80 protein-coding genes and 1 riboswitch are annotated in these 89,801 nt (G+C 56.1%); of the genes, 57 read left to right on the top strand and 23 right to left on the bottom strand.

What is annotated here, in order from left to right; genetic code table 11:
• Positions 1–282 precede the first annotated feature (282 nt).
• Entirely contained in the window at positions 283–1,638 is a 1,356-nt protein-coding gene (locus J0A66_RS18740) for an MATE family efflux transporter (protein WP_206575385.1), read from the bottom strand.
• Between the two features lie 315 nt (positions 1,639–1,953).
• Between J0A66_RS18740 and J0A66_RS18735 the strand changes: the two genes are divergently transcribed.
• The 24 genes from J0A66_RS18735 to J0A66_RS18620 all read left to right on the top strand — a co-directional run bounded on the left by J0A66_RS18735 (position 1,954) and on the right by J0A66_RS18620 (position 30,498).
• Positions 1,954–2,562, top strand: coding sequence for an ANTAR domain-containing response regulator (locus tag J0A66_RS18735; RefSeq protein ID WP_206575384.1), 609 nt, complete (start codon positions 1,954–1,956; stop codon positions 2,560–2,562).
• A 1-nt stretch (position 2,563) separates the two neighbouring features.
• Positions 2,564–3,700, top strand: a complete 1,137-nt coding sequence (locus tag J0A66_RS18730) for a CmpA/NrtA family ABC transporter substrate-binding protein (protein ID WP_206575383.1) — start codon at positions 2,564–2,566, stop codon at positions 3,698–3,700.
• A 280-nt stretch (positions 3,701–3,980) separates the two neighbouring features.
• The gene (locus J0A66_RS18725; RefSeq protein ID WP_206575382.1) at positions 3,981–4,190 is read left to right on the top strand and encodes a cold-shock protein; all 210 of its coding nucleotides are present in this window, start codon (positions 3,981–3,983) and stop codon (positions 4,188–4,190) included.
• 657 nt (positions 4,191–4,847) lie between these two features.
• Positions 4,848–6,323 (top strand): NarK family nitrate/nitrite MFS transporter, encoded by a 1,476-nt coding sequence (locus tag J0A66_RS18720; protein ID WP_206575381.1) that lies wholly within the window; start codon positions 4,848–4,850, stop codon positions 6,321–6,323.
• 16 nt (positions 6,324–6,339) lie between these two features.
• Complete coding sequence (locus tag J0A66_RS18715; protein WP_206575380.1) at positions 6,340–8,112, top strand: bifunctional protein-serine/threonine kinase/phosphatase; 1,773 nt, start codon at positions 6,340–6,342, stop codon at positions 8,110–8,112.
• A 337-nt stretch (positions 8,113–8,449) separates the two neighbouring features.
• The gene (gene nirB / locus J0A66_RS18710) at positions 8,450–11,014 is read left to right on the top strand and encodes a nitrite reductase large subunit NirB (RefSeq protein WP_206575379.1); all 2,565 of its coding nucleotides are present in this window, start codon (positions 8,450–8,452) and stop codon (positions 11,012–11,014) included.
• A gap of 9 nt (positions 11,015–11,023) precedes the next feature.
• Entirely contained in the window at positions 11,024–11,401 is a 378-nt protein-coding gene (nirD, locus tag J0A66_RS18705; RefSeq protein WP_206575378.1) for a nitrite reductase small subunit NirD, read from the top strand.
• Complete coding sequence (locus J0A66_RS18700) at positions 11,401–14,133, top strand: nitrate reductase (RefSeq protein WP_206575377.1); 2,733 nt, start codon at positions 11,401–11,403, stop codon at positions 14,131–14,133. The genes nirD and J0A66_RS18700 overlap by 1 nt, the downstream gene beginning before the upstream one ends.
• Positions 14,130–14,981 (top strand): uroporphyrinogen-III C-methyltransferase, encoded by an 852-nt coding sequence (cobA, locus tag J0A66_RS18695; protein ID WP_206575376.1) that lies wholly within the window; start codon positions 14,130–14,132, stop codon positions 14,979–14,981. The genes J0A66_RS18700 and cobA overlap by 4 nt, the downstream gene beginning before the upstream one ends.
• 16 nt (positions 14,982–14,997) lie before the next feature.
• The gene (locus J0A66_RS18690; RefSeq protein WP_206575375.1) at positions 14,998–16,170 is read left to right on the top strand and encodes an alginate export family protein; all 1,173 of its coding nucleotides are present in this window, start codon (positions 14,998–15,000) and stop codon (positions 16,168–16,170) included.
• Between the two features lie 104 nt (positions 16,171–16,274).
• Positions 16,275–16,450: riboswitch (molybdenum cofactor riboswitch) on the top strand.
• Complete coding sequence (moaA, locus tag J0A66_RS18685) at positions 16,439–17,407, top strand: GTP 3',8-cyclase MoaA (RefSeq protein ID WP_206575374.1); 969 nt, start codon at positions 16,439–16,441, stop codon at positions 17,405–17,407. Its footprint overlaps the riboswitch before it by 12 nt.
• Complete coding sequence (mobA, locus tag J0A66_RS18680; RefSeq protein WP_206575373.1) at positions 17,407–17,949, top strand: molybdenum cofactor guanylyltransferase; 543 nt, start codon at positions 17,407–17,409, stop codon at positions 17,947–17,949. Before moaA ends, mobA begins: the two co-directional genes overlap by 1 nt.
• A gap of 16 nt (positions 17,950–17,965) precedes the next feature.
• The gene (moaB, locus tag J0A66_RS18675) at positions 17,966–18,505 is read left to right on the top strand and encodes a molybdenum cofactor biosynthesis protein B (RefSeq protein ID WP_206575372.1); all 540 of its coding nucleotides are present in this window, start codon (positions 17,966–17,968) and stop codon (positions 18,503–18,505) included.
• A 3-nt stretch (positions 18,506–18,508) separates the two neighbouring features.
• On the top strand, positions 18,509–18,997 hold the full coding sequence (moaC, locus tag J0A66_RS18670; protein ID WP_206575371.1) for a cyclic pyranopterin monophosphate synthase MoaC: 489 nt from the start codon (positions 18,509–18,511) through the stop codon (positions 18,995–18,997).
• Entirely contained in the window at positions 18,994–19,239 is a 246-nt protein-coding gene (moaD, locus tag J0A66_RS18665; RefSeq protein ID WP_206575370.1) for a molybdopterin synthase sulfur carrier subunit, read from the top strand. The genes moaC and moaD overlap by 4 nt, the downstream gene beginning before the upstream one ends.
• 3 nt (positions 19,240–19,242) lie before the next feature.
• Complete coding sequence (gene moaE, locus J0A66_RS18660; protein WP_206575369.1) at positions 19,243–19,704, top strand: molybdopterin synthase catalytic subunit MoaE; 462 nt, start codon at positions 19,243–19,245, stop codon at positions 19,702–19,704.
• A 114-nt stretch (positions 19,705–19,818) separates the two neighbouring features.
• A complete protein-coding gene (locus tag J0A66_RS18655) occupies positions 19,819–23,154 on the top strand; it encodes an amidohydrolase family protein (protein WP_206575368.1) in 3,336 nt (1,111 codons plus the stop codon).
• Between the two features lie 281 nt (positions 23,155–23,435).
• A complete protein-coding gene (locus J0A66_RS18650; protein ID WP_206575367.1) occupies positions 23,436–24,956 on the top strand; it encodes an N-acyl-D-amino-acid deacylase family protein in 1,521 nt (506 codons plus the stop codon).
• A gap of 301 nt (positions 24,957–25,257) precedes the next feature.
• Positions 25,258–25,683, top strand: coding sequence for a DUF6157 family protein (locus J0A66_RS18645; RefSeq protein WP_206575366.1), 426 nt, complete (start codon positions 25,258–25,260; stop codon positions 25,681–25,683).
• Between the two features lie 197 nt (positions 25,684–25,880).
• A complete protein-coding gene (locus tag J0A66_RS18640; RefSeq protein WP_206575365.1) occupies positions 25,881–26,759 on the top strand; it encodes a class I SAM-dependent methyltransferase in 879 nt (292 codons plus the stop codon).
• A gap of 150 nt (positions 26,760–26,909) precedes the next feature.
• Positions 26,910–28,118: a winged helix-turn-helix domain-containing protein gene (locus tag J0A66_RS18635; protein WP_206575364.1), complete on the top strand. Its 1,209-nt coding sequence runs from the start codon at positions 26,910–26,912 to the stop codon at positions 28,116–28,118.
• 104 nt (positions 28,119–28,222) lie between these two features.
• Positions 28,223–29,536 carry a metal-dependent hydrolase family protein gene (locus tag J0A66_RS18630; protein WP_206575363.1) on the top strand — a complete coding sequence of 438 codons (1,314 nt, stop codon included), beginning with the start codon at positions 28,223–28,225 and terminating at the stop codon, positions 29,534–29,536.
• A 108-nt stretch (positions 29,537–29,644) separates the two neighbouring features.
• Entirely contained in the window at positions 29,645–30,019 is a 375-nt protein-coding gene (locus J0A66_RS18625; protein ID WP_206575362.1) for a DUF6713 family protein, read from the top strand.
• A gap of 56 nt (positions 30,020–30,075) precedes the next feature.
• A complete protein-coding gene (locus J0A66_RS18620; protein ID WP_206575361.1) occupies positions 30,076–30,498 on the top strand; it encodes a nuclear transport factor 2 family protein in 423 nt (140 codons plus the stop codon).
• Between the two features lie 124 nt (positions 30,499–30,622).
• Here J0A66_RS18620 and J0A66_RS18615 read toward each other — a convergent pair whose 3' ends face one another.
• The 5 genes from J0A66_RS18615 to J0A66_RS18595 all read right to left on the bottom strand — a co-directional run bounded on the left by J0A66_RS18615 (position 30,623) and on the right by J0A66_RS18595 (position 35,122).
• Positions 30,623–31,690 (bottom strand): tetratricopeptide repeat protein, encoded by a 1,068-nt coding sequence (locus tag J0A66_RS18615; RefSeq protein ID WP_206575360.1) that lies wholly within the window; start codon positions 31,688–31,690, stop codon positions 30,623–30,625.
• Between the two features lie 45 nt (positions 31,691–31,735).
• Positions 31,736–32,233: an Ig-like domain-containing protein gene (locus J0A66_RS18610; protein WP_206575359.1), complete on the bottom strand. Its 498-nt coding sequence runs from the start codon at positions 32,231–32,233 to the stop codon at positions 31,736–31,738.
• An 11-nt stretch (positions 32,234–32,244) separates the two neighbouring features.
• Positions 32,245–33,825: a DUF4331 domain-containing protein gene (locus J0A66_RS18605; RefSeq protein WP_206575358.1), complete on the bottom strand. Its 1,581-nt coding sequence runs from the start codon at positions 33,823–33,825 to the stop codon at positions 32,245–32,247.
• Positions 33,826–33,899: 74 nt separating this feature from the next.
• Positions 33,900–34,598 carry an anti-sigma factor gene (locus tag J0A66_RS18600; RefSeq protein ID WP_206575357.1) on the bottom strand — a complete coding sequence of 233 codons (699 nt, stop codon included), beginning with the start codon at positions 34,596–34,598 and terminating at the stop codon, positions 33,900–33,902.
• Positions 34,595–35,122, bottom strand: coding sequence for a sigma-70 family RNA polymerase sigma factor (locus tag J0A66_RS18595; protein ID WP_206575356.1), 528 nt, complete (start codon positions 35,120–35,122; stop codon positions 34,595–34,597). The genes J0A66_RS18600 and J0A66_RS18595 overlap by 4 nt, the downstream gene beginning before the upstream one ends.
• A gap of 328 nt (positions 35,123–35,450) precedes the next feature.
• On the opposite strand from J0A66_RS18595, the gene J0A66_RS18590 reads away from it, so the two are divergent.
• Both J0A66_RS18590 and J0A66_RS18585 read left to right on the top strand, forming a co-directional pair.
• Complete coding sequence (locus tag J0A66_RS18590; protein WP_206575355.1) at positions 35,451–37,499, top strand: TonB-dependent receptor; 2,049 nt, start codon at positions 35,451–35,453, stop codon at positions 37,497–37,499.
• Positions 37,499–37,792, top strand: a complete 294-nt coding sequence (locus J0A66_RS18585) for a hypothetical protein (protein ID WP_206575354.1) — start codon at positions 37,499–37,501, stop codon at positions 37,790–37,792. Before J0A66_RS18590 ends, J0A66_RS18585 begins: the two co-directional genes overlap by 1 nt.
• Before the next feature lie 136 nt (positions 37,793–37,928).
• Here the strand turns inward: J0A66_RS18585 and J0A66_RS18580 are convergent, their stop codons facing one another.
• The 3 genes from J0A66_RS18580 to cmoA form a co-directional block, all read right to left on the bottom strand.
• Entirely contained in the window at positions 37,929–40,151 is a 2,223-nt protein-coding gene (locus J0A66_RS18580; protein WP_206575353.1) for a TonB-dependent receptor, read from the bottom strand.
• A gap of 198 nt (positions 40,152–40,349) precedes the next feature.
• Entirely contained in the window at positions 40,350–41,324 is a 975-nt protein-coding gene (cmoB, locus tag J0A66_RS18575; protein ID WP_206575352.1) for a tRNA 5-methoxyuridine(34)/uridine 5-oxyacetic acid(34) synthase CmoB, read from the bottom strand.
• On the bottom strand, positions 41,321–42,052 hold the full coding sequence (gene cmoA, locus J0A66_RS18570; protein WP_206575390.1) for a carboxy-S-adenosyl-L-methionine synthase CmoA: 732 nt from the start codon (positions 42,050–42,052) through the stop codon (positions 41,321–41,323). Before cmoA ends, cmoB begins: the two co-directional genes overlap by 4 nt.
• Positions 42,053–42,396: 344 nt before the next feature.
• On the opposite strand from cmoA, the gene J0A66_RS18565 reads away from it, so the two are divergent.
• From J0A66_RS18565 to J0A66_RS18555, 3 genes are all read left to right on the top strand, one after another.
• Positions 42,397–42,855, top strand: coding sequence for a GNAT family N-acetyltransferase (locus tag J0A66_RS18565; protein WP_206575351.1), 459 nt, complete (start codon positions 42,397–42,399; stop codon positions 42,853–42,855).
• A gap of 62 nt (positions 42,856–42,917) precedes the next feature.
• Complete coding sequence (locus J0A66_RS18560; protein ID WP_241264299.1) at positions 42,918–43,835, top strand: M14 family metallopeptidase; 918 nt, start codon at positions 42,918–42,920, stop codon at positions 43,833–43,835.
• Between the two features lie 5 nt (positions 43,836–43,840).
• Positions 43,841–44,635: an alpha/beta fold hydrolase gene (locus tag J0A66_RS18555; protein WP_206575350.1), complete on the top strand. Its 795-nt coding sequence runs from the start codon at positions 43,841–43,843 to the stop codon at positions 44,633–44,635.
• A gap of 285 nt (positions 44,636–44,920) precedes the next feature.
• On the opposite strand, the gene J0A66_RS18550 is transcribed toward J0A66_RS18555, so the two are convergent.
• Positions 44,921–46,078, bottom strand: a complete 1,158-nt coding sequence (locus tag J0A66_RS18550) for a DcaP family trimeric outer membrane transporter (protein WP_206575349.1) — start codon at positions 46,076–46,078, stop codon at positions 44,921–44,923.
• Between the two features lie 262 nt (positions 46,079–46,340).
• Between J0A66_RS18550 and acs the strand changes: the two genes are divergently transcribed.
• The 7 genes from acs (at position 46,341) to J0A66_RS18515 (ending at position 52,473) form a co-directional block, all read left to right on the top strand.
• Complete coding sequence (acs, locus tag J0A66_RS18545; protein ID WP_206575348.1) at positions 46,341–48,287, top strand: acetate--CoA ligase; 1,947 nt, start codon at positions 46,341–46,343, stop codon at positions 48,285–48,287.
• A 79-nt stretch (positions 48,288–48,366) separates the two neighbouring features.
• Positions 48,367–49,041 carry a response regulator transcription factor gene (locus tag J0A66_RS18540; RefSeq protein ID WP_206575347.1) on the top strand — a complete coding sequence of 225 codons (675 nt, stop codon included), beginning with the start codon at positions 48,367–48,369 and terminating at the stop codon, positions 49,039–49,041.
• Positions 49,042–49,129: 88 nt separating this feature from the next.
• Positions 49,130–50,137: an adenosine deaminase gene (add, locus tag J0A66_RS18535; RefSeq protein ID WP_206575388.1), complete on the top strand. Its 1,008-nt coding sequence runs from the start codon at positions 49,130–49,132 to the stop codon at positions 50,135–50,137.
• A gap of 139 nt (positions 50,138–50,276) precedes the next feature.
• The gene (locus tag J0A66_RS18530) at positions 50,277–50,768 is read left to right on the top strand and encodes a MarR family winged helix-turn-helix transcriptional regulator (protein WP_206575346.1); all 492 of its coding nucleotides are present in this window, start codon (positions 50,277–50,279) and stop codon (positions 50,766–50,768) included.
• Positions 50,755–51,243 (top strand): GNAT family N-acetyltransferase, encoded by a 489-nt coding sequence (locus J0A66_RS18525; protein WP_241264298.1) that lies wholly within the window; start codon positions 50,755–50,757, stop codon positions 51,241–51,243. Before J0A66_RS18530 ends, J0A66_RS18525 begins: the two co-directional genes overlap by 14 nt.
• A 164-nt stretch (positions 51,244–51,407) precedes the next feature.
• The gene (locus tag J0A66_RS18520; protein ID WP_206575345.1) at positions 51,408–52,235 is read left to right on the top strand and encodes an alpha/beta hydrolase; all 828 of its coding nucleotides are present in this window, start codon (positions 51,408–51,410) and stop codon (positions 52,233–52,235) included.
• A gap of 31 nt (positions 52,236–52,266) precedes the next feature.
• Positions 52,267–52,473 (top strand): DUF3185 family protein, encoded by a 207-nt coding sequence (locus J0A66_RS18515; protein WP_206575344.1) that lies wholly within the window; start codon positions 52,267–52,269, stop codon positions 52,471–52,473.
• 275 nt (positions 52,474–52,748) lie between these two features.
• Here the strand turns inward: J0A66_RS18515 and J0A66_RS18510 are convergent, their stop codons facing one another.
• A complete protein-coding gene (locus J0A66_RS18510) occupies positions 52,749–53,957 on the bottom strand; it encodes an MFS transporter (protein WP_206575343.1) in 1,209 nt (402 codons plus the stop codon).
• A 100-nt stretch (positions 53,958–54,057) separates the two neighbouring features.
• Between J0A66_RS18510 and J0A66_RS18505 the strand changes: the two genes are divergently transcribed.
• Positions 54,058–54,558 (top strand): MarR family winged helix-turn-helix transcriptional regulator, encoded by a 501-nt coding sequence (locus J0A66_RS18505; RefSeq protein ID WP_206575342.1) that lies wholly within the window; start codon positions 54,058–54,060, stop codon positions 54,556–54,558.
• Here the strand turns inward: J0A66_RS18505 and J0A66_RS18500 are convergent.
• Positions 54,538–54,918, bottom strand: coding sequence for a hypothetical protein (locus J0A66_RS18500; protein WP_206575341.1), 381 nt, complete (start codon positions 54,916–54,918; stop codon positions 54,538–54,540). The two genes, J0A66_RS18505 and J0A66_RS18500, sit on opposite strands and share 21 nt — an antisense overlap.
• 142 nt (positions 54,919–55,060) lie before the next feature.
• On the opposite strand from J0A66_RS18500, the gene J0A66_RS18495 reads away from it, so the two are divergent.
• A complete protein-coding gene (locus J0A66_RS18495) occupies positions 55,061–55,618 on the top strand; it encodes a DUF2058 domain-containing protein (protein ID WP_206575340.1) in 558 nt (185 codons plus the stop codon).
• Positions 55,619–55,744: 126 nt separating this feature from the next.
• On the opposite strand, the gene sppA is transcribed toward J0A66_RS18495, so the two are convergent.
• On the bottom strand, positions 55,745–57,604 hold the full coding sequence (gene sppA, locus J0A66_RS18490; protein ID WP_206575339.1) for a signal peptide peptidase SppA: 1,860 nt from the start codon (positions 57,602–57,604) through the stop codon (positions 55,745–55,747).
• Between the two features lie 255 nt (positions 57,605–57,859).
• On the opposite strand from sppA, the gene J0A66_RS18485 reads away from it, so the two are divergent.
• Positions 57,860–59,887 carry an NADPH-dependent 2,4-dienoyl-CoA reductase gene (locus tag J0A66_RS18485; RefSeq protein WP_206575338.1) on the top strand — a complete coding sequence of 676 codons (2,028 nt, stop codon included), beginning with the start codon at positions 57,860–57,862 and terminating at the stop codon, positions 59,885–59,887.
• Here the strand turns inward: J0A66_RS18485 and J0A66_RS18480 are convergent.
• On the bottom strand, positions 59,880–60,056 hold the full coding sequence (locus J0A66_RS18480) for a hypothetical protein (RefSeq protein ID WP_241264297.1): 177 nt from the start codon (positions 60,054–60,056) through the stop codon (positions 59,880–59,882). The two genes, J0A66_RS18485 and J0A66_RS18480, sit on opposite strands and share 8 nt — an antisense overlap.
• A gap of 116 nt (positions 60,057–60,172) precedes the next feature.
• Here J0A66_RS18480 and J0A66_RS18475 point away from each other — a divergent pair, with 116 nt between their 5' ends.
• Positions 60,173–60,724, top strand: a complete 552-nt coding sequence (locus tag J0A66_RS18475; protein WP_206575336.1) for an NAD(P)H nitroreductase — start codon at positions 60,173–60,175, stop codon at positions 60,722–60,724.
• A gap of 405 nt (positions 60,725–61,129) precedes the next feature.
• Positions 61,130–63,565, top strand: coding sequence for a S8 family serine peptidase (locus J0A66_RS18470; protein WP_206575335.1), 2,436 nt, complete (start codon positions 61,130–61,132; stop codon positions 63,563–63,565).
• A 103-nt stretch (positions 63,566–63,668) separates the two neighbouring features.
• On the opposite strand, the gene asnS is transcribed toward J0A66_RS18470, so the two are convergent.
• Entirely contained in the window at positions 63,669–65,066 is a 1,398-nt protein-coding gene (gene asnS, locus J0A66_RS18465) for an asparagine--tRNA ligase (protein ID WP_206575334.1), read from the bottom strand.
• Between the two features lie 197 nt (positions 65,067–65,263).
• On the opposite strand from asnS, the gene J0A66_RS18460 reads away from it, so the two are divergent.
• Positions 65,264–65,650: a hypothetical protein gene (locus J0A66_RS18460; protein ID WP_206575333.1), complete on the top strand. Its 387-nt coding sequence runs from the start codon at positions 65,264–65,266 to the stop codon at positions 65,648–65,650.
• Positions 65,651–65,823: 173 nt separating this feature from the next.
• On the opposite strand, the gene bioA is transcribed toward J0A66_RS18460, so the two are convergent.
• Positions 65,824–67,089 carry an adenosylmethionine--8-amino-7-oxononanoate transaminase gene (gene bioA / locus J0A66_RS18455; protein WP_206575332.1) on the bottom strand — a complete coding sequence of 422 codons (1,266 nt, stop codon included), beginning with the start codon at positions 67,087–67,089 and terminating at the stop codon, positions 65,824–65,826.
• A 106-nt stretch (positions 67,090–67,195) separates the two neighbouring features.
• Here bioA and bioB point away from each other — a divergent pair, with 106 nt between their 5' ends.
• From bioB to bioD, 4 genes are read left to right on the top strand one after another with little or no spacing between them, the layout of a single operon-like run.
• The gene (gene bioB / locus J0A66_RS18450; RefSeq protein ID WP_206575331.1) at positions 67,196–68,245 is read left to right on the top strand and encodes a biotin synthase BioB; all 1,050 of its coding nucleotides are present in this window, start codon (positions 67,196–67,198) and stop codon (positions 68,243–68,245) included.
• A gap of 14 nt (positions 68,246–68,259) precedes the next feature.
• A complete protein-coding gene (gene bioF / locus J0A66_RS18445; protein WP_206575330.1) occupies positions 68,260–69,423 on the top strand; it encodes an 8-amino-7-oxononanoate synthase in 1,164 nt (387 codons plus the stop codon).
• Positions 69,407–70,180, top strand: a complete 774-nt coding sequence (locus J0A66_RS18440; protein ID WP_206575329.1) for a methyltransferase domain-containing protein — start codon at positions 69,407–69,409, stop codon at positions 70,178–70,180. The genes bioF and J0A66_RS18440 overlap by 17 nt, the downstream gene beginning before the upstream one ends.
• The gene (gene bioD, locus J0A66_RS18435) at positions 70,180–70,851 is read left to right on the top strand and encodes a dethiobiotin synthase (protein WP_206575328.1); all 672 of its coding nucleotides are present in this window, start codon (positions 70,180–70,182) and stop codon (positions 70,849–70,851) included. Before J0A66_RS18440 ends, bioD begins: the two co-directional genes overlap by 1 nt.
• A 21-nt stretch (positions 70,852–70,872) precedes the next feature.
• Here bioD and upp read toward each other — a convergent pair whose 3' ends face one another.
• Together upp and pepE are read right to left on the bottom strand one after the other, a co-directional pair.
• Positions 70,873–71,499, bottom strand: a complete 627-nt coding sequence (upp, locus tag J0A66_RS18430; RefSeq protein WP_206575327.1) for a uracil phosphoribosyltransferase — start codon at positions 71,497–71,499, stop codon at positions 70,873–70,875.
• Complete coding sequence (gene pepE / locus J0A66_RS18425; RefSeq protein WP_206575326.1) at positions 71,496–72,200, bottom strand: dipeptidase PepE; 705 nt, start codon at positions 72,198–72,200, stop codon at positions 71,496–71,498. The genes upp and pepE overlap by 4 nt, the downstream gene beginning before the upstream one ends.
• Before the next feature lie 153 nt (positions 72,201–72,353).
• Between pepE and htpX the strand changes: the two genes are divergently transcribed.
• From htpX to J0A66_RS18400, 5 genes are all read left to right on the top strand, one after another.
• Positions 72,354–73,205 (top strand): protease HtpX, encoded by an 852-nt coding sequence (htpX, locus tag J0A66_RS18420; protein ID WP_206575325.1) that lies wholly within the window; start codon positions 72,354–72,356, stop codon positions 73,203–73,205.
• Positions 73,206–73,304: 99 nt separating this feature from the next.
• Complete coding sequence (locus tag J0A66_RS18415) at positions 73,305–73,790, top strand: low molecular weight protein-tyrosine-phosphatase (protein WP_206575324.1); 486 nt, start codon at positions 73,305–73,307, stop codon at positions 73,788–73,790.
• Positions 73,790–74,746 (top strand): FecCD family ABC transporter permease, encoded by a 957-nt coding sequence (locus tag J0A66_RS18410; protein ID WP_206575323.1) that lies wholly within the window; start codon positions 73,790–73,792, stop codon positions 74,744–74,746. The genes J0A66_RS18415 and J0A66_RS18410 overlap by 1 nt, the downstream gene beginning before the upstream one ends.
• Before the next feature lies 1 nt (position 74,747).
• Positions 74,748–75,488, top strand: coding sequence for an ATP-binding cassette domain-containing protein (locus J0A66_RS18405; protein WP_206575322.1), 741 nt, complete (start codon positions 74,748–74,750; stop codon positions 75,486–75,488).
• Between the two features lie 93 nt (positions 75,489–75,581).
• A complete protein-coding gene (locus tag J0A66_RS18400; RefSeq protein ID WP_206575321.1) occupies positions 75,582–76,922 on the top strand; it encodes a class II 3-deoxy-7-phosphoheptulonate synthase in 1,341 nt (446 codons plus the stop codon).
• Between the two features lie 46 nt (positions 76,923–76,968).
• On the opposite strand, the gene J0A66_RS18395 is transcribed toward J0A66_RS18400, so the two are convergent.
• Both J0A66_RS18395 and ppsR read right to left on the bottom strand, forming a co-directional pair.
• Entirely contained in the window at positions 76,969–77,940 is a 972-nt protein-coding gene (locus tag J0A66_RS18395; protein WP_206575320.1) for a GGDEF domain-containing protein, read from the bottom strand.
• Between the two features lie 138 nt (positions 77,941–78,078).
• Positions 78,079–78,891, bottom strand: coding sequence for a posphoenolpyruvate synthetase regulatory kinase/phosphorylase PpsR (ppsR, locus tag J0A66_RS18390; protein WP_206575319.1), 813 nt, complete (start codon positions 78,889–78,891; stop codon positions 78,079–78,081).
• Between the two features lie 150 nt (positions 78,892–79,041).
• On the opposite strand from ppsR, the gene ppsA reads away from it, so the two are divergent.
• Complete coding sequence (ppsA, locus tag J0A66_RS18385; RefSeq protein ID WP_206575318.1) at positions 79,042–81,417, top strand: phosphoenolpyruvate synthase; 2,376 nt, start codon at positions 79,042–79,044, stop codon at positions 81,415–81,417.
• A 170-nt stretch (positions 81,418–81,587) separates the two neighbouring features.
• On the opposite strand, the gene J0A66_RS18380 is transcribed toward ppsA, so the two are convergent.
• Positions 81,588–82,145: a phosphoribosyltransferase gene (locus J0A66_RS18380; protein WP_206575317.1), complete on the bottom strand. Its 558-nt coding sequence runs from the start codon at positions 82,143–82,145 to the stop codon at positions 81,588–81,590.
• A gap of 76 nt (positions 82,146–82,221) precedes the next feature.
• On the opposite strand from J0A66_RS18380, the gene J0A66_RS18375 reads away from it, so the two are divergent.
• The 4 genes from J0A66_RS18375 (at position 82,222) to J0A66_RS18360 (ending at position 87,264) form a co-directional block, all read left to right on the top strand.
• Positions 82,222–82,653 carry an MAPEG family protein gene (locus tag J0A66_RS18375; RefSeq protein WP_206575316.1) on the top strand — a complete coding sequence of 144 codons (432 nt, stop codon included), beginning with the start codon at positions 82,222–82,224 and terminating at the stop codon, positions 82,651–82,653.
• The gene (locus J0A66_RS18370; RefSeq protein WP_206575315.1) at positions 82,646–83,176 is read left to right on the top strand and encodes a GNAT family N-acetyltransferase; all 531 of its coding nucleotides are present in this window, start codon (positions 82,646–82,648) and stop codon (positions 83,174–83,176) included. The genes J0A66_RS18375 and J0A66_RS18370 overlap by 8 nt, the downstream gene beginning before the upstream one ends.
• A 26-nt stretch (positions 83,177–83,202) precedes the next feature.
• Complete coding sequence (gene dauA, locus J0A66_RS18365; protein WP_206575314.1) at positions 83,203–84,960, top strand: C4-dicarboxylic acid transporter DauA; 1,758 nt, start codon at positions 83,203–83,205, stop codon at positions 84,958–84,960.
• Positions 84,961–85,041: 81 nt separating this feature from the next.
• Positions 85,042–87,264 carry a YgiQ family radical SAM protein gene (locus J0A66_RS18360; RefSeq protein ID WP_338143920.1) on the top strand — a complete coding sequence of 741 codons (2,223 nt, stop codon included), beginning with the start codon at positions 85,042–85,044 and terminating at the stop codon, positions 87,262–87,264.
• A gap of 76 nt (positions 87,265–87,340) precedes the next feature.
• On the opposite strand, the gene J0A66_RS18355 is transcribed toward J0A66_RS18360, so the two are convergent.
• Both J0A66_RS18355 and J0A66_RS18350 read right to left on the bottom strand, forming a co-directional pair.
• Positions 87,341–88,597 (bottom strand): MgtC/SapB family protein, encoded by a 1,257-nt coding sequence (locus J0A66_RS18355; protein ID WP_338143917.1) that lies wholly within the window; start codon positions 88,595–88,597, stop codon positions 87,341–87,343.
• A gap of 75 nt (positions 88,598–88,672) precedes the next feature.
• Complete coding sequence (locus tag J0A66_RS18350) at positions 88,673–89,044, bottom strand: VOC family protein (RefSeq protein ID WP_206575312.1); 372 nt, start codon at positions 89,042–89,044, stop codon at positions 88,673–88,675.
• 118 nt (positions 89,045–89,162) lie between these two features.
• Here J0A66_RS18350 and J0A66_RS18345 point away from each other — a divergent pair, with 118 nt between their 5' ends.
• Positions 89,163–89,330 (top strand): hypothetical protein, encoded by a 168-nt coding sequence (locus J0A66_RS18345; RefSeq protein WP_206575311.1) that lies wholly within the window; start codon positions 89,163–89,165, stop codon positions 89,328–89,330.
• The last annotated feature ends 471 nt before the right edge of the window (positions 89,331–89,801 follow it).

Below are 89,801 nucleotides of genomic sequence, written 5' to 3'. Positions count from 1 at the left end.
ATGCTGCTTAATGGCCTTGATGATTTGTTCTTCGGTATAACGTTTTTTCATTCTGAGATCTCCATTGGCTCCAGTTTATTGGAAATCTCATCAAAGTCATGGTGTTAAATCTGGGGAGAAGGTCACCGGTAACTGTCGTCAGGATATTTCGCGCGGCGACGCTAAGGTGCATAGAGGGATTAGCTTTAAGAGATCATGAAATAAGTTCAGGATGACATGATCTGTGCAAGCTCCTGAATCAACATCAGAATAACGGGCTGAAACTGACCCTTGGCATATAGCCTAAACCGCCACCTGTTCTTCCTGTACCCGCTGGATATAGGTCAGTCGCCAGCCGAGGAAGATGGCGGCGGCGGTGAGGCCGACGATAAAGCCGATCCAAAAGCCGGAGGCGGCCATTTTTGGCACTATCCAGTCGGTCAGGCCCAGGATGCAGCCGGTGGTCAGGCCTATACCCCAGTACGACACAAAGCTGATATAGAACATGGCTTTGGTGTCTTTGTAGCCGCGCAGGGCACAGCCGGAGATCACCTGAATGGCATCGGAGAACTGAAATATCGCCGCCAGAAACATCAGATCGGCGGCCAGGCTGACCACTTTCTGATCCACCGTATACAGCCCGGCAATCTGGTAGCGCAGCAAAAAGGACAGGCTGGCAGTGATGAGCGCGCAGCCGATACCCACCATCCAGGCCCCATGCACCGCCTTTCGGGCATTGAGGGGCTTATCCTCACCCAACAGATAGCCGACCCGGATGGCTACCGCCAGGCCCAGGCTTAAGGGCACCATAAACATCAAGGAGGAGAAGTTCAGGGCCACCTGATGAGCCGCCACCACAATGGGACCGTAAGGGGAGAGCAGCAGGGCCACCACTGCAAACAGGGACACCTCAAATAAAATCGTCATGGCGATGGGCACGCCCAGGCGCAGGATCTGGCCGATTTCGTCGAACCTGGGGGCGTACCATCTCTGGAACATATGATAGCGGCGCATGGCAGGGGCAAAATGGGTATACAGCCAGGTACAGATCATCATGGCGGTAAACACCAGGGAGGTGGCGATACCACAGCCGGCGCCGCCAAAGGCCGGCAGCCCAAGCTTGCCGTAAATAAACACATAGTTGGCCGGAATGTTCACCAACAGGCCAATGCCCATGATCACCATGGAGGGGCGGGTCACCGACAGGCCTTCACAATACTGGCGGAACACCTGATACACGGCAAAGGCCGGCGCGCCGAGCAGCAGATACTGGATATAGTCCAGGGTGATACGTTCCAACTCGGGATCCATGGGCAGCAGGCCGGCAAGGCCCGGCACCAGCGGATAACACAGGGCCAGCGGCACAGAGAACATCAGGGCCAGCCACAGGGTCTGCTGGCCTTTTTCCGGGATTTCAGTCCATTTTTTACTGCCATCCAGACGCGACACGATAGGCGGCAGGGCCAGAATAATGCCCTGCAGGAAAAACAAAATGGGCATCACCACACTGGCGGCAATGGCCACTGCGGCCATATCGGTGGCCGAGACCCGTCCGGCCATGATGGTGTCAGACACCCCCATCAGGGTCTGGGTAACCTGGGCAATCAGCAGCGGCCAGGACAGTTTGACCAGTTGGCGGATCTCGTGGGCAAGGCTCATCAGAATAAACTACAGAGGCAATAATCAGGCCTGTCTTTATACCATAGTAGGGCCGCTGAACACTGCTGTTTTACAAGGATTAATTGCTTCAATTCGTATTTGGTCATCCTGGCCTGCACTATTTTGGTGCCAATACTGCCCTGATGCAGGCAATTTAGCCGGCAAATAGGCTGACTTCTCTTGCTGGCTAATCTATGTATTTGAAATAAAAGACTAATAAACCTTGGCGCAATAGTTGCTGAAGTCGTTGCAGTAGTCACAAGGGGCAGTGCCTCTGATGTTAGCAACTGACGGACAACCAACAGTTCTTTGCCTATGAGTGAGAATGTCGCCGTGGCGGAAAAACCGCTGGAAATATTATTGATCGATGACGATCTGGACCGGGCGTCTGCCTTTCGCTCGGCCCTTGACCGATCCCGTTATCGGCTCTCCCATCTGGTGAGTTCACGCACCTCCTTGTTAAAGGAAGTGGATAAGCTCAAGCCGGATATAATCGTTATCGACATCGAGTCACCGGACCGGGACATTCTCGAGAGCCTCAGCACCCTGTCAAACTTCAATCCCAAACCTGTGGTGATGTTCTGCGAACAGGAGGACACGGGTCTGATCAACCAATCGGTCCAATCCGGTGTCAGTGCCTACGTAGTGGGGGAGGTGAGCAGCGCCAGGGTGCGCTCTATTCTGGATGCGGCAGTGGCCCGTTTCAATCAGTACCAGTCCCTGAAACAGGAACTGAGCGAGACCAAACGCAAGCTGGACTCCCGTCGTCTGGTGGACAAGGCCAAGTCCCTGCTGATGCAGAAAAAAGCCATGAGTGAAGAACAGGCCTTTAACAGCATCCGCAAAATGGCCATGGACACAGGTCAACGTATGGAAGACGTGGCCAGAACCCTGATTACCCTGATAAGCACCCTGGATAACTGACATGTTGAAGCTGGAAAAAACACACCTGCAGATTGGCTTTATGCCCCTTACCGATGCGGCCCCGTTGGTGGTGGCCAGGGAGAGGGGACTGTTTGAGCGCTTCGGCCTGCAGGTGGAACTGAAGAAACAAAACTCCTGGGCCACCCTGCGTGACAAACTGCAGGCCGGCATGTTGGACGCGGCGCAGATGCTGGCGCCTATGCCGCTGGCCAGTTCGCTGGGCCTGGGCGGCATCAAGGCTGAGCTTATCACCCCTTTTGTGCTGAGTTTTAACGGCAACGGTATTACTTTGTCCGAGCGGCTGTACCAGCAGATCTGCCAGGTCAGTCATGCAGACCCGGCTGTGCCGCCGCTGCCCCTGCCGGCTGATCTGATCGGCAAGGTGGCCCTGGCCCGGAGGGAGGCCGGGCAGGGACCTTTGCGCTTTGCCACCGTCTTTCCTTACAGTTGCCATTATTACCAGCTTTGTCACTGGCTGCAGTCCGGCGGCGTGCAGATTGGCCGGGACGTGGCGATTCAGGTCATTCCCCCCACCAGCATGGTGGCGGCCCTGCATGAGGGCATTATCGAGGGCTATTGTGTGGGCGGCCCCTGGAATGCCAAAGCGGTGCGCTCCGGTCTGGGGGTAACGGTGGTGACCTCCTGCGACATCTGGCCGGATTCGCCGGAAAAAGTGCTGGGACTGACCGCCGACTGGCAGGAGCGCCACCCCAATACCACCCTGGCGTTGCTCGGAGCATTGCAACAGGCCTGTCAATGGCTGGAGTCGGTGGCCAACCGTTTCGAGGCGGCCCGTATTCTCACTCGCAGCGAGTATCTGAATGCGGATCTGGATGTGGTGGCCCCGGCGCTGTTGGGAAGCTGCTTGGTGCATAAAGATCTCGGTCCCAGATCGGTGCCGGCCTACAACCGGTTCTGCGCCATGGGGGATGACGGCAGCAACCAGCCCAAAATTGCCTACGCCCGCAATCTGCTGGCGCAGATGGAGCGGGTTGGTCATATCTCGCCGGGCCAGGCCAGTGAGGAGCTGGCGTTCAGGGTTTACCGGCCGGATCTGTACAGCCAGATGCGCGACAGCCTGCTGGCTGACCACGCATCCGCACGCCAGCCGGGCAGTGGAGTCATGCCAGGTAAATGATCGGGATTTAAACCGGTAAATATTTAGATGAATCAGCCAGCCCAGAAAATATCATTTTACTGACTCTGTATGAGGCCTTTTTTAATTAATTAAAATATAAATGGACGGGCATGATTATTCCCTGTATTGTCTCTGCAGCTAGAAAGAAGCTCCACATTTACATCCTACATTTCGCTGTTTTATTCGTATTACCTCGTCCTGCAGTTTTTAAATCAAAGTCTCCATTTTTAAGCTATACACGCCTATTCAGGCCCTAATATATAAATTTCAGGATATGATTATGTCTAATACAACGACTGGAACCGTAAAGTGGTTCAACGAAGATAAAGGTTTTGGTTTTATCGAGCAGCAAGGTGGCGCCGATGTGTTTGCCCATTTCCGCTCAATTGTGGGTGATGGTTTCAAAACTCTCAAAGAAGGCCAGAAAGTGCAGTTTACTATCGGTCGCGGCCAGAAAGGCCCCCAAGCTGAGAATATTCAGGCTATCTGAATAGCCTGACCGGAATACTCCGGTTAATCAGGCCAAGACTAAAAAGCAACCCGCGGGTTGCTTTTTTCAATTCCGGGCGTCGAACGCCACTTCCCCCTCTTTTTACACCGCCCTGCGCAGTCGAATGCCTTGCACAAGGATAGGGCGATGTTGCACTCCGGCGGTTAACTCCTAGCGGGCCGCTCAGCAGTGAAATTCAGTAACTCTTTGAATAATAAGTAAAATACAACCTGGCACTGTACCTGCTATAACACAGGGGCAAGATGTGGAAGGTAGCCGCCAATGGGAATTGCCGGAAATAAGAAGATGTGAAGGCCAACAACAATAACAACAGTGCCGGCACTTAATAATAATAAGATACCACCACACTGACCGGCAAAGGCCGGTCGGGAAACCACTACAGGGAGTTGTTCCGGCTTAGCGGCCGAACCTTATTACCAGGTTGTCCCAGGATGGGAATAGGGCATGTGCGCCCTTGACAATTAGTCCGTCAGTTTCTGGCAATGATGCCAAAAGCTGGCAAGGCAACGAAGCCCACGTTTTCCCTTTTTGGGAGGTCGTGGGTTTTTTTTGGCCAAAAATTGCCCTGCCAGCCATAACGAGCCCGGCCCTAAGGGTCGGGCTCCCACGTATAACCAGTGATATGAGGCAAACAAGATGAGCAGCCATACCCCTTTCAATCTGCTGTCGTTCAGCGGCAAGATGAAGATTCTGCACCTCTCATGGATGGTGTTTTTTATCACCTTTGTGGTCTGGTTTAACCACGCGCCCATGCTGCTGGCCATCTCGCAGAGCCTCGGCCTGGACAAGGAACAGGTCAAGACCCTGCTGATCCTTAACGTGGCGCTGACCATTCCGGCCAGGGTGTTGATCGGTATGCTGACTGACCGACTGGGGCCCAGGCTGGTTTACTCCGGTTTATTGCTGGTGTGCTCCATCCCCTGCTTAATGTTTGCCCTGGCCGATACCTTTATCCAGGCGGCCATTGCCCGCTTTATGCTGGGATTTATCGGCGCGGGCTTTGTCATCGGCATCCGCATGGTCAGTGAATGGTTCCCCCCCAATGAATTGGGTACGGCCGAGGGCATTTACGGCGGTTGGGGCAATTTCGGCTCCGCCGCGGCAGCCTTTACCCTGCCTGTGCTGGCTCTTTGGTTCGGTGGAGAGGATGGCTGGCGTTACGCCATTGGCCTGACAGGTCTGCTGAGTCTGGCCTTTGCCTTTATCTACTATTTCAATGTGTCCGATACCCCCAAAGGGGCCACTTATTTCAAACCTAAGGGCAATGGCGCAATGGAAGTCACCAGCCCGGCAGACTTCTTCCTGCTACTGATAATGAAACTTCCCCTTTACGGGGCGTTGGTACTACTGACCTGGAAGCTGTCGCCGGCCGGTGTCAATATGCTGGGTGAAACCCTTTGTCGGTCCTTGTATGTGGGGCTGGCGGTACTCTACCTGTATGACCTGTGGCATGTCTGGGGGGCTAACAAGCAGGTGTTCTCCACCCCGGTGCCGGAGTTGCACAGGTATAAGTTTAAGCAGGTGGCTGTGCTCAACGTGCTGTATTTTGCCACCTTCGGCTCGGAACTGGCGGTGATCTCCATGCTGCCGTTATTCTTTGCCGAAACCTTCGAACTCAGTCCGGTGCTGGCGGGTATGGTGGCGTCAGCCTATGCCTTTATGAACCTGATGTCCCGTCCCGGCGGCGGCTGGTTGTCGGATAAATTTGGTCGCAAGCCGACGCTGCTGGTGCTCACCGCCGGCCTGGCAATGGGGTACTTCCTGATGGCCCAGGTGGACAGTTCCTGGCCACTCTATCTGGCCGTGCTGGCCGTCATGCTCTGTTCTTTCTTTGTGCAATCTGGGGAAGGAGCGGTGTTTGCCGTGGTGCCTCTGATCAAACGCAGGCTGACCGGCCAGATTGCCGGGATGACAGGGGCTTACGGCAACGTGGGGGCGGTGACCTATCTGACCATCCTGTCACTGGTGGATTATCCGGTGTTCTTTATGGTCATCGGCGCTACCGCGGTACTGGGCTTTCTGGTCCTGCTGTTTATGGATGAGCCCCAGGGTCATATGGCCGAGATCCGCGAAGACGGTTCGGTGGAACTGATCTCGGTGTCCCGGGCCTAGCAGGGAGTGTTAAGGCATGCAAAACCAGGCCCTGCAGCAACCGGCTGACCTGCCAGTCAATGAGCAGGGCGCAGTGCAATTACGGATACGGGTCGGCGGGTATTCCAGTGCTGGTCGCAAGCCGGTCAACCAGGATGCCTTTGCCGCCAGCCGGGAACCCAGTCAGAGGGAAGCGCTTAAAGGCTGGGTGGCCTGTATCGCCGATGGGGCCAGTTGCAGCGACAACGCCGGCCTGGCCAGTCAACTGAGCGTCAGCCACTTTATTGCCGACTACTTCAGTACGCCGGACAGCTGGCCGGTGAAAACCTCCGCGGGCAAAGTGCTCAGCGCCCTGAACAACTGGCTGCACCATCATGACCGCCAGAGCCAGACACCGGGCGATGGCCTGGTGACCACCTTCAGCGCCCTGATTTGCAAGTCCCGCACCGCCCATTTGCTGCATGTGGGGGACAGTCGCATCTACAGGTTACGAGGGCATGAGGTCGAACAACTGACCCGGGATCATTGTCACCGGCAATTGGGGGGGCGTTCGCTGCTCAGCCGGGCGCTGGGACTGGACAGCCGTCTGGAGGTGGATTACCTGCAACAACCCCTCGAAGAAGGGGATCTGTTTTTACTCAGTACAGACGGTGTACATGAGTTCTTGCCGGTCACTGATCTGCCTGGCCTGTTGCAAGGGGCCGGTGAGGATCTGGAGGGGGCGGCCCGGACCCTGGTGGAGCAGGCGCTTAACGCCGGCAGCCAGGATAACCTGACCTGTCTGCTGATCAGGGTGGAGCAATTACCCTATCTGCAACTGGATGAGGTGTACAAAAGCCTGACGGCCCTGATCATTCCGCCGGTACTGGAGCCGGGCACTAAGCTGGATGGGTTTGAGGTCAGCAAGGTGTTGTACTCCGGTCCCCGCAGCCACCTGTATCTGGTCACGCATCCCCATTGGTCGGAGCCGCTGGCGCTCAAGGCGCCCAGCAGTCATTTTTCTGAGGATCCCCAGTACCTGGAGGGCTTCAGCCGGGAAGCCTGGGTTGGACAACGGGTCCGCCATGCCAGTCTGATGAAAATGCATGGCCGCCCTGCGGCCAGCCGCTTCTTGTATCACTTGTGCGAATACATTGAAGGCCAGACGCTGCGCCAGTGGATGCGGGATCATCCGGCGCCGTCCATACAGCAGGTCAGGGCGATCTTTACCGAACTGGTCGGGGCCGTGCGGGCCCTGCAACGCCAGGGAATGGTGCACCGGGATCTCAAGCCGGAAAACGTGATGCTCGACAGCCGGGGACGACTGAAGCTGATCGATTACGGCGCGGTGCAGGTAGGCGGATTGCAGGAGTCCTTCAGCCCACTGGACGGAAGCTACCCGGTGGGCGCGCTGGATTATCTGGCTCCTGAATGCCTGCAGGGCGATCCCGGCAGTATCCACTCGGACATCTATTCCTTAGGGGTCATGCTGTACGAACTGCTGACCGGTCACTTGCCTTTCAAGACGCCGCTGCTCAAGTGGCAGACCAGTCATCGGCACTGGCAATACCAAAGCGCCAGATCCCGCAGGGCGGATATTCCCGAATGGCTGGATCTTACCCTGCAAAAAGCCACCCATCCCCAGCCTGCAAGACGCCATGCGGCATTATCTGAATTATTGCAGGATATCAGTCTGCCCAACCAGAGCCTGTTCAGGGGACAGGCCGGAAAATCCCTGCTGGAGCGTCACCCGCTGCGGGTGTGGCAGATGATCAGCGCGCTGTTGCTGCTGGTGGTGTTGCTGCAATGGGCCCTGCTGTCCGCAACTTAGCGCCCAGGTCGCACAATTAGGGTGCAGGTTTGCACTCCGGCTGGTAGCAGGAGACCTGGGAATTGGTGGGGAAAAAGACTATCTATATGAAATATAAGAATTATTTAAAGCTGGCAACATGCTTGCTTTAGTAGGCTTACAAGGGGCGGAAGATGAAGATCCCGCCCTTCAATAAAAAAGGCCGGTGACGGCACACAAACAATCTGTACGCCACCCTTTGACAAAGCTGTCATGAGGGTGGCCTGGCAACGAAGCCCACAGCACTCCTGAGCGAGTCTGTGGGTTTTTTTTGGTTCGAAGAAAGCGCGCCTCAATAAAAAGGCGCCGGGAGTCAATAATGAATGACGCAATCAAGATAGTGGTGGTGGGCAACGGCATGGTGGGGCATCACTATGTGGAGCAACTTCGCCAGCATTGTCCCGCAGCCGATATCACGGTACTGAGCGGTGAGCCACGGTTGGCCTATGACAGGGTGCATCTGTCCGAGTTCTTCGCCGGTAAGACGGCCGACGATCTGATGCTGACCAGCGAGGCGCACTATGAATCATTGGGTGTCCGCTTTCTCTGTAACGCTTGGGTCGAGAATATTGATCGCCAGTCCCGCCAGGTCTGGCTGACCGATGGCCGTCATCTGGTTTATGACAAACTGGTGCTGGCCACCGGCTCCTATCCCTTTGTACCGCCTATTCCCGGTAACGACCAGCCTCACTGCCTGGTGTACCGGACCATTGAAGATCTGGAATCCATTCAGGCTTCGGCAGCGCAAAGCCGCGTGGGCGTGGTGATCGGCGGCGGCCTGCTGGGTCTGGAGGCCGCCAATGCCCTTAAACAGGCAGGCCTTGAGGCCCACGTGGTGGAGTTCGCTCCGCAACTGATGGCAGTGCAACTCGACGAAGGCGGCGGCAAGCTCCTGCGAGAGAAGATTGAAGCGCTGGGCGTGCGGGTGCATACGGGTAAGGCCACGGAGCGCATTGTGGCCGGCAACCAGAGTCGGTACCGGCTGGAATTCAAAGACGGCGAGGCGCTGGAGACTGACCTGGTATTGTTCTCCGCCGGCATCCGCCCACAGGATAGTCTGGCCCGTCAGGCCGATCTGGCGGTGGGTGAGCGCGGCGGTATCGTCGTTAACGATCGTTGTCAGACCTCTGATCCGGATATTTACGCCATTGGCGAATGTGCCCTGTGGCAGGGACGTATCTTCGGTCTGGTGGCCCCAGGCTATCAGATGGCCAGGGTAGCGGCCGGTCATCTGGCTGCCGGTGATGAGTCTTTTACCGGTGCGGATATGAGCACCAAGCTCAAGCTGCTCGGTGTGGAAGTGGGCAGTATCGGTGATGCCCATGGCCGCACGGAAGGGGCCCTGAGCTACCAGTACCAGAACCAGCCGCTGGGCATCTACAAGAAAATAGTCGTGGATGCCAAGCAAAAAAGACTGCTCGGGGCCGTGTTGGTGGGCGACAGCTCAGATTACGACACTTTGCTGCAATATGCCTTAAACGGCATTGAACTACCCAAATATCCGGAGAGCCTGATCCTGCCCTCCAGTAGCGAAAAACCCGGCCTTGGGGCCGATGCCCTGCCCATGACCGCGACGGTCTGTTCCTGCCATAACGTCAGCAAGGGCGATATCGTCTCGGCCATTGACGAAGGCGCCTGTGAACTGGCCGCGGTGAAAAGCTGTACCAGGGCCAGTACCGGTTGCGGTGGCTGTTCAGCGCTTTTGAAGAACATGGTGGACACGGAACTGGCCAAACGTGGCGTGGAGGTCAAAAAAGATATCTGCGAACACTTTGCTTTCAGTCGGCAGGAGCTGTTCCATCTGGTACAGGTGGAAAAGATCCGCACCTTCGACGAGTTGCTGAACCAGCATGGTCAGGGCCTTGGCTGCGATATTTGCAAACCGGCTGTGGCCTCTATCCTGGCGTCCAACTGGAATGAGTTTGTGCTGGCCAGGGCCCATGTGGGTCTGCAGGATACCAACGATACCTTCCTGGCCAATATGCAAAAAGACGGCACCTATTCGGTGGTGCCCCGGGTACCGGGCGGTGAGATCACGCCGGACAAGCTGATTGTCATCGGCCAGGTGGCGAAAAAATACCGCCTGTATACCAAGGTCACCGGCGGCCAGCGTATCGACCTGTTCGGTGCCCGGGTCGAGCATTTACCGGAGATCTGGCGGGAACTCATCGATGCAGGTTTTGAGACCGGCCATGCCTATGGCAAGTCCCTGCGTACAGTCAAATCCTGCGTCGGCAGCACCTGGTGTCGTTACGGGGTACAGGACAGCGTCGGCACCGCCATCGATATCGAAAACCGTTACAAGGGTCTGCGCTCACCGCACAAGATCAAGATGGCGGTGTCCGGCTGCACACGCGAATGCGCCGAAGCCCAGAGTAAGGATGTGGGGGTCATCGCCACCGACAAGGGCTGGAACCTCTATGTTTGCGGCAACGGCGGCATGAAGCCCCGTCACGCAGATCTGTTTGCCCAGGATCTGGATACCGACACCCTGGTCCGTTACATCGACCGTTTCCTGATGTTCTATGTGCGCACCGCCGATCGCCTGCAGCGAACCTCGGTGTGGCTGGAAAGCCTGGATGGGGGCCTGGATTACCTAAAAGAAGTGATCATAGGGGATTCGCTGGGTCTGGCCGGCGAACTGGAAGCGCAGATGCAAAAGGTGGTCGGCACCTACCAATGTGAATGGAAAACCGCCATCAGCAGCGAAGAAAACCTCAAACGTTTCCGCCAGTTTGTCAATGCGGACAAGCCGGATGCCAATATCCAGTTTGTCGAGGAACGCGGCCAGTGGCGTCCTGCCACCGCGGAGGAAAAAAACCGTCTGGCCAACTCACAGGCCATCCCGGTTCGCCAGTTAACCAACGATACCCAATCGGCATAGGAGGCCAAGATGCAGTGGAACAGCCTTTGTAAGATCAGTGACTTAATCGATAACTCCGGTGTGTGCGCTTATCTGGAAGAAGAAGAGGGCACGGGCAGGCAACTGGCCCTGTTTAAACTGGTGCTGGCGGATGGCGGGCAGAAACTCTTCGCCATTGATAACTGGGATCCCATAGGTCAGGCCAATGTACTGAGCCGTGGCATTGCCGGCAGCATTCAGGGTGAGCCGGTGGTGGCCTCGCCGTTGTACAAGCAGCGCTTCTCACTGGTGACTGGCCGCTGCCTGGACGATGACAGTGTCCGGGTGCCCGTGTACCCGGTCCGTCTCCATGAGGGGGCTGTACAGGTAGCCAATGTCCAGCTTGCCGAGCTGGAGGAAGCCTGCTGATGGGATCTGCTGCAAGCCTCTGTACTACCACTTGTCCCTATTGCGGCGTGGGCTGCGGGGTGGATGTCAGCCTGGGCCGGAATAATGACGGGCAACCTATGATTGACTCGTTGCAGGGCAGCCCTGAACATCCGGCCAACCACGGCAAGTTGTGCATCAAGGGCAGCAAACTGCAGCAAACCAACAGGTTAGAACATCGCCTGCTGGTACCACGGATTGCAGGGCAGGAAGTGGGTTGGCAGCAGGCAATCGAAAAGGTTGCCGCCGGCTTCAGCGACGCCATCGCCCGGCATGGGCCTGACGCGGTGGCCTTTTATGTGTCTGGTCAGCTTCTGACCGAAGATTACTATGTGGCTAACAAGCTGATGAAGGGCTACATCGGCAGCGCCAATATCGACACCAATTCGCGCCTGTGCATGTCCTCGGCGGTGGCGGGTTACAAACGGGCCTTCGGCGCCGATGCCATGCCCTGTTGCTATGAGGATCTGGAACAAACCGAGTTGCTGATCCTTGTGGGCTCCAACGCGGCCTGGACCCACCCGGTGCTGTACCAGCGTATGGAAAGGGCGAAACAGCTCAACCCGGCGCTCAAGCTGGTCAACATCGATCCCAGGCAAACCGCCACCACGGAGCTTGCCGATCTGCATCTGGCCATCCGGCCGGGTACCGATGTGGTGCTGTTTAATGGGCTACTGGCCTACCTGGCAGCCCACGAGTTGCTGGACAGGGATTTTATTGAGGGCCATACACAGGGAATTGAGCGGGCGCTGGCAAAAGCGGCTGAGTGGCCCCTGGAGCGGGTGGCAAACACCTGTGACCTGCCGGTAAAGGATCTGCGTCTGTTCTACCGCTGGTTTGCCGACAGTTCCTCTGCACTGAGCTTTTTCTCCATGGGGGTCAACCAGTCCACCAGCGGCACGGACAAGGTCAATGCCATTATCAACTGCCATCTGGCCAGCGGTAAGATCGGCAAACCGGGCAGCGGACCCTTTTCCATTACCGGCCAGCCCAATGCCATGGGCGGGCGGGAAGTGGGCGGGCTGGCCACCCTGCTGGCGGCGCACCTGGATCTGCACAGCGCCGCCCACAGACAGCTGTTGCAGGACTATTGGCAATCTCCCACCATGGCCCACAAGGCCGGCCTGCCGGCCGTGGAACTCTTTCAGCAAATGGCGCAGGGTAAGATCAAGGCCTTATGGATTATGGGGACCAATCCCATGGTCAGCCTGCCGGACAGCAATCTGGTCAGACAGGCCCTTAAGCGCTGCGAGCTGGTGGTGGTGTCGGATTGTGTGGCCCATAACGATACCCTTGCCCTGGCCCATGTGCAGTTGCCGGCCGCCACCTGGTCAGAAAAAGACGGCACGGTGACCAACTCAGAGAGGCGCATTTCCCGGCAGCGGGGGTTTTTACCACCGCCGGGCCAGGCCATGCCCGACTGGCAGATACTCTGCGCCGTGGCCAGGGCAATGGGCTTTTCCGGCTTTGATTTTGGCCATCCGGGGGAGATTTTCGATGAGTATGCCCGTCTCACCGGATTAGAAAATCAGGGTCGCCGTGCGCTGGATATCTCTGCGCTGGCCGGATTGACCCACAGCGAGTATGACCGCCTGGCGCCGGTGCAATGGCCGGTGTCGGCCAAGAGTCGCCAGGGCAGCAAACGCCTTTTCACTGATGGTCACTTCTATACCCCCGACGGCCGGGCCAATTTTGTCGCCCTGGATTATCAGCCGCCGCAGCAGCGCACGGACCAGGCATTCCCCTATGTGCTTAACAGCGGCCGGATACGGGATCAGTGGCACACCATGACCCGCACCGGGCAGGCAGCCGAGCTGATGCAGCACGAAGACCGGCCCTGGCTGCGTATACACCCGCAGGATGCAGCAACTCTGGGGCTCGCCGGAGGGCAGCTTGCCGCACTGAGTGCACGGCATTGCCAGGGGCAGCAGGTGATCCTGCCGGTTAAACTGGACGCCGGTGTGCGCCGGGGGGAGCTGTTTGCGCCCATGCACTGGAATGGACAGTTTGCCAGTCACGGGGCGATAGGCAGCCTGTTTGCGCCGCTGAGCGATCCTTACTCCTTTCAGCCCGGGCTTAAGCACGCTGCAGTGGCGGTGGAACCGGTTGACCATCAGCATTACGGCCTGCTGTTGTGCCGCCGTTCCCTGCAGATCGGTCAACTGACAGAACTGGCCGATTACTGGCTGAAAATCCCCCTGGATAAGGGACTGTATTACCTGCTGGCCAGCCGGGCGCCAAACTGGCATCTGCTGGCGCAGTATTGGCCGGCCGAAGAATCATTGAGTCAGGGCAGGGGAGCCGCCTGCCTGGCCCTGCAACAGGGCAGACTGGACTGGGCCCTGACCGATAGCCCGTCGGGCCTGCCGTCGCTGCCCACTGCTTATCTGCAAAGCCTCCTGGATACCGGGGTTCTGTCGGCTGAGCAGCAGTCTGGCTGGCTGCGCGGCGAGCCGGATAAGATCTATTGCCAGGGGCGGCAGATTTGCAGTTGCTTCAAGGTCCATGAAAAACAGGTGCTGGAGGCCATCGCAGCCGGGCAGGACAGCGTCGGTAAACTGGGCGCCAGCCTTCAATGCGGCACAGGTTGCGGGTCCTGTAAGCCCGAGCTCAGCCGGCTGCTCAAGACGCCTGTTCAACCTGCTTTTTCTGGCGGCCAGTCTGAAGGTTCTTTGGACCAGCGGGCCGCCATCCTGCTGGAGGAGGCAGTATGATTTCGACATTTTTCCGGGCTGCGTGGCCCAGATCCGGTCTGGCCGACAGACGGGGACACCAGTGTCTGCAGGCGGCATCTGGCTCCTCAGCGCCCGGCAAGGTCTATCTCATCGGGGCAGGTCCCGGCGATGCGGAGCTTCTGACCCTCAAGGCCTGGCGGATGATCCAGCAGTCCGATCTGGTGCTCTTTGATGATCTGGTCAGCGAGGAGATGCTGGCCATGCTGCCTGCGCATATCGAGAAGCGCTATGTGGGCAAACGTTGCGGCCAGCACAGTCTGAGTCAGCAGCGTATCTGTCAGTTACTGGTGGAAGAAGCCCAATCCGGCAGAACCATTGCCAGGCTTAAGGGCGGCGATCCGGCTGTTTTCGCCCGCAGCGCAGAGGAATGTGACGCATTGGAACAGGCCGGTATCGACTTTGCCATTGTGCCGGGCATCACCGCCGCCTCAGGATTGTCGGCATGGTGTGGCATTCCCCTTACCCACAGGGAATGTGCCCAGTCCGTGCGCTTTATTACCGCCAGGATGCAAAGCGCAGAATCTGAACCAGACTGGACCAGTCTGGTGGGCAATCAGACCGAGACCCTGGTGTTCTATATGGGCCTTAATCGTCTGGAGCTTATCTGCCAACGACTGGTTCAGCACGGCATGGACCCGGAAATGCCGGTAGCCGTGGTGGAAAAGGTCAGCCTGGCGGATCAGCAGATGATCCTGGGCGATCTCACCGATATTGCCAGCAGGGTCAGGGAGCAATCCTTAAACGGACCCGCGCTGATCCTGGTCGGCGAAGTCATCAGGCATCGCTACCCGGTCAGTCCGGCTTTACTCAACACTATCAGGGCTTAAGCCTCAAGGAGAAAGCATGTTAAAAGCATCCGTGGCCATAGCCTCAGTATTGATCCTCAGCCCTGCCCAGGGTCAGGACCTCAGCCAGGCATTGAAGGAAGGAAGCCTGGACTTGCAACTTCGCTACCGTCTGGAGGCGGTGGATCAGGAAAATCTGCCCGAAAATGCCCTGGCCAACACCCTGCGCACCCGACTGACAGCAAAAAGCGGCAACTGGCAGGGCGTGAGGGCCGTGCTGGAATTTGATTATGTGACGGAGCTGTTCGATAAGGACTACAACGACACCCTCAACGGCAACGGCGACTATCCGGTGGTGGCCGACCCGGCCGGTGCCGATTTGAACCAGGCCTTTTTGCGCTACAAGGGAAATGAGGGACTGACTCTGGATCTGGGACGCCAGCGGATTTTGTACAGCAATCAGCGCTTTGTCGGCAGTGTCGGCTGGCGTCAGCAGGAGCAAACCTTCGACGGCTTCCGCCTTCAGTACCAGGCGGCGCAGAATCTGCATCTGGATTATGCCTATGTCAGCCGGGTCAACCGCATCTTCGGGCCCGACAGCGCGGCGGGGCAACTGGACGGCAAGCTGCATTTGCTGAATATGATCCACCAGTTAGGTGACGGGCACCAATGGCAGGTGTTTTATCATCATCTGGACTTTGACCAGGCCCTGGCACTGAGCAATCAGACCCTGGGTCTGGATTATCAGTTTAAACAAAGCGGATGGGGCGCACATCTGGCCTATGCCCGCCAGCAGGAGGCCGGCGAGCATCCGGCAGACTACAGTACGGATTATCTGGCCCTGGATGGCTGGTTAAAGCTCAACGCCGTTACCCTGGCCGCAGGATTGGAGATCCTGGGCAGCGATAAGGATCAGGGCTTTATCACGCCCCTTGCCACGTTGCACAAATTCCAGGGCTTTGCCGATAAGTTTCTCTCCACCCCGGCACAGGGCATCGAAGATCGCTGGCTGAAGCTGTCCACCAGGTTGCGCGATGTGGATCTGTCCTTGATTTACCATCAGTTCCTGGCAGCAGAAGGCCAAGGGGATTATGGCTCTGAATGGGATGCCCAGGCCGGTTATCAGTTTGCAGCGAATGTGCAGTTGCTGGCCAAGCTGGCATTGTACGAGGCCGATGAGTTTGCCACCGACACCAGCAAGTTCTGGCTGCAACTTAGCGCAAAATACTGAGAGCAGTCGGATTTTTCTGCTCATGCATGGATTGCAAGCCTGCCTTTGGGCTATGCTCCAGGAACGCGAAATCTGTGACCGACTTGCCGGGTCTGTATGGATCCGGCAATAAACACTACCGAGCCTTTGTGCCTACCCCCGCCGCTATCCGCCGGGCAGGGTTCACTGGCCGCAGACAACCAAGGTTGATCTGCCAGGGTTGCAAGAGAAATCGACCAGCCTCCCAACGGAGCGACGACACCAATCGTCGCTCAAGGAAAGGTAAACAATGCTAGAAGACAGATACGGACGGCGCTTTCATTATCTGCGCCTGTCCATCACCGATGTGTGCAACTTTCGTTGCGACTATTGCCTGCCGGATGGCTACCAATGCGACACCGAGCGGGACTTTCTGCAACTGGATGAAATCGACACCCTGGTCCAGGCCTTTGCCGGTCTTGGCACCAGCAAGATTCGCCTCACCGGAGGGGAGCCGTCACTGCGCAGGGATTTGCCTGAGATTATCGACCGCTGCGCAACAACCCCCGGTATCGACAAGATCGCCATTACCACCAACGGCTATAGGCTGCCTGAGATGGTGGAAGACTGGGCTAATGCGGGGCTGACGTCGCTGAATGTGAGCATGGACAGCCTGGATCCCCGCCAGTTCAATGCCATCACCGGCCACAACAAGCTGGACACCATTCTGGCCGGCCTGGACAAGGCCCTGGCCCTGGGCCTTAAGGTCAAGGTCAATGCCGTACTGCTCAAACCCTACAGCGATGAGCAACTGAACAGCTTCCTCCTCTGGCTGAAGAAGATGCCGGTGACCCTGAGATTTATCGAACTGATGCAGACCGGCGATAATCAAGCCTACTTTAAGACCAATCATGTATCCGGAGCGCCGGTTAAACGGCAACTGCTGGAACAGGGCTGGGTGCAGGTGCTAAGGGACAAGGCGGCAGGACCCGCCCAGGAATTTTCCCATCCGGATTATGCCGGGCGTATAGGTTTGATCATGCCCTACAGCAAGGATTTTTGCGCCACCTGTAACCGCCTGCGGGTATCGGCACTGGGCAAGTTGCATCTGTGCCTGTTTGCCGAACAGGGCTTGGATCTGCGGCCCCTGATCCAAACCGGCGACGTGCCGGCCCTGCAGCAGCGCCTGGTGGCACTGCTGGGCCACAAAGAAGCCAGTCACTGGCTGGACGAAGGCGTTACCGGCGCCACCCGCCACCTGGCTATGCTGGGGGGCTGATGTTGTTCGGGGCGGTGCTGGCCGGGGGCCGCTCCAGCAGAATGGGCCAGGATAAGGCCCTGCTGGAGCTCGACGGCCAGAGTCTGCTGGAGCGGGCAGTCATGCTGCTAAAATCTGTCGGTTGTGATCAGATCCTGGTCAGTCGAAACCAGCCCGGTTTTATTCAGGACAGCCTTAGGGACAAAGGTCCTCTTGGGGCAGTTTATAGCCTGCTTAATGCAGCACAAGGCCAGTCCCAATGGCTGATTATTCCGGTGGATATGCCGGCATTAACGGTTGAACTGATGCAACTGCTGGTGGCGGCAGGGCAACAGCATCAACAGGCCTGCTACTTTAATTCCTCGCCTCTGCCCCTGTACCTGCCGGACGGGCAGGCGGCAAGGGCGGTGGACTACCTGCTGCAACAAGACAAGCTGGCGGTGCAGGGCTTATTATCCAGCCTGCCTGCCCGGGGATTGCCCTGCAACCATCCGCAGCAGCTTGAGAATCTGAATTATCCCGGTGACTGGCAGCGTTTCAGTCGCCAACCAGAGTTGAATTGATCTAACCGGAGTATTCATGCCCCAACCATCCGTTACCGAACCCATCGCTTTGCAGATTGCCGTACTGACGGTGTCCGACAGTCGCAATGAACAGACCGACACCTCGGGCGCCTACCTGGTGGAAGCCCTGATCCAGTCCGGCCATCAACTGGCCGAACGGGCCCTTGTTCGCGACGACATCTACCAGATCCGCGCCAGGCTCAGCGCCTGGATTGCCGATCAGCGGGTACAAGTGGTGCTGGTGACCGGCGGCACCGGCTTTTCCGGTCGTGACAGCACCCCCGAAGCCGTGGCGCCTTTGCTTGATAAGCAGGTGGAAGGTTTTGGCGAGCTGTTTCGCCAGTTGTCCTATCAGGAAATCGGTACCTCCACCTTGCAATCCAGGGCCCTGGCGGGCCTGGCCAACCGTACCCTGATTTTCTGCATGCCGGGCTCCACCGATGCCTGTAAAACCGCCTGGCAGGGGATTATCAGGGAACAACTCGATGCCGGCCACAAGCCCTGCAATTTTGTCGGCCATCTGCAGCAGAGCAAAGACTGTCAGAGCAGGGGATAATTTATGTCAGACAACCAACTCAGTCATATCAATCAGCGCGGCGAAGCCAGTATGGTGGATGTCACAGAGAAAGCCGTGACCCAGCGGGAGGCCCGGGCCGAAGGCTACGTCACCATGAAGAAGGACACGCTTACCATGATAAGCGAAGGCAAGCATGCCAAAGGAGATGTCTTTGCCGTGGCCCGCATCGCCGGCATTCAGGGGGCCAAACAGACTGCCAGTCTGATTCCTTTGTGTCATCCGCTGATGTTGTCAAAAGTGCAGGTGGAGTTCGAACCCCAACCTGAACAAAGCCGGGTCAGGATCACCAGTTTATGCAAACTGGCCGGGCAGACCGGGGTGGAGATGGAGGCTCTGACTGCAGTGTCGGTGGCGGCCCTGACTCTGTTCGATATGTGCAAGGCGGTGGACCCCGGTATGAGCATAGAAGGGGTACGCGTAACCGAAAAGTTGGGCGGCAAGACCGGCCACTGGCAGGGCACACAGCCATGATCAGGGTATTGTTCTTCGCGCAGTTACGAGAGGTCTTGCATTGCCATGAATTAAGCCTGGCCGGCCCCTTTAATGATGTGGCCGCGCTTCGAAACGAGCTGATGTCCCGTGGCGAGCCCTGGCAGGAATTTCTGCAACCGGGCAAAGCCCTGGTTGCGGTGAATCAGACCCTGGAGGAAGACAGCCGGGAGCTTAAAAGCGGTGACGAAGTGGCGTTTTTTCCACCGGTGACCGGGGGCTGAAAGATGGCAGGCAGACAAGATTATATCTCGGTACAGGAACTGGACTTCGATCAGCAGGCCGAGTATCAGGCGCTGATCCGCGACAACCCGGGGGACGGGGCGGTAGTCACCTTTACCGGCCTGGTCAGAAACCAAAATCAGGGAAAGCGGATCCTGTCCCTGACCCTGGAACACTATCCGGCCATGACAAAAAAAAGCCTTGAGCAGATAGTGCAGCAGGCGCGCAGCCGCTGGCCCCTGGGCCGGGTAAGGCTGATTCATCGCATTGGACGGCTTGAACTGGGTCAGCAGATCGTCTTTGTGGGGGTGTCCAGCACACACCGCCAGGCGGCTTTCGAGGCCTGTGAGTATATTATGGATTATCTTAAGACCCGCGCGCCCTTCTGGAAAAAGGAACAGACCGAAGAGGGAGACCACTGGGTGGAAGCCCGGGATTCTGATCACCACCAAGCCGGGCGTTGGTAGTCTTAGTTTCCGGTCGGTTGGCCGAGAAAGTCTTGCCCGATCATTCCCAAGCCCGGCTTTATGTGGCACAAAATCACTTTTGCCAAGTATTTATAACCATAAAGAGGCACCTCAATGACCCGACTCAAACCCGTTGCCCTGGCCCTGATCCTGGGGTTGGGCACCAGCGCTCCCCTGTTGGCCCAGGATAATGCCGAGAGCGCCGCCAAGTCAGACGGCGAAGCCAAAGAACAGAAATGGGATGTGCTCAATCCGCCTTTTGATTTGAGCACAGTCAAAATAGATACCGACGAGACCACCTGGTCGAGCCTGGACATCAGTCCGGACGGTAAGCATTTTGTGTTTGATGCCCTGGGCGATCTCTATATAGCGCCCATCGGCGGCGGTGAAGCCAAAGCCCTGACCAGTGATCTGGCGTTTAATCTGCATCCTGCCTTTAGTCCGGACGGTAAGCGCATTGCGTTTGTGTCAGACAGGGGGGGCAACACCAACGTCTGGACCATGGATCTGGAAGGCGGCGATCTGAAACAGGTTACCAAAATCAAAAATGACCTGATCCATTCGCCCAAATGGAGCCCCGACGGCCAGTACATTCTGGTTACCCGCGGCATCGTCTCCCGTCGCAGTATTCCGGCCGGGGAAATCTGGCAGTTCCACCACAGCGGTGGCGACGGCCTGCAGATAGCCAAGCGAGACGGTGGCGAGCAGGAGCAGAAAAACCAGGCCGATCCGGTTTTCTCTCCAGACGGTAAATACATCTATTACACCAAGGATGTGACCGGCGGCAGCGTATTTGAATATAACCGGGATCCCCTTAAGGGCATCTTCGCCATTCAACGCTACGAGCGTGACACGGGGGAGGAAATCACCCTGGTGGGCGGTGTCGGCGGCGCCGTGGTGCCCACACCTTCACCTGACGGCAAGTACCTGGCATTTGTACGCCGGGTAAGGGAAGACACCGCTCTGTTTATTCTGGATCTGGAAACCGGCCGCGAAACTCTGCTGACCGACAAGCTGGAGCGGGACATGCAGGAAGGTTTTGGCTCGGAGGGCTATTTTGCCTATTTCGACTGGACGCCGGATGGCAAACAGATCCTGTTCTGGAGTGGCGGTAAATTCCACAAGCTGGATGTAAAGAGTAAAGCGCTGGCTCAGGTGCCGGTAAAGATCAGCACTGAAAAACAGATCGCCAAGGCGCTGCGTTTCCCGGTGGATGTGGCCCCGGACACCTTCGATGTGAAAATGATCCGCTGGGCGCAGAAATCCCCGGACGGCAAAAATATGGTTTTCCAGGCCCTGGGTAAGTTGTACGTCAAGGATCTGAAATCAGGCAAGCAACGCCGCCTGACCAGCCAGAATGAACATGACGAGTACTACCCGCGCTTCTCCAACGACGGCAAATCCATTGTCTACACCACCTGGAACGACCAGACACTGGGTACGGTTCGGGTGGTGTCCGCCAAAGGCGGCAAAGGCAAGGTGATTACCGACAAGCCGGGCCATTACATTGAGCCGAGTTTCAGCGTGGATGGCGACAAGGTCGCCTATCGCAAGATAAGCGGTGGTTATATCCTGACGCCGGAATACTCCATGGAGCCGGGTCTGTATGTGGCCGATCTGAAATCCGGTGACAACAGCAAAGTGTCTTCCAGCGGTTTTGCTCCGCATTTTGCCGGTGACGACAAACGACTGTATTTCACCGACTATACGCCGGGCAGCCTGGCCACCAAGCGCAAGCTGGTCAGTGTGGATCTGAATGGCCATGACAAGCGTGAGCATCTGGATGGCGGCGATCAGGTCATAGAATACCGTCTGTCTCATGACAAGCAGTGGGTGGCCTTTACCTATCAGTACAACGCCTATATCGCCCCTTATGCGGAAACCGGCAAGCTGGTGACGGTAGGGCCCAAGATGACCAATCTACCGGTCACCCAGGTCTCCAGCCGTGCCGGCGAGTACCTCACCTGGCGGGCCGATAACCAGGCCCTGTCCTGGCACCACGGACCGCTGTTTTTTGAGCGTGAACTCAAAGACAGCTTCGCCTTTATTCAGGGCGCGGCGGACAAACTGCCAGAGCCTGAGGCTGAAGGACTGGATCTGTCCTTTAAGCACAAGGCCCATAAGCCTGAAGGAATCAAAGCACTGGTTGGGGGACGCCTGGTGACCATGCGCGGCGCCGACAATCAGCAGGAAATTATTGAAGACGGAGTGGTGCTGATAGAAGGCAACCGCATCAAGGCCGTGGGTAAACGCGGTGAGGTGGATATTCCAAAGAGCGCACAGGTGGTGGATATCAGTGGCAAAACAGTGATCCCGGGTCTGGTGGATGCCCATGCCCACGGCTCTCAGGGCAGCAATGAGATCATCCCAAGGCAGAACTGGCGTAACTATGCGGATCTGGCCTTTGGGGTGACCACAGTGCATGACCCGTCTAACGACACCAGCGAGATATTCTCGGCTTCCGAGATGCAAAAAGCCGGCGAGATCCTGGCACCGCGCATTTTCTCCACCGGCACCATCTTGTATGGGGCTAACTGGCCGGCGTACAAAGCCATTATCGATGACGCCGACGATGCTACTTTCCATCTGCAGCGGCTGAAAGATTTGGGCGCCATCTCGGTGAAATCCTACAACCAGCCCCGTCGTGATGTGCGCCAGCAGATCATCAAGGCCGGTCAGGATCTGGGCATTATGGTGGTGCCGGAAGGGGCAGGGCGCTTCCAACTGGATATGACCATGCTGGTGGACGGCCACACCGGATTGGAGCACTCCATCCCCTTGTCCCATGCCTACTCGGATGTGACCCAGTTGTGGGCGGCCTCTGAATACGGTTATACCCCCACCTTTGTGGTGACCATGGGTACCCTGATGGGGGAGGAGTATTGGTACGACAGGACCGAGGTGTGGAAAAACGAACGCCTTTTACGTTATACCCCCCATTATGAGCTCGACAGCCGCGCCATCCGCCGTCAGACCGCCCCGGATGAGCAGTACCATCATTTCGATGTGGCCGCGTATGCCAAAAAGCTGCGTGACGAGGGGGTGAGCGTGCATATCGGTGCCCACGGCCAGCGTCCAGGCCTTGCCGCCCACTGGGAGATGTGGATTATGCAACAGGGGGGCTTTACGCCCTGGGAAGCGCTGCGTGGCGCCACCATCGACGGGGCCCGTCACCTTGGCATGGATAAGCATATCGGCAGCCTGGAAGCGGGCAAACTGGCCGATATGGTGGTCATCGACGGCGATGTGCTAAGTGATCTGCATCGCTCCGAGTATGTGACCTACACGGTGCAAAACGGTCGCATCTTCGATGCCAGCACCATGAACGAGCTGGGCAGCAAGGAAAAACGCGCCCCGTTCTTCTTCGAGCAGCAGAATATCCGCAGCATGCCAGAGCAGACCCGCCAGGAACTGCAGGATAAGGCCCAGCGTCATCATTGGATCCACTAGGCCGGCCCTGCAAATGGCAAACTGAGACTTAAAAAAGCGGCTGCGGCCGCTTTTTTGTTGGATGCAGTGGGGGATCGCTGAGCGCCCAGCACGCCTTTGCCTCCCGGGGAATATTTGACCTCAGACACCAGATGATACTGAACAAATCCCAGGCAAGGGGCTCCTTGAGGGGCTTAGTTAAAGCCTGGTCGTCGTAAACGGCTGTGATATGAACGAATAATCACAGATATTCCTGACCGGGCTGAGATATGGTGTAGCCAGTCAGAAAAACAAGAGAAGGCATGATGAAGTTAAGTAGGCTCCTTGGACTGAGTATGGCAATACTGCTTGGCACCGCCCAGGCAGAAGAAGCTTTAGATCTGCTGATCACCAACGCGCAAGTAGTGGATGGCTCGGGCAGGGCGGTGTATGCGGCGGATGTTGGTATCCGGGACGACAGGATTGCCTTTATCGGTCAGTGGGATGAGGGAGGATCCGTCCCGGCTAAACAGCGTATCGATGCCAGGGGACGTATTCTCGCACCAGGCTTTATCGACCTGCATGCCCATGGCGATCCCCAAAAGGATGCCGCCTTTACCAATTTTCTGGCCATGGGGGTGACGAGCATTCTACTGGGTCAGGACGGCTTCGGACCGGTTGAAGATGACTACCGCCAGTGGCAGCAACAATGGGAGGAGCAGGGCAGTGGAGTGAATATCGGTATGCTGGTGGGTCACGGCAGTTTGCGACGTGCCCTGGATATCGGCAATCAGAAGGACCTAAGCGAACAGCAGATGCAGCAAATGTCGGCTCAGCTAAAACGGTCCCTTGGCAGCAGTTTTGGCCTGTCCACCGGGCTCGAATATGTGCCGGCCCTGTACGCAAAACCCCAGGAGCTGGTAGATCTGGCCCAGGTGGTGGGCAAAGCAGACCGGCTGATAATGAGCCATATGCGCAACGAGGATGACAATGCCCTGTTTGCCGCCATCGATGAACTGGCAGCACAGGGCAAACATGCCAGGGTGCATGTGTCTCATATCAAATCTGTGTATGGAAAAGGAGCCGCGAGGGGCGAGCAGATTATTGCCAGATTGACCGAACTTAAACAGCAGGGCATTGAGATCAGCGCCGATTTCTATCCCTACAACGCCAGCTATACCGGCATTGCCATTCTGTTTCCGGACTGGGCCAAGACCGGCGGGCAGTTAAAACAAGTGCTGCCTGAGCGGCGCCAGGAATTGCTGGAGCATCTTAACGCCCGGGTGAGCGCCCGTAACGGCCCCGAGGCGACTCTGTTCGGTTCCGGCCCTTACCAGGGGCTGAACCTGGCCGAGGCCGCAGAGAAAGCCGGCAAGCCCTTTGCCGAATTGCTGCTCGATGATATCGGTCCCCAGGGGGCCAGCGCCGCCTATTTCATTATGGACAAGGCACTGCAGGGGACGTTGCTGGAAGGCCCCATGGTGGCCATCAGTTCAGACGGCAGCCCCACCATGTACCATCCCAGGGGCTACGGAGCCTTTGCCAAATTGATTGAGCAGTATGTGGTCAATGAGGCACGGCTGAGCCTGGAACAGGCGGTGCACAAGGCCACTGGCCTTGCCGCCGACATCCTTAAACTGCCTGATCGTGGTCGTATTGCCGAGGGTATGAAGGCGGATCTGATTCTGTTTTATCCGGAGAAGGTCAAGGCCAATGCCGACTATAACCAGCCGCATAAACTGGCCAGCGGCTTCGACTGGGTGATAGTCAACGGCCAAATCGCCTGGCAGCAGAGTCAACCTGCAGCCAGGGCAGGCACTTTGTTGCTGCCGGAAGAGCACTGAATCCAAGTCGTCCCGGGCCTGTGGGACCCCGCAAAGAGCGGGGATGTTCTGGTCGCCTTCAGTCCTGGCTAAATGTAAGCCTTCAACTGGTCACTGGACAATATTCAGGCTAGGCCGTGGGTGGAGAAAATGCTACAAAAGCGGAATGGGGAAAAGCAGCAATTTCCTATGTTTAAAACCATGACGTTGCCGGTAATTCAAACTGTTAACTGCCCAGTGGAGTTGAACCAATCTGTCGGGAAGAGGAAGTGAACAGAAACGACCAAGACTCGAAGGCTCTTTCATAAGTCAGGTACACCCTATGTATACTACCAATTACGCTAATACCTTTATCGCCGTTGCTCCCGACTCCACCGCTTCTGTCGGCACCAAGCCGCCTGAGAAAAGTAAGCGGACCATTGCATCCTGGATGTTCACCCTGCTTTATAACCATCCGTATAAATATACCTCGGATGATCTGATCTTCGAGGTGTTTGCTGCACGAACCGACATTCCCAAACAGAGGCTTGGAACTGCGAGAACGGCGTATTTCTCGAAACCCAAAGCTTGTCTGAGAACTTCTGACCTGACAAAGAAATATGGCTGGGGTATTCACGCGGATGAGCAGTCGCGCATCGCTCTTTACGCGGTAGAGTCAAAGGAGTACGAAGATTTTGTTTCAGGTAGACGAACGGACAGTACCGGCAAACCGGTCAGCACCACCTTTGCTATGCGATCCAAGAGATAGGGCAGACCCTTTGCAAAGCCTGCCAGGGGCAGTACCTGGTCCTGGGCTGCCCCCTTGCACAGGAGTAAAAGCCCGGCCTGGACTTTTTCAGCCTTATTCCTCTTTGTGCCACCAAAATGTGGCAGAGATGGGAAAGGGGAAACCCATTGCCTTCGTTAACCGCCTGCTAGGGGCGATAGAAACCACCTGGGCAAGCTATGAACAAAGAGGCCGAAGTCATGCGTACTTCAACTAAGGATCTGGAAGATGATAGGGCGGAACAGCGCCACCAATGGGACAACGTTGCCGCCGGGTGGAAAAAGTGGTGGCGGACTATCGAGGATGGCGCGCAATGTGTAAGCAAGCGCATGGTCGAACTGGCTGAAGTCGAACCCGGTCAGCAGGCGCTGGATATTGCCACCGGAATTGGCGAACCGGCAATGCTGGTGGCAAGACGAGTAGGTCCTGCAGGGCGGGTGGTCGCAATGGACTTCTCCGCTCAGATGCTCGAAATCGCCCGACAAAGAGCCAGGACGTTGGGGCTGACCAATGTGGAGTTTATCGAAGCGGATGCCGAGAGTCTGGATTTTCCTGACGGCAGCTTTGATAGCATTTTCTGCCGGTGGGGTTTAACCTCTTTGTCCAAGCCGTTGCACACCTTGGCCCTGATACGAAGTATGCTGACTCCCGCAGGTTCATTCGCTGCAGCTGTCTGGAAAGAGGGAACGGAGGGACGCCCTCTGGCCGGCCTGGCGACGGCTGTCGCCCATGAGATGTTTGATTTGCTCTGGCCAACGCAGTCCTCTGCGTCTGCAGAACCTGAGGAGGGGTTGGACAAGAAGCTGATTCAGGCAGGGTTTAAGGACGTACGGATTGAAGAGATAACGCTGATCCTGACGTTTCCATCCGCTCAAAACTGCATTGAGTATCTTATGGATGTGTCGCCGGAGCTAGCCGCTTTGCTTGCAAATCAGTCGTCCGGTCAGCAGGCCGAGTATCGGCGCAGGCTTGCCGAAAAATTACGACCGTACGTGACATCAGAAGGCGGGGTACAGATCCCCAACGTCACTTTCTGCGCGGCGGGGAGAAAAGGATGACCGGTCTGTCTCAGTTGGAATGGGCCGGCAGTTCAGAGGCGTTGCCCTTAAAGGTTTGCGGATCCCCGATTGCCGGGTTCAGGGGCAGTGGATACCGCCCGACAGCTATTCATGGGACGCCCACCCCGCTTCTGTATGCATCTGGTATCTATGAACAAAATTGAAATCAAACACCCCAAAGATCAGCAAAGATTACGCCGGCTGGCCCTGGCCGCCCAGGGATTGTTGCAGGCCCAGCTTTTTGGCAGGGGCCTTTCAGGGGCGCGTAAGGCCATTGAGCATCTGGGCTATGTACAGATCGATACCATCTCGGTGGTAGAGCGGGCCCATCATCATGTGTTTTATAACCGGGTGCCGGGTTTTGCCCCGGATATGCTGCACCGCCTGTTACAGCGGCGCGGTATTTTCGAGTACTGGTCCCATGCAGCGGCGTTTTTGCCCATGGAGGACTTTCGCTTTTCACTGCCTTACAAAGAGGCGATTAAAAGTGGCCAGATCCACTGGCGGAAAAATCCGGATACCAAGCTGATGGGAGAATTGTTGGCCCGGATCCGGGCCGAAGGGCCGCTGCGCTCGCGGGATCTGGACAGCGGGCAGAGCAAGGGCGCCGGCTGGTGGGACTGGAAACCGGAGAAAAAGGCCCTGGAGCAGCTGTATATGCAAGGCGATCTGATGGTCAGTGACCGTGATGGCTTTCAGAAAACCTATGATTTGACCGAGCGCGTACTGCCAGAAGGCGTGGATACCTCCACACCGGATATGGCGGAATTTGCCGTGCACCTTGTTGAACAACAGTTGCGCTGCCATGGTTTTGCCACGCTAAAGGGCCTGACCTATCTGCGCCGTATCAAAGGATTGCGTCAGGCGGTCAAAGCCCTGGTGGATGAGCGACTCTCACAAGGGCAGTTGGAGCAGGTCAGCCTGGGCAGCGAGCTGTTTATCCTCGAAGCAGGCGCGTTGGAGCAGCCGCTGCCCAGGGTCAACGGCCGGCTGCAGATCCTCTCGCCTTTTGATAATGCGGTGATCCAACGGGAGCGACTCAAAGCCATTTTTGGCTATGACTATCAGATTGAATGTTATGTACCCGGGCCAAAGCGCCGCTATGGGTATTTCTGCCTGCCGCTGTTGTACCGCGACGAATTTATCGGCCGGATGGACTGCAAGGCGCACCGCAAAACCGGCCGGCTGGAAATCAAGTCTGTACATTTTGAGCCGCATCGGTTTGATCAGGATACATTGACGGCCGCCTTTGCGGAGGCCGTGAGCCAGTTCTGCCGGTTCCAGCAATGTGACTCGGTGTCTTTAACCCTGGTTCAGCCCGGTTATTTGAAAGAACCGCTTCAAAGCGCGTTGAGGTAATCCGGATGACAGTGCTGAGTGTTTCTGTTCGCAGGGGCGGGTTTCTCTATCCATCCCACTGGGACTAGTATTAAGCCACTTTGGTTAATTATCAGGCAATCACCATGACACTTGGCAAGTGGCTTAACCGTCTCGGCCTGCTATGCATGTACTGCATGCCGGCAATGCTTTGGGCTCAGGAGGAGGCCCAGCTTATCCAGGCCGGCCGTTATCTGGATCTTACCAGTGGTGAGCTGATTGAAAATGTTCACATCCGGGTTCAGAACGGCCTGATCCATAGCATTGGCGAAGGGAAGGCAGCCGGGCAGGGCGGGACAGTGATCGACCTGTCTGACTACACCCTGCTGCCGGGTCTGATCGATACTCACACCCATCTTTGTGACAATGCCTATATGGGCGATGACTTCGACTACTGGACCTATCCGGCGGCGACCTTTGGTATAGTAGGCACAGTGAATGCCAGGATTACCCTGGAGGCCGGCTTCACCACCGTGCGTAATGTCTCTGAGCCCTTTTATGCGGATATTGCCCTGCGTGACGCCATCAACAAAGGTTGGATAGCGGGCCCCAGGATGTATGTGAGTGGCCCCATGATTACCATGTCAGGGGGGCACGGTAACTGGGGAAACTGGATTGCGTCCCAGCATCAGGTCATCACCCAGGCCCATATGGTGGCCGATGGGCCGGATGAAGTGCGAAAAGCCGTCCGGTTGCACATTAAGCACGGTGTGGATCTGATTAAGATCGCCGCCACCGGTGGGTTTGGCACCCCCGGCAGCATTCCCGGAGCGGCTTCTTATACCGTGGAGGAAATGTCAGCGGCTGTTGTGGAAGCACGCAAGCGGGGTCTGAAGGTGGCGGCCCATGCACATGGTGCAGAGGGAATCAAGAACGCCCTGGCTGCCGGGGTCTGGTCAATAGAACATGCAGCGCTGATAGACGCAGAGGCGATCAGGTTGATGAAAGAGCAGGATGTGTTTCTGGTCATGGATCTGCTGTCGGCTCATTACGACCTGGTCGAAATCAATCAGGACTATTCGGACAAGCAGCTTGGATCCAGTAATGCCCAAGAGTTTGCCAACTATATGCAGCGCTTTGGTGAAGCGCATCGTGCCGGAGTTAAGATGGCTTTTGGCACCGATGCTAGTGTGTATCCCCATGGCCGTAATGGGCGGCAGTTCAGTCTGATGGTTAAGGCCGGGATGACGCCTCTTGAGGCTATCAGAGCGGCAACAACAACGGCCGCGGCACTAATTGGCATAGAGGATCAGACCGGCACTATTGAGCCGGGTAAATGGGCGGATATGATTGCCGTGCGCGGCAATCCGCTGGAGGATGTCAGGGTGCTGGAAGAGGTGGTCTTTGTGATGAAGGACGGTAGAGTGCATAAATGGACCGGCCAGAACAATCACAGGTAGCTGGTTCTTTTCAGTCCGTAAACCGGCTGGTGATCTTCCGATCCCGCACTGGGGAAATTGATTGTGCTTGATCGGACTAAACATAGCGAACAGCCAGGAGGCTGAAAAATGGAAAAAGGCTACTTCTGGACCATGTGTGCGCTGTTTCTGCACCAGATTGATGCTGCCTTTTGGCATGAGTGGGATATGTTCTGGCTACCCGGCGGCATCCAGGGCTATCTGGTTTTCAATGCCGTTGCCATCCCGGTGGTACTGTTAGGCTACCGGCACATCGTGACCGGCACCCGCAAAGCTGTGGTTTATGCCAGCTTATGCTCGGCATTGGGGGCACTCACCTTTATCATTCACTTGGGTTTTGCCCTGGCCGGGTATGAGCAATTCCATTTGCCCGTTTCCATATTATTGATTGTTCTTTGCCTGGCAGGAGCCCTCTGGTTGGCTGTGGCTATCTATAAACAGGGACAAGCTCGCAACCTGGCTTAGTAAGGGGGCGTACCCTGCGTTAACATAACCTCAGTTATCCCTGTAAAGGACCACCAATGCGATTTCTGATCCTGATGCTAAGCCTGCTTGCCGCTTGCTTCCCGGCCTTTGCCGGACCGCCTGAAGTTGAAAACGAACAGATTGTCCGGGACTTCCTTGCCGCTTTTAACGAACATAACAGTGCTGCCATGGCAGAACTGGTGACAGCAGACGTGCAGTGGCTGTCCATTGACGGAGAAGCGTTGTTGGTTGAGGCCAAGGGCAAAGCGGCGCTGGTTGAGTCAATGGACAGTTATTTTTCCTCCTGCGCCAGTTGTCGATCACGGATAACCGAATTAACGGTGTTAAAAGACAGGATCAGCGCCGTGGAGGTGGCAAGCTGGCAGAGCAGAGAGGGCCTTCAGCAGCAGCGCGCGTTGTGCGTATATGAGTTTTCCGGCGGCCTGATCCGGCGGGTGTACTATTTTCCCGATGAGTAGCAGGTAGTTAAAGCCTGTAACGGAATGCTCCTCGCAGATCCTAATACAGGCCTTTCTATCATTTGGGCTCCTGAGCGGCATCGTTGCTCTGTCACCGCAATCCAAGCATGGTGGAGCAGGCCGACTAAGGCACGACCTGCAGTTTGGCCTTATTAAGCAGGGCCATATCGGTGGCAGACTTTGCATGCTCTGCATTCAACCGGGCCCAGTAGGCCGCCTGCTGCGGATCAGGATCCACATAGAGGTAGAATTTTGCCATCTCGGCTGCATGGGCATAATTGTGCTCAGCGCTACGTTGGCTAATCCTGGCCTGCATGGCTTCAAGCCACTGCTGACCGGCCTGGGTAAATCTTTCCGCCATGGCCAGTCGCAGCAGCAACGCATCGTTGATCGGAGACTTCGAGGCTGTCAGGGCCGTCAGCCTGTCCAACACTTGCTGATGATTTTTCAAAGCGAACTGCACATCTGCCCACAGGGCAACATAGCTGACCGGTGCACCAGCCAGTTTGGATTCATCCAGATGGCTCATGGCTGCATCAGGTTTATCCAGTCCAAGCGCCAGCTCCGCCAGAATCTGACTAATCCAGTACTGTTGGCCGGTATCTGCCACGGGTGACAGGCTGATGGTTCTGAGCAGGCTCTGGTAAAGCTCTGGCAGATTATCCGGCTGCATCTGCATACGAGTGTCGGTGACGCAGGCAGCGATCAGGCTATTGCCGGTCTGGCCTATTAACTGACGGCAGGCAGACAGCGCCTGTTCGTGCTCGCCGAGGTTATTGGCGACCGAGGCGCTGAGCAGTAACAGACTGGCGTCGTGGGGCGCAAGCTCTAACGCCTTTGTCAGCGAGTTCTGAGCGGCCTGAAAATCATGCTGGTGCTGTTGCAGCCTGGCCAGCAGGTACAAGCGCTTTACAGACTCGTCCTCACCGCTGGTGTTAGCTTGTTCCAACACTTCCCGGAGTCTGTCTAGCTCTGCATCAGTGGCACTGAGGTAGGGCAGTCTGGATACTTCCTCCTGCAGTTGCACAAAACTCAGTGTGCCGGGGTCATGCTGTGAGGTTTTGTCATCCTGGTGACGGTGGTTCTCGTGGCCGATGGCGCTGCCGCTCCAGCCGCCGGCGGCGATCAGCAATATACCCAGACCAAGGGTGAACAGGCTTTGGATACGGCCCATAGGAATATATGTCGTCATTGTCTTACCTTTTAGTGCATGGCCTTCCCTGGCCAATCTGGTATGTCAGTCAATCAACAGGTCGTCATAGGCCTCGGGCTGTGTGACGTCGTTGCTGATATCACGACCGTTCAAGCGTAGTGGCATGTCTCCGGGCGCCTGGGCAAATGCGTCGCGGCTGAGCTGCGAAAACAACAGCGCCAATGCTTCCACCGTAACGGAAACCGTGCCTGATACCGGGTCATTCTGACCATCGCTCACCGTAAAGGTAAAGCTGTCCTGTCCGGTAAACTCCAGCCTCGGCTCATAGGTGAATTCCCCGTTGCTGCTGACGGTGACCGAACCATTTTCAGGCGACTGACCAAGGGCATAGGTCAGGGGATCATTGTCCGGATCACTTGCATCAAGGTTGTCGTTGATCGCCACTTCGGTCTGGGTGGTCAGTTGGGCATCCATGGCGGTCGGTGCGCTGTTGGTATCCGGCTGTTCCATGTCGTCGTCATCGTCGTGAAAACAGCCCGTCAGTGTCAGTGTTATTGCACTGATAATTAGTAGTTTATTCATCTGTGACTCCTTTATTCAGAACCGGGTAAGGGAGTGGCCAGATAAGGAAAACTACTGTCCATCATCGTGGCATCCACAGGAGCGCCATCAGTAAAAGGCACATTGCCGACGTTGGCGTCACTTTCCTCACACAGGCCCAGGTTGGTGGGCTCACCATTAACCGGAATGGGATAACATAGGGCTCCCATCGCTACCCGCAGGGCAATATCCACCACATCGTCGCCGGGACGGCGTCCGTTGGGAAAACCGGCCAGGTCATCTCCTGCCACGCCAAAGGAAGACTGGGCTTCGGCTGAGACCGCGGCGATCCCGGTGTTTAACCGTAACATTTCCGAGGCGGTCACTGTGGCTTGCTGATTGACCCCTTCAAAACCGGTCAGAAACGCGGCGACCAGATCGGCTCTGGGGAAATTGGTGGGCGCCAGAGTGTCAAATGAAGTCCCCAAGGTGGCATTGACGGCATCCAGGAACAGCAAATTCAGCAGCTCGGGCAGAGCCGGATGGGTGACGTAGTCGGCAAACTGCGCGTCGTCACTGGGGCGCGAGGTGGAGAACCTGTCCTTATCGGCAATGCCGATCACCAGCTCATTGACCAGCGGGCTACCCAGACGGGAAACCTGCGTCATGGCGCCGCCGCCAACCGAGGGTTTTTCAAAGGTGGCGTTGGGGTTGAGTATATTAGCCTGAGGCAAACTGGCGGTGGTCCAGGCGCCGATAACGCCGTTGCCATCGCCCGTGATGCAATCCTTGGGCACTTCCAGGGCAAGACTGGTGACATTTTTGTCGGTCAGGTCATCGTTGTCGGCCGACTGGGTCACCCCTCCGGGAAAGCCGCCGCCGTCGCCGGCGCCAGGGGCGCTGTCCCCTTCCACCGGTACATAGTTGACCAGGTCAAAGGTCTTGCCCAGATTGACCACAAAAGGATCCTTGCGCTGACCGACAAAGACTTTTGCCGGCATGTCGCAGCCAGGCAGCTCAGTGGTATAGACAAACTGTCCCGCATATTGCTGATAGCCTGCTTCACTGCCAAACGTTTTGTTACCTATGTAATCCAGCGGTTTGCCAAAGGACTCGGAGCCGTTTGCCGACAGCCGGGTGCGGGTGCCGGTGCGCACACTGCCCTGAACCATATCCAGGGTGTAGGATTCAAAAAAGTTTGCCGCGGCGCTGGAGTCCAGACTGACGGGCCCGACGTTTTTCAGCGGCACTCCCACGGATTTCTGGTTCCCTTCTGGACCCACCGACAATTCAATGCCATTGCCGTCCGCGCCCAGCCGGGCGTCAAAATCAAATACGAAGGACAGATCTTCCACTGCATCGCCGTCGCTGTCGATATGGATGACATACTGCGCCTGCGGATGCATAGCATAATAATTGGGACCGCCATAGGCGTCCTGCAAGGGAATGTAGTTCGCAATCAGGGTGACGTAGTCCTCCCGGCCGGACTCATAACTGTTGAAAACATAGAAGTCTGTGGAGTCGACGGTGGGGGTTTGTGTCACAGCAGGGGCTTCCCGGTGACTGGATGCCGAAACAGATAAGGCAATAGCGCCGGCAACAGTCGCAAGCGCAAATCTTGAGTAGTTTTGCATGATAGTTCCTTCTTTGTTGTGGGTTCAATAAAACCAAACGAAGAACTAGGAAGGTTAGATGCAAAAAAAGGTTTTTACACATTGATTAAGTGTGACGTATATAACACTTCGCTTGGCTGACCTGTTGGTGAGCCGCCCAGTGGCTCCAAGCTGACCGCCAATACATTGATTGGCACGGACCTAAGGCTATCCGGGGCAGCGGCTTTCAGTTCGCCCCGTTTGGGCAGTACACCAAGGGAAATGGGGGCATTGCCATTGGCTGGCACTATCCATAGCTCGTAATCTTTACCCGGCTGGGCTGACAACTGATCGGTTGCCATGACCCGCAGTTGCTGATCGGAGATTTCGATCAGCCACAGTGGATTGGTCTGGAGATCGTTGACCACCGCAATATGAGTTATGGGTGCCGTCACGTCAGGACGCAAGTTAGTCCACAACACAGCAATCAGTATCGACGCGGCTAGCGCGAGTAATGCCGAGTTTTTCCAGTGAACAGGCTTTCTGCTGGCAACCTTTTCAGCCGGGGTAGCAGAGGGAGCTTGAACAAAGCCGAGCCTTTCCTGTATCCGCTGCCACACTGCGTCATCTGGCGCCACGGGTGGTATCTGTTCACCTAGGCCGTTTAAGTACTGTTCCCACAACCAGGTGGTTTCGGCAATGGTCTGGTTAGACATGATTAATTGCTGATAACGTCGGCGAGCACCGCCTCTCAACGTGCCCAGTACATATTCCGCAGCCAGGGCGTTGCGCAATGATTCTTTTTGATAATTCATAATGACAGGCACCTTTGCAGACTCTGAAGACCACGACGAATCCAGCTTTTCACTGTACCCAGCGGGGTATCCAAATGTGCGACCACTTCCTGATGGGAAAGCCCACCGTAAAAAGCCAGATGAATCGCCTGTCGCTGCTGCTGATCCAACTCATCGAGACATTCGGCCAGGCGGCGTCTTTCTGATGTGGGAAGGGGCATTTGAGTGGCCGGCGCCTGATTCTCCGCATCCAGAACCACTTCATTGCGAATGTTGTGATAGCGCATCAGATCCAGGGCCCTATACCTGACAATGCTGACCATCCAGGTCAGCACAGTGCCTTTGCTCCGCTGATAACTGGATGCGCCATGCCATATTTTTATAAAGGCATCCTGAGTAGCCTCTTCAGCCAGTTCTCTGTGCTTGAGCATCTTCAGGGCAACGGCATATAGCTGTCCGCTGGTGATGCTGTAGAGTCTGGTAAAGGCCTCGCGTTTTCCATCGGCGGTGGCGCAAAGCAGTGGAAAGAGCTCTTCATGTTCCATGGGGATCCTTAGGGATAATAAGCGTCCTACGTATTAAACGAACATCCGGCAATTTTGGATTCACAAGCCGGTGATTGACGTTGAATTGGCACACTGGATAGACGCTACAATCAGGTTTGATTGGCGTCACGTCAGTCTGGCAGACTTTCACTGCGATGCCAGTTTTTGATCGAAGTCGTGCCCGTTAAATGATCGTGAAGCCTGGCTTTTTCAAGCAGCTAGAAAAAACTGATTCACCCGTGTTTTGTAAATATCCAACGTTAACTGCATCTAAAACGGCGCATGCGGAGTAAGCTTTCAAGCACACTCAACTTAAGGACAATGACGTATGCGAATCCCACGGTTTGCCGGGACCTGGTTTATCGGCGTTACTCTCTCACCCATACTTTGTGCTGATGACAGCATTGAAAAAATCACGGTTCTGGGACATCAGACCGATATGATTGGCGCGGCGGTTTCCGCATCTGAAGGTTACGTTGGCCAGCAGGAAATCAACATCCGGCCCATGCTGCGGATTGGCGAGATGATGGAGTTGGTGCCTGGCATGGTGGCAACCCAGCACAGCGGTAGCGGAAAGGCCAATCAGTATTTTTTGCGTGGCTTTAACCTGGATCATGGTACTGACTTTGCGACCCATATTGACGGTATGCCGGTCAATATGCGTACCCACGGACACGGGCAGGGCTACACCGATTTAAATTTCATTATTCCTGAATTAATCGATACCCTGCATTTCAAGAAAGGCCCTTATTACAGCGACGTGGGCGACTTCTCAAGTGCTGGAAGTGCCCATTTTCAGACCCTGTCACGGCTTGAAGCCCCCACACTAAAACTCACCCTTGGCGAAGATCAGTTCGTGCGCGCACTGGGTTACGGTGGCTATACGCTCGGCCAGGGGCGGGTACTGGCAGCAGTTGAACAGCAACGCTATGACGGCCCCTGGCAAGGGATTGACGAAGATGTGGGCAAAACCAATTTCCTCGCCAAGTACGTGCAACCGGCAGCCGGCGGGCAATGGTCTTTGACCCTGATGGGCTACGACAATCGCTGGAACAGTGCAGACCAGATCCCGCAGCGGGCCGTTGAGGCAGGTCTTATCAGTGAACTGGGGGTTATCGATCCGACCGTAGGCGGCGAGTCCAGCCGCTACAGTCTGTCAACTGCAATAGACTGGCAGCAGGGCAGTTTGTCCGCTTACGTCATTGATTACGATATGAACCTGTGGTCCAACTTTACTTATTTTCTGGATAACCCCGTGGATGGTGACCAGTTTGAGCAGGTCGATAAGCGTAAGATCTACGGGCTGAACGGGCATTATCACTTCGATTTGTTCAATGCCCGGGTGACGCTCGGCGGCGCGCTGCAGTTGGATAACATCGACGAAGTCGGGCTGTTCAAAACCGCTGCGCGCCAGCGCCTTGGCGGTGTGCGAAGTGATACCGTCGAACAGCTAAGCACTTCGCTGTATGCCTCGGTGCAATACCCGCTGAGCGAAAATATCCGTCTAAGCGGGGGAGTGCGCTATGACCATTACGATTTTGACGTGCAAACCCGCCTGAATGAAAACGACTCAGGTGTCGATTTGACTGCCAACAGCGGCGAACGTGACGACAGTCTGGTGTCGTTCAAAGGCAGTGCCACCTATCTGTTAAATGATAATAACGAGCTGTATCTCGCTGCAGGGCAGGGTTTTCACTCCAATGACGCCCGAGGCACCACCACGGTTATCGATCCGAATGATGGCAGCGCAGTGACGCCAGTGGATCCGTTAGTGCGCTCTCACGGCAGTGAGATTGGCTGGCGTACGCAGATATCCGACCAACTGAATGCCTCGGTTTCACTCTGGCAACTGTCGCTCGACAGTGAGTTATTGTTCGTGGGTGATGCCGGTAACACCGAAGCAAGCCGCCCCAGTAAACGCAATGGGTTTGAACTGACAGCCTATTACCGCCCCACCCGTGGGCTGACTCTGGATATTGAATACGCTGCCTCGCAAAGCCGCTTCGACGATAACCTTGAGGGCAGTGAAATACCAGGAGCCATCGACCAGGTCATTCAGGCCGGTGCCAGCTATGCTATGCAAAATGGGATCACAACAACCCTGAGAGTGCGCCATTTCGGTGAACGCCCGCTGGATGAAACGGCAAGCCGGCAGTCAGACCCGTCGACGGTAGTGAACTTGCTGGCAGAAAAACGCTGGTCGCAGTTTGCGCTGCGCGCCGAGGTGCTTAATGTATTTGACGCCAATGATCATGACATTGATTATTTTTATGCATCCCGTCTGGCTGGCGAGCCGGCAGACGGGGTAGAAGATATTCATTATCACGTGATCGAACCACGCACGGTCAGAGTGACACTTTCCTATAGGTATAAGTAGTGTTTAGGTTCAAACCAGGCCAACTGGCAGCGCTGGCTGTCAAAGCCGGCGTTGTCTCGTTGATAACCGGGCTGCTGGCCTTTGTCTACAACTGGCATATTGTGGGAGGCGGCTGGCAGTGGTTTCCTGTGCTGCTGTTTCCCGGCAATCTGGTGCTGGATCTGTTCACCGAAGAGATCCACTTCTGGCCTAAGCTGGCACTGCAGATGGCCGGCCAGTTTTTGGTGACTGTTGTGTTGACATACACGCTGCTTGGAGGGGTTAAATCTTTGTTTAGAAAAAGGAACGACTGACTGGCCAGGGCCCCGCCTGGGGGTATCCTGGGAGGAGAAAGCTGTTGCAGACAACAGGTATACTCGCCGGTTTCAGGATGCCCAAGGGGTGAAAACACAACAATCTATGGCGGCCCGGGCCGCCATAGATTGCGCTCTAAAACTCGGCGGTAAAGCGCAGGCCGAACTCACTGGCATCGTTGCTGAGTATGCGCAGAATATAGTCCCCTGTGTTCAGCCTGGCGTTGTCGTATCGCTCATCGAAGATATTGCGACCATACAGGGCCAGTTTCCAGTTACCCTGGGCCGGGGTGTAGGCGATATCCATATTCACCAGTTCACGGCTGTCCAATAAGGTCATGCGACCAGGATCGGAGCTGGGTTCCCCGTACATTTCATCCCGAAAAGAATAATCCACCCGGAAATCCAGAACAGCGCCACTGGCCATTTCATACTCATAGGACGGACTGATCGACAAGGTCAGCTCGGGCGTCAGGGGGGCCACCGGCTTGACCCCGTCCTGCTCGTCCACATCCACGTCTATGTAGCCCAGACTGGTATGCAGCTTAAAGTTATCACCGATATAGGCAGTGCTTTCCCACTCGATACCCCTTGAGGTTTGCTCGACCACCAGGTTAGTGGTGTTGAAGCCGCCCTCTGAGGTGGTGCTGACCTGGTAAGGCAGGTCTTCGTACTCGGTATTAAACAGGGCAATGCTCATGCTGAAGTTGTCTGTCAACTGGCCTTTGAGGCCCATTTCGTAATTGACTGCGGTGATGTTGTCGCTGGCCACGAAGCAATTGGGATCGCCAAACAAACAATATGGTCTTGCAGGGAACTGACCTGACTGATAGCCGCTCTGGATGCTGCCGTACACATTCAGGCCGTTTTCCATGGTGTAATTGGCCGACAGGTCATAACTGACCTCACTCCAGTCATCTTCAGAGTAGAACGGACCGATACCCACGTTGGCAGTGGCTTGTTTTTCATCCCTGGTATAGCGTACGCCGCCTGAGACGCGCAGATCCAGGCTAACATCGTAACCGACGTTTACAAACACCGCCCGGCTGGTCGTTTCCTGATCCAGTTCCAGCAGGTTTGGGCCGCCGTTAAAACTGGAATCCTCGCCCTGGCGGTTGCTGCCTTCCTCTTTAAACCAGTAAAGACCGGAGACGAAATCCACATCGCCCATATAGCCGTTAAGCTGGAACTCCACTGAAGTCTGGTCGGCATCGCCGCGCTCGGGATAGTGGTCCAGAGCATAGATGGTACCGTCATCATCAAGGCCGGCTTTGTACTCGGAGCTGCGCTGACTGAAGATGGCCCGGGAAGACAGCGTATCTGACCAGTTCCAGTCGGCGGTCAGAGACACACCGCTTGCCTCATTACTGACAGTGGTCACCTCCTCGGTGCCGGTGGCATTATCGTAAGGGTCATCGGCCTGATCTGAATTGCGCAGGGGGCCAGAGGGGGTTGGGGCTCCAAAACGCATGCCGGTATAGTAGGCGCCGTTGGGTACTTCATCAATCAAGGTGGTATAGGGACGCAGACCGCCTTCGCCATCATTGGCATCGGCAGTAAACACCAGGCTGAAGTCATCGTCGGGGGCATATCTCACCGACAACCGCCCGTAGAACTCACGGGTCTCGCCCACGTCGTACTCGGCATTGGGCACATTGATAAATTCCCCGATGCCGTCCCTATGGTTATAACCGGCGTTCAGGTTAAAGGATAAATTGTCCGTCAATCCCCTGTTGATAAAGGCGTCGGCTTTGGTCCGACCCCGGGTCCCGGCCTCCAGGGTGATCTTGCTCACGGAATCCGCATCGGGCTGCTTGGTAATGATATTGATGGCGCCGCCGATAGAGTTACGCCCATAAAGTGTCCCCTGGGGACCTCGCAGCACCTCAATACGCTCGATATTGTTGAGGTTCCAGTTCTGGCCCACCTGGCGACCCAAATAGACGCCGTCCACATACACACTGACACCGGGATCGGTGGTAATCAGGTGATCCTGCAGGCCGATGCCGCGGATAAAAGGGTTGGCCGACGAGGTATGTCCGGCAGAAAAGCCGGTAACATTCAGGTTGGGCACAAACTTGCCCACGTCTGTCAGGTCGGTGATGCCCTGGGCGGCCAGCGCGTCACCGCTAAAAGCGCTCAGCGCAATAGGGACTTCATAAATTACCTGTGAGCGCTTGGCTGCGGTGACGGTAATGGCTTCGATGCGCTCGTCGGTGGACACAGACTCCTGCTCCTGAGCCTGAAGTTGCGGGTTAAGTGCCAGTGAAATAGCTGCTCCCACCAGGGACAACCTGGCAAGTGAAGGGGTTGGTTTTTTATAGCTCAACGTTTTTCTCCAGTGGCCGGTACTCTCCATACCTGGCTCTTATTGTTGTTAATGGGGTGATTGTGCGGCGGTCGAAAAGGACCGTTCCCTTTCCTATCATTGGGATATAAGAGGTGTTTGGTATCCCACTGGGGTCTCATTATAACCTTTATTTGTCAAAGCCAAGGGCTTGCCTGTGATTTGACTTTCTTTTAGCCCCCGTGGACCTGGCTGTGACTGAGCAGGATCTCAGGCTTGGGCGACCACGACGGCGCGGATGGGGGCAGGGTAGCCTTCAATGGTTCGGGTCGAATCCTCGGGATCCAGAAAGTCCTGCAGGGAATGGGTGGTCATCCATTCGGTGCTGCGTTGTTCATCCGTTGAGGTGGTGGAGATATCCACGGTGCGAATATCGCTGAAACCGGCTTTTTGCAGCCAGATCTCCAGCGCAGCGGGACTGGGAATAAACCAGACATTCCGCATCTGCGCGTAGCGCTCGCCGGGCAGCAACACTCTTTGCTCGTCACCTTCCACCACCAGGGTTTCCAGCACCAGCTCGCCGCCTTTTCTGAGCAGCCCCTTAAGCTGGCTCAGAAAGTCCATGGGACTCTTTCTGTGATAGAGCACCCCCATGGAAAACACCGTATCAAACTGTTTAAGTGGCGGCAGATGTTCGATACCCAGCGGCAACTGATAAACGTCTGCATCGCCGATAAAATGCTTTAGGATCAGAAACTGCATCAGAAACAGCGGGTAAGGATCCACCCCTACCACGAATCTTGCCCCCTGGCCGCGCATCCGCCAGAGGTGATATCCGCTGCCGCTGCCCACATCCAGCACATTGCGATCTCTTAACGGACTTAAGTGCGGCAGCACCCGGTCCCATTTCCAATCCGAGCGCCATTCGGTGTCCAGATGGATGCCATGCAGGTGGAAGGGGCCTTTGCGCCAGGGCTTGAACTGCTGCAGCAGACCGATGATTTGTTTGCGGGTATAGTCGTCGACGTCCGTCTCGCTGCCCACCCGCACCTGGTTGAGCAGATCGATACCCGAGGACTTAAGGCTTGGCAGTTTGCCCAGCAGTTTCTGCCATTTATCCAGCTCGGTCCTGTTCTGCAGGCACCAGGCGGCAATCTGTGCGGGCAATATCTCAAGCCAGTCGCTGAACCGGCTGCCGGCAATAGTCCGATAAAACTGTTGGAACTCCTCTTTAACCTGACTCATTTGATGGCCACCATCGACGCAAAGTTAAAGCACTTAAACCACAGGATCACATCGGAAAAACCCGCCTGTCGCAATCGCTCTTCGTGTTCCTTGAAACTGTCGGTGCGCATCACATTTTCCAGTGCCGTGCGTTTCTGGCTGATCTCCAGCTCACTGTAGCCATTACGGCGTTTGAACTCGTGATGAAGCTCCACCAGCAGTTCGTTACCGGCCTCAGTGGGATGGCGAATCTTCTCCGACAGCACCAGCACCCCGCCCGGATTCAACCCCTGGTAAATCTTGTCGAGTATGGCCTGACGCTGGCCGGGCTCGATAAACTGGAGGGTAAAGTTCATCAGGATCATCGATGCATTGCTGATTGGGATATTCTGCAGATCCTCGCAAACCACTTCGATAGGGGTATCGGATCTAAAAGTCTGCACATGGCGCCGGCAACGCTCGGCCATGGCCTGTGAGTTATCCACCGCGATGATTCTACAACCCGGGGTCTGTATGTAGCGGCTTACCGCCAGACTGACCGCGCCCAGTGAACAGCCCAGATCGTAGATAAGACTGTCGGCGCCGGCATAGCGGCCGGCCATCTGACCGATGGCATCCACTATGGTGGCGTAGCCGGGAACAGAGCGCTGGATCATATCCGGGAAGACCTCAGCCACATGTTCATCGAAGCGAAAGTCGGCTACCTGGTCCAGGGGACGGGAATAGATGGCGTCTTTTGAGGAGGAAATCATCACAGCATCGGCAGAGTAATAGGGCCGCTAGTTTAGCCCAAGCCGGGCCGGGGTGTCATCCCGGCGGGATTTCCTGTTTGCGCAGATAACGCTAAGCCATAGATAGAAAGTGAAAGGAACTTGCGTATATTGGCGTATTGGCATGGTCCTTGATAAAAGCTCACCAAACCGCTCCGGATTAACCTGAGCACTGCCGAAACAGGCGGGATCCCCAGCCGGTAATAAGCGGCATCTGGGACCCGGCCGGGTTTGGCTGCACCAGACTAAAGCAAGCTGGCAGCCTGATGCATCAAACTGATGCATCAGGCTGCCAAGCGCACAGCAACACAAGGATACAAACCATGCAGATTCGACTGGATGATCTGAGCGGGCCAGAGATTGCCCGTTTTTTACAGCAGCATATCGAGGATATGCGATCCATATCGCCGCCAGAGAGCAAACATGCGCTGGATCTTGAGGGACTGAGACAGCCGCAGATTCGATTCTGGACGGTGTGGGATAGCAACAACCTCATCGGTTGTGGTGCCATTAAAGCCCTGGACCCCCATCACGGGGAGATCAAGTCCATGCGCACGGCGGCACAATACCGGGGCAGGGGCGTGGCATCCACCTTACTCCAGCATATCCTGGATCAGGCAAGGCAAAGCGGCCATAAGAAGGTCAGTCTCGAAACCGGCTCCATGGACTTTTTTGCCCCGGCCAGGGCCCTTTACGCCAGGCATGGTTTTCAGATTTGCGGACCCTTCGCCCAGTACAAGGACGATCCCAACTCGGTGTTTATGACCCTGGACATTGCCTGAGTGGACGCGCAAATGCCTGACACTCTGGTATCCTTGGGGTTTTAAGCCAACTCAAGGAAATTATGAGTCAGTCCTATCCTATCGGTACCCCGGGCAAACCCTGGGGTGAAGCCGAAAAAGCCGCCTGGGTGGCTGCGCAGGTCGTTCAGCGTTCCTATTTTGATGAAGTGGTCTGCCAGCTCGAAGAGCTGAAGGACTATTTTGACATCGTTCAGTACGGATTATTGCAGTACCAAAGTGACTACCCCCTTTATCTGTTAAAAAGCCAAAACTGGCAGAACGACAAGCCGGTAGCGCTGATAACCGGGGGGGTGCACGGCTATGAAACCAGCGGCGTACAGGGCGCCCTGCGCTTTGCCAGGGACAAGGCGGCACAGTACACCAGCGACTGGAACCTGCTGATTGCCCCCTGTATCAGCCCCTGGGGCTATGAAACCATTAACCGTTGGAATCCTTTTGCCATCGACCCCAACCGCTCCTTTGTGCCAAACAGTCCGGCGCCGGAGTCTGCGGCCATTATGCTGTACCTGCAGGAACTGGGGGCCAACGTTCTTCTGCATGTGGACCTGCATGAGACCACTGACTCGGATAACAGCGAGTTTCGGCCCGCCCTGGCCGCCCGTGACGGCACCGAGCATACCAACTGGAATTTTCCCGATGGGTTCTACCTGGTGGGTGACAGCCATAAGCCTGAAGCCGCGATGCAACGGGCGGTATTGGATGCGGTGGAAAAGATTACCCATATCGCCGAGGCGGATGAGAATAACCAGCTCATCGGTTCGCCCGTGGTACAGCCCGGCGTGGTCAACTACGACACCAAAGCTCTTGGCCTGTGTGCCGGTATGACGGGTGCGCCTTATGTGACCACCACCGAGGTGTATCCGGACAGTCCCAAGTCCAGTGCCGAGCAATGTGCGCTGGCCCAGGTGGCTGCCGTGACCGGCGCACTGGATTTCGTTCATAGCCAAGCTGGCAGATAGCGGCAATGACGCAGGACAAAGGCTTGGTTAAAGGGGAGCGTAGGCGGGTTCGCCAGGCCATCCACTGGGCCTTTATCCTCTGGGCGGTATTTTCCACCCTCTGGCTGGCCAACTCGGTACGCACCCAGGGTCTACCTCAGGGTGTACTGAAAAGTTCCGACCGGGTGAGGGTGACTGAACAGGACAACTGGCTGCGACTGCAACCACAAGGGGCGGAGCAAGAAGCGTCGGTGTTGTTTATCTGCGGTTCGGGTATCGCCGCCAGCGCCTACGTACCCATGTTAAGGCCGCTGGCCGAGCAGGGCTTTTCTGTATATATCCTCAATTTGCCCTGGCGCTTTGCCCCCCTGGGGAGTCATAAAGAACAGGCGCTGGATCAGGCTCAGCGCCTATTGAATCAAGATCAGGGTAAATGGCTGGTTGCCGGCCATTCCCTGGGCGGGGCCCTCGCAGCTAGGTTGGCGGCACAGGTACCGGATAAGGTGGATTCACTGGCGCTGATTGCCACCACCCACCCCAAACGGCAGGATTTATCCGACTTGCCCATGCCGGTAATCAAAGTCTACGGCTCGGAGGATGGCATCGCGCCGGTACAGAAAATCCAGGCCAACCGACATCTGTTGCCGGCTGCAGCCAGGTTTGAAGCCATCGAAGGTGCCAACCATTCCCAGTTCGGCCATTATGGTCATCAGCTATTCGACGGCGAGGCCGGGATCAGCAGGCAGCAACAACAGGCCCGAACCCGCGCCATTCTGCTTCAGGCGCTGGCCGGGCTTGCTGGAATGAGGGAGCAGACGTGACCCGGCTCCCCCTAGGGCGTGTTTATCTTTCATATTGGCCTCTGTTGAGAGCGAAAAACTCCTCAATCAAGGCGCGAGTAACGCCGTTTAGCCATCTAAACAAGTTGGGAGCAACGCAGAGTGAGGGGTTTTTAGCCTCAACCCTTCGGGCTGGGGCCATTTTTCCGTCCAGCAGCGTCATCAGTCGCTTATTTAGGCCCACTAAACCGCACTCCTTCTTCCTTGCTGGGCAAAAAAATGGCCTCCAGCAGAGTGTCAATATGAAAGATAAACACGCCCTAGAGCTTAGAAGCTGTACTTGGCTGAGAACTGCAGCCTGTCCATATCGCCGTCCTGCTGATTTTCCAGCTCCCGCTCGGCGTGGCTGTATTCCAGTCCAAAGCTTAATGCCTTGGTGGCCGAGTAAATGGCATTGACCCTGATACTGCTGGTGCTTTTGGTCACGCCAAGGCCGGTCAGATCCACCTCGTTGTCCGCCTCAAAAACTGAATAACTCAGCGTTGAGCGCCACTGTTCATTCCACCAGTGCCGGTAGGCGATAAGCCCCCCGGTTGAGTCGATGGTCTCAAGCTCATTGTCTGCATTGAGCACCGCGCCGTTGGCAGTATTGATACCCAGGTAGCGTCCCATACCCGAACCGCTGTTAAGCATCAGCTTGATGTCGTCCTTACCCAGGTTGATCTTGGCTGACAGGCTGAACGCGGCGGCGGTCTCGGTGCTGTCGATGCCCACGCCGTTATCATAGGCGAGCTGGCGGATCAGCGCCGCACCGGACAGATGGCCCCAGTCGGTCTTATGGGTATAGCGCAGCACCAAATCCGGCACCGAGTTGTCATCGGTGACGATGCGGCCACCGCCGCCAAAGGGTGTTACCGTGGTTTCCGGATTCTCCAAAGCGACCTGAAAGCCGCCGTGGCTGTAGCGGATCATGGCCTGACGCACAAAGATCGTACCGTCGGTGGCGCCGATAAAGTCCAGGGTTTCCGGCAACACCGCCACATCCTGGAAGGTGGTCCAGGTCTGACCGAACAGCCAGCCGTCATATTCGATAGTGGCGATTCTCATACGGGGGCTGTAGGAGTTGGAGACACGCTCATCACCGTTAGGAGTGGCCATAAAGTCCAGTTCCAGTTTGGCGGTCAGGGTCTTACCGTTTTCAAGTGCGGTAGTACTGGAGAAATTGAATCGGGTCTGCCTGGCATGCATATCAAAGGCAGTGCCCTCGTCATTGCCGCCAACGGGGGTCAGGCCGGGAATATAGAAATCCCGTCCGATATTGCCCGAGGGCAGGGAGCCGTCTGAGTACTGACTGGCCATGGCGTCCAGTTTGATATAGCCGCCGAATTTAAATGTGGTATCGTCCAATCCGGCAGCCTGTGATCCAAAGGCGGTGAACAGGGAGCCAATCAGCAGTGCAACAGGTTTTTTTATCAGGGTTGTCATTATCTGTCCTCTGAGTCGAATTCAATGTCATCGACACCTAACATTGTTCAGGAGGACAGGCTGCTCAATCAGACCATAGTCTGTTCGACTAAGGTCGAAGATGCCGGCAGTGTGGCTACAGGGCTTGTTGTTAAAGGAATGTAAAGGAAAGTTTGACGCCGGGTAAAAAGCGGATTACGACTATGGTCTAATACTTTACAGGGGCCACCCCCTTACCATTGGGCAAACGGACCGGGACCCTGGCAAAATTTGGAGAAACTGTATGTCTCAAGCAATTCACCCCTTATCCTCTTACCCCGAGCAGGCCAATACCCATGCAGATAATGCGGAGTATCAACGCCTGTATGACTGGTCGGTGAAGGATCCCCAGGGTTTCTGGCAGGAACAGGGCAAACGACTGGACTGGATTAAGCCCTACAGCAAAGTTAAGAATACCAGCTTTGCCAAAGGTCAGGTCAGCATTAAGTGGTTTGAGGACGGCAAGCTTAACGCCGCCTACAACTGTATCGATCGCCATCTGCAAACCAATCCCCAGGCCACAGCCATTATCTGGGAAGGGGACGACCCGTCCCAGAGCAGTCATATCAGTTACCAGCAAATGCATGACGAGGTTTGTCTGCTCGCCAACAGTATGAAAAAGCTGGGTGTGGGCAAGGGTGACCGGGTAATTATCTATATGCCCATGGTCCCCCAGGCTGCCTATGCCATGCTGGCCTGCGCTCGTATCGGCGCTGTCCATTCGGTGATCTTCGGCGGCTTTTCTCCCAATGCCATTGCCGATCGTATCGAGGACTGCAGCGCCAAACTGGTGATCACCAGTAATTTCGGTCGCCGGGGCGGCAACAAAGTACCTCTGAAAACCAATGTGGACAAGGCCCTGGAGCGTGCCAGCACGGCCTGCATCGAATCTGTGATTGTCTATCAGTTGCTAGAGGAAGACACAGCCATGCACCAGGGGCGGGATCACTGGTGGCATGAGGTAACCGCAGACTGTGAAAAAACCTGTGAACCCGAGCCCATGAACGCCGAAGATCCGCTGTTTGTGCTCTATACCTCGGGATCCACCGGCAAGCCCAAGGGGGTGGTGCATACCACAGGCGGTTATCTGGTGTATGCGGCCATGACCCATGAATATGTGTTTGATTATCATCCTGGTGATATCTACTGGTGTGCAGCGGATGTGGGCTGGATCACAGGTCATAGTTATATCGTCTACGGACCCTTTGCCAATGGCGCCACCAGTCTGATGTTTGAAGGAGTGCCCACCTACCCCGATGTTCGCCGTATCGGCCAGATAGTCGACAAGCACAAGGTGAGTATCCTCTACACCGCGCCCACCGCCATCAGAGCGCTGATGGCCAAGGGGGATCTGCCCGCAGAAGGCTCCAGCCGTGACAGTCTGCGCCTGCTCGGCAGTGTTGGTGAACCCATCAACCCGGAGGCCTGGGAGTGGTATCACGAAAAGATCGGTAACAGCCGCTGTCCGATTGTGGACACCTGGTGGCAAACTGAGACCGGCGGCATCATGATTACCCCGCTGCCCGGCGCTACCGACCTTAAGCCCGGCTCCGCCACCCGTCCTTTTTTTGGCGTCAAGCCGGCCCTGGTAGATGCAGAAGGCAAGTTCCTGGAAGGAGCCACCGAAGGCAACCTGGTGATCACCGATTCCTGGCCGGGTCAGGCCCGCACCGTCTGGGGCGACCATGACAGGTTCGAGCAGACCTATTTCAGCACCTACAGCAACCTGTACTTTACCGGCGACGGCGCCAGACGCGACGAGGACGGCTATTACTGGATTACCGGACGGGTAGACGACGTACTGAACGTGTCCGGTCACCGTCTGGGCACGGCAGAGATCGAAAGTTCCCTGGTGGGCCATCCGGCCGTCGCCGAGGCTGCGGTGGTGGGCTATCCGCACGATATCAAAGGGCAGGGCATCTATGTGTATCTGTTGCCAACCGATGGTACCGAGATCACCGAAGAGCTGACCAAAGCGGTACGCCAGTGGGTGAGGGATGACTTAAGCCCCATCGCCACCCCTGATTATATCCAGTGGACCCATGGCCTGCCCAAGACCCGCTCGGGCAAGATCATGCGCCGTATCCTGCGCAAAATTGCCGCCAATGAGTTTGAGAACCTGGGTGATACCTCGACCCTGGCCGATCCGGCGGTGGTGGATTCGCTGATTGACAACAGGCTGAACCGTTAAGGTGAGTGCCTAATTCGGGGTACTGGTGTCCGACAGCAAAATGTCGGACACTGAGTGACTTGTTACCATTGGAGTTGACATGGCCAAGTTTCTGATTGCGGATGATCATCCCCTGTTCAGGGAAGCTCTGGCTGGTGCGCTTAAGCAGCGCTTTGCAGAACTGGAACTGGTACAGTCCGATTCCCTGGACAGCACCCTGGCCGCCCTGGACAAACATGAAGATCTGGATCTGGTGTTACTGGATTTGCATATGCCCGGCTCCGGCGACCTGTATGGTCTTATCCGCGTGCGCGAGGATTTCCCCACCGTGCCCGTGGCGGTTATCTCCGGCAGTGAGAGTGTTGAAATTGTATCCAGGGTAATGGGGTTCGGTGCCCTGGGATTTATCCCCAAGTCTTCATCCTCCGACCAGATAGCCGATGCCATCAGTAGCATTTTGGAAGGGGACAATTGGGTGCCCGCTGCACTCAGGGACAAGTTGCACGCCATCAGTGACGAAGATCGCAACCTGGCGCAGAAAGTTGCCACCCTGACCCCTCAGCAATACAAAGTGCTTTACCTTATCCACCATGGCCTGCTGAACAAGCAGATTGCCTATGAGCTGGGCATCACCGAAGCCACGGTTAAGGCTCATGTGACGGCTATTTTCCGCAAGCTGGATGTATATAGCCGGATTCAGGCCGTGCTGCTGGCCGAGAAACTGCAACTGGAGCCACCGGCACCTGCCTCGCCCCCGTCTGAAGGACACCGCTAAGCGATTTTATCCTCGGGTTTTGATCCCAACTTGGTATACTGGCCCTCGGAGACCTTTCTTCGTCGTAGTCAATACAAGGATAATAATGATGATTAATCCCGACGTTCCCCTGGTAGACCTGCATCGGCATCTGGACGGTAATATCCGCCCGCGGACCATCTGGGAACTGTCCCAGCAACATGGTATACGACTGCCCGCCAACAGTTACGAAGAACTGTTGCCCCTGGCCCAGGTACAGGAACAGACCAGTGATCTGCTGGCTTTTTTGCAGAAGCTGGATTACGGGGTGGCGGTGCTCGCCGACGTCAACGCCTGTTACAGGGTGGCGATGGAAAATATGGAAGACGCCCATGACTCGGGTCTGGACTATGTGGAGCTGCGCTTTTCCCCTTATTACATGGCAAGGGCGTTTAATCTGGACATGGTGCAGGTGGTGGAGGCAGTGATTGAAGGGGTCAGGTCAGGGAGTGAGAAATTCGGCATTCAGGCCAATCTGATCGGCATTCTAAGCCGTACCTTTGGGGCGTATACCTGTCGTCAGGAATTGGACGCCCTGCTGGCCTGTAAGGAGCATATCACCGCCCTGGATTTGGCCGGCGATGAACTGGGATATCCCGCCGAGCTTTTTCTGGAGCATTTCCGGCTGGCCCGTGATGCCGGTTGGAATATAACCGTGCATGCAGGTGAAGCCGACGGGCCCCAAAGCATCTGGAATGCCATTGAAAAGCTTGGCGCCACGCGAATCGGCCACGGTGTCGCGGCCACCCGGGACGATCGGTTGATGGAATATATGGCCAAACATCGTATCGCTGTTGAGTCCTGTCCCACCTCTAACTATCAGACCGCCACGGTCAAGGCCATTAAGGACTCACCCATGCCGTTGTTCCTGGAGCGGGGCCTGTGTGTCACGCTCAATACGGATGATCCTGCCGTTTCTAATATTAACCTGGAAAACGAATACAGGGTCGCCAAAGAGATTATCGGCCTGAACGACGCCCAGCTCGAGCAGGTTCAGCGCAATGGCGTTGAAGCGGCATTTATCAGTGATGCAGAGCGCAAAGCGCTGTATGCGCGAAAGACCATACCCATTACCTGATCCACTCCTGTGTTGCCCGGCCCTGTGTCGGGCAATTTGTCCTCCGGATAAAAGATTGCAGCTGAGCCTTATCTGGCGTGCTTGACAAGTTTTTAGATTTATATATAAATGCTTATATAAGTGTTTAAATAAGTGCGCTATGACAGAAGATTTTCTCGACGAACTGGCGGAACTGGCCCTAGGCAGCCGGTTGAAAAGGCTGGCTGAACGTATGCTGGCCGATGCCTCGGCCATTTATGCAGCCTACGGGGCAGATCTGCAACCGCGCTGGTTTACCCTGTTGGCATTGCTTTATCACAAGGGTGAAGTCAGTGTGGTGGAAGCAGCCGAATACCTGGGCCTGTCCCAGCCAGCCATCAGTCAGTTCTGCACCCAGCTCAGCGCCAGGAAACTGGTCAGACAGACCCCCTGCAAAAAGGATTCCCGCCGCCGCCTGATCACCCTGACCCAACAGGGGCGCAGCCAGGTGGAGGCTATCCAGCCCATGTGGCAGGCTGTGCGCGAGGCCGCCAGGGAGCTGTGTGAGCAAGGGGGAAACGATTTTTACCAGTCATTGCGACAATGTGAACAGGCCTTTGGGCAGAAATCTTTGTATCAACGAACCATGGAGCGTAAAGATGATCCACAATGAACTGACTTTCCATGCCTTTACTGATGAACTGGCCCCATACTTTCTGTCCATCAACCAACAGTGGATTGAGTCCATGTTTGCCATGGAGCCCTCCGATATCGCCATGCTTAATGATCCGCGGCGCATTGTGATCGAACCGGGAGGCCGGATCTATTTTGCCAGACATGCAGAGCTTGGAGTGGTGGGTACCTGTGCCTTAATGAACAAAGGATCCGGTGTATTCGAACTGACCAAAATGGGCGTGCTCGAATCGGCCAGGGGCCTGAAGGTCGGCGAGAAACTGCTGCAATACTGCCTGGAGCAGGCCAGGCAGATGGCCATTGATTGCCTGTTCCTGCTGACCAATAAGCAATGTGCCGCGGCCATTCACCTGTATGAGAAAAACGGTTTCATTCACTGCGACGACATCATGGCACGTTTCGGTCAGGCCTATGCACGCTGTGATGTAGCGATGCGTTATCGGCCGGGTGACTGAAGCTTATTGAGGTGCCAGGGAGCCTGTGCAGCGGTTCACGAAGGATAGCAAAGTCCATATCCTGTCAAAAAATCCGATAGGCGGGTGTCTTCAACTGGCTAATAGCGTCCCGATATGCGAATCTTAGTGCTTGAATATTAGAAGAAAAAGTTCAGAGGAACAGCATGCTGCGACGCTCAGGCTGGATTATCTGCCTGCTTTGGCTGACCACCACCCCGGTGGCGGCCCAGCAACTGCATCTGGCCAACACCGAGGTGCGGGCACTGACGGACGGGTCAGGTTTGCACAGCGTGACCGTTCAACTCCCGGCCAGTTACTATCAGTCGTCTCATTTTGGCCATCGTTACCCGGTTTTTTATCTGCCCGGAGGCGCGGAAGATCTGCTGCTGGTTTCTGCAGCGACCCATCTTGCCATGCAAACCGGCAAGCTGCCGCAAGCCATTCTGGTGAGCTTTTCACTGGCCAGCAACGACAACCAGCCCAACGAGGACAGGCAGAGCCATGTCCTGCGCCATGACCAACTGCTGGCATTGCTTGAGCGTCGTGTGATCCCCTTTATTGAGCGCTCCTATCGTGCCGATCCGGTCAGGCGCACCTTTATAGGACGCGGTAAAACCGCCCATCTGGGCGCGTATACGCTGCTCAGAACACCCGGACTGTTTCAGGCTTATCTGCTGGCCAGTCCTGATCTTTGGTATCAGGACGGCTTCCTTCTGGACAGGGTCCGGGGCTGGTCCGAACAGCAAAGCGATCTCAATGCCCGGGTCTTCATCGGGGTCGGCAGTCTTGAGAGCCCCCTGTACCAGTCAGATGAGCACGACAGGGTGGGGGATGCCATCGCGTTTCGTACTCAACTGGCTGCCTGGCGCTATCCGGGGTTTGATGTGAAACTCTCATTGTTTGACGACACTATTCATGAGGCAGCCTGGCCTGTCAGTGTGATTCAAGGGCTGTTATGGCTGTTCGGCGCTGAGTCGCAGGACAATCAGTAAACCATTTATCTGACACCATAAGGAAAATCCAATGGCAAGTACAACCACTAAAGCAGTCAGTCTGGTACTGATCGTTGTCGGGGCGGGGCTGCTCTTCTGGGGCTATGATATGTCCGAGTCGGCCGGCGCCCAGTTGACGGAAGCGGTCACCGGCTCACATTCGGATGAGGTGATGATGCGCCTGATAGGCGGAGCGGCCAGTCTGGTGGTCGGTCTGTTTTTATTCTTCAAACGCTAGGGCGTGTTTATCTTTCATATTGTTCTCTGTTGAGAGCTAAAAATCCCTCAATCAAGGCGCGAGTAACGCCGTTTAGTCATCTAAACAAGTTGGGAGCAACGCAGAGTGAGGGATTTTTAGCCTCAACCCTTCGGGCTGGGTTCATTTTTCCGTCCAGCGGCGTTATCAGTCGCTTATTTAGGCCCACTAAACCGCACTCCTTCTTCCTTGCTGGGCAAAAAAATGACCTCCAGCAGAGCGTCAATATGAAAGATAAACACGCCCTAGGTCTCCCTCTAAGCCGGCTCAGATTGAAGCGTAAAAGCGCTGCGGTAACTGGCGGGAGTGAGGCTCATACAGAGTGTGAGCAACACACAGGCTCCGCCCGCCAGCAACCCCCAGGCCAGACTGAAACTCTGCAGGCTGTCACGAATTAGGCCGGCTCCCCAGGGCGCCAGGCTGGCAATCAGGTAACCCATACCCTGCACGAAAGCCGCCAGCTCGCCGGCTTGTACGGCATCTTCCTGATGATCCATGGTCACAATCATCACCATGGGAAACATGCCGCCGACGCCCAGGCCCAGCAGGGTCGCCCAGAACCAAATGCTGAGCTGCGGAAACAAAATCAGGCCGGCGAAACCCGCCAGTTGCAACAGACACAGGCTGAACAGCACGGGACGCCTGTCCCGGACTCTGGCTGCCCAGGCCGGAAAGAGTAAACCCGCCGTCACTTCCATCAGGGTCAGAAAGCCCAGTAACAGCCCGGCCTGCTGGGCATTCAAACCCTGCTCCATGGCGAACGGCGCCAACCAGGCCAGTACACAGACAAAGGCTGCGGTACTCAGACCAAACAACAGGGCTAACTGCCAGGCCCGGCGATTCCCCCAGAACGACTGACGGACGGTCGGGCTGGCAGCAGGGCGGGCGGGGAAATGCCAGCGCGACAGGAATAACTGCCAGCAAAGCAAAGCCGTCAATGCCAGCCAGACCCAGTGGCCCATTCCTCCACGCCACTCGAAGAAACCGGCCAGCCAGGGCGACAAGGCCGAACCCATACTGGCGCCGGCCATGATAGCCGTAATGTACAAGCCCATGGCCTGGTCTACCCGTCCTGGAAAATTGGCTTTTATCAGGGCCGGCAACAAGCACTGAATCAAAGCGATACCCAGACCCGCCAGCAACGCCGTCAGGATTAACATGCCGGTAGAGTCCAGCCTGAACCTGAACAGCAGTGCCAGCGTCAGGATGCCGATGGACAAGCTGATGGTGCGACCCATGCCAATTCTGCCTGCCAGGGCAAAGCCGAAGAAACAGGCAATGCCCATGATCATGACCGGCAGGCTGGTAAGAAGGGAAGCGCCGGCGTAACTCAGGGGCAGTTCTTCTTGCATGGCAGCCAGCAGCGGACCGACAGAGGCCAGCGCCGGCCGCAGGTTCAGGGCGATAAGCAGGGTGATGAGCAACAGAAACAGCGGCATGGCCGCTTTGGATGGCGAATCAGGCATATCTCTCTAAGTGAAGTATCTTTATATGAAGATAAATGCAGTTTACCCGGACAGGCAGCGAGGGTAAAGTATCTTTATATGAAGATACCTGGGCAGAACCATGAAGACTGCATATGAGGACGGTCTGGACGAATTTGCCGTCCAATGGCAACAGCAGGGCATTGATCGCGATCTGATGCCCATGAAGCTGGTGGGCAGGATTTTACGGCTGATGAAGATCATCGAAGGAGAAATTTCCCGCTGCCACGAAAGTTTTGGCCTCAAGCAGGGGGAGTTTGACGTGCTGGCCACCTTGCGTCGCAGTGGTGAACCTTTCAGTCTGACCCCCTCACAACTTTATCAGTCCATGTTGCTCAGTTCCGGTGCCATGACCAACAGGTTGGACAGGCTTGAACAAAAAGGCCTCATAGCCCGTCAGCACAGTGAAGAAGACAGGCGCAGCGTGCTGGTCAGTCTGACGTCCACAGGCAAGGCGCTGATCGAGGACGCTCTGCCCAGACACTTTGACACCATGCAGAGGCTGGTGTCAGGGGTGATGGCAGAAGATCGGGAACAGCTGGCCGCTTTGCTCAGGCATTGGTTACACGACCTCGACAAGTAGCAAGCCCATCAGAATCAGCCCGTAAGGAAACAGCACAGTCGGGCGAAAGGCACTTTTCCCATACTGGATAATCAGCCCCAGGGAAGACGGCCGCTGAGTCTGCCAGTACTGATAGTAGCCGGGCAACTGAGGGTTGGATTCCAGCGCCAGCAGATAATCGGCGAGTCTGGCCTGAAAGGTTTTCCAGATAGCCTCCTGGCCCCACAACAACAACTGGATAAGTATCAGCCAACAGGGGGACAGATTCAGCACAAGGCCCGCGAACAGCGTGGCCAGGGCCGTCAGTTTAACCCCCTGTGCAACCAATTCATATTGTTCGTGATTCTTATGCAGGGTGGTCCAACGGTCATCACAGTGCATTAGCGCCTGTCCTTAATCTGGGTTTTATGTGATTGTGCCTGTTTGCCGCAGCGGAGGGAAGATGCAGCCCTGATCAGGGGAGGGACACCAGCCCCAAGCCGTTGTAAACTAGCCCCATCAGGAATCAGAAACCGGAGAGCAGATGGCACTTTCCCTGCAGGAACAATTAATGAAAGCTGGCCTGGCGGACAAACAAAAAGTTCAGAAGGTCAAAACCGAGAAGCGCAAACAAGCCAAGCAGCAGAAGAAGCACAAGCTGCAACCCGCTGATGAAGCCAGGTTGGCGGCGGAACAGGCGCTGGAGGCAAAAAAGGCCAAAGACAGGGAACTGAATGAACAGGCCAGACTGGAAGCCGAGAAAAAAGCCGTCGGCGCACAGATCAAGCAGTTGATCGAGACCAATCGCCAGCCCAAAAACACCGGTGATATCGCCTGTCACTTCACTGACGGCAATAAGGTCAAGCAACTGTATGTAAACGCCCTGACCCAGAAACGTATCAGCCAGGGCAAGCTGGCCATCGTAAAACTGGCAGAGAGCTACGAAATCGTGCCCATGCCGGTAGCAGACAAGATTGCCGAACGCGACGAACAGGTGGTGCTGTATCGGGCAGACAAGCTGGAATCCTCTGCCAATGATAAGTCCGGCGAAGAAGACGACTGGTACGCCGAGTACGATATTCCCGACGATCTGATGTGGTAATCCCGCCCTCCCTGGATAGCAGCCAGCCGGGCAGCGTTTTTCAGGGGCAGGGTAAGCGACTCAGCCAAAGCATTACCTTACAAGAAAATGCCGGCTTAACGCCGGCATTCTGCTATGGATCATTGGTTATATCTGACAGGGCAGGCAATAGGCATACGCGCCTTTGGGATCATTTAGGCGGGCCACTGCTTCAAACTCCATGACCAGTTGCTTGACCAGGTTGATTAACTGACTGTCGCTTTGTTGCTTCAATGCACCACCGAACCAGCCGGAGGCATTGCCGAAAAATTCATTCCAGAACTTTTCCTTGGCGCTGAGATCCCGCTCCACGTACTTGGTGTCATACTGGGTCAGTGAAGCCAGTTGGGCAGCCGACTGAATGGCGTCGTCTATATAGCCAAGCTTGTCCACCAGCCCCAGCTCTTCGGCCTGCCGTCCAATCCAGACGCGGCCCTGGGCAATATCATCCACCCGGCTCTTGTCCATATCGCGCTCGTTGGCGACCAGGGTAATAAACTGGTTGTAGCCATGCTCGATATTACGCTGGATGACTTCGCCCACCTTGGGATCCAGCGCCCGGGCGGGACTGATACCGGCAAACTCAGTGGTACCCAATCCGTCGGCATGGATGCCCAGATAATCCAGGGTGTTCTCGTAGGTCATAAACATACCGAAAATACCGATGGAGCCAGTGATGGTGCTGGGGGCCGCCCAGATCTCATCTGCACCGGCTGAAATCCAGTAGCCGCCTGACGCTGCATAGGTGCTCATGGAAACCACCACCGGCTTACCGGCGGCCTTGAGGTTCTCCACTTCCTGACGAATGATTTCTGAGGCAAAAGCGCTGCCCCCGGGTGAGTCCACCTGCAACACCACCGCCTTGATGCTGTTATCCAGTCTGGCCTTGCGAAGTAATTGCGCCGTGCTGTCGCCGCCTATGGTGCCGGCCTTTTGCGTACCATTAAGAATGGTGCCCCTGGCAACCACCACGCCCACCCGGTCGGTTTCCTCTTCTGCAGACAGGAAGGGCAGGGTAATAACCTGCAGGTACTGCTCAAACCCTATATGGCGATAGCCGCGGGGATTCTTGTCTTCCCCCACCAGGCCGGCCATCTCAACGCGCACGTCTTCGCGGGTTCGCAACGCATCGACCCACTGGTTTTCCAACGCGTAGCGGCCAAAATCGCCCTCAGCCCGTTCAAATTTGTCCAGGAACCGGGTGAGCTTTTCATCAAAATTGCTGATATCCATATTCCGGGCCCGGGCCACGTCCTCTTTATACTGACTCCACAGGGACTCCAGCCAGGCACGGTTGGCATCTTTGGCCGCTTCAGACATGTCGTCACGAATAAAGGGCTCTACCGCAGATTTAAAGGTACCCACCCGGAACACATGGGTCGTGGCCATCAGCTTCTCCAGTGCCGACTTGAAGTACAACCGGTAGCGGCCATAGCCGTCCAGAATCATCCAGCCCATGGGATTGAGATAAACATGATCGGCGCGGCTGGCCAGGTAATACTGGTCCTGGGTAAAATAATCGCCTATGGCGTAGACAGGTTTGCCGCTCTCTTTGAAGCTGTCCAGAGCCATGCCTATCTGCTGCAGTTTGTCCAGGCCGCCCCCTTCCAGGCCGTGCAGATCCAGGACCAGCGTCTTGATGCGGCGATCCTGCTTGGCATTATCGATGGCAAAGATCACATCCCGCAGCAACACTTCCGGGTTGTCTTCCTGTTCCTCCAAGGCTTCCTGCATGAATTTCTCGAATGGATCCACTGCGGTCTTTTCGATTACCAGTTTGCCTTTCAAATCCAGCACCAGTGCCGAATCAGCGGGCACAATGACCTTGTTTTCATCGGAAAACACGGCCACCAGAATGGCGCCGACGATCAACAAAAATATCAGGTTAAAGATAAGGTTGCGGGTGAAATTGAGTACCGACCAGATACCGCCGAAGAAGGTTTTGGTCAGGCTTTGTCCTGTGGCCATAGATTGTCTTGATTACCTCTGAGTATGTGTATCCTATCCAAACTGGGCTGGATACCAAAACGGCAAATGTAATTTTTTATGAATAAAGTGGGGTTTTGGTTCAAAGCTCAGGGTAACTTCCTTGTATTCTACCGTTTTTCGCTGCTGTTTTGTTGGATCACCCGCAGCGGCGAACATATGTGCGCCCAATGAAGGGTGAAATTCTGGTTAAAATCAGGTTAAACTGCCCGACAGGTTAGACCAGTTGAGATTCCTATGAGCACACATCCCCTATATCCGCACCTGTTGGCCCCCCTTGATCTGGGCTTCACCCAGTTGAAAAACCGGGTGTTAATGGGATCCATGCACCTGGGACTGGAAGAAGAAAAAGGCGGTCATGAAAAACTGGCGGCCTTTTATGCCGAGCGGGCAGCAGGAGGGGTAGGGCTTATCGTCACCGGCGGGGTCAGTCCTAACCGTCAGGGTTGGGTATTTCCCTTTGCGTCCCGCATGACCCGCAAGTCACACGCTAAGGCCCATCGTGTTATCACCGAAGCGGTGCACCAACAGGGCGGCAAAATATGCATGCAAATCCTGCACACGGGTCGCTACGGTTACCATCCCATCAATGTGGCGCCTTCGGCTATTCAGGCGCCGATTAACCCCTTTAAACCCAGGGAATTGTCAGCCAGGGGCATCAGGAGCACCATCAGGGATTACGCCAACTGTGCGGCCATGGCCAGGCTGGCTGGTTATGACGGGGTCGAGATCATGGGCTCGGAAGGCTACCTGATTAATCAGTTTCTTTGTCCGCGCACCAATCAGCGTACAGACGAGTGGGGCGGCAGCGCCGAAAACCGCGCCCGCTTCGCCCTCGAAATTGTGCGGGCCGTACGGGAAAAGGTCGGCGACGACTTTATTGTTATCTTCCGCCTTTCCATGCTGGATCTGGTGGAAGGGGGCAGCGAATGGCCGGAAGTAGTGCAACTGGCCAAACATCTGGAGCGGGCGGGGGTGACCCTGATAAATACAGGTATCGGCTGGCACGAGGCGAGGGTACCAACCATCAGCACTATGGTGCCAAGGGCGGCATTTACCTGGATCACCCAGAGGATGAAACAGGAAGTGAGCATACCGCTGATCACCACCAACAGAATTAATACCCCTGAGGTGGCTGAACGGGTGCTGGCAGAAGGTCATGCGGACATGGTGTCCATGGCCAGGCCTTTTCTGGCTGATGCGGAATTTGTCATCAAGGCCGAGCAGCAACGCTCAGAGGAGATCAACACCTGTATCGCCTGCAACCAGGCCTGCCTGGATCATGTTTTTAAGAAACAACGGGCCAGTTGCCTGGTTAATCCCAGGGCCGGCTATGAGACGGAACTTAATTTCACCCTGACCAACCATAAGAAAAAACTGGCGGTAGTGGGCGCCGGGCCGGCCGGGATGGCGTTTTCCTGTTATGCGGCTGAGCGAGGCCATGAGGTCCATCTGTATGACAAGGCTGCGGAACTGGGCGGCCAGTTCAACTACGCCAAACAGATCCCGGGTAAGGAAGAATTTCATGAAACCCTGCGTTACTTCGATGTGAGGATGAAGAAACTTGGCGTCTCGGTGCATCTGGACTGCCCGCAGACGGTTGAAAGCCTTAAACAGGGCGGATTTGATCAGGTGGTGCTTGCCACCGGCATCGTGCCCCGGCAACTGGCCATTGAGGGGGTGGAGCATCCTAAGGTGATGAGTTATCTGGACGTATTACGCGATCATAAGCCGGTGGGCAGAAAGGTGGCGATTATCGGCGCCGGGGGCATAGGATTTGACGTGGCTGAATACTTGCTGGAAGAAGAGTCCCTGGCGCTGCAACCGGACAACTGGCTCAGATACTGGGGCATTGACAAGCAATATCGCCAGCGGGGCGCCCTGGCCGAGCGGGAGGAGGAGACACCTGTCCGCGAGGTCTATCTGCTGCAGCGTAAAAGCACTAAGGTCGGCAAAGGGTTAGGCGCCACCACAGGTTGGATCCACAGGGCATCACTGAAAAGCAAACAGGTCAAAATGATCCCCGGGGTCAGTTACGAGCGTATCGACGATCAGGGTCTGCATGTGCTGATAGACGGACAGAAGCAGTGCCTGGAGGTGGATAATGTGATTATTTGCGCCGGACAGGAGCCCCAGCGAGAGCTCTACCAGAGACTGCAGGACAGCGGCATGCCTGTGCATCTGATCGGCGGGGCCGATGTGGCGGCGGAACTGGACGCCAAGCGGGCCATTCGTCAGGGGGCGGAACTGGCTGCGGCTATTTGACCCGGCCACGGACTAAGGGTTTGTGTTGGCGCCTCTCATCGGCTTCCAGCCAGGTCTGAATCAGCAACGCAATGCGCTTGCAGTCGTCTTCGGCAAAGCTGCGCAGCAACCTCCCGGTGCCGGGCCTGGCCCCGACCTTGGGTTGTTGTCGCTGAAACAACTTGTTCATGGCCCCTTGGGGGCGGGGTTTGTCTGAGCTCATGAGAAATATTTTTACGGCGGCTGGACTTGTAAATTATCGCATCATTTTCTAACGTAGCGCCAGGATTCATCTATAAGTCAGCCATGCAAGCACTGGAACTGTTACTCAACCGCACCTCTCAGCCCCGCCTCCAGGAGCCGGCGCCATCCGGACAGGCATTGAAAAACATCATGCAGGCTGCATTGCGCGCCCCTGACCATGCGGGACTGACGCCCTGGCGATTTATCGTCTGTCAGGCCAAAGGATTGGTGAGGCTGGGCGAGATATTTGAGCAGGCTGCCATCAATTCCGATATGTCGGAAAAGGACGTGGAAAGGGCGCCCCAGTTACCCTTGCGCGCGCCCATGGTGATTGTGGCCATTGCCAAGTATCAGGATAACCCCAAGGTGCCCTGGGTGGAGCAGGTGGCCTCTACCGCCTGTGCCGTGCATGCCATGCAAATGGCAGCCCTTAGCCAGGGATTCAGCGGGATTTGGCGGACCGGCAGCTATGCCCAGAACGAGCAGGTCAAACAGGCCCTGTCATTAAAAGAGCAGGACGAGATTGTGGGCTTCCTGTATCTGGGCAGCCCGGCGACACGCTCCCTGCCAAGACCCGCCAGAGACAGCGACGATTACTTCGAGTTCTGGGAGTAACGAGAGCCATCCGGCAGGGGGGCTCCCCCATATACAGCTATCCCTCCTTGATTCATTTCGTATTTAGTTCGACGTTCACTCTATCCATGAATATTTTATTCAGCCAATAAGCATATCTGTGCATAAGGTTTGGTTTGAATAACATATAACCAAATCGAATTTGTGACCGGCTAGCGTTCGACTGGCCGATCACGACATTTTCATACCGCCTGCCATTATTCGATACTTTTTTGCCATAGAACTTTAGTGTTACAAAAAGATTAAAGTTACATCCTGTTACAGATTGTTACATCTTTGCCGGCCGGATGCATTTGCAGTCAAGGCCGGACAGAGGGGACGGGGTGGCTTTGCAGTACAACAAGTGGAAATTAAAAAAGTAGTTAAATACAGGAAAAAGGAAGCAAGATGAAACTCAAGTCATCAAGTACCCTGATCGGCGCCTTGTCGCTGGTTGCTCTGGCCGTGGGCTCTGCCTCGGCTACCGAACTCAAACCCCAATCCGGTCAGAATAATGCAACCGGAGAGTTGTCTTTCGCCGATTGGTTAGCCCAGCAGCGGGCCAAACGGGAAGATGTCACCGACAGAATGATTCTGACCTTTGAAGACGCTGCCATGGTGCAGGCCTTCAAGGCTGACAAAGGCGTGGCGGCCGGCGCATCAGTGTCCGCAGCCAAACGCAATCAGGCTGACGCTCTGATGAGCAGCATGCGCAGGCTTAGCGGTGATAAGGTCAGTTTTGTCAAAGAGTTGGGTAACGGCAAAGCCGTGTTTGCTCTCTCTCAGGCCAGAAGCGTTAAGCAGATGAAAGCACTGGCTCAGCAACTGAGTCAGAATGCCAATGTGGTCAGTGCCGAGCCGGATCCCCGCCGTTATCCCCTGGCCGAGAACCAGCCCTGGGGCATCAGTGCGGTGCAGGCGGATCAGCTCTCCGATGCCAGCGCGTCCAATATGACCGTCTGTGTGATTGATTCGGGTTACGATATCAATCATCCAGACCTAAGTGGCAACCAGCATGACGGCACCAACGACTCAGGTACCGGCAACTGGTATGTGCCTGGCGGATCGCACGGCACCCATGTGGCAGGCACCATCGCCGCCATCAACAACAGCGAAGGGGTAGTAGGGGTCTTACCCAACCAGAACGTCAACCTGCATATCGTCAAGGTATTCAACGAACAGGGCTGGGCCTACAGCAGCGACCTGGTGGATGCGGTGAATACCTGCGCCAGTAACGGCGCCAAAGTGGTGAACATGTCACTGGGCGGCGCCAGTTCCTCTACCTCTGAAAGCAATGGTATGCAAAACGCCTACGACAATGGGGTATTGCTGATAGCGGCGGCTGGTAATGACGGTAATTCCACCCATTCCTATCCGGCTTCCTACAATGCCGTGGTCTCGGTGGCTGCAGTGGATGAATCCGGCAAGCACGCAGAGTTCTCCCAGTACACCAACCAGGTGGAGCTTTCCGGACCCGGTGAAGCGATCCTCTCTTCGGTGGGCCTGGGTGATGGCCGCCAGGGTTATCTGAGCTGGGGCAGCAACAGCGCAGGCGATGACAGAGTACTGCCTCACTCGCGCTATGTATCCAGCGGCGGCAGTTATGTGATCACCAATATCAACGCCTCGGTGTCCGGCCAACTGGCAGCCTGTTCCACCAGTGGCACCAGCTTCTCCTGTGGCAATATGAGCGGCAAGGTCTGTGTGATTGAACGGGCCGAGAACCAGTCCGGCAGTAACTACCCGGAGATCAATCCGGTACTGGCCTGTGCCAATGCCGGCGCAGCAGGGGTAGTGGTTTATGGTGATACGGAGCGTCCCGGACTGCAAAACCCTTATCTGGTGGATGGCAACAGTGAGGTCACAGTGCCGACGGTGTCCGTCAGCCGCACTCTGGGACAACAACTGGTGGCAGCCTCCGGTACCGGTGCAACACTGCAGACCGTGGGCAATACGGATTATGCTTACTACAACGGGACGTCCATGGCCTCTCCCCATGTGGCGGGCGTGGCTGCTCTGGCGTGGAGCAATAATCCTACCTGTACCGCCAGTGAAGTGCGCAGCGCCCTGACCGGTACCGCCCAGGACCTGGATGTATCCGGCCGTGACAACCGCACCGGTTACGGAATGGCTCAGGCCAAGGCCGCCTCTGACTATCTGAGCAATAACTGTGGCGGCTCTGGTGGCGGCGGTTCCGGCTCCTCAGAGCTGGAAAACGGCGTGGCCAAGACCAACCTGTCGGCTTCACAGGGCCAGTCACTGGACTTTACGCTGACGGTACCCTCCGGCGCCACTGATCTGAGCTTCGCCATGAGCGGCGGTAGCGGTGACGCGGATCTGTATGTCTCCTTTGGCGCTTCGCCCAGCACCTCCAGTTACGACTGCCGTTCCTGGAATTCGGGCAACCAGGAAAGCTGCAGCTTCAGTGCGCCCCAGGCCGGCACTTACTATGTCAAAGTACAAGCCTATTCCGCTTTCTCAGGTGCCAGCCTGACGGCCAGCTTTACCGAGCCAAGCAGCGGCGGTGGCGGCGGTGCTGAGGGCGGTTCGGCCAGCGCCAGTGATATCTCTGCCAGCCGCAACCAGTGGGCGCGCTATACGCTGGAGGTACCGGCGGGTATGGCCTATCTGGAAGTGACTACAACAGGCGGCAGCGGCGATGCGGATCTGTACCTGCGTTTTAACGCCGATCCTACCACCAGCACCTATGCGTGCCGCTCCTGGGAGTCGGGTAACAGCGAAGTCTGTCGTATCGACAATCCCAGCGCCGGCACCTGGCACCTGGGCCTGCATGCTTACCGTGCTTTCTCAGGCGTCAGCCTGAATGCCCAGTGGCAGCCCTGATACTGACTAAAAGTGATTAGAAGCAAAAAGCCGGTGTATAACACCGGCTTTTTATTGTTTGGGATAAAGTTACTGAATACGGCCTAACCAGCCCGTTTAACCATCAGTAAGCGGCGTTACCCGGGGTACGGGGGAAGGGGATCACATCCCTGACGTTCTGCATGCCGGTCACATAGGCGACCAGGCGTTCAAAACCCAGGCCGAAGCCGGAGTGGGGCACTGTACCGTAGCGGCGTAAATCCCGGTACCAACTGTAGTCTTCCTTGTTCAGGCCCATCTCCTCCAGGCGACTATCGAATACATCCAGGCGTTCCTCACGCTGGGAACCACCGATGATTTCGCCGATACCCGGCGCCAGGATATCCATGGCGGCCACTGTTTTGCCATCGTCATTGATGCGCATATAGAAGGCTTTGATGTCCTTGGGGTAGTTCTGCATGATGATAGGCGCGCCCACATGCTCCTCGGCCAGATAACGTTCATGCTCTGAGCTCAAATCCACCCCCCATTCCACCGGAAACTCGAACTGCTTGCCGGACTTTTTCAGGATCTCGATGGCATCGGTGTAGTCCATCCGCACAAAGTCCTGTTCGATCACTTTTTCCAAACGGCTGATGGCATCCTTGTTAATGCGCTCGGCAAAGAAGGCCATATCGTCGGGGCGCTCTGCCAGCACAGCCTTGAACACATACTTGAGCATGTCTTCGGCCAGTTGCGCTACATCGCTTAAGTCGGCAAAGGCCACTTCCGGCTCTATCATCCAGAACTCGGCCAGGTGGCGGCTGGTGTTGGAATTTTCAGCCCGGAAGGTGGGGCCGAAGGTGTAGACTTTGGACAGGGCACAGGCGTAAGTTTCCACGTTAAGCTGGCCGGACACGGTCAGAAAGGCTTCCTTACCGAAGAAATCCTGGCTGTAATCCACTCTGCCCTCGTCGTCCCGGGGTACATTGAGCATATCCAGGGTGGAGACACGGAACATCTCGCCGGCGCCTTCACAGTCGCTGGCGGTGACGATGGGGGTGCTGATCCAGAAGTAGCCTTGTTCGTGGAAGAAGCGATGGATGGCATGGGACAGACAGTTGCGGATCCGGGCTACTGCACCGATCACGTTGGTACGGGGGCGCAGGTGGGCATGCTCGCGCAAAAATTCGATGCTGTGGCGTTTGGCTGCCATTGGGTAAGTGTCAGGATTTTCCACCCAGCCCAGTACATCGATTCCGTCGGCCTCTATTTCCAGTGCCTGGCCCTGGCCTTCGGAGGCCTTGACCGTACCGGTTACGGCAATGGAACAACCTGTGGTCAACTTCTGCACATCCGCGTAATTATTCAGATTACTCAGGGCAATGACCTGCACCGGATCGAAACAACTGCCGTCATGCAAGGCGATAAAGGACAGGCCGGCCTTGGAGTCACGACGGGTCCGGACCCATCCTTTTACCACCACTCTGTCACCGACAGAGTGTTTGCCCTTGAGAATCTCTACCACTGGGGTGTGCGCCATCTAATCTCTCCATGCGATCCCGCTTTGTAGGGGATCCAACTATTTTGCTCTACAGTATCTATCAGGCAAGGTGAAAACCTGCCGGAGGAAAGCACCCAAGGTGCCAATAATATGCGGCCGGGAAACCCTTTCAGGGTCCTTGTTCGCAAGGTGTGTAATCTTACTTGGCTGACAGCCAGACTCAAGCAAAATCCGCTATGAAACAAGACACTGAGCAATGGAATGGGAAGGAACGGCGAGGGCTTAGTCCCACCCAGGAGCGGTTATATCGTCTGTTGGTGATATTCAATATCCTCGCCTGGCTGCTTTTTGTGGTGGCCATGCTGGTGTTTCACTATGCCAGACCGGAGCTGGAAACCGGTTTTATGCAGGTGCTGGGAGTGGAAAGCCGTGAACAATGGGCGATGCCGCTGACCGGTTATCTGCTGATTCTGCTGCTTTTCTGCTTCTGTCTGAGTCTGGCCGCCCTGTTCCTCCGACAAAAACGGGCCAGGCGGATCCAGGACGGCCCCTGGCTGAACCTGATGATCCTGACCTGCCTGTCGGCCGGCAGCCTGTTCTGGTTGCTGGGGGTCGTCAGTTAGCTGTTCGGTTGAGACAGATTCAGCACTGGAACACAGTGTCATTCCATCGGACCTGCCCTCAGGAAGATTGCTTTACCCCGAGAAGGTGTTTGAACGGCATTGAGCCTGTTTAGGCTTTCTCTGCTCTTTGTCGCCTCTGTACCTCTGGGGTTCCTGTCTATAAGCGGGCATGACTAGTCGGCCAGGGCTTCCCCTATGGCAGCGCAGAGCCGGCTCAGTTCAGTTGGCTGGATAATATAAGGCGGCATAATGTAGACCAGCTTACCGAAAGGGCGAATCCATACCCCGGCCCTGACAAAATGCTTCTGAATGGCGGCGACATCCACCGCCTGATGGGTTTCCACCACGCCGATAGCGCCCAGCACCCTGGTGTCAGCCACTGCCTGGAGCCGGTTCAGGGGCAACAGCTGTTGTTTCAACTGCGTTTCTATATTTGCGACCTGGGTCTGCCATTGTCCGGTGTTGAGCAGCTCCAGGCTGGCATTGGCCACGGCACAGGCCAGGGGATTACCCATATAGGTGGGGCCGTGCATAAAAACACCGGGCTCACCCTGGCAGACGCCCATGGCCACATCTTCACTGCAAAGGGTGGCGGCGAGGGTCAGGTAGCCGCCGGTCAGGGCCTTGCCCACACAAAGGATATCCGGGCTGATATCGGCATGCTCACACGCAAACAGCTTACCGGTGCGGCCAAATCCCGTGGCTATCTCGTCGCAGATCAGCAGTACGTCATATTCGTCGCAGAGCTGTCTGGCCCGGCGCAAATAGTGGGGATGATAAATGCGCATGCCGCCGGCACCTTGCACTATGGGCTCAAGGATCAGGGCGGCAACTTCGTGGTGATGACGTTCCAGCAGTTCCTGCATTGGCTGCATATCATCTTCGTTCCAGATCTGGCCGAATTGGGTTTGCGGGGCCGGCATAAAAATCTGCCGTGGGAGTCCCTGGCTGAACAGGCTGTGCATGCCGTTGATTGGATCACATACGGACATGGCGCCGAACGTGTCACCGTGATAACCATTGCGGGGGGTCAGGAACCGGTGTTTCTGGCCGTTGCCCTGACAAGCCCAGTATTGCAGTGCCATCTTCATCGCCACTTCCACCGCCACAGAGCCTGAGTCGGCCAGAAACACCCGTTGCAATCCTTCCGGCGCCATTTCCAGCAGGGATTCACACAGGCTGATGGCAGGCTGGTGGGTCAGTCCGCCAAACATTACATGGGCCATTTTGTCTATCTGCTGATGGGCGGCCCGGTTCAGCAGCGGATGGTTATAGCCGTGGATGGCGGCCCACCAGGAGGACATACCGTCGATGAGTCGTTCACCGGTTTGCAGGTGCAGGTAAACGCCTTCGGCACGCTCAACCGGATAGCAGGGCAAAGGGTTGATCGCCGATGTATAGGGGTGCCAGATATGTTGTTGGTCGAATGATAGGTTCATTAGTCTAATTATTGGCCAGATGTAAAAGTGGATAATCTGATTTGGTTGACATGTCAGGGGCCGCGCTTAGACTACGTGGTCATCAAGACCATGTAAAGGAATCTCCATGCAGGCCTCTGCCCCTATCCGTCACGATTGGACCCTCGAAGAAGTCAATGCCCTGTTCAGTCAACCATTCAACGACCTGATGTTTCAGGCCCAGTCCGTCCACCGCCAGCATTTTAATGCCAATGAAGTGCAGGTCAGCACCTTGCTCTCCATCAAGACCGGTGCCTGTCCCGAGGACTGCAAATACTGCCCGCAAAGCGCCCGCTATGACACCGGCCTGGAAAAAGAGCGGCTAATGGAAGTGGAAAAGGTCCTGCAGCGGGCCAGGGAAGCCAAACAAACCGGCTCGACCCGCTTCTGTATGGGCGCCGCCTGGCGGAATCCCAAAGACCGGGATATGCCTTACGTGATTGAAATGGTCAAAGGTGTCAAGGCACTGGGACTGGAGACCTGCATGACCCTGGGAATGCTCAGTCAGCAGCAGGCCATGATGCTCAAGGACGCGGGCCTGGATTATTACAATCATAATCTTGACACCTCGCCGGAGTTTTATGGGGAGATCATCAGCACCCGTACCTATCAGGATCGGCTGGATACCCTCAGGCATGTGCGGGATGCAGGGATGAATGTTTGCTCCGGCGGCATTGTGGGCATGGGGGAAAGTGCCAGTGACAGGGCAGGGCTGTTGGTGCAACTGGCCAACCTGCCGGAGCAACCCCAGAGCGTCCCCATCAATATGCTGGTCAAGGTGAAGGGCACGCCGCTGGATGAAGTGGATGAACTGGACCAGTTTGAGTTCGTCCGCACTATCGCAGTGGCCAGAATCATGATGCCAAAAAGTCATGTGCGTTTGTCAGCCGGACGCGAAGCCATGAATGAGCAGATGCAGGCCCTGTGTTTTCTGGCCGGCGCCAATTCCATTTTTTATGGCTGCAAGCTGCTGACCACCTCTAATCCTGAGACTCATGCCGACGTCAAACTTTTCAACAAACTTGGTATCAACGCCGAACGTCGTCGTGAGTATTCGGATGAGGCCCATGAAGCGGTGCTGATGGACGCGGTCAAGGCGAAAAAGTCCGACGAGCTGTTCTACGACGCAGCCCTGTAGACAGCGTCGCAACCATGAGTTTTGCATTTGTCGCTGCCGATCTGACGGCCCGGCGAGCGGCGGGCCTGTACCGCCATCGCCACCTTGTGGAGGAGGCCGAACCCGGCCGGTTGCGACTCGACGGGCGTTGGTATCTCAACTTTTCCAGCAATGACTATCTGGGGCTGGCTTATTCGCCGGAACTCCAATCCGTGGCAGAATCCTGTGCCCGCCAACACCCCAGTGGCAGCGGCGCGTCCCCGTTGGTAACCGGACATCTGCAGGCTCACACCCAATTGGAAGACTATCTGGCCCAACAGCTTGGCCGTGACCGGGTGCTACTCTTTTCCAGCGGTTTCGCCGCCAATCAGGCCGTGATCCAGACCCTGATGCGCCATGGCGGCAGGATTCTCGCCGACAAACTCAGCCATGCGTCCATGCTGGATGCTGCCCAACACGGACCGGCAAGATTGCAGCGCTTCAGGCACAATGACGCCGGACATCTTGGCCAATTGCTGGACAAGACAAAGGACGACTGCCTGGTCATGACAGAAGGGGTCTTCAGCATGGACGGGGATCAGGCGCCGTTGGCGAAAATGGTCCTCCGGGTTAACGACGCCGGGGCACTGATGCTGCTGGATGATGCTCATGGTTTTGGCGTGCTGGGGAACACCGGACTGGGCACGGTGCAGGCAATGGGTCTTGATCAGAGCCGGGTACCGCTGTTGATGGCCACCTTCGGTAAGGCCGTGGGGACCAGTGGTGCCTTCGTGGCGTTAAATGAGACGCTGTATGAATACCTGCTTAACTTTGGCCGCCATTATATTTACAGTACCGCCATCTCACCGCTGATGGCGGCCCTGACATTAAAGAGCCTGCAGTTGATTGAAACACAGGGCTGGCGACGGCAGAGACTGCAGGACAATATTCAGTTGTTCCGGCGTCTGGCCAACCAGGCCGGGCTGCCACTGATGGAATCACAAACGGCTATCCAGCCTCTTTTGGTCGGTTCTGTCACGCGGACCGTTCAACTGGCCGAATATGCGCGTCAGCGAGGCGTCTGGCTGACAGCCATTCGTCCGCCCACCGTCCCCCCCGGTAGTTCAAGGTTACGCATAACTGTTACTGCGGCCCATGAACAGGCCCAGATAAAGGCATTGGTAAAGGTAGTGGCAGGAGGCTATGCCCTTGGCCAGTGATCTTGCCATCAAGGAACGTATTGCCGAACAGTTCAGTAAGGCGGCCGCTGGCTATGACCGGCTGGCTGATGTGCAACTGGCGATCGGCGAGCAGGCCCTGGCCCTCCATCCGTCACATCCAGGTTGGCTTCTGGACATCGGCTGTGGCACAGGGCGGCTAACCCGTCGGTTGCGGGATAAGGCCGCACAGGTGGTGGGTCTGGATATCGCCCAGGGCATGTTGCAATTTGCCAGTACCCGGTCTTATGGCCAGTTGCCCCTTGTTGCCGCTGACGCAGAGTCCCTGCCTTTTCGTTCGGAGGCGCTGCAGGGGGTCTTTTCTTCCATGGCGCTGCAATGGTGTCAGCCGCAGCAGTTTCTTGCTGAGATCCATCGGGTACTGACCCCCGGGGGGCGGGCGACACTGGCGCTGATGGTGGAGGGTTCATTCCAGGAGTTGCATGACAGCTGGCAGGCGCTGGACCAACCGAGTCATGCCAACCGTTTCGTGGCTGCAGACGAACTGCAGGCGGCTGCGCGGGATTGTGGTTTCCATGTCCGGGCCCGGATTCGGCTTTTCCATAGCTGGCATAAGGATGTACGGGCGCTGTTGCATTCCGTCAAGGACATCGGCGCGGGCGTGGTGCTGCGCACCCCCACAGCGCCTCTGACTCGCGGTGCCCTGGTCAAACTGCAAGATTACTATACAAATTGTTACACCCAGGCCGGCAGTCTGCCGTTAAGTTACCGGATCTGTTTTCTGGAGTGCCAAAAATAATGAAAAGAATATTCGTCACCGGAACAGATACGGAAGTCGGCAAAACCTTCGCCTCGGTCGCCATCCTCAACCAGTTGAACAACCGCCGGCTCAGAACTGCAGCCTGCAAGCCAGTGGCCTCTGGCTGCGTGGATACAGAAGAAGGCCTGCGTAACGAAGACGCCCTGGCCCTGCAACAGGCGGCCAGTGTTTCCCTGCCTTATGCACAGGTCAATCCCATTGCGTTTGCCGCCCCCGTAGCGCCGCATATTGCCGCCAGCCAGCAGGGCATGACGATCGATGAATCCCGACTTTCCGACAACCTGCGCCATTTCGCCGAGTACAGTCCCGATCTGCTGTTGGTGGAAGGAGCCGGGGGCTGGCGGCTGCCCCTTGGCGGAGGCCGCTTTCTGTCAGACTGGGTGAAGGAACAGAAGCTATCTGTGGTCCTGGTGGTGGGAATGCGGCTGGGCTGCCTGAACCATGCCTTGCTGACTGCAGAGGCCATCAGCCGTGACGGACTGGAGCTGGTCGGCTGGATAGCCAATCAGGTGGAAACGGATATGCCTTATGTGGCGGACAACCTGGCGCTGCTGAAAGCCGAGCTCAATGGGCCTTTTCTTGGTCATATCCCAAGACTGGCCAATGCCGGGCTGGCCCATCAGTATCTGGATCTCACTCCGCTTTTATGACCGGCTTGATACTGCTGCCCCTTACTTGGTGCCGAACAGCTTGTCACCGGCATCGCCCAGACCGGGCAGGATATAGCCCTTGTCATTAAGACCCTGATCGATGGCGGCGGTATAGAGATCCACATCCGGATGGGTCTTCTTAAGCGCTTCGATGCCTTCTGGCGCTGCAACCAGCACCAGCGCTTTAATATGTTTGCAGCCACTGGCCTTGAGCAGTTCAATGGTAGCGATCATGGAGCCGCCGGTGGCCAGCATGGGATCCACTATAATGGCCAGGCGCTGATCCAGATCGGCGGTCAGCTTCTGAAAGTAGGGGACCGGCTGCAGGGTTTCCTCGTCCCGATAGATGCCCACGACACTGATCCTGGCGTTGGGGATCAGCTCCAGCACCCCGTCGAGCATGCCCAGTCCCGCCCTCAGAATCGGGACTATGGTGACCTTCTTACCCTGGATCTGATCTATCTCTGTCGGACCGCTCCAGCAATTGATGGTGATTTTCTCGGTGGGCAGATCCGAGGTGGCTTCATAAGTCAGCAGGCTGCCTATTTCCCTGGCCAGTTGGCGAAACTCCCGGGTACTGATGTGCATGTCACGCAACAGGCCGATTTTGTGTTTTACCAGGGGGTGTTTGATTTCAACGATTTTCATCGGCTCTCCTCAAGATAATCTGACAGATCGGTGCCGGGCTGGATGCTGGTCTGGTGTCCGGCAGCAAAGATCAGGGCAGGATGGGTACCCAGCAGATGCAGCTTATCATCTTCGCGCTTTAGCGCGCTGCCCTCGCGGATGGCCAGTACCGGCATGGCGGGATTCAGCACCATGAATTCCGCCAGACGGTCGGCGCGGGTTTCGCCGTTATGACCCGGCACCTGGTAATCGGTGTAATGGGGATTGATTTGGAAAGGAACCAGTTTCAGGGCAGCGAAGGAGGGCGGTTGGACAATGGGCATATCGTTGGTGGTACGAATACTGTCTCCACAGATATTGGCCCCGGCGCTCCAGCCCACATAAGGGATGCCGCTGTGAACTGCCTGCCTGACAGGCTCCAGCAACTGCTGCCGGTACAGCTCGTTAAGCAGGTTAAAGGTATTTCCCCCACCTACCATGATGCTGCTGCCTTGGCGAATGGCGTCCGCGGGACGCTCCGTCCTGTGCAGGCCCAGGATCTCAAACTCCGGCAGGGCCCGCTGCACCTTGTCTGTATAACTATCCCAGTCCAGGGTAACCCCGGCAAAAGGCACAAAGAGAATCTGCTCCACGCCCTGCAGGTGGGGCAAAATCATTTCACGGGCCGATTGCAGATAGGCGCTTTGCCCTTCCCTTGAGCTGCTCAACATCAATAGATTCATCTTTACCGTCCTGATTTTTTGCCGAGCCATTATAGGGAGCTACATTGTTCCTGTCATGGTCACACAGGGATGAAATAATTGCTCACACTTTGCCGCATTGAAAATTTCCTCCGTACCCACACAATATGTTCAGTCAATCAATCCGGAGACAGTATGAAACGCGTGGTACTTTTTATCGCAACCAACCTGGCAGTGGTGCTGGTGTTGGGCATTGTGATGAATCTGGTGTTTCGCTTTATGAATATCGACCCCCAGGGCATGGGCGGATTACTGGTATTTGCCAGTATTTTCGGCTTTGGCGGCGCTTTTATTTCCCTGCTGATGTCCAAGTGGCTGGCCAAGCGGTCAGTTAACGCCCATGTCATCAGCCGGCCCGCCAACCAGACCGAGCAATGGCTGGTCAGTACCGTGGAGCGGTTGGCAAAGCAGTCCGGTATCGGCATGCCGGAGGTGGCGATCTACCAATCACCGGACATGAATGCCTTTGCCACGGGCGCCAATCGGAACAACGCCCTGGTAGCGGTGTCCACGGGGCTGCTGGAGAGCATGCGTCAGGAGGAGGCCGAAGCAGTGCTGGCCCATGAAGTCAGTCATATTGCCAACGGCGACATGGTCACCATGACCTTGCTGCAGGGGATCCTTAACACTTTTGTGATCTTCCTGGCGCGGGTGATTGCCAACCTGGTACGGGGCAACAACAACCAGGGCAGCTTCTTTGCCTATATGGCCACCGTGTTGGTGCTGGAGTTGGTATTTGGCATCCTGGCCAGCATTATCGTCATGGGCTTCAGCCGTTACCGGGAATACCGGGCCGACGCCGGTTCAGCCTCCCTGGTGGGACGCAATAAGATGATCGCGGCACTGCAAAGGCTGAAATACAGCCAGGAATCCAAACTGGAGGGCAGCCTGATGGCTTTCGGCATCCGTGGGAAGTCGGCCATGGCCGAATTGTTCCTCAGCCATCCGCCGCTGGAAAAACGCATCCGCGCCCTGCAACAGGGCTGAACTGCACACTAATGCCGCAGCCGGTCAAGGCTGCGGTTGACTGATCAGGCAAATCTGACATAGTAATGGCCACTTTTTCTGTGGCCATTCTTGTTGTTAATGCAATCATCTGAAGCTTTGCAAACCCCTTCGGTACTTTTTGTCTGCCTGGGTAATCTGTGTCGTTCCCCTACTGCCCAGGCGGTACTCGAAAGTCTGGCGGCGAGCCGCGGCGTACCCATCCGGGTGGATTCAGCCGGGACCTCGGGGTTTCACAAAAACAGCCTGCCGGACAAACGCACCCGGGACGCAGGCCAGGCCAGGGGCTATGATTTCTCCAGACAGCGATCCCGGCCGGTGGACGCTGAGGATTTTGTCCGTTTCGATCTGGTGCTGGCCATGGACAGACAGAACCTCAGCGACCTGCAAGCTATCTGTCCGCCGGAGTATCAGCATAAACTTAAACTCTTTTTGCAGTTCGCCGAACAGGACGAAGAGGAAGTGCCGGATCCTTACTATGGTGGGCGCCGGGGTTTTGAACTGGTCCTGGAGATGATTGAACAGGGCTGTGAGGTGTTGTTGCAAAAGCTGGAAACCAACGCCTGATGCCTGACCGCCGGCTCATACTTGCCGCCCTGGGCCTGTTGCTCCTGCTGCTGGCAAGCTATGTGGCGTTGGTCGACCTTGACCTTGACCAGGACAGCAGCAGACAGATACTGATGCAACTGAGAATCCCCCTGGTGCTGTGCGCGATATTGGTTGGTGCCAGCCTCGCCGCCAGTTCTGCATTGTTACAGGTGATGCTGCGCAATCCGCTGGCAGACCCCGGTATAGTAGGTATTACCAGCGGAGCCAGTCTGTTTGCGGCCCTGTACCTGCTGCTGGGCAGTCATCTGGCGCTGGGGTTGGTCAGGTACGCCCTGCCGTTGTTCAGCTTTATCGGGGCCATGCTGTCCACCCTGTTGATTTACCTGATTGCCAGACGCCTGGGTACTGCATCAAATGCCGGTGTCATCCTCTCCGGAATCGCCATTTCCACCCTCAGTGGCGGAGTGCTGGCCTGGCTGTACTTTTTCTCCGATGCCCAGTCCCTGCGCAACCTGACTTTCTGGTTGCTGGGCAGCCTGCACCAGGCGGACTTGCCACTGGTGCTGATGGCCCTGCCGCTGGTGGTTATCCTGCTGACCGTCCTGATGCGCCAGGGGCAGGCGCTCAACTGGTTGTATTTCGGCCAGCGCTCGGCCCAGCTCAGTGGTCTGGATGTAGGGCGTTTTTTTCCCAGAATGCTGCTTATCAGCGCGCTGTTGGTGGGAATAGCGGTGTCATTGGCCGGTTCCATCGCCTTTGTGGGGTTGTTGGTGCCGCATCTGCTGCGCAATTTTTGTGGTCATGACAATCGCTTTATCCTGCCGGCTTCGGCATTGCTCGGCGCCATTTTGCTATTGCTGGTAGTGCTGATATCCAAACAATTCGGCGGGGTGGCCGTGCCGGTTTCCATGCTGACCGCCACGCTGGGCGGCCCGGTATTCCTCTATTCCATCCTCAGAATGGCGGGACGCTGAGATGTTAAGAGTACAGAGGCTGACCTTGTCGAACCGGCTGATCGATATCAGACTGACAGTCAGCGGCGGTGAAAGTGTGCATCTGCTGGGTCCCAACGGCGCGGGCAAGAGCAGTTTGTTGCTGACCCTGGCCGGTTTGCTTCAGCCGGATGCCGGTGAAGTCTCCTGGCAGGGGAGATCCCTTGACCAGCAAAGCCCCATGGAGCTGGCCGGCTACCGTTGCCTGATGGAGCAACAACAGCAAACCCAGTTTGCCGTGACAGTGCGCGAATGCCTGGCATTCGCCAGCCCCGGCCTGACACTGCCGGAGGAGCTGGAAGCTGCACTGGAGATCCGGCAATTCTGGTCGCGGCCCATGAACCAGTTGTCAGGCGGTGAGCTGCGTCGGGTACAGATTGCCCGCAGTCTGACGCAGATCTGGCCTGCGGTGGAAGCGGGGGAGGCCATGATCCTGATGGACGAGCCGGTACAGGGGCTGGATTTTTCTCATCAGCATAAACTCTGTCAGTTGCTGAAAAAGCTGACAGGGCGGGGCAACGTGCTGGTTATCAGCCACCACCAACTGAATCTGGCGCAGATGTACGCTACCCGGATTTGTCTGCTCAAGGACGGAAAACTGCTGGCCGACGGCAGCCCCCAACAGACTCTGGAGCCTGGCCTGCTGCAGCAGGTATTCGACTGCCAGGTCAGGGTGCTGACCGACACAGAACAAAATAGACTAATTCAGACCTATCTTGCCTGAATTGCCCATTGAAATTTTCTTTCATAACTCGTAAGTTTCCCCAGTCCCTAATCGGCCGTCTATGCGGCCATCCAACCGAGAAAAGGAAAACCTGTGAGCCAGTGGCAACCCGACAGTTGGCGCAAGCTGCCTATTTTGCAGCAGCCAACCTATGAAGATCAGCAACACCTGAGTGAAGTGGAAACCCGTCTGGCCAAGTATCCGCCGCTGGTCTTTGCTGCCGAGACCCGTGAGCTGTTCAGACAACTGGGTGATGTGGCCAATGGCGAAGGCTTCCTGCTGCAGGGCGGCGATTGTGCCGAGTCATTCGATGAATTTAACGCGCCCAAAATACGGGATACCTTCAAGGTCATCCTGCAGATGGCCATTGTGCTGACCTTCGCGGGCCGTTGCCCGGTGACCAAAGTAGCGCGGATGGCCGGCCAGTATGCCAAGCCCCGCTCCGGTGATATGGAAACCATCGACGGCTTGTCCCTGCCCAGTTACCGGGGCGATATCATCAACAGTTTCGAATTTACCGAAGCGGCAAGAAAACCCAACCCGGAGCGGATGGTGGAAGCCTATCACCGGGCGGCGGCCACCCTCAACCTGCTAAGGGCCTTTGCACAGGGCGGACTGGCCGATCTGCACCAGGTGAATCGTTGGAATATGGCCTTTCTGGAAAATAATCCGCTCAAAGAGCGCTATCAGGATATGGCCCAGCGGATCCAGGATACGCTGTCTTTTATGGAAGTGATTGGCATCAATGCCAAGAACCACAGAGAACTGCACGAAACCAGCCTGTTTACTTCCCATGAGGCCTTATTGCTCAATTATGAGCAGGCCCTGACCCGTAACGACACCCTGACCGGCAAGTGGTACAACTGCTCGGCGCATATGCTGTGGATCGGCGAGCGGACCCGTCAGTTGGATCATGCCCATATGGAGTTTTTCCGCGGCATTCATAATCCTATCGGCGTCAAAATCGGCCCTGGGATGGGCGAAGATGAGCTGATTCGCCTGATCGATGCCCTGAATCCGCACAACGAAGCGGGACGCCTGACTCTGATCACCCGCATGGGCGCCAATAATCTCGCTGATAAGTTGCCGGCGCTGCTGCGCAGGGTGCAGCGGGAAGGCCGTAAGGTGGTCTGGAGTTCCGATCCTATGCACGGCAATACGGTTAAGGCGTCCAGCGGTTATAAAACGAGAAACTTTGACGACATCCTTAAGGAGATCCAGCATTTCTTCCAGGCCCACCGGGCCGAAGGCACCCATGCCGGCGGTATCCATCTGGAGATGACCGGCCAGCATGTCACCGAATGCATCGGCGGTGCCTATGGTATTGGCGAGGCGGATCTGGGCCAGTGCTATCAGACCCAGTGCGATCCGCGCCTCAACGCCGATCAGGTACTGGAACTGGCGTTTCTGGTGGCCGATTATCTGAAGGCCTGAAAGGTCGGATGATGAGCAAAGGCAGCTCCGGCTGCCTTTTTGCCCCTTAGCTGAGCACGACCTTGTCGCGTCCGTTTTGCTTAGCCTGGTAGAGTGCCGTATCGGCCCGTTCCATCCAACTGTCGGCCGTATCGCCCGCTTGCAGCAAAGTGGCCCCGTAAGACGCAGTAACCGGCCCGGACGGGCACTTCAGTTCGCTGCGCACCACCTGATACAGGTTATCCACTACCGAGTGCATGCCCTGTCTGTCCACACCCGGTAGCAGCAGTACAAATTCCTCGCCACCGAAGCGAAACAGCCGATCAGACTTACGGATATTCTCGCCGAGTATTTGCACACATTGGTTCAGTACCGAATCGCCGACCCCATGGCCGTGGTTGTCATTGATTGCCTTGAAATGATCCAGATCCAGGATGACCAGCGCGCAACTGAGTTGATGGCGCTCGAAGTTGGCGACCGCCCGGCTCAGTTCCTCTTCCATGGCGCGCCGGTTCTTTACCCCGGTCAGCGGATCCAGGGTGGCGATATGGGCCAGGCGCCGGTGCTGGGACTCGTTGCGCAGGGCAAATATATAGGCGCAGGCGCTGACTACCAGCGCCGTCGTGGCAAAAGAAATCAGGTGTTCCAGCGACAAGCTGTCCAGTTTTAGCACAAACAACGCCAGCAAGGTGATGCCGTTGATCAGCACGGCCATCCTGGAGGAAGTGAGAAAAAAACCGGTGATAAAGCAGGGATACAGCCAGAACAGCCCCACCAGGCCGAGCAGGTTTACGATGGTCAGACCGCCGGCGCTGACCACCAGGGCCATCAAAAACCCACTGCGCTTGGTGTCGCCGGAAAACCAAGCATAGGTCAATACCGACAGAATACTGAACAGAATCAGGCTGTCCACCAGGGCGGCCAGCATATTGCCCTGCCAGAAACGATACAGGGCAAAGGGGGTGATACCGACAAAGGCGCACAGGCTCAGTAGTGAGATTACAGACAGGCGAAAATCATTTCTTAACCGGTAAAACATCAGACATCCTGGCACTTATTGTTATCGACAGGTCCGCACGGCGGGGATGACCTGTACTTTTATCGATTTCCCTGACCCGGGTGCCAATAATTTACCAGAATGTAACAATTTGTATATGGGAAAAATGCCATAGCATTGTCAATACTTGCGTCGCTGCAGCCCGGTTTCGGCCAGGATTTTGGCGGAGATCTCCTCCACCGAATAACGGGTGCTGTTCAAAAACGGGATGGCTTCGCGGCGGTACAGGTTTTCCACCTCCCTTAGCTCCATCCGGCACTGGCGCATGGAGGCATACCGGCTGTTGGCCCGGCGCTCTGAACGAATCTGGTGCAGACGTTCTGCGCCGATGGTCAGGCCAAACAGCTTGCTCTTGAACTGGCGCAGACGGGGCGGCAGCTTGAGCATGTCGCCCATGTCCTCTTCGGTGAATGGGTAGTTGGCCGCCTTGATGCCATACTGGAGAGCCAGATACAAACTGGTGGGCGTTTTGCCCGAGCGGGACACGCCCACCAGGATAATATCCGCATCGCCGTAGTTGTCCACATTGGCCCCATCGTCATTGGCCAGGGCATAGTTCACCGCTTCGATTCGGATATCATAGGTTTTTTCATGAATGCTGTGGGTACGGTGTTTTTCCGGTTTGGCCGGGATACCGAGAATTTTCTCCAGGGGCGGCACAAACTGGTCGAGAAAGTTGTAATTGATGCCCACCGAATTAGAAATACTTTCCCGCACATCCATATTGACGATGGTATAAAACACCAAAGGTCGCTCGCCGCTCTCCTTGAAAGTCTTGGCAATTTTTGCCTTTACTTTTTCTGCCTGCTCAGGCGTTTCTACGAAGGGGATGGTGATATGGTTGAATTCAACCGGGAACAGGGAGAGCAGGGCATGGCCAAAGACCTCTGAGGTAATGGCCGTGCCATCCGAAATATAATAGGCGGTGCGCACAACATATCCTTAACAATGTCGTAAATTAATTACGAAAATAAATAAAATTTTACTTTTTAATTACCGACATTCTAAAATCCCCAGCGAAAAAAGCCAGCTATCTTCAGTAGTCTGGCGATTTGACAATTTGCAAATTTGGAGGCGTTCGCGGTGCAGAAATACGTGTTGTGGTATCAGCAATTAGGGATGAACGATGTGGATCGGGTGGGCGGCAAGAATGCCTCGCTCGGCGAGATGATCTCCAACCTGGCTAATGCAGGCGTCATGGTGCCAGGCGGTTTTGCCACCACTGCCGAAGCCTTTAACGAATTTCTGGAGCAAAGCGGCCTCAACGACAAAATCCACGCCGCCTTGGATGCCCTGGATGTGGATGATGTGACTGCCCTGGCCCAGTGCGGCAGCCAGATTCGCCAATGGGTGATCGACACGCCCTTTACCCCTGGTCTGGAAGAGGCCATCCATCAGGCATTCGAGCAGTTGCAGATAGAGGCGGGGGGCGATGCCTCCTTCGCCGTCCGCTCCTCTGCCACCGCCGAAGATATGCCGGACGCCTCCTTTGCCGGCCAGCAGGAAACTTTCCTCAACGTGAAAGGCATTGATGCGGTAATGACCGCCATCAAGCACGTATTTGCCTCCCTGTTCAACGATCGCGCAATCTCTTACCGGGTTCACCAGGGCTATGATCACAAAGGCGTGGCCCTGTCTGCCGGTGTGCAGCGCATGGTGCGTTCCGACTGTGCGGCCTCCGGAGTCATGTTCACCATCGACACCGAATCCGGTTTCGAGGATGTGGTGTTCATTACCTCTTCCTACGGCCTGGGTGAGATGGTGGTGCAAGGGGCGGTTAACCCGGACGAATTTTATGTGCATAAGCCGACCCTGGAAAAAGGTCTGCCCGCCGTTGTGCGTCGTAATCTGGGCAGTAAGCTGAAAAAGATGATTTATTCCTCCGATGCCAGCCATGGCAAGCAGGTGGATATTGTCGATGTGGAGCGTAGCGACAGTCACAAGTTTTCCCTCACCGATGCTGAGGTGATGGATCTGGCCAGACAGGCCCGGATCATCGAAAAGCATTATCAGCGTCCCATGGACATCGAATGGGCCAAAGACGGATTGGACGGCAAGTTGTACATAGTCCAGGCCCGCCCGGAAACGGTCAGAAGCCGTGAAGATGCCCAGACCATCGAGCGCTTCCACCTCAAAGGCAACGCGAAGGTGGTGGTGGAGGGACGCGCTATCGGTCACAAGATTGGCAGTGGTGTAGCCAAGGTGCTGAGCTCCATAGATGAAATGGACAAGATCCAGCCCGGCGACGTGCTGGTCACGGATATGACGGATCCTGACTGGGAGCCGATCATGAAAAAGGCGTCGGCCATCGTCACCAACCGTGGCGGCCGTACCTGCCATGCAGCCATTATTGCCAGGGAATTGGGCATTCCGGCAGTGGTGGGTTGCGGTGACGCTACGGCAGTGATCCAGACCGGCGACAAGGTCACTGTGTCCTGTGCCGAGGGCGATACGGGTTACATCTATGGCGAGGTACTGGATTTTGAGGTGGTGACCTCTCGCATCGACGCCATGCCTGAATTGCCGTTGAAGGTCATGATGAACGTGGGCAATCCTGACCGGGCTTTCGACTTTGCCCGGCTGCCCCACGCCGGAGTCGGCCTGGCCCGCCTGGAATTTATCATCAACCGCATGATTGGCGTGCACCCCAAGGCGCTGTTGAGTTATGACAGCCAGCCGGAAGAAGTCAAAACCGAAATCGACGAGATGATGGCCGGCTACCCGTCGCCCAAAGAGTTCTACATCCAGAAACTGGTGGAAGGCATCGCCACCATCGGCGCGGCGTTCTCGCCGGAGAAAGTCATCGTACGCATGTCGGACTTTAAGTCCAACGAGTACTTCAACCTGGTGGGAGGGTTCCAGTATGAACCCCACGAAGAAAACCCCATGTTGGGTTTCCGTGGCGCCAGCCGTTATATCTCAGAGGATTTCCGCGAATGTTTTGCCCTGGAATGCGAAGCCATTAAACGGGTCCGCAACCAGATGGGCCTGACCAATGTGGAAGTGATGATTCCCTTCGTCCGCACCCTGGAAGAGGGCCGTAAGGTCATCCAGTTACTGGCCGAACAGGGACTCAAACAGGGCGAAAAAGGGTTGCGGATTATCATGATGTGCGAACTGCCTTCAAACGCCCTGCTGGCAGACCAGTTCCTGGATATCTTCGACGGTTTCTCCATCGGCTCCAATGATCTGACCCAGCTCACCCTGGGCCTGGATCGGGATTCCGGTTTAATTGCTCATTTGTTCGACGAGCGCAACGAAGCCGTCAAGGCCCTGCTGTCGATGGCGATTAAGGCCGCCAAGGCCCGGGGCAAATATGTCGGAATATGCGGGCAGGGACCCTCGGATCATGAAGATCTGGCCGCCTGGCTGGTTGAGCAGGGCATCGACAGCGTGTCCCTTAATCCGGATACGGTGGTGGACACCTGGCTGTACCTGGGCGAAAAGCACGGCGTTTAAAGTTTGCAGTGTGCAGTTATCAGTGGTCAGTTTGATTGAGCACTGAATTGACATCAGGCCGGATTATATTCCGGCCTTTTTATTGAGACGCTGTTTGAATTAACAAGGATGGCGGCTTATTGTCACTCCTGCCAACTGCCAACTGCCAACTGCCAACTGCCAACTTGCAGTCACTTTAAAAGATGCTGGATATCGGCCAGATCCGATTTGCCCTCGGCCAGTTCCTGAGGGGTCAGGCCGCTGATTTCATGGGGGAACACCAACCACTCGTCACTTTCATGGATATGGTAGTGGGGCACCAGGCTGGTCTTATTGTTGGCCGGCTTGTACCAGGGGCAGGCAATGCGGATATCCGCCGGGGTATTGTTTCGCGCGAGCTTGGTGATCTGCTCGATGAGCGCCTCGACGCTGCGTCCTGAATCAAACACATCATCCACAATCAGCAGACTGTCCTGGGCATTGGCATTCTCAATCAGGTAATGCAGCCCATGCACCCGGATCTCCTTGCTCTGCTGGCCGATACCGTGGTAGGAGGAGGTACGCACGGCGATATGATCCGTTTCCACCCCTTTGAAATCAAAATATTCCTGCACCGCAATGCCAATTGGCGCCCCGCCGCGCCAGATGCCAACAATAAAGTGGGGTCTCAAGCCGTCCTCATAGACTTTGGCGGCCAGGCGGAAAGAGTCCTGCAGCAACTCCCGGGCGGTGATAAAACGTTTACTCATGAAAATGTCCCTGTACTGGTTGGGGGTTTTTGATACAGACTAGTTAATACGAAAAAACAATAACAGGTAAATCATTATGCTCTATCCCTTATTTGCTATGTTTCTGCTGACCCTGGTTGTCGCCATGGTCATGCTGAAACGCCGTATTGGCGCTGCCAAAGCCGGCACCATTCGGTTTTCTTATTTCAAAGTGATGCAGGGTCAGGAGATCCCTGAAAAAGTCTTACAAGCCGGCCGTCAGTACCAGAACCTGTTCGAGATGCCGGTGCTGTTTTATCTGGTAGGGGTGCTGTATATGCTGCTCAATATGGAATCCCTGCTGGCCGTTGCTCTGGCCTGGGGGTTTGTGGGTTTTCGGGTTGTGCATACCCTTATCCACCTTAGCTATAACCATGTGATGCACCGGTTGCTGGCCTTTTTAGCCAGCGTCATAGTGCTGACCGTGCTGTGGGGCATGTTGATCTGGCAATACGGTGCTGCTATGCAATCTGTTCCCGGCCTTGGCTAAGTATCCCCTTGAAGTGAGCCTGGACAATGGTAAGCGACTGATTATTCGTCCCATATGCCCGCAGGACGCCGAATTGGAACAAGACTTTGTGCGGCATCTGTCTGCACAGTCCAAACATTTCCGTTTTATGGCCAATATCAGGGAACTCAGCCCACAGATGCTGAAACGGTTCACCAACCCGGATCCTGAAAAGGAGATGGCCTTGGTTGCCATGGTGGGGGAAGGGGCAGAACAACAGGAAGTCGGGGTGTGCCGCTATATCGTCAACCGCCAGGGCGATGCCTGTGAATTCGCCGTGGTGGTGGCCGATGCCTGGCAACATCATGGCGTCGGATGGCATCTCATGACGGAGCTGATCCGCGTCGCCAGGGAAAGGGGTCTGAGCCGGATGGAAGGGCAGGTACTGGCCAATAATGTCGGCATGTTGCAGTTTTGCCGGAACCTGGGGTTCAGGATCTGTCCCGATCCATCGGACAGGGGCTCTTTGAGCGTGATTAAGGATCTGATAAGCAAACCCAGGTAATGTCGGGTCCTTTGTGGGGAGTTGCAGTGTCACACCGAAGTCATTTGTTTTCTCTGCGTATCTGCCATGCGTTTCGGGAGGCCTGCCTGTCCGGCGGGTACGGACTGGCGTCTTTTCGCCGGGATCTGATAGCAGGGCTGACGGTCGGCATTATCGCCATTCCGCTGGCCATGGCGCTGGCCATTGCCAGCGGCGTCGCGCCACAGCATGGTCTTTATACGGCCATCATCGGCGGCTTTGTCATTGCCCTGTGCGGCGGTTCCCGTCTGAGTATTTCAGGGCCGACTGCGGCGTTTGTTGTGTTGTTGTATCCCCTGGCCAACCAGTATGGGTTGTCGGGGCTGCTACTGGCCACCCTGGGCGCCGGGCTGATCCTGATCCTGATGGCCAGCCTGCGGCTGGGACGTTTTATCGAATATATTCCTGAGCCCGTGACCCTGGGTTTTACTGCGGGCATTGCCGTGGTTATTGCCACCCTGCAGATCAATGACCTGCTCGGGCTTGGAATTGAAAACCTGTCCGGGCACTACTTCGAAAAACTGGCCCAGCTTGCCGGAGGCTTGGCCGGATTTCACTGGCCCAGTCTGTTATTGGCAGTCTTTACCCTGTCGGTGCTGGTGTTATGGCCCCGTCTGAAACTGCCCGTCCCGGGTCATCTTCCGGCCCTGGTGCTGGCCACGCTGGCCGCCTTCGTCATGAACCAAGCCGGGATGCAACTGGATACTATCGGCAGTCGCTTCAGCTATCTGCTGCCTGATGGTACGGCTGGATTCGGCATTCCGCCATTGTTACCCCGCTTCGAGTGGCCCTGGCTCAACGGTGAAGCTGGCGCTGCCGGGGTGTCGTTCAACTGGCAACTGCTGCGGGATCTGCTGCCGGCGGCTTTTGCTATCGCCATGCTGGGCGCTATCGAGTCCCTGTTGTGCGCTGTGGTCTTGGATGGCATGACGGGCAAACGCCACAGCGCCAACAGCGAGTTGCTGGGGCAGGGCATAGGCAATGTGATTACGCCGTTCTTCGGCGGCATTACGGCCACGGCGGCCCTGGCACGCTCTGCGGCTAACTATCGCGCAGGAGCTGTCTCGCCGGTGGCGGCCATGATCCATGCCCTGGTTGTACTGGCAGCGCTGATCCTGCTGAGCCATATTCTGGCCTATCTGCCCATGTCGGCCATGGCGGCCCTGCTGTTAATGGTGGCGTGGAATATGAGCGAAGCCCCCAAAGCCGTGCATCTGCTGAAAACCGCGCCCCGGGCCGATATCCTGGTGTTTCTGACCTGTTTCAGCCTGACGGTGGCCCTGGATATGGTCATCGCCATTACCGCCGGCATCCTGCTGTCGGCCATATTGTTTGTCAAACAGATGGCCGAGATGACCCGTCTTAGCGATATCAGCCAGCATCCAAAGTTGGTGGACCGCCAGCTACCCCTGGCTTGGTCGGTGTTTAAGATAAACGGGCCGTTGTTTTTTGCCGCGGCCGATCGCATTTTTGGCGAGCTGTCGATGCTGTGTGAGAAGAACAAGGGCTTTATTCTCTATCTGGACGGGGTAACCATACTCGATGCCGGGGGCCTGTCAGCCCTGAACAAGCTGATCAGTCAGTGCACCAAGCAGCAGACGCAGATACTGATCGCCGACTTGCAGTTCCAGCCTTTGCGCACCCTGGCCAGGGCCGGGATACAGCCCATTCCCGGCGTGCTGAGTTTCCACCCCAGTCTGGCGCACGCCCTGCAATCTCTGGATGCAGCGCCACAGGCAGAGCAGGCTACCTTGCAAGCCGGCTGATTGGCGAAAAAATCCACAACGGCCTACCCACTTTAGGGTATAATGCCGCGCATTTTTTTAACCGGGTCTGCCTTCTTGTCCATTCAAGCCACCATCAAAGCCGAACGTTCGCTGTTTTCCTATCCCAAGTACTGGGCACATTGCTTTGGCGCGGCGCCCTTTCTGCCCATGAGCCGGGCGGAGATGACCGAGCTTGGCTGGGACAGTTGTGACATTATCCTGGTGACCGGTGATGCCTATGTGGATCACCCCAGCTTCGGTATGGCAGTAATTGGCCGGGTGCTGGAAGCCCACGGCTTTCGGGTGGGTATCATTGCCCAGCCGGACTGGACCAGCAAAGATGCCTTTATGGCCCTGGGTAAGCCCAATCTGTATTTCGGCGTCACCGCCGGCAATATGGACTCCATGATCAACCGCTATACGGCGGACAAAAAGCTGCGCCATGATGATGCCTATACCCCCGGCAATGTGGGCGGAAAACGCCCGGATCGGGCGGTGACGGTATATTCTCAGCGCTGCCGCGAAGCCTACAAAGAGGTGCCGATTATTATCGGCGGCATCGAGGCCAGTTTGCGCCGTATCGCCCATTATGATTACTGGTCAGAAAAGGTGCGCCGCTCGGTGCTGTTTGACGCCAAGGCCGACATGCTGATGTACGGCAATGCCGAGCGTCCGCTGATTGAAGTGACCCATCGCCTGGCTGCCGGCGAGAACATTGCCGATATCCATGATGTGCGCGGCACCGCCATACTCGTGAAACAGGCGCTACCCCAGTGGCAGGGGGTGGACTCCACCCATCTGGACACGCCCGGAAAAATCGACCCCATTCCCAGTCCCTATCAGGAAGTGCCGGATTGCGATTCGGCTAAAACTGAAGACATCGCCGCCCCGGTGCAGGCCAAAGCCGTAGTCATCCAGCCGGATAACCGCCGCAAGCCCTGGGAGCAGGTGTACGTGAAGCTGCCGGCCTTTGAAACTGTAACGCAAAACAAAACCCTTTATGCCCACACTTCGCGGATTTTGCACCAGGAAACCAACCCCGGTTGTGCCCGCGCGTTGATGCAGCGCCATGGGGATCGGCATATCTGGATCAATCCACCGGCCATGCCGCTGGAAACCGAAGAGATGGATGCGGTATTTGATTTGCCCTATCAGCGGGTGCCGCATCCCGCCTATGGGGAAGCGAAAATCCCCGCCTATGAGATGATCCGCTTCTCGGTCAATATTATGCGCGGCTGCTACGGCGGCTGTTCGTTCTGCTCCATTACCGAACACGAAGGACGCATTATCCAGAGCCGTTCGGAAGACTCCATTATCCGGGAAATCGAGGATATTCGCGACAAAGTCCCGGGGTTCACTGGCGTCATCTCCGACTTAGGTGGGCCGACGGCCAATATGTACCGGCTGCGTTGTAAAAGCCCCAAGGCTGAGGCTACCTGTCGCCGTCCGTCCTGCGTATACCCGTCTATTTGTGCGCACATGGACACCAACCATGCGCCCACCATCAACCTGTACCGCCGGGCGCGGGAACTGCCGGGGATCAAGAAAATCCTGATTGCCTCAGGGGTACGTTACGATTTGGCGGTGGAAGATCCAGAGTACGTGAAGGAACTGGCCCTGCACCATGTGGGCGGCTATCTGAAAATTGCCCCGGAGCATACCGAAGACGGTCCTCTGTCAAAAATGATGAAGCCGGGCATGGGCAGCTATTACCGCTTTAAGGAGCTGTTCGACAAATACTCCGAAGAAGCCGGTAAGAAGCAGTACCTGATCCCGTATTTTATTGCCTCCCATCCCGGTACCACCGACGAAGACATGCTGGCCCTGGCCATCTGGCTGAAGGAAAACCGCTTTAAGCTGGATCAGGTGCAAAACTTTTATCCGTCGCCCATGGCCAGTGCCACCACCATGTATCACACTGGCGTCAATGCATTGAAAAAGGTCAGCAAAGACAGCGAGGAAGTGTTTTCCGCCAAGGGCGAGATTCACCGTCGCCTGCATAAAGCCATGTTGCGCTACCACGACCCGAAAAATTTCGCCCAAATCCGCGAAGCCCTAAAGAAAATGGGCCGGGAGGATCTGATTGGCCGTGGCCCGCAGCATCTGGTGCCACCGGAATCTGCCGATGAAAAACGCCAGAAAGCACCCAAGGCCAGAGGCGGGCAAAAAGCGTTGACCAAACATACCGGTCTGCCGCCCCAGCCTAAATGGAAAAAAGCCGGGGAGCAAAAAGGCAATGCCGGCAAGGGGCCCAAAGGGCAGAGAAGCCGTCAGGGCCAACCTCAGGCCAGCCGCAGCCGATAACGGTTAAAACACCAAGGGGATCTGGTCAAACTGGATCCCCTTTGTGTTTAGTTGTGGCTTTGGTTTTTAGCCCGAATTAAATCCAGGCAATGGCCAGGCCCGTTACCGCTGCCAGCAGCAGCGGCAGTAGCACCCGCCACAACATACCGGCACCGGCCACCGACACTGAAATCAGCGCCTTGACCAGGGTATTGGTGGAGGAGGCCAGCAGTATGCCCAGTGCGGCCTTATCCACGCTGATATCAGCAAGGCTCATGCGCGACAACGTCAGGTTAACCGGATCCACATCGGCAATGCCGGACACCACCGCCAGAATATAGATCCCTGCCTCGCCGAAAAACTCGGTCAGAGCCTTACCGGCCAGCAGGATCAGGGTCAGCAGGCCGCCGAACAGGATGGCCGAACGCAACTCCAGCGGATTGACCAGATGAGTGATACTGGCCTTGGTGGCACCGCGACGATTCCATAGCAGGGCACAGGCCAGCAGCAGGATCAGCGCCATCACAGTAACCGGCAGCCACAGCTCATTAAAAATCGCCGGGTTAATCAGGCTGGCCACCAACAGCACTCTTGGGAACATGGTGCCGCAGGCCAGCAAAATCCCCACCGACAAGCGACTGCTTAACTCAGATTGCTGGCGCGACAGCCGGGAAAAGTGCAGGGTGAGGGCGGTGGAAGAGACCATGCCGGCACTGAGTGCGGTGAGGATAATGCCTTTGTCGGCGCCGCCCCATTTCATCGCCACATAGCCGATAAAGGAAATACCGGCGATCAGCACCACCATTAACCAGATTTCATAAGGGTTAAGCACCTGCCAGGGGCCGTAGCCCTCATCCGGCAGCACTGGCAGCATCACCAGGGAAATCAGCAGCAATTGGAGGGCGGCTTGCAGTTCCCGTTCTTCGAGCTTTTGCAGCCAGCCATGTAACAGCTCTTTGTAACGCAGCAATAAAGCCGACACCACGGCGGCGGCTACCGCCACTTCCGGCAGATTCAGGGCGGCCATGGCACCCAGCACAAAGGTTAACAACAGGCTGATCAGGCTGGTAATACTGGCATCGGCGCCCTGATCGCTGCGACTCCAGTACGCCACCGCCACGCTTAAACAAAAGCCGATAAAAATCAGGGCAAAGCCGAGTCCGCCCAGATTTTGCAGTAGCATGCCGCTGCAGCCGCCTAACAAGCCGGTCAGGCCAAAGGTACGAAGGCCCGCAACCCGTTTGCCTTCCTCTTGCTGGCGAAAACGCCAGCCCCGCTCAACGCCAATCAGCAGGCCGATGGCCAGGGCAATGCCCAGCAGAATAAATGCTTGGGTGTCGATGGAGTTCGTCACGGCAACGCTGTTTGTTAGACGTTTCTATTCAGCATATCAAAGCTATGCCGTAACGGTTTGATTCAGATTAAAAAATTACTGTCTGGAATGCAGGCCCAGGCGGTTGCCCTCAGAATCTTCAAACAGGCCGATAAAGCCGTGTTCGCCGATGCTCATTTTCTCCTGCAGCACCTTGCCGCCAGCCTTTGTAATGTTTTTGAGGGTAGGGGCCACATCCTCGACACTGAAATACACCAAAAAGCCCTGCTTTTGCGGTACATAGCCTTCCCCTTTGACCAGGGCGCCGCTGGCATTGGGCTTCTCGTGATCGAAGGGGAACATGGCCATCATCGTCTCACCCATTTCCAGGGTGTCGAACTGGTAGGCAAAGACCTGCTGGTAAAAGGTTTGCGCGCGGGCTAAATCCATAGCCGGGATTTCCACCCAGCCGAAGGGGTTAGCGTTCATAAGTCGTCCTTAATGTATGGTGGTTGGGAGTTTTAGTGTAGTGGGCAGGGAAGGGGAACGTCAGGTTTTTTGTTAGTCTGAATAGGCACTGCGTGGCCTCGTCTATCGGTCATCCTAAGTGCGTCTCAGGATTTCATTCGCCTGGTTTATCCAGAGCCGATCCAATGCCGTCTCGTTTATCCGTCATCCTGAGCTTGTCTCAGGATCTCTCGAAGGCGTCATCAATGCTTTACCCAATAAAGAAGTGAAAGGCAGCGCCGGATTGGCCTTCGCAGACACGCTGTGAATATGTCCCTATAAGCTCTTCCACAGCCTCCCTGCTGTGGAAGGTCAGCAAAGGCCAACTCGACACTGCCTCCCCGCCATTTCTCTATTGGTAGGTAAAAGGTTTGCAGACAGACCGCCAGCTAACGCGGACGGCTGCTGAAACTGGGATCTAAGAGAATTTGAAGATAAGTTGTTGTATGGGTGAGAGAAAACTGGGTACAGTGACACTTTAACAAACGTATCTGAGAGTGAAGTGGATCAGCCTGGGGCATTGGATTCAAGGCTGTGGCGCTTTGAAGCTAACTTTCCGCTTAAAGTGTACCTGACCCCATTTATTTAAAGTGTACCTGCCCCCATTTATTTAAGAGAATTTGAAGATAAGTTGTTGTATGGGTGAGAGAAAACTGGGTACAGTGACACTTTAACAAACGTATCTGAGAGTGAAGTGGATCAGCCTGGGGCATTGGATTCAAGGCTGTGGCGCTTTGAA

This window comes from Bowmanella dokdonensis (genome assembly GCF_017254865.1).
Taxonomy (GTDB): domain Bacteria; phylum Pseudomonadota; class Gammaproteobacteria; order Enterobacterales; family Alteromonadaceae; genus Bowmanella; species Bowmanella dokdonensis.
The sequence above is the reverse complement of the archived record's forward strand: the minus strand, read 5'-3'. Positions and strand labels throughout refer to the sequence as shown.

What these genes read in the sequence shown, in the direction of transcription:
- J0A66_RS18350 (WP_206575312.1), bottom strand. Translation starts at nt 89,044, where the DNA reads ATGAACGCTAACCCCTTCGGCTGGGTGGAAATCCCGGCTATGGATTTA.
- pepE (WP_206575326.1), bottom strand. Translation starts at nt 72,200, where the DNA reads ATGAATCTATTGATGTTGAGCAGCTCAAGGGAAGGGCAAAGCGCCTAT.
- J0A66_RS18395 (WP_206575320.1), bottom strand. Translation starts at nt 77,940, where the DNA reads ATGTTTTACCGGTTAAGAAATGATTTTCGCCTGTCTGTAATCTCACTA.
- upp (WP_206575327.1), bottom strand. Translation starts at nt 71,499, where the DNA reads ATGAAAATCGTTGAAATCAAACACCCCCTGGTAAAACACAAAATCGGC.
- J0A66_RS18460 (WP_206575333.1), top strand. Translation starts at nt 65,264, where the DNA reads ATGAAACAAGACACTGAGCAATGGAATGGGAAGGAACGGCGAGGGCTT.
- moaB (WP_206575372.1), top strand. Translation starts at nt 17,966, where the DNA reads ATGCCCCAACCATCCGTTACCGAACCCATCGCTTTGCAGATTGCCGTA.
- J0A66_RS18485 (WP_206575338.1), top strand. Translation starts at nt 57,860, where the DNA reads ATGAGCACACATCCCCTATATCCGCACCTGTTGGCCCCCCTTGATCTG.
- J0A66_RS18605 (WP_206575358.1), bottom strand. Translation starts at nt 33,825, where the DNA reads ATGCAAAACTACTCAAGATTTGCGCTTGCGACTGTTGCCGGCGCTATT.
- J0A66_RS18415 (WP_206575324.1), top strand. Translation starts at nt 73,305, where the DNA reads ATGCAATCATCTGAAGCTTTGCAAACCCCTTCGGTACTTTTTGTCTGC.
- J0A66_RS18735 (WP_206575384.1), top strand. Translation starts at nt 1,954, where the DNA reads ATGAGTGAGAATGTCGCCGTGGCGGAAAAACCGCTGGAAATATTATTG.
- J0A66_RS18525 (WP_241264298.1), top strand. Translation starts at nt 50,755, where the DNA reads ATGATCCACAATGAACTGACTTTCCATGCCTTTACTGATGAACTGGCC.
- J0A66_RS18600 (WP_206575357.1), bottom strand. Translation starts at nt 34,598, where the DNA reads ATGAATTATCAAAAAGAATCATTGCGCAACGCCCTGGCTGCGGAATAT.
- J0A66_RS18565 (WP_206575351.1), top strand. Translation starts at nt 42,397, where the DNA reads ATGCAGATTCGACTGGATGATCTGAGCGGGCCAGAGATTGCCCGTTTT.
- asnS (WP_206575334.1), bottom strand. Translation starts at nt 65,066, where the DNA reads ATGGCGCACACCCCAGTGGTAGAGATTCTCAAGGGCAAACACTCTGTC.
- add (WP_206575388.1), top strand. Translation starts at nt 49,130, where the DNA reads ATGATTAATCCCGACGTTCCCCTGGTAGACCTGCATCGGCATCTGGAC.
- moaE (WP_206575369.1), top strand. Translation starts at nt 19,243, where the DNA reads ATGGCAGGCAGACAAGATTATATCTCGGTACAGGAACTGGACTTCGAT.
- J0A66_RS18580 (WP_206575353.1), bottom strand. Translation starts at nt 40,151, where the DNA reads ATGGAGAGTACCGGCCACTGGAGAAAAACGTTGAGCTATAAAAAACCA.
- cobA (WP_206575376.1), top strand. Translation starts at nt 14,130, where the DNA reads ATGATTTCGACATTTTTCCGGGCTGCGTGGCCCAGATCCGGTCTGGCC.
- bioD (WP_206575328.1), top strand. Translation starts at nt 70,180, where the DNA reads ATGAAAAGAATATTCGTCACCGGAACAGATACGGAAGTCGGCAAAACC.
- bioB (WP_206575331.1), top strand. Translation starts at nt 67,196, where the DNA reads ATGCAGGCCTCTGCCCCTATCCGTCACGATTGGACCCTCGAAGAAGTC.
- J0A66_RS18510 (WP_206575343.1), bottom strand. Translation starts at nt 53,957, where the DNA reads ATGCCTGATTCGCCATCCAAAGCGGCCATGCCGCTGTTTCTGTTGCTC.
- sppA (WP_206575339.1), bottom strand. Translation starts at nt 57,604, where the DNA reads ATGGCCACAGGACAAAGCCTGACCAAAACCTTCTTCGGCGGTATCTGG.
- J0A66_RS18410 (WP_206575323.1), top strand. Translation starts at nt 73,790, where the DNA reads ATGCCTGACCGCCGGCTCATACTTGCCGCCCTGGGCCTGTTGCTCCTG.
- bioF (WP_206575330.1), top strand. Translation starts at nt 68,260, where the DNA reads ATGAGTTTTGCATTTGTCGCTGCCGATCTGACGGCCCGGCGAGCGGCG.
- J0A66_RS18620 (WP_206575361.1), top strand. Translation starts at nt 30,076, where the DNA reads ATGCGATTTCTGATCCTGATGCTAAGCCTGCTTGCCGCTTGCTTCCCG.
- J0A66_RS18655 (WP_206575368.1), top strand. Translation starts at nt 19,819, where the DNA reads ATGACCCGACTCAAACCCGTTGCCCTGGCCCTGATCCTGGGGTTGGGC.
- J0A66_RS18515 (WP_206575344.1), top strand. Translation starts at nt 52,267, where the DNA reads ATGGCAAGTACAACCACTAAAGCAGTCAGTCTGGTACTGATCGTTGTC.
- J0A66_RS18740 (WP_206575385.1), bottom strand. Translation starts at nt 1,638, where the DNA reads ATGAGCCTTGCCCACGAGATCCGCCAACTGGTCAAACTGTCCTGGCCG.
- nirB (WP_206575379.1), top strand. Translation starts at nt 8,450, where the DNA reads ATGAATGACGCAATCAAGATAGTGGTGGTGGGCAACGGCATGGTGGGG.
- J0A66_RS18610 (WP_206575359.1), bottom strand. Translation starts at nt 32,233, where the DNA reads ATGAATAAACTACTAATTATCAGTGCAATAACACTGACACTGACGGGC.
- J0A66_RS18495 (WP_206575340.1), top strand. Translation starts at nt 55,061, where the DNA reads ATGGCACTTTCCCTGCAGGAACAATTAATGAAAGCTGGCCTGGCGGAC.
- J0A66_RS18715 (WP_206575380.1), top strand. Translation starts at nt 6,340, where the DNA reads ATGCAAAACCAGGCCCTGCAGCAACCGGCTGACCTGCCAGTCAATGAG.
- J0A66_RS18635 (WP_206575364.1), top strand. Translation starts at nt 26,910, where the DNA reads ATGAACAAAATTGAAATCAAACACCCCAAAGATCAGCAAAGATTACGC.
- J0A66_RS18720 (WP_206575381.1), top strand. Translation starts at nt 4,848, where the DNA reads ATGAGCAGCCATACCCCTTTCAATCTGCTGTCGTTCAGCGGCAAGATG.
- J0A66_RS18550 (WP_206575349.1), bottom strand. Translation starts at nt 46,078, where the DNA reads ATGACAACCCTGATAAAAAAACCTGTTGCACTGCTGATTGGCTCCCTG.
- J0A66_RS18650 (WP_206575367.1), top strand. Translation starts at nt 23,436, where the DNA reads ATGATGAAGTTAAGTAGGCTCCTTGGACTGAGTATGGCAATACTGCTT.
- cmoB (WP_206575352.1), bottom strand. Translation starts at nt 41,324, where the DNA reads ATGAGTCAGGTTAAAGAGGAGTTCCAACAGTTTTATCGGACTATTGCC.
- moaD (WP_206575370.1), top strand. Translation starts at nt 18,994, where the DNA reads ATGATCAGGGTATTGTTCTTCGCGCAGTTACGAGAGGTCTTGCATTGC.
- J0A66_RS18500 (WP_206575341.1), bottom strand. Translation starts at nt 54,918, where the DNA reads ATGCACTGTGATGACCGTTGGACCACCCTGCATAAGAATCACGAACAA.
- J0A66_RS18590 (WP_206575355.1), top strand. Translation starts at nt 35,451, where the DNA reads ATGCGAATCCCACGGTTTGCCGGGACCTGGTTTATCGGCGTTACTCTC.
- J0A66_RS18505 (WP_206575342.1), top strand. Translation starts at nt 54,058, where the DNA reads ATGAAGACTGCATATGAGGACGGTCTGGACGAATTTGCCGTCCAATGG.
- J0A66_RS18380 (WP_206575317.1), bottom strand. Translation starts at nt 82,145, where the DNA reads ATGAGTAAACGTTTTATCACCGCCCGGGAGTTGCTGCAGGACTCTTTC.
- J0A66_RS18480 (WP_241264297.1), bottom strand. Translation starts at nt 60,056, where the DNA reads ATGAACAAGTTGTTTCAGCGACAACAACCCAAGGTCGGGGCCAGGCCC.
- J0A66_RS18725 (WP_206575382.1), top strand. Translation starts at nt 3,981, where the DNA reads ATGTCTAATACAACGACTGGAACCGTAAAGTGGTTCAACGAAGATAAA.
- J0A66_RS18520 (WP_206575345.1), top strand. Translation starts at nt 51,408, where the DNA reads ATGCTGCGACGCTCAGGCTGGATTATCTGCCTGCTTTGGCTGACCACC.
- J0A66_RS18730 (WP_206575383.1), top strand. Translation starts at nt 2,564, where the DNA reads ATGTTGAAGCTGGAAAAAACACACCTGCAGATTGGCTTTATGCCCCTT.
- J0A66_RS18555 (WP_206575350.1), top strand. Translation starts at nt 43,841, where the DNA reads ATGACGCAGGACAAAGGCTTGGTTAAAGGGGAGCGTAGGCGGGTTCGC.
- J0A66_RS18405 (WP_206575322.1), top strand. Translation starts at nt 74,748, where the DNA reads ATGTTAAGAGTACAGAGGCTGACCTTGTCGAACCGGCTGATCGATATC.
- J0A66_RS18690 (WP_206575375.1), top strand. Translation starts at nt 14,998, where the DNA reads ATGTTAAAAGCATCCGTGGCCATAGCCTCAGTATTGATCCTCAGCCCT.
- J0A66_RS18625 (WP_206575362.1), top strand. Translation starts at nt 29,645, where the DNA reads ATGGAAAAAGGCTACTTCTGGACCATGTGTGCGCTGTTTCTGCACCAG.
- J0A66_RS18475 (WP_206575336.1), top strand. Translation starts at nt 60,173, where the DNA reads ATGCAAGCACTGGAACTGTTACTCAACCGCACCTCTCAGCCCCGCCTC.
- J0A66_RS18595 (WP_206575356.1), bottom strand. Translation starts at nt 35,122, where the DNA reads ATGGAACATGAAGAGCTCTTTCCACTGCTTTGCGCCACCGCCGATGGA.
- J0A66_RS18640 (WP_206575365.1), top strand. Translation starts at nt 25,881, where the DNA reads ATGAACAAAGAGGCCGAAGTCATGCGTACTTCAACTAAGGATCTGGAA.
- J0A66_RS18540 (WP_206575347.1), top strand. Translation starts at nt 48,367, where the DNA reads ATGGCCAAGTTTCTGATTGCGGATGATCATCCCCTGTTCAGGGAAGCT.
- J0A66_RS18700 (WP_206575377.1), top strand. Translation starts at nt 11,401, where the DNA reads ATGGGATCTGCTGCAAGCCTCTGTACTACCACTTGTCCCTATTGCGGC.
- J0A66_RS18470 (WP_206575335.1), top strand. Translation starts at nt 61,130, where the DNA reads ATGAAACTCAAGTCATCAAGTACCCTGATCGGCGCCTTGTCGCTGGTT.
- bioA (WP_206575332.1), bottom strand. Translation starts at nt 67,089, where the DNA reads ATGAACCTATCATTCGACCAACAACATATCTGGCACCCCTATACATCG.
- J0A66_RS18440 (WP_206575329.1), top strand. Translation starts at nt 69,407, where the DNA reads ATGCCCTTGGCCAGTGATCTTGCCATCAAGGAACGTATTGCCGAACAG.
- J0A66_RS18530 (WP_206575346.1), top strand. Translation starts at nt 50,277, where the DNA reads ATGACAGAAGATTTTCTCGACGAACTGGCGGAACTGGCCCTAGGCAGC.
- J0A66_RS18560 (WP_241264299.1), top strand. Translation starts at nt 42,918, where the DNA reads ATGAGTCAGTCCTATCCTATCGGTACCCCGGGCAAACCCTGGGGTGAA.
- moaC (WP_206575371.1), top strand. Translation starts at nt 18,509, where the DNA reads ATGTCAGACAACCAACTCAGTCATATCAATCAGCGCGGCGAAGCCAGT.
- J0A66_RS18615 (WP_206575360.1), bottom strand. Translation starts at nt 31,690, where the DNA reads ATGACGACATATATTCCTATGGGCCGTATCCAAAGCCTGTTCACCCTT.
- J0A66_RS18375 (WP_206575316.1), top strand. Translation starts at nt 82,222, where the DNA reads ATGCTCTATCCCTTATTTGCTATGTTTCTGCTGACCCTGGTTGTCGCC.
- htpX (WP_206575325.1), top strand. Translation starts at nt 72,354, where the DNA reads ATGAAACGCGTGGTACTTTTTATCGCAACCAACCTGGCAGTGGTGCTG.
- J0A66_RS18630 (WP_206575363.1), top strand. Translation starts at nt 28,223, where the DNA reads ATGACACTTGGCAAGTGGCTTAACCGTCTCGGCCTGCTATGCATGTAC.
- nirD (WP_206575378.1), top strand. Translation starts at nt 11,024, where the DNA reads ATGCAGTGGAACAGCCTTTGTAAGATCAGTGACTTAATCGATAACTCC.
- mobA (WP_206575373.1), top strand. Translation starts at nt 17,407, where the DNA reads ATGTTGTTCGGGGCGGTGCTGGCCGGGGGCCGCTCCAGCAGAATGGGC.
- acs (WP_206575348.1), top strand. Translation starts at nt 46,341, where the DNA reads ATGTCTCAAGCAATTCACCCCTTATCCTCTTACCCCGAGCAGGCCAAT.
- J0A66_RS18645 (WP_206575366.1), top strand. Translation starts at nt 25,258, where the DNA reads ATGTATACTACCAATTACGCTAATACCTTTATCGCCGTTGCTCCCGAC.
- moaA (WP_206575374.1), top strand. Translation starts at nt 16,439, where the DNA reads ATGCTAGAAGACAGATACGGACGGCGCTTTCATTATCTGCGCCTGTCC.